The sequence below is a fragment of the Candidatus Tectomicrobia bacterium genome (assembly GCA_016192135.1).
GTDB lineage: Bacteria > UBA8248 > UBA8248 > UBA8248 > UBA8248 > 2-12-FULL-69-37.
Window position 1 is genome coordinate 1 of record JACPUR010000038.1, and the last position, 114173, is coordinate 114173.

100 protein-coding genes and 1 tRNA gene (1 of these 101 running past the window's edge) are annotated in these 114173 nt (G+C 68.7%); 28 read left to right on the top strand and 73 right to left on the bottom strand.

Annotated features, from left to right (window positions below):
• From HYZ11_15700 to HYZ11_15710, 3 genes are all read left to right on the top strand, one after another.
• A partial coding sequence (locus tag HYZ11_15700; GenBank protein ID MBI3129050.1) for an ABC transporter permease subunit occupies nt 1–130 on the top strand: 130 nt, incomplete at its 5' end.
• A complete protein-coding gene (locus tag HYZ11_15705) occupies nt 130–1044 on the top strand; it encodes an ABC transporter permease (protein MBI3129051.1) in 915 nt (304 codons plus the stop codon). The genes HYZ11_15700 and HYZ11_15705, both read left to right, overlap by 1 nt.
• A 48-nt stretch (nt 1045–1092) precedes the next feature.
• Nucleotides 1093–2697 carry a twin-arginine translocation signal domain-containing protein gene (locus tag HYZ11_15710; GenBank protein MBI3129052.1) on the top strand — a complete coding sequence of 535 codons (1605 nt, stop codon included), beginning with the start codon at nt 1093–1095 and terminating at the stop codon, nt 2695–2697.
• Between the two features lie 54 nt (nt 2698–2751).
• Here the strand turns inward: HYZ11_15710 and HYZ11_15715 are convergent, their stop codons facing one another.
• On the bottom strand, nt 2752–3189 hold the full coding sequence (locus tag HYZ11_15715; protein MBI3129053.1) for an Rrf2 family transcriptional regulator: 438 nt from the start codon (nt 3187–3189) through the stop codon (nt 2752–2754).
• A 112-nt stretch (nt 3190–3301) separates the two neighbouring features.
• On the opposite strand from HYZ11_15715, the gene HYZ11_15720 reads away from it, so the two are divergent.
• Entirely contained in the window at nt 3302–4603 is a 1302-nt protein-coding gene (locus HYZ11_15720; protein ID MBI3129054.1) for a TIGR04053 family radical SAM/SPASM domain-containing protein, read from the top strand.
• A gap of 113 nt (nt 4604–4716) precedes the next feature.
• Here HYZ11_15720 and HYZ11_15725 read toward each other — a convergent pair whose 3' ends face one another.
• Nucleotides 4717–5709, bottom strand: a complete 993-nt coding sequence (locus HYZ11_15725) for a dihydroorotate dehydrogenase-like protein (protein ID MBI3129055.1) — start codon at nt 5707–5709, stop codon at nt 4717–4719.
• 5 nt (nt 5710–5714) lie between these two features.
• Nucleotides 5715–9335 carry a pyruvate:ferredoxin (flavodoxin) oxidoreductase gene (gene nifJ, locus HYZ11_15730; protein MBI3129056.1) on the bottom strand — a complete coding sequence of 1207 codons (3621 nt, stop codon included), beginning with the start codon at nt 9333–9335 and terminating at the stop codon, nt 5715–5717.
• Between the two features lie 439 nt (nt 9336–9774).
• Between nifJ and HYZ11_15735 the strand changes: the two genes are divergently transcribed.
• The 6 genes from HYZ11_15735 to HYZ11_15760 all read left to right on the top strand — a co-directional run bounded on the left by HYZ11_15735 (nt 9775) and on the right by HYZ11_15760 (nt 14740).
• Complete coding sequence (locus tag HYZ11_15735) at nt 9775–10176, top strand: CBS domain-containing protein (GenBank protein ID MBI3129057.1); 402 nt, start codon at nt 9775–9777, stop codon at nt 10174–10176.
• 310 nt (nt 10177–10486) lie between these two features.
• On the top strand, nt 10487–10951 hold the full coding sequence (locus HYZ11_15740; GenBank protein ID MBI3129058.1) for a universal stress protein: 465 nt from the start codon (nt 10487–10489) through the stop codon (nt 10949–10951).
• Between the two features lie 17 nt (nt 10952–10968).
• Nucleotides 10969–11418 (top strand): universal stress protein, encoded by a 450-nt coding sequence (locus tag HYZ11_15745; protein ID MBI3129059.1) that lies wholly within the window; start codon nt 10969–10971, stop codon nt 11416–11418.
• Between the two features lie 100 nt (nt 11419–11518).
• Complete coding sequence (locus HYZ11_15750) at nt 11519–12637, top strand: PAS domain S-box protein (GenBank protein MBI3129060.1); 1119 nt, start codon at nt 11519–11521, stop codon at nt 12635–12637.
• Nucleotides 12634–13995 carry a sigma-54-dependent Fis family transcriptional regulator gene (locus tag HYZ11_15755; GenBank protein ID MBI3129061.1) on the top strand — a complete coding sequence of 454 codons (1362 nt, stop codon included), beginning with the start codon at nt 12634–12636 and terminating at the stop codon, nt 13993–13995. Before HYZ11_15750 ends, HYZ11_15755 begins: the two co-directional genes overlap by 4 nt.
• A 295-nt stretch (nt 13996–14290) precedes the next feature.
• Nucleotides 14291–14740 (top strand): universal stress protein, encoded by a 450-nt coding sequence (locus HYZ11_15760; protein MBI3129062.1) that lies wholly within the window; start codon nt 14291–14293, stop codon nt 14738–14740.
• Nucleotides 14741–14817: 77 nt separating this feature from the next.
• Here HYZ11_15760 and HYZ11_15765 read toward each other — a convergent pair whose 3' ends face one another.
• Nucleotides 14818–15414 (bottom strand): DUF4337 domain-containing protein, encoded by a 597-nt coding sequence (locus HYZ11_15765; GenBank protein ID MBI3129063.1) that lies wholly within the window; start codon nt 15412–15414, stop codon nt 14818–14820.
• A gap of 78 nt (nt 15415–15492) precedes the next feature.
• On the bottom strand, nt 15493–16680 hold the full coding sequence (locus tag HYZ11_15770) for an aminopeptidase P family protein (protein ID MBI3129064.1): 1188 nt from the start codon (nt 16678–16680) through the stop codon (nt 15493–15495).
• 217 nt (nt 16681–16897) lie between these two features.
• On the opposite strand from HYZ11_15770, the gene HYZ11_15775 reads away from it, so the two are divergent.
• Nucleotides 16898–17179: a hypothetical protein gene (locus HYZ11_15775; GenBank protein ID MBI3129065.1), complete on the top strand. Its 282-nt coding sequence runs from the start codon at nt 16898–16900 to the stop codon at nt 17177–17179.
• Here HYZ11_15775 and HYZ11_15780 read toward each other — a convergent pair.
• Complete coding sequence (locus tag HYZ11_15780) at nt 17176–20067, bottom strand: FAD-binding protein (GenBank protein MBI3129066.1); 2892 nt, start codon at nt 20065–20067, stop codon at nt 17176–17178. The two genes, HYZ11_15775 and HYZ11_15780, sit on opposite strands and share 4 nt — an antisense overlap.
• Before the next feature lie 393 nt (nt 20068–20460).
• Here HYZ11_15780 and bioB point away from each other — a divergent pair, with 393 nt between their 5' ends.
• The gene (gene bioB / locus HYZ11_15785; GenBank protein ID MBI3129067.1) at nt 20461–21486 is read left to right on the top strand and encodes a biotin synthase BioB; all 1026 of its coding nucleotides are present in this window, start codon (nt 20461–20463) and stop codon (nt 21484–21486) included.
• Here the strand turns inward: bioB and HYZ11_15790 are convergent.
• On the bottom strand, nt 21474–22679 hold the full coding sequence (locus HYZ11_15790; protein MBI3129068.1) for an RtcB family protein: 1206 nt from the start codon (nt 22677–22679) through the stop codon (nt 21474–21476). The genes bioB and HYZ11_15790 overlap by 13 nt on opposite strands.
• Nucleotides 22680–22961: 282 nt before the next feature.
• Here HYZ11_15790 and HYZ11_15795 point away from each other — a divergent pair, with 282 nt between their 5' ends.
• The 4 genes from HYZ11_15795 to HYZ11_15810 all read left to right on the top strand — a co-directional run bounded on the left by HYZ11_15795 (nt 22962) and on the right by HYZ11_15810 (nt 25100).
• Entirely contained in the window at nt 22962–23417 is a 456-nt protein-coding gene (locus HYZ11_15795) for a VOC family protein (protein ID MBI3129069.1), read from the top strand.
• A gap of 16 nt (nt 23418–23433) precedes the next feature.
• Nucleotides 23434–23844: a VOC family protein gene (locus tag HYZ11_15800; GenBank protein MBI3129070.1), complete on the top strand. Its 411-nt coding sequence runs from the start codon at nt 23434–23436 to the stop codon at nt 23842–23844.
• Between the two features lie 600 nt (nt 23845–24444).
• Nucleotides 24445–24732: a hypothetical protein gene (locus tag HYZ11_15805; protein ID MBI3129071.1), complete on the top strand. Its 288-nt coding sequence runs from the start codon at nt 24445–24447 to the stop codon at nt 24730–24732.
• Nucleotides 24733–24800: 68 nt separating this feature from the next.
• Nucleotides 24801–25100: a hypothetical protein gene (locus HYZ11_15810; GenBank protein ID MBI3129072.1), complete on the top strand. Its 300-nt coding sequence runs from the start codon at nt 24801–24803 to the stop codon at nt 25098–25100.
• A gap of 352 nt (nt 25101–25452) precedes the next feature.
• Here the strand turns inward: HYZ11_15810 and HYZ11_15815 are convergent, their stop codons facing one another.
• From HYZ11_15815 to murJ, 40 genes are all read right to left on the bottom strand, one after another.
• Nucleotides 25453–26178, bottom strand: coding sequence for a tetratricopeptide repeat protein (locus HYZ11_15815; GenBank protein MBI3129073.1), 726 nt, complete (start codon nt 26176–26178; stop codon nt 25453–25455).
• A gap of 212 nt (nt 26179–26390) precedes the next feature.
• Entirely contained in the window at nt 26391–26846 is a 456-nt protein-coding gene (locus HYZ11_15820; GenBank protein MBI3129074.1) for a MerR family transcriptional regulator, read from the bottom strand.
• Between the two features lie 13 nt (nt 26847–26859).
• Complete coding sequence (locus tag HYZ11_15825) at nt 26860–28101, bottom strand: SPOR domain-containing protein (GenBank protein ID MBI3129075.1); 1242 nt, start codon at nt 28099–28101, stop codon at nt 26860–26862.
• 24 nt (nt 28102–28125) lie between these two features.
• Nucleotides 28126–30219, bottom strand: a complete 2094-nt coding sequence (gene fusA / locus HYZ11_15830) for an elongation factor G (protein MBI3129076.1) — start codon at nt 30217–30219, stop codon at nt 28126–28128.
• Between the two features lie 200 nt (nt 30220–30419).
• The gene (gene der / locus HYZ11_15835; protein MBI3129077.1) at nt 30420–31805 is read right to left on the bottom strand and encodes a ribosome biogenesis GTPase Der; all 1386 of its coding nucleotides are present in this window, start codon (nt 31803–31805) and stop codon (nt 30420–30422) included.
• A 19-nt stretch (nt 31806–31824) separates the two neighbouring features.
• Nucleotides 31825–33138, bottom strand: a complete 1314-nt coding sequence (locus tag HYZ11_15840) for an N-acetylmuramoyl-L-alanine amidase (GenBank protein MBI3129078.1) — start codon at nt 33136–33138, stop codon at nt 31825–31827.
• A gap of 97 nt (nt 33139–33235) precedes the next feature.
• Entirely contained in the window at nt 33236–34492 is a 1257-nt protein-coding gene (locus HYZ11_15845; protein MBI3129079.1) for an adenosylhomocysteinase, read from the bottom strand.
• A 47-nt stretch (nt 34493–34539) separates the two neighbouring features.
• On the bottom strand, nt 34540–35721 hold the full coding sequence (locus HYZ11_15850; protein MBI3129080.1) for a methionine adenosyltransferase: 1182 nt from the start codon (nt 35719–35721) through the stop codon (nt 34540–34542).
• A gap of 24 nt (nt 35722–35745) precedes the next feature.
• Nucleotides 35746–37530, bottom strand: a complete 1785-nt coding sequence (ptsP, locus tag HYZ11_15855; protein ID MBI3129081.1) for a phosphoenolpyruvate--protein phosphotransferase — start codon at nt 37528–37530, stop codon at nt 35746–35748.
• Complete coding sequence (locus HYZ11_15860) at nt 37530–37799, bottom strand: HPr family phosphocarrier protein (protein ID MBI3129082.1); 270 nt, start codon at nt 37797–37799, stop codon at nt 37530–37532. The genes ptsP and HYZ11_15860 overlap by 1 nt, the downstream gene beginning before the upstream one ends.
• Before the next feature lies 1 nt (nt 37800).
• Nucleotides 37801–38232 (bottom strand): PTS sugar transporter subunit IIA, encoded by a 432-nt coding sequence (locus HYZ11_15865; GenBank protein MBI3129083.1) that lies wholly within the window; start codon nt 38230–38232, stop codon nt 37801–37803.
• Complete coding sequence (gene hprK / locus HYZ11_15870) at nt 38229–39203, bottom strand: HPr(Ser) kinase/phosphatase (GenBank protein MBI3129084.1); 975 nt, start codon at nt 39201–39203, stop codon at nt 38229–38231. Before hprK ends, HYZ11_15865 begins: the two co-directional genes overlap by 4 nt.
• A gap of 185 nt (nt 39204–39388) precedes the next feature.
• Nucleotides 39389–40852, bottom strand: a complete 1464-nt coding sequence (rpoN, locus tag HYZ11_15875) for an RNA polymerase factor sigma-54 (GenBank protein ID MBI3129085.1) — start codon at nt 40850–40852, stop codon at nt 39389–39391.
• A gap of 28 nt (nt 40853–40880) precedes the next feature.
• The gene (gene lptB, locus HYZ11_15880) at nt 40881–41663 is read right to left on the bottom strand and encodes an LPS export ABC transporter ATP-binding protein (GenBank protein ID MBI3129086.1); all 783 of its coding nucleotides are present in this window, start codon (nt 41661–41663) and stop codon (nt 40881–40883) included.
• Nucleotides 41644–42324, bottom strand: coding sequence for a hypothetical protein (locus HYZ11_15885; GenBank protein ID MBI3129087.1), 681 nt, complete (start codon nt 42322–42324; stop codon nt 41644–41646). The genes lptB and HYZ11_15885 overlap by 20 nt, the downstream gene beginning before the upstream one ends.
• Nucleotides 42321–42935, bottom strand: a complete 615-nt coding sequence (gene lptC / locus HYZ11_15890; protein ID MBI3129088.1) for an LPS export ABC transporter periplasmic protein LptC — start codon at nt 42933–42935, stop codon at nt 42321–42323. The genes HYZ11_15885 and lptC overlap by 4 nt, the downstream gene beginning before the upstream one ends.
• 172 nt (nt 42936–43107) lie before the next feature.
• A complete protein-coding gene (gene tsaE, locus HYZ11_15895; GenBank protein ID MBI3129089.1) occupies nt 43108–43521 on the bottom strand; it encodes a tRNA (adenosine(37)-N6)-threonylcarbamoyltransferase complex ATPase subunit type 1 TsaE in 414 nt (137 codons plus the stop codon).
• 8 nt (nt 43522–43529) lie between these two features.
• Nucleotides 43530–45101, bottom strand: coding sequence for an NAD(P)H-hydrate dehydratase (locus HYZ11_15900; protein ID MBI3129090.1), 1572 nt, complete (start codon nt 45099–45101; stop codon nt 43530–43532).
• 2 nt (nt 45102–45103) lie between these two features.
• The gene (locus HYZ11_15905) at nt 45104–45832 is read right to left on the bottom strand and encodes a pyridoxine 5'-phosphate synthase (protein ID MBI3129091.1); all 729 of its coding nucleotides are present in this window, start codon (nt 45830–45832) and stop codon (nt 45104–45106) included.
• A 115-nt stretch (nt 45833–45947) separates the two neighbouring features.
• A complete protein-coding gene (locus HYZ11_15910; GenBank protein MBI3129092.1) occupies nt 45948–47870 on the bottom strand; it encodes an ATP-dependent metallopeptidase FtsH/Yme1/Tma family protein in 1923 nt (640 codons plus the stop codon).
• A gap of 66 nt (nt 47871–47936) precedes the next feature.
• The gene (tilS, locus tag HYZ11_15915) at nt 47937–49442 is read right to left on the bottom strand and encodes a tRNA lysidine(34) synthetase TilS (protein ID MBI3129093.1); all 1506 of its coding nucleotides are present in this window, start codon (nt 49440–49442) and stop codon (nt 47937–47939) included.
• A 31-nt stretch (nt 49443–49473) separates the two neighbouring features.
• A tRNA-Met gene (locus HYZ11_15920) sits at nt 49474–49549 on the bottom strand.
• A 19-nt stretch (nt 49550–49568) separates the two neighbouring features.
• Entirely contained in the window at nt 49569–49724 is a 156-nt protein-coding gene (locus HYZ11_15925) for a hypothetical protein (GenBank protein ID MBI3129094.1), read from the bottom strand.
• Between the two features lie 167 nt (nt 49725–49891).
• Nucleotides 49892–51604 (bottom strand): proline--tRNA ligase, encoded by a 1713-nt coding sequence (locus HYZ11_15930; GenBank protein MBI3129095.1) that lies wholly within the window; start codon nt 51602–51604, stop codon nt 49892–49894.
• Nucleotides 51604–52839 (bottom strand): flavodoxin-dependent (E)-4-hydroxy-3-methylbut-2-enyl-diphosphate synthase, encoded by a 1236-nt coding sequence (ispG, locus tag HYZ11_15935; GenBank protein ID MBI3129096.1) that lies wholly within the window; start codon nt 52837–52839, stop codon nt 51604–51606. The genes HYZ11_15930 and ispG overlap by 1 nt, the downstream gene beginning before the upstream one ends.
• Nucleotides 52840–52868: 29 nt before the next feature.
• A complete protein-coding gene (gene rseP / locus HYZ11_15940) occupies nt 52869–54053 on the bottom strand; it encodes an RIP metalloprotease RseP (GenBank protein ID MBI3129097.1) in 1185 nt (394 codons plus the stop codon).
• Nucleotides 54054–54061: 8 nt separating this feature from the next.
• On the bottom strand, nt 54062–54718 hold the full coding sequence (locus HYZ11_15945) for an outer membrane lipoprotein carrier protein LolA (protein ID MBI3129098.1): 657 nt from the start codon (nt 54716–54718) through the stop codon (nt 54062–54064).
• Nucleotides 54719–54892: 174 nt separating this feature from the next.
• Nucleotides 54893–55567 (bottom strand): phosphoribosylglycinamide formyltransferase, encoded by a 675-nt coding sequence (locus tag HYZ11_15950; protein MBI3129099.1) that lies wholly within the window; start codon nt 55565–55567, stop codon nt 54893–54895.
• On the bottom strand, nt 55564–56643 hold the full coding sequence (locus HYZ11_15955; protein ID MBI3129100.1) for a phosphoribosylformylglycinamidine cyclo-ligase: 1080 nt from the start codon (nt 56641–56643) through the stop codon (nt 55564–55566). Before HYZ11_15955 ends, HYZ11_15950 begins: the two co-directional genes overlap by 4 nt.
• A 27-nt stretch (nt 56644–56670) precedes the next feature.
• Nucleotides 56671–58788 (bottom strand): UDP-3-O-[3-hydroxymyristoyl] N-acetylglucosamine deacetylase, encoded by a 2118-nt coding sequence (gene lpxC, locus HYZ11_15960; GenBank protein MBI3129101.1) that lies wholly within the window; start codon nt 58786–58788, stop codon nt 56671–56673.
• Nucleotides 58781–61033, bottom strand: a complete 2253-nt coding sequence (locus HYZ11_15965) for a PAS domain-containing protein (protein MBI3129102.1) — start codon at nt 61031–61033, stop codon at nt 58781–58783. The genes lpxC and HYZ11_15965 overlap by 8 nt, the downstream gene beginning before the upstream one ends.
• A gap of 3 nt (nt 61034–61036) precedes the next feature.
• Nucleotides 61037–61654 carry a DUF4390 domain-containing protein gene (locus HYZ11_15970; protein MBI3129103.1) on the bottom strand — a complete coding sequence of 206 codons (618 nt, stop codon included), beginning with the start codon at nt 61652–61654 and terminating at the stop codon, nt 61037–61039.
• A 27-nt stretch (nt 61655–61681) separates the two neighbouring features.
• The gene (gene mutS / locus HYZ11_15975; GenBank protein MBI3129104.1) at nt 61682–64399 is read right to left on the bottom strand and encodes a DNA mismatch repair protein MutS; all 2718 of its coding nucleotides are present in this window, start codon (nt 64397–64399) and stop codon (nt 61682–61684) included.
• Complete coding sequence (locus tag HYZ11_15980) at nt 64383–64790, bottom strand: DUF1049 domain-containing protein (GenBank protein MBI3129105.1); 408 nt, start codon at nt 64788–64790, stop codon at nt 64383–64385. Before HYZ11_15980 ends, mutS begins: the two co-directional genes overlap by 17 nt.
• Before the next feature lie 3 nt (nt 64791–64793).
• A complete protein-coding gene (locus HYZ11_15985) occupies nt 64794–65297 on the bottom strand; it encodes an HIT domain-containing protein (protein ID MBI3129106.1) in 504 nt (167 codons plus the stop codon).
• 4 nt (nt 65298–65301) lie between these two features.
• A complete protein-coding gene (ybeY, locus tag HYZ11_15990) occupies nt 65302–65721 on the bottom strand; it encodes an rRNA maturation RNase YbeY (GenBank protein MBI3129107.1) in 420 nt (139 codons plus the stop codon).
• Nucleotides 65663–68143 (bottom strand): HDIG domain-containing protein, encoded by a 2481-nt coding sequence (locus HYZ11_15995; GenBank protein ID MBI3129108.1) that lies wholly within the window; start codon nt 68141–68143, stop codon nt 65663–65665. The genes ybeY and HYZ11_15995 overlap by 59 nt, the downstream gene beginning before the upstream one ends.
• Before the next feature lie 54 nt (nt 68144–68197).
• On the bottom strand, nt 68198–69154 hold the full coding sequence (locus HYZ11_16000) for a PhoH family protein (protein MBI3129109.1): 957 nt from the start codon (nt 69152–69154) through the stop codon (nt 68198–68200).
• A 110-nt stretch (nt 69155–69264) separates the two neighbouring features.
• Nucleotides 69265–70143: a site-specific tyrosine recombinase XerD gene (gene xerD, locus HYZ11_16005; GenBank protein ID MBI3129110.1), complete on the bottom strand. Its 879-nt coding sequence runs from the start codon at nt 70141–70143 to the stop codon at nt 69265–69267.
• Nucleotides 70144–70196: 53 nt separating this feature from the next.
• Complete coding sequence (gene murJ, locus HYZ11_16010) at nt 70197–71843, bottom strand: murein biosynthesis integral membrane protein MurJ (GenBank protein ID MBI3129111.1); 1647 nt, start codon at nt 71841–71843, stop codon at nt 70197–70199.
• Nucleotides 71844–71969: 126 nt separating this feature from the next.
• On the opposite strand from murJ, the gene rpsT reads away from it, so the two are divergent.
• Entirely contained in the window at nt 71970–72242 is a 273-nt protein-coding gene (gene rpsT, locus HYZ11_16015; protein MBI3129112.1) for a 30S ribosomal protein S20, read from the top strand.
• On the opposite strand, the gene holA is transcribed toward rpsT, so the two are convergent.
• The 19 genes from holA to recO all read right to left on the bottom strand — a co-directional run bounded on the left by holA (nt 72239) and on the right by recO (nt 93727).
• Nucleotides 72239–73321: a DNA polymerase III subunit delta gene (gene holA, locus HYZ11_16020; protein MBI3129113.1), complete on the bottom strand. Its 1083-nt coding sequence runs from the start codon at nt 73319–73321 to the stop codon at nt 72239–72241. The two genes, rpsT and holA, sit on opposite strands and share 4 nt — an antisense overlap.
• A 3-nt stretch (nt 73322–73324) precedes the next feature.
• On the bottom strand, nt 73325–73852 hold the full coding sequence (locus HYZ11_16025; GenBank protein MBI3129114.1) for a hypothetical protein: 528 nt from the start codon (nt 73850–73852) through the stop codon (nt 73325–73327).
• Nucleotides 73849–74352, bottom strand: a complete 504-nt coding sequence (locus HYZ11_16030) for a hypothetical protein (protein ID MBI3129115.1) — start codon at nt 74350–74352, stop codon at nt 73849–73851. The genes HYZ11_16025 and HYZ11_16030 overlap by 4 nt, the downstream gene beginning before the upstream one ends.
• Before the next feature lie 52 nt (nt 74353–74404).
• The gene (nusB, locus tag HYZ11_16035; GenBank protein MBI3129116.1) at nt 74405–74815 is read right to left on the bottom strand and encodes a transcription antitermination factor NusB; all 411 of its coding nucleotides are present in this window, start codon (nt 74813–74815) and stop codon (nt 74405–74407) included.
• A gap of 2 nt (nt 74816–74817) precedes the next feature.
• Complete coding sequence (locus HYZ11_16040; protein MBI3129117.1) at nt 74818–75309, bottom strand: 6,7-dimethyl-8-ribityllumazine synthase; 492 nt, start codon at nt 75307–75309, stop codon at nt 74818–74820.
• Nucleotides 75310–75336: 27 nt separating this feature from the next.
• Complete coding sequence (gene ribB, locus HYZ11_16045) at nt 75337–76542, bottom strand: 3,4-dihydroxy-2-butanone-4-phosphate synthase (protein MBI3129118.1); 1206 nt, start codon at nt 76540–76542, stop codon at nt 75337–75339.
• Complete coding sequence (locus tag HYZ11_16050) at nt 76535–77188, bottom strand: riboflavin synthase (GenBank protein ID MBI3129119.1); 654 nt, start codon at nt 77186–77188, stop codon at nt 76535–76537. The genes ribB and HYZ11_16050 overlap by 8 nt, the downstream gene beginning before the upstream one ends.
• Entirely contained in the window at nt 77181–78302 is a 1122-nt protein-coding gene (ribD, locus tag HYZ11_16055; protein MBI3129120.1) for a bifunctional diaminohydroxyphosphoribosylaminopyrimidine deaminase/5-amino-6-(5-phosphoribosylamino)uracil reductase RibD, read from the bottom strand. The genes HYZ11_16050 and ribD overlap by 8 nt, the downstream gene beginning before the upstream one ends.
• A 60-nt stretch (nt 78303–78362) precedes the next feature.
• Complete coding sequence (locus HYZ11_16060; GenBank protein MBI3129121.1) at nt 78363–81014, bottom strand: pyruvate, phosphate dikinase; 2652 nt, start codon at nt 81012–81014, stop codon at nt 78363–78365.
• 68 nt (nt 81015–81082) lie between these two features.
• Nucleotides 81083–83296 (bottom strand): glycine--tRNA ligase subunit beta, encoded by a 2214-nt coding sequence (locus tag HYZ11_16065; protein ID MBI3129122.1) that lies wholly within the window; start codon nt 83294–83296, stop codon nt 81083–81085.
• Nucleotides 83297–83311: 15 nt separating this feature from the next.
• Nucleotides 83312–84271, bottom strand: coding sequence for a glycine--tRNA ligase subunit alpha (glyQ, locus tag HYZ11_16070; GenBank protein ID MBI3129123.1), 960 nt, complete (start codon nt 84269–84271; stop codon nt 83312–83314).
• Nucleotides 84268–85500, bottom strand: a complete 1233-nt coding sequence (locus HYZ11_16075) for an aspartate kinase (protein MBI3129124.1) — start codon at nt 85498–85500, stop codon at nt 84268–84270. Before HYZ11_16075 ends, glyQ begins: the two co-directional genes overlap by 4 nt.
• A 3-nt stretch (nt 85501–85503) precedes the next feature.
• Nucleotides 85504–86772: a hypothetical protein gene (locus HYZ11_16080; protein ID MBI3129125.1), complete on the bottom strand. Its 1269-nt coding sequence runs from the start codon at nt 86770–86772 to the stop codon at nt 85504–85506.
• A gap of 40 nt (nt 86773–86812) precedes the next feature.
• Nucleotides 86813–88141 (bottom strand): homoserine dehydrogenase, encoded by a 1329-nt coding sequence (locus HYZ11_16085; protein MBI3129126.1) that lies wholly within the window; start codon nt 88139–88141, stop codon nt 86813–86815.
• A gap of 29 nt (nt 88142–88170) precedes the next feature.
• Complete coding sequence (locus HYZ11_16090; GenBank protein MBI3129127.1) at nt 88171–89367, bottom strand: aminotransferase class I/II-fold pyridoxal phosphate-dependent enzyme; 1197 nt, start codon at nt 89365–89367, stop codon at nt 88171–88173.
• A gap of 5 nt (nt 89368–89372) precedes the next feature.
• Entirely contained in the window at nt 89373–90359 is a 987-nt protein-coding gene (lipA, locus tag HYZ11_16095) for a lipoyl synthase (GenBank protein MBI3129128.1), read from the bottom strand.
• A 96-nt stretch (nt 90360–90455) separates the two neighbouring features.
• Nucleotides 90456–91187, bottom strand: coding sequence for an SPOR domain-containing protein (locus HYZ11_16100; GenBank protein MBI3129129.1), 732 nt, complete (start codon nt 91185–91187; stop codon nt 90456–90458).
• Between the two features lie 29 nt (nt 91188–91216).
• Nucleotides 91217–92899, bottom strand: a complete 1683-nt coding sequence (locus tag HYZ11_16105) for an arginine--tRNA ligase (GenBank protein ID MBI3129130.1) — start codon at nt 92897–92899, stop codon at nt 91217–91219.
• Between the two features lie 51 nt (nt 92900–92950).
• On the bottom strand, nt 92951–93727 hold the full coding sequence (gene recO / locus HYZ11_16110) for a DNA repair protein RecO (GenBank protein ID MBI3129131.1): 777 nt from the start codon (nt 93725–93727) through the stop codon (nt 92951–92953).
• 120 nt (nt 93728–93847) lie between these two features.
• On the opposite strand from recO, the gene HYZ11_16115 reads away from it, so the two are divergent.
• Nucleotides 93848–94036, top strand: a complete 189-nt coding sequence (locus HYZ11_16115) for a 30S ribosomal protein S21 (protein MBI3129132.1) — start codon at nt 93848–93850, stop codon at nt 94034–94036.
• 85 nt (nt 94037–94121) lie between these two features.
• Here HYZ11_16115 and era read toward each other — a convergent pair whose 3' ends face one another.
• Nucleotides 94122–95126, bottom strand: coding sequence for a GTPase Era (era, locus tag HYZ11_16120; GenBank protein MBI3129133.1), 1005 nt, complete (start codon nt 95124–95126; stop codon nt 94122–94124).
• Nucleotides 95127–95137: 11 nt separating this feature from the next.
• On the bottom strand, nt 95138–96925 hold the full coding sequence (gene aspS / locus HYZ11_16125) for an aspartate--tRNA ligase (GenBank protein MBI3129134.1): 1788 nt from the start codon (nt 96923–96925) through the stop codon (nt 95138–95140).
• A gap of 356 nt (nt 96926–97281) precedes the next feature.
• Between aspS and HYZ11_16130 the strand changes: the two genes are divergently transcribed.
• Together HYZ11_16130 and HYZ11_16135 are read left to right on the top strand one after the other, a co-directional pair.
• Nucleotides 97282–99792 (top strand): ComEC family competence protein, encoded by a 2511-nt coding sequence (locus HYZ11_16130; protein ID MBI3129135.1) that lies wholly within the window; start codon nt 97282–97284, stop codon nt 99790–99792.
• Complete coding sequence (locus tag HYZ11_16135; protein MBI3129136.1) at nt 99789–100352, top strand: hypothetical protein; 564 nt, start codon at nt 99789–99791, stop codon at nt 100350–100352. Before HYZ11_16130 ends, HYZ11_16135 begins: the two co-directional genes overlap by 4 nt.
• A gap of 476 nt (nt 100353–100828) precedes the next feature.
• On the opposite strand, the gene HYZ11_16140 is transcribed toward HYZ11_16135, so the two are convergent.
• Nucleotides 100829–102517: a thiamine pyrophosphate-binding protein gene (locus tag HYZ11_16140; GenBank protein MBI3129137.1), complete on the bottom strand. Its 1689-nt coding sequence runs from the start codon at nt 102515–102517 to the stop codon at nt 100829–100831.
• 159 nt (nt 102518–102676) lie between these two features.
• Here HYZ11_16140 and HYZ11_16145 point away from each other — a divergent pair, with 159 nt between their 5' ends.
• Nucleotides 102677–103438: an NAD-dependent deacylase gene (locus HYZ11_16145; GenBank protein MBI3129138.1), complete on the top strand. Its 762-nt coding sequence runs from the start codon at nt 102677–102679 to the stop codon at nt 103436–103438.
• 22 nt (nt 103439–103460) lie between these two features.
• Nucleotides 103461–104726: a histidine--tRNA ligase gene (locus tag HYZ11_16150; GenBank protein ID MBI3129139.1), complete on the top strand. Its 1266-nt coding sequence runs from the start codon at nt 103461–103463 to the stop codon at nt 104724–104726.
• Nucleotides 104727–104876: 150 nt separating this feature from the next.
• Here HYZ11_16150 and HYZ11_16155 read toward each other — a convergent pair whose 3' ends face one another.
• On the bottom strand, nt 104877–105791 hold the full coding sequence (locus HYZ11_16155; protein ID MBI3129140.1) for a GNAT family N-acetyltransferase: 915 nt from the start codon (nt 105789–105791) through the stop codon (nt 104877–104879).
• Nucleotides 105784–106179, bottom strand: a complete 396-nt coding sequence (locus HYZ11_16160) for an FxsA family protein (GenBank protein ID MBI3129141.1) — start codon at nt 106177–106179, stop codon at nt 105784–105786. The genes HYZ11_16155 and HYZ11_16160 overlap by 8 nt, the downstream gene beginning before the upstream one ends.
• A gap of 371 nt (nt 106180–106550) precedes the next feature.
• Here HYZ11_16160 and HYZ11_16165 point away from each other — a divergent pair, with 371 nt between their 5' ends.
• From HYZ11_16165 to HYZ11_16175, 3 genes are all read left to right on the top strand, one after another.
• Nucleotides 106551–107255 (top strand): hypothetical protein, encoded by a 705-nt coding sequence (locus HYZ11_16165; GenBank protein MBI3129142.1) that lies wholly within the window; start codon nt 106551–106553, stop codon nt 107253–107255.
• Nucleotides 107256–107430: 175 nt separating this feature from the next.
• Nucleotides 107431–108492 carry a zinc-binding dehydrogenase gene (locus tag HYZ11_16170; protein ID MBI3129143.1) on the top strand — a complete coding sequence of 354 codons (1062 nt, stop codon included), beginning with the start codon at nt 107431–107433 and terminating at the stop codon, nt 108490–108492.
• Nucleotides 108493–108591: 99 nt separating this feature from the next.
• Nucleotides 108592–109065: an OsmC family protein gene (locus HYZ11_16175; GenBank protein ID MBI3129144.1), complete on the top strand. Its 474-nt coding sequence runs from the start codon at nt 108592–108594 to the stop codon at nt 109063–109065.
• A gap of 178 nt (nt 109066–109243) precedes the next feature.
• On the opposite strand, the gene HYZ11_16180 is transcribed toward HYZ11_16175, so the two are convergent.
• Nucleotides 109244–110104 carry a dienelactone hydrolase family protein gene (locus HYZ11_16180; protein MBI3129145.1) on the bottom strand — a complete coding sequence of 287 codons (861 nt, stop codon included), beginning with the start codon at nt 110102–110104 and terminating at the stop codon, nt 109244–109246.
• Between the two features lie 320 nt (nt 110105–110424).
• Here HYZ11_16180 and HYZ11_16185 point away from each other — a divergent pair, with 320 nt between their 5' ends.
• Nucleotides 110425–111126, top strand: coding sequence for a TIGR04282 family arsenosugar biosynthesis glycosyltransferase (locus HYZ11_16185; GenBank protein ID MBI3129146.1), 702 nt, complete (start codon nt 110425–110427; stop codon nt 111124–111126).
• Here the strand turns inward: HYZ11_16185 and HYZ11_16190 are convergent.
• On the bottom strand, nt 111123–113030 hold the full coding sequence (locus tag HYZ11_16190; GenBank protein MBI3129147.1) for a potassium transporter Kup: 1908 nt from the start codon (nt 113028–113030) through the stop codon (nt 111123–111125). The two genes, HYZ11_16185 and HYZ11_16190, sit on opposite strands and share 4 nt — an antisense overlap.
• A gap of 282 nt (nt 113031–113312) precedes the next feature.
• On the opposite strand from HYZ11_16190, the gene HYZ11_16195 reads away from it, so the two are divergent.
• Together HYZ11_16195 and HYZ11_16200 are read left to right on the top strand one after the other, a co-directional pair.
• On the top strand, nt 113313–113843 hold the full coding sequence (locus HYZ11_16195; GenBank protein MBI3129148.1) for a LytR C-terminal domain-containing protein: 531 nt from the start codon (nt 113313–113315) through the stop codon (nt 113841–113843).
• Nucleotides 113844–114043: 200 nt separating this feature from the next.
• A protein-coding gene (locus tag HYZ11_16200) for an amidohydrolase family protein (GenBank protein ID MBI3129149.1) crosses the window boundary here: on the top strand, nt 114044–114173 show its beginning. The gene runs 1223 nt beyond the window's last position; only the first 130 of its 1353 coding nucleotides appear in the window; its start codon is at nt 114044–114046; its stop codon lies off the right edge, out of view.

Sequence of the window (114173 nt, forward strand, 5' to 3'; positions counted from 1 at the left end):
GCGGGACTACAACATGATCCAGGGCGTCATCCTGGTGTACTCGTTCATCGTGGTCGTCATCAACCTCGCGGTGGACCTGCTCTATACGGTCATCGATCCGCGCGTCTCGCTCGGGAAGGAGGGCCGCTGATGGGCCTGGGGCATTTTTTCCGGGGCAGCAAGAGCGGTGTCGTCGGCTTCAGCGTCACGGCGGCCCTCATCCTGCTCGCCCTGGCCGGCCCCGCGCTCATTCCCGCCGACCCCAACTTCCAGCGCATCTCCGATGCCTACGCCCCGCCGAGCTGGGCGCACCCCTTCGGGCTCGACATCTACGGGAGGGACACCCTCGCCCGGGTGATCCACGGCTCCCGGGTCTCGCTCTTCATCGGTTTCGTGGCGGTGGCGTTCGGGGGATTTCTCGGCACGCTGATCGGCGCCCTTTCCGCCCTGGAGGGGGGAAGGATGGACCGCGTGGTCGTCCGCGCCACGGACATCCTTCTCTCGTTCCCGACCCTCATCCTGGGCGTGATCGTCATCGTCGCCCTCGGCAACCGCTTCACGAACGTCGTGGCTGCCGTCTCGGTGGCCATGCTGCCCAAGTTCGTGCGGTACGCCCGGGGCCCGACCCTGGCCATCCGGGAGCAGGATTTCGTCCAGGGGGCGATCGCGCTCGGCGCGGGCAGGGCCAGGGTCTTCTTCCGCCACGTGCTGCCCTCCATCCTGGGGCCGGTGATGGTGATGGCCGCCCTGTGGGTGGGGATCGCCATCCGCATCGAGGCCTCGCTCAGCTTCCTCGGCCTGGGGGTCCAGCCGCCGACGCCGGCCTGGGGCACCATGCTGAAGGAGGGGGTCGAGAGCATGCTCTTCACGCCCTGGCTGGCCCTATTCCCGGGGCTGGCCATCATGGTCACCATTTTCGGCCTCAACCTGCTGGGGGACTGGCTCCGCGACGTGGTCGATCCCTACGTCATGAGCCTCGCCCGGCGGGCCGATGAAGCGGGGGGGGCGGAAGCCCCCGGCACGGCGCCGTCGTTCTCAAGGGAGGAACTGGCGCGGATGGGCTGAGGCTTGAAATTCACGTTCGAACTTTCCGCAGAGAGAGGGGAGATCATCATGCCGAAGGGAATCAGCCGGAGAGAATTCTTGAAAGGCGCGGCCGCCATGGGCGCGGCGGCCACGATGGGCGGCCTGCGCGCGGAGGAGGCACGGGCGGCCAAGGGAGTTTTCCTGTGGGCCAACGGCTCCGAGGCCCGGTCCCTGGACCCGGCCAGGGCCATCACCACGGGGGACAGCCTGGCCCGCAGCTGGGCGAACGGATTGCTGCGCTTCAAGCCCGGCTTGGGGGACCCTTCGGCGTATGAGCTCGACCTCGCCGAGAAGTGGGACTCCAGCAACGGGGGCAAGACCTATACCTTCCAGCTCCGCAAGGGCGTTCAGGCCCACCACGGCGCCGGCGAGCTGACCTCGGCCGATGTGAAGTGGAGCCTTGAACGGCTCAGGGACAAGCGGCTCACCTCCATCTTCCGGGGCCGCTACGAGGGCATCGACGGCATCGAGACGCCGGACAAATATACCGTGCGCTTCCACCTGAAGGAGCCGGACGGACTCTTTCTCTCCAAGATGATGAACTTCCGGGGAGGCTACATCCTCTCGCGGGGCAAGGCGACGGACGACGTCGGTACCAACTACATGTGGAGCCCCGTCGGCACCGGACCCTTCCAGGTGGTGCAGGTCAAGCCGAAGGAAGCCTATATCTTTGAGCGCCACGAGAAGTATTTCCGGGGCACGCCGAAGATCCGGCGCTACGAGTTCCGCATCATCCCCGACATCAACACCCGCATCCTCGGCCTGAGGCGGGGGGAGCTGGACGCCATCTACCTGGCGACCCTGCCCAAGCGGCTGCTCGACAGCCTGAAGTCCGACCCGAACATCAGCGTGGACATCCCGGACTCCGACTACGCGGCCTCCCTGCACTTCAACCTGCGCATGAAGCCCATGGACGACATCCGGGTCCGCAAGGCCATCGCCTACGCGATCAACCGCAAGGAGATCGCGGACCTCTTCCGCCCGATGGCCCGGGAGCTCTACAGCGTCATCGCGCCGGCCTGCGTGGGCGGCCTAAAGCCGGAGGAGGTCCCGGCCGAGCTCCGCTATGACTATGACCCCAATAAGGCCAAGGCCTTGCTCGCCGAGGCCGGCTACAGGAGCGGGCTCCAGCTCGAGACGGCGGTTTCCCCGCTGCCCCACATCCAGCGGCCGATCCAGGTCATCCAGCAGCACCTGGCCCAGGTGGGAATCCAGCTGAAGGTGAACGTGGTCGAGCAGACGATCTACCTGCGCGGCTCCCGCCAGGACAAGTACCCGTTCGTGTCTTACGGAGGGAAGCGCTTCCCCCACGCCTATGATCACCTGTTCGAGTGGTACCATTCGAAGTCCGACGTGACCCTGCCCACCCGCCAGACGAACATCTCCCACTACGGGAACATCGGCGGCAGCGTGGACAAGCTCATCGAGGAGATGGGCCGGATCAGCGACACCAAGCGGCAGGTCGAGCTCGCCAAGCAGGCGCAGATCCAGATACTGAAGGACTTGCCCGCTTATCCGTTCTATACCCCGCTCGTGGGTTTCGCCCACCGGAAAAACGTGAAGTTCGGCTTCAAGTTCGAGGACTCGACCGTGTTCTCCTATTATATCACGGAGCAGTCGGAGGTCGCTTAGCGGACGTGCGAAAGCCCCCCGCGGGTCCCGCGGGGGGCTTTCGCAGGCCGGGCGTCAGGCGCCGTTCAGCGCCTGGCGTCCGTGCTGGGAGGCGTGGAGCATGTCCTCGAGGGTGGTGGTGCCGAGGAAGTCCACCATCTGCTCTTTGACGCAGAGCCATTTGGCGTGCAACGGGCATTCGGACCGGCCGGTGCATTCCTGGAAGCCTCCGACGCACTCCGAGAGGAAATCCTCTCCCTCGACCGCCCGGACGACATGAACCAGGAGAATCTCCCGGAGGGAGCGGCCGATGCGGAATCCTCCGCCGGGACCCTTTCGGGATTCGAGGATGCCGTCCCGGGCGAGGGATTGGAGGATCTTGGCCGCGCTGGGCTCCGGGACCTGGGTGGCCCGGGCGATACTCCGGACCGTCAGGAGCTGGTCCATCCCGTCCGCCGCCATATGGGTGAGGATTCGGACGGCCATCTTGGTGGGTCTGGAATAAAAGCTCATGAGCCTCTACTTTCCACTTGAAAAACGGATGAACAATTCCTAAATTCAATTTAGAGATTTTTATCTCTTTTGCAAGTTCCATAGATGAAAATTCGGCGCATCGGGGGTAAAAATGGATAGATTTCCTGATCGGACCGAGGCAAAGAATTCAGACCGCACCCCCCTCCGGCCCGGCCAGAAGCCTTCCTTCCAGGAAATTGACTTTGCCCGCTCCCCCTTTCTGGTCATTTGGGAAGCCACCCAGGCATGCGATCTGGCCTGCCTGCACTGCCGGGCCGAGGCGCGCCCCTGCCGCGACGCCGGGGAGCTCTCCACGGAGGAGGGGATGGCCCTGCTGGAGGATGCCCGCCGGTTCGGGCCCGTCCTCTTCGTGCTCACGGGGGGCGACCCCCTCAAGCGGCCGGACATATTCGACCTCATCCGCCACGGGCACGCGATCGGCCTGCGGATGACCATGACGCCCTCCGGCACCCAGCTCCTCACCCGGGAGCGGGTCCGCCAGATGCGGGCGGGCGGCCTTGCCCGCGTGGCGGTGAGCGTGGACGGCCCGGACCGCCTGAGCCACGACATGTTCCGTAATGTGCCGGGGAGCTTCGACTGGACGATGGACTGTATCCGCTGGGCGCGCGAGGAGGGCCTGGAGGTGCAGATCAACACCACCGTCACGCGCTTCAACAAGACCCGCCTGCGCGAGATGGCCGACATGGTCGCCCGCCTGGGCATCACCCTGTGGAGCGTCTTCTTCCTCGTCCCGGTCGGCCGGGGCAACAAGCACCACATGGTGAGCCCCGCCGAGCACGAGGCGCTCTTCCACCAGCTCTACGATTTCTCGAAGGAGATGCCCTTCGACATCAAGACCACCGCCGCTCAGCACTTCCGGCGGGTGAGCATGCAGCGGGCCGCCTGGGACAGTCTGCACGGAGGCGCCCCGGATCCCGCCGGCGGAGCTTCCCCCTTCCGGGGCGGGCCCGGCTTCAGCGCGGGCATCGGCCGCGCGGCCAAGGGAGTGAACGACGGGAACGGCCTCGTCTTCATCAGCCACCGGGGCGAGGTCATGCCCAGCGGTTTTCTTCCCGTCTCGGCCGGGAACGTGCGCAGCCGGAGCGTGGTGGACATCTACCGGGAATCCGAGCTCTTTTGCTCCCTCCGCCTGCCTGATTCCTACTCGGGAAAGTGCGGCTACTGCGATTTCCGCGACATCTGCGGAGGATCCCGCGCCCGGGCCCTCGCGGCGGCAGGGGACCCTCTGGCGAGCGAGCCTTTCTGCACCTACCGGCCCCAGAGGCCCGGTTCGGCCAAGCCGGCCTCGAACACCTACAAAGGCCCCCACGCCGAGGCGGGCGCCGTGACCCGCGCCCAGGTGATCGAAGCCCTCGCCCCGGCGCGCTCCGCCGGGGTCCCCGCCGCCGGCTAGCCGGCCTAAGCCTTTAAATCACCAGCGGACTCTTTTTCCGGAGAGTCCGTTGTTTTGTGGAAGGCGCCCCTGGCCGCCCGCCTCGCGCCACATGCCGTAATCCGGGTGTTCCCCTACACGCGATAGCCCTGCAGGGCGCCGATGTAGTTCGCCCGCCCGAAGGCCGGGGGGTCGGGGCAATGGAACTGGCTCATGCTGCCCTGCATCTGGCGGACGGACTCGTATTCGTGCTCGTCCATCCACCGGCGGAGGTTGTCCTCCACCTGCCGAATATGGCCGATACCGTTCTTGAGGAGGGCGGCGGCCATCATCGTGGCGCTCGCTCCGGCCATGAGCATCTTGAGCACGTCTTCGTGGGTATGGATGCCGCTCGTGCCCGCCAGGCTCATCCCCACGCGCCCGTGGAGAATCCCGATCCAGGTCAGGGGCAGGAGGAGGTCCTGTGGCCCGCTGAAGATGATCCGGGGCCGGACTTCGAGAACGTCGATATCGATGTCGGGCTGGTAGAAGCGGTTGAAGAGGACGAGGCCGTTGGCGCCGGCCTGCTCCAGGCGCTTGGCCATGTGGGCGAGGTTGCTGAAGTAGGGGCTCATCTTCACCGCGATGGGGATGCGAACGGCGGTCCGCACCGCGGTCAGGATCTCCACGTAGCGCTGCTCAACCTCCCTCGGGGCGAGGGAAGTGTCGGCTGGGATGTAGTAGATGTTGAGCTCCAGGGCGTCCGCCCCCGCCTGCTCGATCCGCGAGGCACAGTCCACCCATCCGCCGAGGGAGGAGCCGTTGAGGCTCGCGATGACCGGGATGTTCACCGCTTCCTTCGCCTGCCGGATGTGCTCGAGGTAGGCGTCCGGCCCCAGCTGGAACTCCGAGGGCTGGGGAAAGAAGGTGAGTGCCTCGGCGAAGCTGTCGGTGCCGTGGGTGAGGTGGTGGTGGAGCTCTCTGCGCTGGCGGGTGATTTGTTCCTCGAACAGGGAGTATAGGACCACCGCGCCCGCGCCTTCGTCCTCCATCTGGCGGATGTTCCGGATTTCCTCCGAAAGGGGGGAGGCGGAGGGGACGATCGGGCTCCGGAGCGTCATCCCGAGATATTCGGTGCGGAGGTCCATGGCCGTCAGCCCTCCGCCTCTTCGCCGGCCTTCGCGGCCGGCCGGCCCGCTTCGGGCGAGGCGCCGTTGGAGGAGAACTTCCGCGCGGCCAGGTGCTCGTAGAGCGCCCACCGCTGCCGGACCTCCTCCTGCGCTTCCTGGGCCAGGCGCTTGGCGGCCCCGGGATCGGTCATGCCGAGCATCCGGAAGCGGTTCTCCATCGCCATGTAGCGGGAGACGGGCATCTTCGGCGGGCCCGAATCGAGCTGGAGGGGGTTCTCCCCCTTCGCGGCGCGGCAGGGGTGGTAGCGGTAGAGAGGCCACTGGCCCGAGTCCACCGCGGCCTTCTGGTTCTTCATGCCCGTGGTCATGTTGATGCCGTGGGCGATGCAGTGGGCGTAGGCGATGATGAGCGAGGGACCCGGATAGGCCTCCGCCTCGAGGAAGGCGCGCAGGGTGTGCTCGTCCTTGGCGCCCATGGCGACACGGGCGATGTACACGTTCCCGTAGGTCATGGCGATGAGACCGAGGTCCTTCTTGCCGGTGGCCTTGCCGCTGGTGGCGAACTTGGCGACGGCTCCTCGCGGTGTGGCCTTGGACATCTGGCCGCCCGTATTGGAGTAGACCTCCGTGTCCATGACGAGAATGTTCACGTTCCGGCCGCTCGCCAGCACATGATCGAGGCCGCCGAAGCCGATGTCGTAGGCCCACCCGTCCCCGCCCACGATCCAGATGCTCTTGCGCACCAGCGCGTCCACCAGGCCAAGGAGGCGCTTCGCCTCGGGCGTGCCCATCCCGGCGAGCTTTTGCTTGAGGATCTCCACCCGCGCGCGCTGTTCATGGATGTCGGCCTCGTCCTCCTGGACGGCTTCGAGGATGGCCTTGGCCAGTTCCTCTCCGATCGCCCCCGCCGCCAGGGCCACAAGCTGGCGGGCGGCCTCGGCCTGCTTGTCGATGGAGACGCGGAAGCCCAGGCCGAACTCGGCGTTGTCCTCGAAGAGGGAATTGGCCCAGGCCGGGCCGCGTCCCTCCCGGTTCACGCTCCAAGGGGTGGTGGGGAGGTTGGCTCCATAGATGGAGGAGCAGCCCGTGGCGTTCGCCACGAGGAGCCTGTCCCCCCATAGTTGGGTGAGGAGCTTGAGGTAAGGCGTCTCGCCGCAGCCCGGGCAGGCGCCCGAGAACTCGAACAGGGGCTGCTGGACCTGCTGCTGCCGGATGGTGTTGACCCGCACCTTGCGCCGGTCCGTCTCGGGCAGGGCGGCGAAGAAGTCCCAGTTCGCCCTCTCGCGCTCCAGGATGGGGGCCTTGTCGGTCATGTTGAGCGCCTTCAGGCGCGCCTGGGACTTGTTTCGGGCCGGGCATACGTCCACGCAGATGCCGCATCCGGTGCAGTCCTCGGGGGAGACCTGGATGATGTACTTCATGTCCTCCCACTCCCGGTCCCGGGCGTCCTTGGAGAGGAGAGAGGCGGGCGCGCCTGCAAGCTCCCCGGGCTCGACGACCTTGATTCGGATCACACTGTGAGGGCACACGAAGGCGCACTTGCCGCATTCGATGCAGGTGCCGGGCTCCCAGGCCGGGATCTCGATAGCGATGTTCCGCTTCTCCCATCTTCCCGTCGCGCTGGGGAAGGTCCCGTCGATGGGAACGCGGCTCACCGGCAGGGCATCGCCCTCGCCGGCGATGATGGGTCCGATGACTTCCCGGACGAAGGCGGGCGCTTCGTCCGGGACGGGCGGGATCATGCGGCGGGTGCTGGTGCCGCCCTCCGGCACCCGCACCTCGTGCAAGTGGGCGAGGGTGCCGTCTACGGCGCGGATGTTCATCTGGACGATCTCGTCGCCCTTCCGGCCGTAGGTCTTCTGAATCGACTCCTTGATGGCCCCGATGGCCTCGTCCCGGGGCAGGATCCCCGAGATGGCGAAGAAGCAGACCTGCATGACGGTGTTGATATGCCGGCCCATCCCGCTCTCGCCCGCGACCTTGTAGGCGTCGATGACGTAGAAGCGCAGGCGCTTGCGGACGACAGTCTCCTGCACTTCGAGCGGGAGCGTGTCCCATACCTTGTCCGAAGGATAGGGAGTGTTGAGCAGGAAGGTTCCACCGGGGACGAGGCTCTTGAGCATGTCGTAGCGGTCGAGGAAGTGGTGCTGGTGGCACCCGAGGAAATTCGCCCGGGTGATGAGATGGGAGGAGCGGATGGACGCCGGCCCGAAGCGCAGGTGGGAGATGGTGATGGCTCCCGCCTTGCGCGAGTCATAGACGAAGTAGCCCTGGGCGAAGTTGCCGGTCTTCTCGCCGATGATCTTGATGGAATTCTTGTTGGCCCCCACCGTCCCGTCCGAGCCCAGGCCGTAGAAGACGGCCCGGTACACGCTCTCGGGCTCGATCGAGAAATCCGCGTCGAAGGGGAGGCTGGTATGGGTGACGTCGTCCTCGATGCCGATCGTGAAATGGTTCTTCAGGTCCGGCTGCGCGAGATGCTCGAAGACAGCCTTGGCCATCGCGGGAGTGAATTCCTTGGAGGAGAGGCCGTAGCGGCCGCCGATGATCCGGGGAAGCCGCGGGGATTCGAAACTCCACCCGCCCTGCCGGGCCTCCTCGAGCGCGTTCACGGCGTCCAGGTACAGGGGCTCCCCCCCGCTTCCCGGCTCCTTGGTGCGGTCGAGGACGGCGACGGAGCGCACGGTGGGCGGCAGGGCCTCCATGAACCGGCGGACGTCGAACGGCCGGAAGAGGCGGACCTTGAGGACGCCCACTTTCTCGCCCTGGGCGAGGAGGTGATCCACCGTCTCGTGGACCGTCTCCGCCCCCGAGCCCATGAGGACGATGACGCGGTCGGCGTCGGGTGCGCCGTGGTAATCGTAGAGCCGGTAGGCCCTGCCGGTCAGTTCCCGGAAACGATCCATCGCCTTCTGCACGATTCCGGGGCAGGCGAGGTAGAAGCGGTTGGAGGCCTCGCGTCCCTGGAAAAATACATCCGGGTTCTGGGCGGTCCCCCGGACGACCGGGTGTTCCGGCGAAAGGGCCCGGGCGCGGTGGGCGAGGATGAGGTCCTCGTCGATCAGTGATCGCAGGTCGTCGTCCGGGAGCACCTCAATCTTCGAAACCTCGTGGGAGGTCCGGAAGCCGTCGAAGAAGTGGAGGAACGGGATGCGGGACTCGAGGGTGGCGGCCTGGGAGATGAGGGCGAAGTCCTGCGCTTCCTGCACCGACCCCGAACAGAGGAGGGCGAAGCCCGTCCCCCGGGCGGCCATCACGTCGCTGTGGTCGCCGAAGATGGAGAGGGCGTGGGCGGCGACCGAGCGCGCGGCGACGTGGAAGACGGTGGGCGTCAGCTCGCCCGCCAGCTTGAACATGACGGGGATCATGAGGAGAAGGCCCTGGGAGGCCGTGAAGGTGGTGGTCAGGGAGCCGGTCTGAAGGGCGCCGTGGACGGCCCCGGCGGCCCCGGCCTCGCTCTGCATCTCGATGACGGAGGGGGCGGTCCCCCAGACGTTGGGTTTTCCCTCGGAGGCCCAAGCGTCGGAGGACTCGCCCATCGGCGAGGAGGGGGTGATGGGATAGATGGCGATGACTTCGTTCGTCCGGTAGGCGACGGAGGCGACCGCTTCATTGCCGTCCATGGTCTCGGTGATAGGACTCATGCGAACTCCGGTCAGTTATGGCCTCCTTCGGGGCCGATTCCTTGGTTCAGGCGGACGGACCCGCCCTTTCCCGCGAAAACAGAATCACGATTCATGCCGTCCCGGGTCAGATTTGTGAGGAAAAGGGGCGGGAAATGGGTTTAGGCTTTGGTTTCAAGGGGGAGGGGGGAAAATCGACGACTCGGAAAGCCGGGGAACGAGTCCCTTTTGCTTTCGGAGGGTGGGACGGTTTGTCTCACCTGGCTGCCTGGTGAGGCGGAATCGCCTTCTAATTCTGGGATTTCAATCGTTTCGCGCGACCCGGCCAGGGCCGCCGGATGAGACGGGGAAAGGCGATCGGGAGAAGTCTGAAACCGGAGATTCCGGCTGGCATTGTTATTGCGTCTGAAGTGGCTTGCCCTCCCGCTTCGCGTTGCGGCACGCCGCCAAGGAGAACGCGGTGAAGGTTCGGGAAGTGATGACCTCCCCGGTCGAAACCTTGGACCGCAACGACACGCTCTCGCTGGCGGGGGATTTGATGAAGATGAAGCGCATACGCCATCTGCCCGTCCTGGAGGATGGGGCATTGGTGGGCATCGTCAGCCAGCGGGACTTGTTTCGTGCAGGGCTTTCGACGGTCATGGGGTTCGGCGCCAAGGCCCAGCAGGAATTCATGCGGACCGTGCTGGTGAAGGAGGTGATGACGGAAAACGTGGTCACCGTCTCGCCCGAGGACGAAGTCGCGGAGGCGGCTCGGCTCATGCTGGAGAAGCAGATCGGCTGCCTCCCCGTCGTCGACGATGGAAAGCTGGCCGGGCTGGTGAGCGAGTCGGACCTCGTCCGACTCGTGGCCCGGACCTGAAAGGATTTCCGCCAGCCCAAAAGCCTTTTGCCATCCTGCCCCAGTGTGCCATAATGCTACAGAATTGGTTGCCTTTCTCCCTTCCTTTCACTTCATTCGAGGATGGGAATCCCGGGTGGGTTTTGAAGAAATATGATTTTATATTCAATATATTAGCCGCCTAACTTGAAGTGTTTTTCCCAGATTTACCCCCTGGGTACAGGATTTGCGAAATTTGAATGCGAGGTGGGTACGCCCGGTTGGGGTGGGGAGTCATGGTTTCCTCCTGGGCGCAGGCGAGGCAAGCCGCTCCCACCCGAAGGAGGCAGCCATGTACCGGAAAATCCTGGTTCCTCTCGATGGCTCGGCGCTGGCGGAGGGCATTCTCCCCCAGGTGAACGAACTGGCGCGGGTACACCAGGCGCAGGTACTGCTCCTGCGCGTCGGCTTCGCCCTCGTCTTTCCGGGGACGGACCCCGCCGAGGCCCAGGTAGGCACCATCGTCGAGGCCGAGAATTACATCGAAGGTGTCCGGAAACGGATGACGGCGGAAGGCCTCGAGGTGGAGACCGCCGTCCGCTACGGCTTCCCTGCCGAGGAGATCCTCACGCACGCGCGCCGGAACAAGGTGGACCTGATCGCCATGGCCACTCACGGCCGCACGGGCCCCGCCCGCTGGGTGCTCGGTAGCGTGGCCGAGCAGGTTCTCCGGCAGGCCGACGTGCCCGTGCTGCTCTTCCGCCTCCCCAAGGCGGCCCATCTCAAGGAGCCGGCGGCGAAGTATGCGACCGCCTAGGGAAAGGAGGTAGCATCATGAAAAAATTCGCCCCGCGGAAGATCCTGGTTCCGGTCGATTTCTCCGACTTCAGCAAGGATGCGCTCGAAGCCGCCGAGGGCATCGCCGAAGCGCGCGGCGCCGCCATCACCTTGCTCCACGTCATGGTGGAGCCGCAGGCGTCGGTGCCCTACGAAGTCTATATTGACTGGCAGAAGGTGAAGGGGGAGATTCAAGCGGACGCCGAAAAGCTGCTGTCCCAGATGGCGTCCGGGGGCGGCCCCGCCGGAAAGGCCGAAAAACGGCTGGAATGGGGCGAGCCGGCGGCCAAGATCGCGCAGATCGCCCAGGAGGGGAGCTTCGATCTGATCGTGATGGCCACCCACGGCCGCACGGGCTTGAGCCGCCTGTTTCTCGGGAGCGTGGCCGAGAGGGTCATTCGGCACGCGCCGTGCCCGGTTCTGAGCTTCCGTCCGAAGCAGCAGTGAGGGGACGGCCCGCGATTCGGGAGGTGCAAGGTTGCCGAGACGGCCGAAGCACGAGGGTTCCGGCCCGAACCTTCGAGGCGCCAAGGCGGGGGAAACCGTCTTGCCCGCCGGAAAGCCCGGCGGCCAGGAAATCCAGAGAGAGGAAACCCGTCTCCACGCCGTCCTGGACGGAATGGTGGACGGCCTCATCACCATCGACGACAAGGGAGTGGTCCAGAGCTTCAACAAGGCGGCCGAGCGGATGTTCGGCTATGCGGGAGAGGAGATCTTAGGCAAGAACGTCAAGTTCCTGATGCCTGGTTCCTACGCCCGCCACCACGACGAATATCTCCAGCACTACCTCCGGACGGGGGAGCGGCGGATCATCGGCATCGGGCGCGAGGTAGAAGGGCTGAGGAAGGACGGGACCATCTTCCCGATCAGCCTGGCCGTGAGCGAAGGGTTCGTTGAGGGCAAGCGCATCTTCATTGGCAACATCCGCGACCTGACGCTCGAGCGCGGGCTGCGGGAGCAGCTCTACCAGGCCGAGAAATTCTCTTCCATCGGTGAGCTGGTGGCGGGGATCGCGCACGAGATCGGCGGGCCTCTCAGCGTCATCTCGGGCAACGCGGAATTCCTGCGCGAGAGCTTCGAGGCCTCGGATTCCCGCAGGAAGGATGTGGAGGGTATCGTCCGCGAGTGCGACGCCGTCGCGCAGCTCATGCGCCGCCTCCTGGATTTCAGCCGCCCGGGCCGGGTCGAGCTCCGTCCCCTCGACCTGAACGAGGGCCTCCGCAACGTCTTCTCGCTCGTGCGCAAGCAGTTCAGCAAGGACAAGGTCGAGGTCAAGCTGGACCTCCAGGTCGGCCTCCCCCGGATACTGGGGGACTCCAACCACCTGGAGCAGGTCTTCATGAACATGGTCATCAACGCCCGTAATGCGATGCCCAAGGGGGGGACGCTGACCATCTCCTCCTACGTGGGAAGCGTGGACGAGGCCGGGCGCCGCGTGTGCGTGGAGTTCCGGGACACGGGGGAGGGGATCCCCAGGGAGAACCTGGAGCGGATCTTCGAGCCCTATTTCACCACCCGGAGGCCGGGAAAGGGCACCGGCCTCGGGCTCGCCATCTGCCGGCGGATCATCGCCGACCACCGGGGCTTCATCCGGGTCTATAGCCAAACGGGGGCGGGCACCACGTTCACCGTCTACCTGAGGTCCGCCGAAGAGGAAGCGCAATGAATAATGGGGCGAGCATCCTGGTGGTGGACGACGAGGAGCGGGTGCGCACCCTTCTCTCCCGCCTCCTGACCGAGGAAGGCTACCAGGTGGACGCCGTGGCCTCGGGCGAGGAGGCGCTCCGGGCGGCGGAGGAGGGCTCCTACGAGGTCGTGCTCACCGACCTGATGATGCCGGGCATGTCGGGCATCGAGCTGCTTGTGCAGCTGCGGCGCCTGAATTCCGAGACGGAGGTCATCCTCCTCACCGCGCACGGCACGGTGGACTCGGCCGTGGAAGCCATGAGGAAAGGGGCTTTCCATTACCTGAGCAAGCCCTTCAAGCTCGACGAGGTCCGCGTATACGTCCAGAAGGCCGTGGAGGAGAGCCGGAACCAGCGGGAGCTCCTGGGCCTGCGCCGCGAGGTGCGCCAGCGCTTCGAGTTCTCGAACATCATCGGCAAGAGCAAGCCGATGATGGAGGTGTTCGACCTCATCCGGCGCGTGGCCCGGTCGAACAGCACTGTGCTCATCCAGGGCAAGAGCGGCACGGGCAAGGAATTGGTGGCCAAGGCCATCCACTACAACAGCCCCCGCAGCAGCCAGCCCTTCATCGCCATCAATTGCAGCGCCATAACGGAAACCCTGCTGGAAAGCGAGCTGTTCGGGCACATGAAGGGGTCCTTCACGGGGGCCGTGTCGAGCAAGAAGGGCCTCTTCGAGGAGGCCCAGAGCGGGACCATCTTCCTGGACGAGATCGGAGAGATCAGCGCGGCCCTCCAGGTGAAGCTCCTCCGCGTGCTGCAGGACCACGAGATCCGCCGCGTGGGGGGGAACCAGTCCATCAAGGTGGACGTGCGGGTCATCACGGCCACCAACCGCGACCTGGCCGAGGCGGTCCGCCAGAAGGAATTCCGGGACGATTTTTACTACCGCCTGAACGTGGTCACCATCCACCTCCCCACCCTGAAGGACCGGCCCGAGGACATCCCCCTCCTGGCCCAGCATTTCCTCGCCAAGTACGCCAAGGCGGCGGGCACCGGCGTCTCCCAGATATCCAAGGACGCCATGCGCGCCCTCATGCGGTACTCGTGGCCGGGGAATATCCGCGAGCTGGAAAACGTCATCGAGCGGGCCATCACCCTGGGGGCCGAGGGCGAAATTCAGCCCGAGGACCTGCCCGACGTGCTCCGCCGGGAGGAGGGGGAGATCACGCTCGACGCGATTCCGGTGGAGATGTCCATGCAGGAGGTCGAGAAGGCTCATATCGAGCGGGTGCTCAAGCATACGGGGGGGCAGGTTTCCCAGGCCGCCCGTATGCTGGGCATCGATCGCCGGACCATTTACCGGAAGATGCAGGCCTACAACATCCGCAGGGACTAGCCTCTCCTGGCGAAGCAAAATGCCTCACCTCCCTGATTTTTGAGGCTATCTGGCCGGTTTCATTCCCTCCGCGATCCAAACACCCTCATCGGAAAACCGCCTCGCACGCCCCCTGCGGATGCCACCAAACGTCGGATTTTCAGCCTTTTTCCCCATTTCTTCCAAAGTTTCTGGCTTTAGGCTTGGGAAAAATAAATTGGCATCTTGATTGCTCTTGAGAAAGCAGAATGGACTCCGGCCGCTCTCGGGAAGGCGAAAGGCGCAGGGGCGCCGCCGCCGGAAGAGAAGGGATGGCATGTTTCAAAAAATCCTGATTCCGCTGGATGGCTCGCCGGTGGCCGAGCAGATCCTTCAGCACCTTCCGGACCTCACCGGAGGAAGCTACGAGGTCCATCTTCTGCGCGTGGCGAACGCCGCCCATCTTCCGGGCGTGAATCCCGAAGAGACGCAGGTGAACGTGCTCAAGGAGGCGGAGGAGTACTTGGCGATGGTCGAGGGGCGGCTTCGGGAGAATGGCCTGCGGGTGGAGTCCCACGTGCGGTACGGGCATCCAGCCGAAGAGATCACCGAGCACATCCGGCATTGGAAGTACGACCTCATCGCCATGACCACCCATGGGCGCTCGGGGGTGAACCGCCTCCTGATGGGGAGCGTGACCGAGAGTGTCATCCGGAAGGTTTCCATCCCGGTGCTGGTCGTCCGGGCGATGGAGGTTCCCTCCGAGAAGGTGGTCTGCGGGGGATAACGGAACGAGATCAATTCCAAGCCGAGCGGGCCGCCTGCCCTTGCCGGGAGGCGGCCCGCTTTTGTTTGGAAACGGCTTCAGCCCAGGGGGAAGAGGAGAAAGAAGCCGTTCAGCGAAAAGGCGCAGGCGGCGATGCCCAGGAGCCCGCTGAGGTAGAAGAGGAGCCGCGAGGCGGCGAGGATGCTCACCGAGGCCAAGACGATGGCGATCTGGAAGAGCCCGACGGAGATGTCGAAATTGAAATCCTGCTGCCCGGCCCTCTCGCGCCGCCTTTCCTCTTCCCGCGCGCGGGTGAGGAGTTCTTTCTTCCCTTCGCCCGTGCTGGGCTCGCTCTCGTACCGGGTGATGGTTTGCCTGTAATCCGCGATCCGCTTTTCGATGGATTGCCGGACGTCGCCCGCCATGTCGGGATGGCTGGCGAGCAGCGCCTCGAGACCTTGGGCCGCCAGGGCGTAGTTCGTCTGGCGGACGTTCTTCGCCTGGAAGAAGGCGAACAGGTTGGACGCGGAGATGTTGGAGCTCATCATCTCCTTGGCCGCGTTCTCCCCGCCGAGGCCCGTGACGGCCAAGAGCATGGCCAGGAATCCTACGAAGATGGCCACCCGCTTGCGGAAGCGCTCGTCGGCATTCCCATCCTGGCTGGAAATCGTCTCGCTGATTTCATTGGCGTCCATCGGCAAGTCGCGTTCCTCCTCTCGATTCCCGGTGATCTGAAGCGCCTGGAAGCGGGCCGTCCCGTGCGGCCCGCTGGGCTAGCCGCAGCGCGGGAAGGCAAGCGGAAAGCGGTGCAGGCTCTGGAAGCCCTCTCGCGTCACCACCCCGAGATCCCCCACCTGGAGCCCCCGCCCTGCCTGGTCCACCGGGTTCGGCTGGATGACCATGACCATGTTCTCCCGGTACTTGAAGTCGGCCGGAGGAACGGCGTAGCCCGAGCCGGGGATGCCGATGGAGGGTTGGAGAAGGTCCACGCCGAACCCGTGGGCGAGGGAGTCGTAAATCTGGAGGCCCTTTTTGGGCAGGCTCTCCGTGGCCGTCAGCACGTCTTCCACCGGGGCCCCCGCGCGCATGGCCCGGGCCATGTCGTGGAAGACCTCGAGCGAGGCGTCGAAGAGGTGGCGGTAGGGAGGCGTTGGGTCGGCGGCCACGGTGAAGGGGCGGAGAATCTGGCCGGCGTACCCGTAATGGGCCGCGCTGATCTCGGTGTGGATGATGTCCCCGGCCTGGAGTTTCCGCCGCGTGGGGTTCTGCCAGGGGAGGGGGGTGTGAGGGCTCGCCATGGGGGTAGCCGTCACGAACTGGACGAGCGATTCGCCGCCTTCGGCGGCGTAGGCCGCCACCATGCGGCCCGAGAGCTCGTATTCGGGGACGCCCGGCCGGGCGTGCTCTTGGAGGGCCGCCATTGCCAGGTCGGTCAGGCGGGCTCCCTCCCGGAGCCAGGCGATCTCCTCCTCGCTCTTGACGATGCGGAGGTCCCGGAAGGCGGCCGAAACGTCCACCCACCGCGCCTCCGGGAAGCGTTGTTTCAGGAAATCCATGTGGCCGCCGAAGAGGAGCATCCCGAAACGGGGATTGACGCCCACCAGCCCGATGCGGGCCCGGCCCAGGCCCAGCTTGTCCAGCTGGGCGGCGACCTTCTCGGGGTTGCCGTAGCCGCCGTGGCGCACGTCCGAGACGGCGGCCATGGCCTGGGCGTTATGAAGATGATTGTAGAGGCCGACGAAAAGGGAGGGTTCCCCCTTTAGCGGAAAGACGAGGAAGGCGTGGTTGAAGTCGCGGTAGCCCGTCAGGTAGTAGATGTTGGCCTGGTTGTTGCGGTTGGTCCCGGTCAGGGCGAAGAGGAGGAGGCATTCGAGCCCCTGCTCCTCCATCAGCCTGCGGGCCAGCCCGTGGCGGCGGGCCATCTCCTGCGCCGAGAAGCGGGGGTAGAGCTCTTCCGTCATCGTCTTCCTCTCCTAGGAAAGATGAATGCCACCCCCCAGGCGGGGGGAACCTCATGCCGTCTGAACGTGCGGGCAAGCATACCGCCTCTCCCGGATCGAGGGGAGGGGGCTGCCCCGATCCTGATTCTCGAAATTGAGCGCTGGAGGCCTCAAGTTTCCGCTCCCGCTGCCGAAACATAGAGGGAAGGGAACCGGCCTCCAGGGAAGGAGCCAAGAGATGGTCGCGGAACCCATTGAAATCGTTTGGAATGTGGACGAGCCAACCGAGGGCCTGAACGACTACCACGTCTGGGGCATGGCCGTCCGCTCCCGCCGCAATGAGGAACTGACCCGCCTGCTCGACGTCCTTGAAATCAACGGCCTGTGCCAAGTCGTCGTCTTCGACGCCTCGGGCCGCGAAACTCTATTTCCCTGCGAGCTGCCCTCGCGCCAGCCGGCCCGGCCGGCGAAGATGCTCCCGGCGGCCGCGGTCCCCGAGGTCGAGGTGGCCCTGGCCTAGGCGGAAGGCTCCGCCAGGGCCGCGGCCAGCACCTCGGCCAGGTGCCTGGCGCTCCTCCCTGTCCCCTTGGCGATCTGCTGGCGGCAGGAGACGCCGTTGGCGATGACGCCCGCCTCCCCGCCCTCCTTGCGGATGGCCGGAAAGAGCTTCAGCTCGCCGATGGCGAGGGAGATGTCATAGTGCTCCTTCTCGTAGCCGAAGGAACCAGCCATCCCGCAGCAGCCCGAGGGGATGGCCTCCACCTTTAGCCCCGGCACCAGGCCGAGCGCTTCCAGCGAGGGCCCCACGCCCGCCAGGGACTTCTGGTGGCAGTGGCCGTGGAAGAGCGCCCTCCCGGGCGCCTCCCGGAAGCGCAGGTCCAACTCCCCCGTGGCCTTGAGGCCGACCAGGAACTCCTCCAGCATGAACGAGGACTTGGCCAGCATCCGCGCCTCGGGAGCCGGGATGAGGTCCGGGTACTCGTCGCGGAAGGTCAGCAGGCAGCTCGGCTCGAGGCCGATGATGGGGGTCTGGGCGGAGAGGGCCGGGTAGAGGCGGACGAGGTTCTCCTCCGCCAGGCTCCGGGCGTCGCGCAGGAGCCCGTGCGAGAGCATGGGCCGGCCGCAGCAGCGGAGCTGGGTGAGCTCCACCTCGAAGCCCGCCGCCTCCAGCACGCGGACGGCGGCCCGGCCCACCTCGGGATAGTTGAAGTTCGTAAAAGTGTCGTTGAGCAGGAGCACCTTCCCGCGCGGCGGGGGGAGGGCGGGGCGCGGCCGCCCCCGGAACCATTCCTCGAACGTGGGCCGGGCGAGGGGAGGGAGCTGGCGGCGCCGGTCCAGCCCCAGGAAGCGGTCCATCAGGGAGCGGGCGAACCCGTTCCGCATCGTCCAGTTCACGAGGGGCACGAAGGGCTGGCTCAGGCGGTTGATGTCGGCGATCCGCCCCAGGAGCCGCACCCGGAGCGGCACCCCGTGGCGGTCCCAGTAGGCCTGCATCACCTCGGCCTTGATCTTGGCCATGTCCACGCTGGAGGGGCACTCCGCCTTGCAGCCCTTGCAGGAGAGGCATAGGTCCAGCACGTCGTAGACGCCCTGGCTGGCCAGCTCCTCGCCGGGCAGGCCCTCCGCGATCACCCGCCGGAGCACGTTGGCCCGGCCGCGCGTCGAGTGCTCCTCCTCCCGGGTGGCCTGGAAGGAGGGGCACATGGTGCCGTCGCGCTTGCGGCACTCGCCCACCCCGTTGCACAGCTCGATCGCCCGGACGAAGCCGTGGTCCCGCGAGAAGTCCAGAATGGTGGGGATTTCCCGCGTCTTCCCCTGGGCGTAGCGCAGGTTATCGGTGAAGGGCGGGGCGTCCACGATCTTCCCCGGGTTCATCTGGTTCGATGGGTCGAAGGCCCGCTTCACCCGGCGGAAGGCCTCGTAGAGCCTGGGGCCGAAGAAGCGGGGCACCCACTCGCTGCGGGCGAGGCCGTCGCCGTGCTCGCCGCTCATCGCGCCCCCGTACTCGAGGACCAGCTCGGCCACCTCCTTCTGGATGGCCACCATCTTCCGGACCCCCCCGGCCTCCTTCAGGTTGAGGATGGGCCGGAGGTGGAGCAGCCCCACGCTCGTGTGGCCGTAGTAGGAGGTCGAGGAGCCGTACTTGCGCATGATGGCCTCGAAGCGCTGGTAGTACGGCAGCAGGCGCTCGGGCGGCACGGCGCAGTCCTCGACGAAGGCCACGGGCTTGGCGTCTCCCCGGCGGCCCAGGATGTAGCCGAGGCCCGCCTCGCGCACCTTGCCCGGGTCGGAGCGGGTGGCCGGGTCGCGCATGATCACCCGGGCGTAGCCCTCGCCCGCGCGCTCCATGTCCGCCGCGAGGCGCTGGACCTTCTCCTCCGCCTCGTCCTGGGTCTCCCCGTAGAACTCGATCAGCAGGAAAGCCGCGGGCTCGCCGCGCATGAAGCTCCGCATCCAGCGCTGGGCCGCGAGGTTCTGGGCGGCCTGGTCGAGGATGACCTTGTCCACGATCTCGACCGCCGCCACGCCCTCCCGCTTCAGGATGGGGCCGCTCGCCGCGATGGCCTTCTCGATGCTGTCGAAATGGACGACCAGAACCCCCACCGCCTTGGGGAGGGGGCAGATCCTGACCTTCATCTCGGTGACGGCGGCCAGGGTGCCCTCGGCCCCCGCCAGCACCTTGGCGAGGTTGAAGGGCGCTCCCGGGCGCACCAGCTCGTCCAGGTTGTAGCCGCTCACCCGGCGCATGATCTTGGGATAGCGCGCCTCGATCTCCTCCAGGTTCTCCCCGGCGATGCGGTGGAGGGCCCGGTGGATCTCCCCCTCGCGCGTCTTCTCCGCCAGCTTGGCCTCGAGCGCCGCTCCCTCCAGCGGCCCGAAGGAGAAGGGGTCCCCCCCCGCGAGGAAGCCCGAGGCCGCGATGACGTGGTCCACGGTCTTCCCGTACACGATGGAGCGCGAGCCGGAGGAGTTGTTTCCCATCATCCCGCCCAGGGTGGCCCGGCTGCTGGTCGAGGTGTTGGGGCCCAGCACGAAGCCGTGGGGCCGGAGGTGGGCGTTCAGGTGGTCCTGCACCAGTCCGGGCTGGAGGCGCACCCAGCCCCCCTCCGCGTCGAGCTCCAGCACCCGGTTCATGTACTTGGAGAAGTCCATCACCACGGCGCGGCCCACGGTCTGGCCCGCAAGGCTCGTACCGCCCCCCCGGGGCAGCACGGCGGCGCCGTGGCCCGCGGCGATGCGAACGGTCTTCTGGACGTCCTCCGCCGAGCGGGGGATGACCACCCCGATAGGGTCGATCTGATACATGCTGGCGTCGGTGCTGTAGAGGGCGCGGGAGTAGGGGTCGAAGCGGACCTCGCCTTCGAGGGTGCCCTCCAGCTCGGCGCGAAGATTCTCCCAGCCTTGCATGGGCTTCCTTTCGGGATCGGGGGGCGCGGCCGGGGAGATTTCCGCCGGACGCCGTTCCAGGGCCGCCAGGACGCCCTATGGAATCACAGGAGCCCGCCCGGCGGCAATCGGCGGGGCCTCCCTGTGATGGGTCAGTTTGGCGGTTTGGCTGTCATTCCGAGCCCTGCGCTTGCGCTCAGGACAGGCTCCGCGAGGAATCTTCGTGAGGCGCAACCCCCCCAGATTCCTCGGTCGCCCTTCTTTAGGGTGGCGGTGCCTGCCACCGCCAGGCGGCTCGCCGCCTGGGCGGGCTCCCTCGGAATGACAATCGTTTGTCCCCCGGTGTTGCCAGGACATGCCCGCCCGCGTAGTGTGAGCTCCGCCCTTGGACGCGGATTGGCGGAGGAGAAACGCATGAACTACCACGGGCTGGCGGAGCGCGCCCTGGCGGGCGGGCGCCCGGCGCGGGAGGAGGGGAGGGCCGTCCTGGCCTCGCCGGACGAGGACCTGCTGGCCCTGCTCGACGCGGCCTTCCGGGTGCGTCGCCGCCATTTCGGCAAGGCCGTCCAGATCCACTACCTCATCAACGCCAAGAGCGGCCTCTGCCCCGAGGACTGCGCCTACTGCTCCCAGTCCGCCGTCTCGGACGCCGAGATCCCCCGCTACGGCCTGGTGGACGACGAGGCCCTGATCGAGGGAGCGGCGCGGGCGGCGGAGGCGGGGTCCCTGCGCTACTGCATCGTCATCAGCGGGCGGGGCCCGACGGATGCCGAGATCGGCCGCCTGTGCTCCGTCGTGGGGCGCATCAAGGAGCGGCACGGCCTCTCCATCTGCTGCTCCCTGGGCCTCCTGGACGGGACCAAGGCCCGGCGCCTGAAGGAGGCGGGGGTGGACCGCCTCAACCACAACCTGAACACGAGCCAGCGCTTCTACGGGCACATCTGCTCGACCCACACCTACGGGGACCGGCTGGAGACCCTCTCGGCGGGGCGCTCGGCGGGCCTGGAGCTCTGCTCGGGCGTCATCTTCGGCCAGGGGGAAGGGGAGGAGGACGTGCTCGACGTCTGCGAGGCCCTCCGCTCCCTCGGGCCCGAGTCCATCCCCGTCAACTTCCTGCACCCCATCCCGGGCACCCCGCTGGAGCGCTTGGCCCATCTCGGGCCCCGCCGCTGCCTCAGGCTCCTCTGCCTGATGCGCTTCTACAACCCCGCCGCGGAGATCCGGGTGGCCGGCGGCCGGGAGGTGCAGCTCCGCGACCTCCAGCCCCTCGCCCTTTACCCGGCCAACTCCATCTTCGTCGAGGGCTACCTCACCACCCCCGGCCAGGGCGCCGCCGCGGCCCGCCGCATGATCGAGGACATGGGGTTCGAGGTGGAGGAGAGGAGCGAGGCGCGGGCGCCCGCTCCGGAGACGAGGGCAGGCGCCGCTCAGTCCTTGTAGTCGTCCCGCACCTCCGGGCCCGCCATGGCCACCCCGATGGGGGTGAGGCGGTGGAGGATCCGCAGGCTGTCGGCATGGTGGGCGAGGACCTCGCCGAGCCTCTTGTAGGCCTGGGGCGCCTCGTCGGTGTCGGCGCCCCGCAGCACGATGCCCCGCTCCTTCACGTAGGCGTTCATCTGCTGGCGGGTGATCTGCCCGCCGGTGCGGTGGAGCTTGCCCCCGCGCCAGCGCTTCTTGCCGGCCGCCTGGGTGCGGCTCATGACCCGGCCCGCCCCGTGGACGGTGGAGCGGATGAGCTTGCGCGCGGCGGGGGTGTCCACCCCCTCGGCGATGACGGCCAGGTCCCCCATGCTCCCCCCGATGAAGCACTTCTGCCCGGGCCAGGCGGGGGTCGCCCCCTTGCGCACCACGAGGAGCTTCTCGCCCCCGTGCTCCTCTTTCCAGGCGAAGTTGTGGTGGTTGTGGATCTCCTCCATGGCCCGCGCGCCCAGGATGTCGAGCACGCGCCGGCAGACGTAGTCGCGCCCGGCGTAGGCGTAGCGGCCGGCGAGCTGCATGGAGGCGTAGTAGTCCTGCCCGAGGGGGGAGTCGAGGGAGAGGACGGTGGCCCGGGCGTGCATGTCCTCCCCGCCGGGCCGGGCGGAGAAGCTCTTGTTGCGGGCCAGGTTGAGGAAGCCGCTGGCGGTCTTGTGCCCGAAGCCGCGCGAGCCGAAGTGGACGCCGATCCAGACCCAGCCCGTCTCGTCCTCGAAGAGGTCCACGTAGTGGTTCCCCGCGCCGATGGTCCCGAGCTGGCAGGCGGCGAGATCCTTGAGCTCCCGGAGGACTTTCACGTCTTTCCAGGTGGGGTCCTCGAAGAGGGCGTGGTCCACGGGGACGGGGTTCCGCCGCCCCATCCCGAACTCGAGGGTGCGGTAGATGGTTTCCATGATGCGGGGGAGGTCGGGGCGGATCTCGTCCGCGCGCAGGTCCGTGCGGACGGCCTTGTTGCCGCAGGCGATGTCGTAGCCCACCCCGCTGGGGCTGATGGCGTTCCGGTAGGCGACAACGCCGCCGATGGGCATGGAGTAGCCCAGGTGGTGGTCCGCGCAGAGGACGCCTGCGGCGGCCTCCTCGTCCGCGAGGCAGATCCGAATCTGGCGCAGGGCACCCTCGTCGACGGGAACGCCCCTGATTTCCAAGGGTTTTTCCATAGAACGCCCCTTCCGATGTTACTTTAGAGAAAAATTCATAAAAGGAATTTCTCTCATGAAGTTCATGATCTTGCGGCTTCGGAGCGGCATTTCGGCGGGCATCTTATGGGTTCCGCCTGATGGCGAAACCCGTTCTTCCCCCACAAGATATGCCGCGCGGCCGACTTTTGCACCCCCCAGAGGCCATCGGGCCCCCGGGGGGCCGGTTGCGGGGCCAGGGGCTCTTTGATAAGAAAACCTAATCCACTCAGCCGGTTCCATGCTCCCGCGGAGGACCATGCCATGCCGACGGCCGAAAGGGCGATCCGGGTGAAGCTCTCCCACGTGGGCATCTACGTGCGGGACATGGAGAAGTCGCTCCGCTGGTACCAGGAGATCCTCGGCCTCAGGCTCTCGGACTACCTCCCGGCCGGGAGCACCCAGGAACCCGCCGCCCCGCACGGCATCTGCTGGCTGCGCTACGACGACCTCCACCACGAGGTGGTGCTCATCCAGCTCCCCCCCGAGGCGCTGAAGGAGGACGGGGCGGGGCGGCCGACCAACCTCCAGCAGGTCGCCTTCCGGCTGCCCGCGGAGTCGGACGTCCAGGCGGCCTACGAGCGGTTCCGGGCGGCCGGGGTGAGCATCGTGACCCCCCCGCGGCGCCAGCGGGTGAGCGGAGGGCTCCAGTTCTATTTCGCGGACCCGGATGGGAACAAGATCGAGCTCTTCAGCTCCACGAACCGCCTTCCGTACTGAGGCAGGAGGCCTTCTCATGGTGAAGGTGGATTCGCTCTCCCACGTCGGGCTCTGGGTCAGGGACCTCGGCCGCTCCGTCCGCTGGTACGAGGAGATGCTCGGCTTCGTCCTGACCGACAGGCTGGGCCCCCTCGTCCAGCTCCCCCCGGAGCGGGCGGGGGAGCCCTTCACGAACGCCGGCAAGGGGGCCCTCCAGCAGATGGCATTCGAGGCCGAAAGCCTCGATGCCCTGCATGCCGCCCACGAGTTCCTGGCCCGGAAGGGGGTCAAAATCCTCCTCCCGCCCATGCGCCAGAAGCAGAGCCCGGGATGGAAGTTCTATTTCGCCGACCCGGACGGCAACAAGCTCGAGATCTACACCGGCATGAAGCGGGTCGCCCCGGACTACGGCCGCCACTACGGCAAATGGCCCGAGGGAGCGGCCTAGCCCCGCCGGGGCCGTTTCGGCCAATTTTCGGCAAACCACGGTCTTCTCTCCCTCCCGAACGTATTTTTATGGGGTCTTTTTCCATCAATTCCCGTTACTTCGCGAGACGGCCCCCGCGCCAAGACGCGGCTCCCGGGCCTCGCCCCCGGAGAAGAACCCCAGGCGGAGCATTCCCGGCGGCCCCTGGACAAGGGGCCCCGGCAAGGCAAGATAACCCGAGGCGGGGGATGGGCCGCCACCGCAATTTCGTGCACTTTCGTGCAGGGGGCCCCAAAGGCATCGGAAACGGCGCGGCCGCCCGGGAAGGGCGGCAGAGGTGGCCGGGCATGTGCGCCTGGAGGCCCGCGCGCGAGGGAAACGGCCCCTCCACGTTATTTTACATAATATATCTTATCATGGTTTCGTGGATTTGGCCGGATTGGCGGGGGCGGACGCGGCGGGCTTGCCGAAGCTGCCCCCCGCGCCCCGGCTGCGCTGGTGTGACCCCGATCTCCCGGATGCCTGTTCTCCTCCGCCGTCCCTGAATCTTTTCCCGGCCTGCCTGTTTCCAAGGGTGCGAGGGAAGCTTCTCCCCGGGCCGCCGATAAGAGGAAGATGGCCATGAAAAAAATGCTTCTGTCGCTTCTCGTCGCCGTTTCTCTCGTGAGCGCCCCGTCGCTTTCTGCCGCCCAACCGGGGGACGCCTCCCCGGCGAAGGCGGAGGACGTGGCCTATGATGCGCTCATTGCCCGCCCCGCCGCCTGGTTCTACCTCGCCACGGGCGTCACGATGTATGTGCCGGCCGCGGTTGTCACCTTCATTGCCGGCAGGGACACACGTTTGCTCACGGAGGAGCTCGTGAACAAACGCTACCGCTACGCCGCCGAAAGACCTTGGGGGCGGTTCTAGAAGTCTCCAGAGAATATCGAGGCGAGTTCCCCTCCGCCTGCCGCCTGGCGGCCCAAGGAGATAGTTCCATGCTGATCGAAACCGAGGGACGTGAAGGACGGACCCCGCTCCGGGCAGGAACTTCCCGGCCGGTTGGGGCCAGTGACATCGCCATCCGAGCCGCGAGCTCCGGCTTTCAGGTGGAGATCCAGGGCTTGGGAACGATTTATCTCTCGAATGAGGAACTGTTCTCCCTCGCATCGGTCGTGGGAGTATGGGTATTCATGCGTGGGGAGGGCCCCGCGGGCATCCTGCCCGCCCGGATAGGCCTCCGGACAGGGAAATCTATCGCGCCGGAGGAACGGTACGGGCTGAGCACCGGGCGGTGAGCCATGAGGCCCGCCGCCGCGATGGTGAAGCGCCTTCCCCGATGGGCTCGTGCGGCCTTCGGAGGCAGGGGCCCGGTATGGCTGGGTTTCATCTGCCTCCTGCATCTCTCGTTCCTGGGGTATAGTTTTTTCCCCCTGGCCGCGCGCAATTGGCGATCGCTGATGTGGATCGCGGCGCCGCTGGGGACGCTCCTCATTTACACCCTGTATTTCTCCTCCTTGTCGTTCTTGGTGCGTGTTCTGCTCCCTTTGTACGCACGCCATGGGAGGAACGGTTTTTCTCAAGATGCCCCGGAGTGGGGCCGGCCACTTCTAGGAAAGCCTGTCGAGGAGCGGGTTCGAGTGGCGCGCCTTATTTCGCCGGTTTTCGTGGTGGGGCGGGCGCCGCTGCGGCGGATGATGTGAGGCGGTTCATTCGCTCCCGGTAGAGCTCGTTCAGGAACGGGCTCTGGGGGAACTTCTGGCTGAATTCCTCAAGGGTCCGGGCAGCCTCCTTCAGGTTCCCCGCCTTCTCCTGGCAGCCCGCGATGGAGAGATAGAGGTCTTCCTGGCTGATGAGGCTGCCCCGGTCCAGGACCTCCCGCCAGACGGCCACGGCCTCCGGGCACTTGCCCTGGGCCTCAAGGACGGCGGCCTGGCCGCGCTGGGCCAGCTCCCGGTCCATGGCGCTGGCGGCCCCGCCGGCCAGGACGATGCGGTACTCCTGCTCGGCGGCCGGAAGCTCGCCCCGCTCGCGGAGCTTCGCGGCCAGCTCGAGCCGGGCCTGGATGCCCGCCCGGGTCTTGGGGTACGCCATGGCCGTGCGGCGCAGGGCCTCGATCTCCTCGGGCCCCTTGGCGTCCTGGGCGAGCATGTAGGAGAGCGCGGCCTTCTCGTGGGACTTGGCGGACCAGTAGCCGTAGGCCCAGAAACCCGCCGCGATGAGGACGGCGGCGCCGGCGCCGGCGGCGACGTGCTTGCCGTGGGACTGGAGCCAGGTCAGGCTCTCGGCGCCGTAGGTCTGGAAGGTGTCGGGCTGCTTGATTTCCTTGCGGACGTTTCTCGCCATGGACTCCACGACCTCGGTTGGTATTTTCACTTGTCATTCTGAATGGAGCGAAGCGACGTGAAGAATCTGCTTCTTGTTTGCGAGATTCTTCGTTGCGCTTGGAATGATCCCTAAGGCAAAAGCAGATTCCTCGCTGCGCTCGGAATGACACCTTGCGGGGCGCCGTTGGATCGCTCCCGCGCCCCCACAATGGCGCCTGAGTTGTAGCCGGGATTCCCGCGCCCGTCAAAGCCCCGGCGGCCTCAGCGGCCGTCCAGGATGTCGAGTATCGCCTGGAGCTCCCTGCGTAGCGCGGCGACGTCGATCGAGGGTCCGGGCGGCTCGGGATGTGCCGCCTCCCCGTTCGACTCCGCCTCGGGCTCGAAGGGGAGCGAGAGGGGGGGGTCGGCGGAAGGCTTCGCGGGGAGCTTCATCCGGGCCGTATCGCCCCTCCCCCCGCGCAGGCGCTGAAGCTGCTTCTTCGCGCCTGCGATGGTGAAGTTCTCCTCGTAGAGGAGTTTCTTGATGGCGAAGATGAGCTCCACGTCCTTGCGCCGGTATATGCGCTGGCCCGATTCGCCCTTCGCCGGGCGCAACATCTTGAACTCGCTCTCCCAATAGCGGAGCACGTGAGGTTTCGTCCCCGTCAGCTCGGCCACTTCGCCGATCTTGAAGAAGAGCTTGTCGGGGATCTGCGACTCCGTCGCGGCCTCGGCCATTGTCTCCTTCCCCCTACCGCCTGGGCTCGGCCACCACGAAGACGCCCTGGAAGCCGGCGCCCACGACGCGCGCGCGCGCGGCGAGCGCCTCCTGGCGGGTGGCGAAGCTGCCCGTGCGGACGGCCCGCAGGCCGGATCCGGCCCGCGGCGCGCCGGGCCGCCGGGCGAGCTCGCCCCGGAAGCCCGCGTCCTCGGCGCGGTCCAGCATCTGGGCCGCGTCCTCGAGATCCCGGAATGAGCCCGCCGCGACGCGCCAGCGCCCGCCGGACTCATAGATGGTCGTCCTCAGGTTCTTTCCCTGGGCTTTGCCGGCCAGGTTCTCGGCCTCATCACGCGAGGCAAAAGAGCCGAGAAAAACCTCGTTCATCGGGCCGCCGGCCCCTCCCCCTCCGCCCGAGACGCGGGCCTCCAGGCCCTTCTCGCGGAGCCGGCTCACGAAGCTCTGCACGCAGCGGTCGGTCCGGCAGGTGGCTACCTGGATGCTGTACGCGCGCGGCCCCGAGGGCTCGGCGCGGCGCGCCTGCCTCTCCCGGGAGGGGCTGGGGCGCGGGGCGGCGGGAGGGCCCGCCTTCGCTCCACCGTTCTGAGGCGGCGCCTGGGCCATCCGGGGGGCGGGCTTCTCGGGGGCGGGCTTGGCCGCCGCCTGGGGGGGGGCAACCTCCCGCGCGGGTTTCCCGTCGGCCGGCATCGCAGGGGGCTTGGCCTGGGCCATCTGCTGGGGAGGCGCCGCCGGCGGCTTGGGGGCCGCGGGGGGCTCCGGCTTGGCCGTCTCTTTCTTCGGGGCCTCGGCCTTCGGAGCCCCCGCCTGGGGAGGCGCCGCGGGCTTGGCGCCCGCCGGGGGCACGCTCGCCGCGGCCGCGGGGGGCTTCTCGCCTTCTTTTCCGGCCTCGCCCGGCTTGGGCGCGGCCTTCCCCTGCTGCTCGGCCTGGACCTGCTCGAGGATGGCGAGCGCCTGCTTGCGTTGTTCGGCCTCGGCCCTCAGCTGGGCGAGCCGCTGCTTGCGGAGGTCCTCGAGCTTCTTCTGGGCCTCCAGACGATCCGCCTCGCGCTTCTTGGAGGGGATCCACCAGAAGGTGTAGCCCGCCCATCCGCCCCCGCCGAGCAGGGCCACGGCGGCCACGCCGATGATGATGTAGCGGATGAGGCCTCCCCCTCCGCCGGCGCGGCGCGGCGGGCGCGCGGCCTCCCCACCCTCCTCGTCGGGTTCCCGTTCCTCACCGTCTTCGTCGAGCAGGTTCACACCCTTCTTGGCCATGTCGCTTCCCTTATCTTCGGGCTGCTATTCGTCGCTGGACTGCGGGGCCCCCGCCGCGGCGATGACTTTTTCGGCGATCTGTCCAGGCACTTCCTCGTAGTGGGAGAACTCCATCGTGAAGTCCCCCCGGTCGGCCGTCATGGAGCGCAGGGCCGGGGCGTAGTTGAGCACCTCGGCCATCGGCACCTGCGCCTTTATGGCCTGCTTGCCCCCGGCGCCGGGAATCATCCCGAGCACCCGGCCCCGGCGGGAGTTGAGGTCGCCGATGATGTCGCCCATGTACTCGTCGGGCACGGTGACCTCGATGTTCATGATGGGCTCGAGCAGGGTGGGCTTGCATTCGAGCATGCCCTTCTTGAAGCCCATCGAGCCGGCGATCTTGAAGGCCATCTCGGAGCTGTCCACGGTGTGGTAGCTGCCGTCGTAGAGGGTGATGCGCAGGTCGGTCACGGGGTAGCCCGCGAGCGAGCCGTTCTCCATGGCCTCGACGATGCCCTTCTCGACGGCGGGGATGTAGGTGCGGGGGATGGACCCGCCCACGATTTTGTCCACGAACTCGAAGCCCTTGCCGCGCGGCAGGGGCTCGATCTCCAGCCATGTGTCGCCGAACTGCCCGCGCCCGCCGGTCTGCTTCTTGTAGCGGCCTTGCACCTTGGTGCGCCCCTTGATGGTTTCCTTGTAGGGAACGCGCGGGGTGCGCATCTCGACCTCGACGCCGTACTTGCGCTTGATGCGCTCGATGGCGACCTCGATGTGCAGGACGCCCAGTCCTGAGAGGAGGAGCTCCTTGGTCTGCGGGTCGCGGCTCACCTGGAGGACGGGGTCCTCCTCGCGGATGCGGCTGAAGGCGGTGCTGAGCTTCTCCTCGTCCCCCTTGGACTTGGGGGCGACCGCGTAGGAGATGGAGGGCGACGGGAACTTGATGGGCGCGAGTTTGAGCGGCGATTTCTCGTCGCAGAGGGTGTCGCCCGTGCGCGTCACCTTGAGCTTGGCCACGGCGGCGATGTCGCCGGGCACCAGTTTGTCCGTCACCGGTTTCTGGCCCTTGCCTTGGATGAAGAGGAGGCCGCCGATGCGCTCCTTCTCGCCTTGGGCCGCGTTCAGCACGGCCGCATCCGGGGCGAGAGTGCCCGACATGACCCGAAAGTAGTTGAGCTTGCCGGCGAAGGGGTCCACCACCGTCTTGAACACGAGAGCGCAGAAGGGCCCGTCCGAATCGGCCTTGAGGGAGAGCTTCTGGTCCTCGGGGCCCTCCGCCTCGGCGGGCCGGCGCTCGGCCGGCGAGGCGCCGAGCATGACCAGGGCGTTCAGCAGGGCGTCCGTGCCGATGTTCTTCATGCCGCAGCCGCAGAAGACGGGGATGAAGGCCCCTTCCAGGATGCCTTTCCGCAGGCCCTTCACGATCTCCTCGGGGGCGAGCTCGCCTCCCTCGAGGTACTTCTCGATGAGGGACTCGTCCGCCTCGGCCGCGCATTCGATGAGCTTGCCCCGGTGCTCCTCGTAGGCGGCCTTGAGGTCGGCGGGGATGGGCTCCTCCGTCCCCTTCCCGTTCCCGTCGGGGGCGTAGGTGTAGGCCTTGCCGGCGAGGAGGTCCACGATGCCCTTGAAATCCTCCCCGCCGCCGATGGGCAGGTGCACCAGGGCGAAGCGCTTCTCGAGGGAGCTCGACGCCGCCTCGACGGCGCGGAAGATGTCGGCCTGGGGATGGTCCATGTGGTTGACGTAGAGGAAGCGGGGGATCCCCTCCGCCTGGGTCCACTCGAAGACCTTCTCGGTCATGACCTTCAGCTCGGAGTGCCCCCGGATGACGATGAGTGCGTTATCCATGGCCCGGATGGCGGCCACCGTGTCCGCGATGAAATTGGAGTAGCCGGGGGTATCGATGAGGTTGACGCGGTGCTTGTCCCAGTCCGCGAAGGCCACCGCGGAGGCGATGGAGGAGGAGCGCTTCACCTCCTCGGGCTCGGAGTCCAGGATGGTCGATCCGGCGTCCACTTTGCCGAGGCGGTCGGTCGAGCCAGAGGTGAAGAGGCAAGCCTCGGCGAGCGACGTTTTTCCGTTGCCGCCTTCACCCAAGAGTCCCACGTTGCGAATCCTGGCGATTTCGTGCGCAGCCATAGACCCAAACCCCCTCCCCGTTCTTGGATGACGCCGATGAAAACCTCCCGATGAATGCCGAAAAGGAATCGCCCGAGGGGCCGGAATTCTTAAAGCGATTTGGAAGAGGGTGCCACGGAAGGCTTGATTTGTCAATTGAATTGGGAAACTTGAAGTAAAATCTTTAAAGCGGATTCTTAGGTTTGGGCAAGCTCCTTTGTCTAGGGTTTTCCGTCCTTTTTCCTTCCCTTCCCTCTCCGCCGCGGCGCGGCCTTCTCCCGCCGGGAGCGGAAGCTCACCCGGATGGGCGTCCCCTCGAAATCGAAGGCCTCTCTCAGGCGGTTCTCGATGTAGCGGCCGTACTGGACGGTGGGGATGGTGGAGACCTGGCTGGTGAAGAGGACGACGTGGGGGGGCGCCACCGAGGCCTGGGTGGCGTAGAGGAACTTGGGCCGCTTGCCCCCCTTCCCCGAGGGGGCCGGGTGGGCCTGGGTCCACTCCCGCACCCGCTGATTGAGGGCCGCGGTGGGCACCCGGCGCCGGTGGGCCGCGCCGAGGCGCCCGATGAGGTCGAACACCCGCTCGCAGCGCTGGCCCGTCAGGGCCGAGACGGAGAGGATGGGGGCGAAGTCCACGTGGACGAGACGGTCCCGGATGTCCTGGGCGGTTTCGTCGAAGGTCCGGGAGTCCTTCTCCACCAGGTCCCACTTGTTGAGGAGGATGGCGCAGGCCTTGCCCGAGTCCACGATATGGCGGGCAATCTGGGCGTCCATCGAGGTGGCGCCCTCGGCCGCGTCCAGGAGGAGGATGACGGCGTCGGCCCGCTCGATGCTCCGGTAGGCCAGGATCATGCTCACCGCCTCGATTTTCAGGTCCCCGATCTTCCCCCGGCGCCGGATGCCGGCCGTGTCGATGAAGCGGTAGAGCGCGTCCCCCCGCCGGCAGAGGGTGTCGATGGGATCCCGGGTGGTCCCCGGCACCGGGCTCACCAGGGTGCGCTCCTCCCCCAACAGGCGGTTGATGAAGGAGGATTTCCCCACGTTGGGCCGCCCCACCACCGCCACCCGGATCTCCCCCGCCCCGGCCGCCTCCTCCTCCGGGGCCTCGGGCGGGAGCCGGGCCAGGACCGCCTCGACCATCTCGGGGACGCCCGTGCCGTGTTCGGCCGAAACCGGGAGCGGCTCTCCCAGTCCCAGGCGGTAGAAGTCCCAGGCCGCCTCCCGGGAGCGCGCGGCGTCGGCTTTGTTCAGCACAAGGAGGACGGGCCTGCCCGCCTCCCGGACCATTTGGGCGATCTGGACGTCCCCCGGCAGGAGGCCCTCGATGCCGTCCACGAGGAAGAGGACCACGTCCCCCTCCTCGATGGCCGAGCGTGCCTGGCGCTCGATGAGGGGGTCGAAGGGGTCGTCTTCCTTCCCGCTGGCCATGCCCCCCGTGTCCACCGCGAGGAAGGCCCGGTCCTCCCACTCCGCCCGGCCGTAGTGGCGGTCGCGGGTGACGCCCGGCTCCGGCCGCACGATGGCCTCCCGGCGTCTCACCAGCCGGTTGAAGAGGGTGGATTTCCCGACGTTGGGCCGGCCGACGATGACGAGGGTGGGGAGCGGCATGGCCTTGTCCAGCGAGCGGCTAGCGGGAGGCGGCGGCGCGGGCCGGACGCCCGGCCCCCGGCCCGGCGGTGCGGACGGGCCCTGCCACGAAGCGTACCACGCCCTCGGCGATCCCCTGAGCGATAGAGTCCCTGAAGGAGGGCTGGAGGCTCCGGCGGGCCTCGGCCGGGTTCGAGATGAAGCCCACCTCGATGAGGATGCTCGGCATCCGCGCCCCCAGCAGGACGTAGAAGGGCCCGCGCTTCACCCCCAGATCGTTTATGCCGCGGTACCGCCGCCCCACCTGCCCCAGGAGGGAGCGGTGAACATCCTCGGCCAGCTCCCGGGACTCGTTCACCTTGGAGCGCAGCATGAGGTCGTAGAGGATCTTCTGGAGGTCGGTCATCTCGGCCAGGGAGACATCGTTCTCGCGGGCCGCGATCTCGAGCGCCCGGTCGGATGAGGCCTCGCTCAGGAGGTAGGTTTCGATGCCGTTGGTGCCGCGCAGGGGCGAGCTGTTCGCGTGAATGGAGATGAAGATGTCCGCGTCGCGGTCGTTCGCCATGGCCGTCCGCCGGTCCAGGGGGATGTAGCTGTCTCCCGCCCGGGTGAGGATGACTTCGTTTCCGGGCAGGGCCCGCCGGAGCGCCCGGGCGGCGCGCTGGGCGAGGTCCAGCACGAAGTTCTTCTCCACGAGGCCGTAGAGCCCAAGGGTGCCCGGGTCCTTCCCGCCGTGCCCGGGGTCCAGCATGATGCGGCCCGTCCCGCCCCGGAAGCGCTCGGCGATGCTCATCTCCTGGCGCCTCCGGGGGGCGGCGGGCGCCCGCGGAGCCGGCGGGAGCGGCGCCCTCGCCTCGGCGGGCGGGGGGGCGGCGGGCCTCTGGAGGGGCGGCGCGGGCGCCGGGGGCACGACGCCCGCGGCCGGAGGAGGCGGGGGCGCGATGCCGCCCCGGAGCTCCACCACGATGCGGTGGGGGTTGGGCAGGGAGAACACCCGCGCCTGGATCTCCCCCTCGCCGAGGTCCACCACCATGCGGAGGGTCTGGCGGTCGGGGCGGCCGAAGCGCACCCCGCGCACCAGGCGCGCCCCGGCCGCGTCCGCGGGGAGGGGCGCCCGGGGGCTCAGGCGCCCGGCGGGGATGTCCAGGTAGAGCCGGGGCGGCCTGGCCAGCCGCCCGTGCTGGAAGCTGAACGTCTCGCGGTCGAGAAGGAGGGTGAGCCGGGCGTAGCCCTCGGTGACGAAGGAGCGCACGGCGGTGACGCTGGGGCCCGGCCGGGCCGCCCCCGCGGGGGAGATGGCCCCCAGCACGGCCAGGACGGCTCCCAGAAGGAGGCACCCCGCCCGCCCGACCACACACCACCCCCCTGCCCTGCCCTTCCCGGCGCAGGACGAAGGCATCCCGGCCCCTGCCATGGCGTCGGCCTCCCGCTGGGCGGAGGGAGTTGGGGGCTCAGGTACCGTGCTGCCAACTCTTTAGATAGCGTTCCTGCTCCGGCGTCAAGATGTCGATTTCGACGCCCATGCTCTTGAGCTTGAGGCGGGCGATCTCCGCGTCGGTCTCGGGCGGGACGGAATAGACCTTTTTCTCCAGGTTCTTGCCGTTCTTTACCAGAAACTCGGCGGCCAGGGCCTGGTTGGCGAAGCTCATGTCCATGACGCTGCTGGGGTGGCCCTCGGCGGTGGCCAGGTTGACGAGGCGGCCGCCGCCGATGACGACGATGCGCCGTCCGTCCGTCATGGCGTACTCGTCCACGAGGGGCCGGATCTCGCGCTTGGACTTGGCCGTCTTCTCGATCCCGGCCACGTCCACCTCGACGTCAAAGTGGCCCGAGTTCGAGATGATGGCGCCGTCCTTCATGAGCTTGACGTGCTCGAGCCGCACCACGCTCGTGTCTCCCGTCACGGTGCAGAAGAAATCGCCGATCTTCGCGGCCTCGGCCATGGGCATGACCCGGTAGCCGTCCATGAGGGCCTCGAGCGCCCGAAGGGGATCCACCTCGGTGACGACGACGTTCGCGCCCATCCCCCGGGCCCGGCTGGCCAGGCCCTTCCCGCACCAGCCGTAGCCGGAAACGACGAAGACGGAGCCCGCGAGGAGGCGGTTCGTGGCCCGGATGATGCCGTCGATGGTGCTCTGGCCGGTGCCGTAGCGGTTGTCGAAGAAGTGCTTGGTGTTCGCGTCGTTGACCGCGATGACGGGAAAGCGCAGCACCCCCTCCTCCGCCATGGCCCGCAGCCGGATGACGCCGGTGGTCGTCTCCTCGGTGCTCCCCACGATACCGGGGATAAGGTCGGCGCGCTTGGTCAGGATCTCGGTGACGAGGTCGGCCCCGTCGTCCATCGTGATGTGGGGCTTGCTGTCGAGCACGGCGCGCAGATGCTTGTAGTACGTGTCGCGGTCCTCGCCCTTGATGGCGAAGACGGGGATGTTCTCGTTCACCACCAGGGAGGCGGCCAGGTCGTCCTGGGTGGAGAGGGGGTTCGAGGCGCAGAGCGTCACCTCGGCGCCCCCGGCCACCAGGGTCTTCATCAGCATTCCGGTTTCGGTCGTGACGTGGAGGCAGGCCCCGATGCGGATGCCCTTGAGGGGCTTTTCCTTCTCGAAGCGCCGCCGGATCAGGTCGAGGACCTGCATGCTCCGGGCGGCCCATTCCATGCGCAGTGCGCCCCCCCCGGCCAGGTTGCGGTCTTTGACGTCGAAATTCATTGTCTCTCCGTCGATGCGCTCGAATGTGCGGGCGGTTGAATGGATGCTCAGGCCCCGGCCGCCGTCTTCAGGTCCTTGACCTTGTCCGTCTTCTCCCAGGAGAAATCGGGCAGCTCGCGGCCGAAGTGGCCGTAGGCCGCGGTCTTCTTGTAGATCGGACGCCGGAGATTGAGGCCCTCGATGATCTCCCGGGGCTTGAGGCCGAACACCTCACGCACGGCCTTGGCGATCTTCTTCTCGTCCGCCTTGCCCGTGCCGAACGTTTCCACGAGGACCGAGACGGGGTCGGCCACCCCGATGGCGTAGGCGAGCTGCACCTCGGCCTTCTCGGCCAGGCCGGCCGCCACGATGTTCTTGGCGATGTAGCGGGCCATGTAGGCGGCCGAGCGGTCCACCTTCGTCGGGTCCTTGCCCGAGAAGGCCCCGCCGCCGTGGCGGCTGTAGCCCCCGTAGGTGTCCACGATGATCTTCCGGCCGGTGAGCCCGGTGTCGCCCATGGGTCCGCCGGTGACGAAGCGGCCCGTCGGGTTCACGTAGAAGGTCGTGCTCCTGGTGATCATCCCGCCGGGCACGGTGGGGAGGACGATATGCTTGATGATGTCCTCGCGGATCTGCTCGAGGTCCACCTCCGGGGCGTGCTGGGCCGAGATGACGACGTTCTCGATGGCGACGGGCCTGCCCTTCTCGTAGCGCACCGAAACCTGGCTCTTGCTGTCGGGCCGGAGATAGGGGAGCGTGCCGTTCCGGCGCATCTGGGAGGCCTGCTCCACCAGCCTGTGGGCCAGCATGATGGGCAGGGGCATGAGCTCCTTCGTCTCATTGCAGGCGAAGCCGAACATCATACCCTGATCGCCCGCCCCCTGCTCCCTGAAGAGCCCCTCGCCCTCCGTCACGCCCTGCGAGATGTCGGGCGACTGCCGGTTCAGCGCCGTGACGACGGCGCAGGTGTTGCAGTCGAATCCGTAGGCCGCGTTGTCGTAGCCGATCTCGCGGATGGTGTCGCGGGCGATGTCGCGGGCCTCGTAGCGGGCTGTCGTGGTGATCTCGCCGGCCACGAAGATGATGCCCGTCGTGATAAGGCACTCGCACGCCACGCGCCCATTGGGGTCTTGGCTGAAGATCGCGTCCAGCACGGCGTCGCTCACCTGGTCGCAGATCTTGTCGGGGTGTCCTTCCGAGACGGACTCCGAGGTGAAGATGAAGTCAGCCGCGGCGTGGTTGGAGCTCATCACTTCCTCCCGATGGGTGTAGGTTCAAACCGCCGGCCGGACGGCGGGGTTGCCCCGGCCCGATCCGCGCCGCTTTCCGCTCATCACCGCCCGGACCTCCTGGGCGGACCCGCATTCCCGCATGGCCGCCGCCAGCTCTTCCGCCTGGGCGAGCGTGGAGCGGCCGATGGCCCGCCGGACGGCCGGGACCTTGGACAGGGCCATGCTCAGGCTCCTGAAGCCGAGGCCCACGAGGTATAGCGCACTCTTGGGGTCTCCCGCCAGTTCCCCGCAGACGGCGGCGGGGATGTCGCGCTCCCGGGCCGCCTGGGCCACCCCGTGGAGGAGGCGGATGACGGCCGGATGGAGGGGTTCGTAGCGCTCCGCCACCCCCTTGTTGGCGCGGTCGACGGCCAGGGTGTACTGGGTGAGATCGTTGGTGCCGACGGCCAGAAAATCCGCATGGCGGGCCAAATGGTCGGCGCAGAGGGCGGCGGCGGGAGTTTCGATCAGGATGCCTTGCCGGATGGCTTCGTTGAAGGGCTTGCCCTCCTCCCGGAGTCCCGCCTTGACTTCCTCGAGGACGGCCTGGACCTCGCGCACCTCTTCCATGGAGGAAATCATCGGATACATGAACGCCAAGTCCCCCTCGGACGATGCCCGCAGGATGGCCCGGAGCTGGCGCTTGAAGAGGGCGGGATATTCGAGGCTGAAGCGGATGCCCCGCACCCCCAGGGCCGGATTCTTCTCCGTCTCCCCGCGCTTGTCCGGGGGGAACCCCAGCGGAAAGCCCCGGTCGCCGCCCAGGTCCATGGTGCGGATGATCGCCGTGTTCGGCTGGGCGACCCGCGCCACGCGCAGGTAGCAGTGGTACTGTTCCTCCTCGCTCGGCAGGTCGCGCCGGTTGAAATAGAGCCACTCGCTCCGGTAGAGGCCCACCCCGTCCGTCCCGGCGAGCGGCAGGATGTCCAGCTCCTGGTTGTTGGCGATGTTGGCCAGGATGGTTACCCGCACGCCGTCCCGGGTGGCCGCGGGCCGCGGGAGGTAGACCTTCTGCTCCTCCAGGGCCTCCTGCAGGGCCTCCTGCGCGGAGCTCAGGCGGCTCTCGTAGACCGCCGCCTCCTCCTCCGCCGGATTGAGGAGCACGGCCCCTGCCCTCCCGTCCACGAGCAGGCGGTCGCCGGTGGAGATTCGCCGGGTCGCGTCCCCGGCGCCCACCACCGCGGGGATGCCCAGCGCCTGGGCCATGATGGCGGTGTGGGAGGTGTACCCGCCCAGGTCGGTGACGAAGCCGAGGATTTTCCCGCCCGAGAGCGCCGCGACATCGGCCGGGGTCAGATCGTGGGCGACCAGGATGGCCGGCTCGGCGGGCTCCCGGCCAGCCCCGGCGGCGCTTTCATCGAGGTGGCGGAGGATGCGCTCGCCCGCGTGGCCGATGTCCAGCCGCCGGTCCCGGAAGTAAGGGTCCTCCATCGACTCGAAGAACTTGGCGAAATGGTCGACGGCACCCTGAATGGCCCACTCGGCGTTCAGGCGCTCTTCCTGGATGCGCCGGCGCGCCTCCCCGATGAGCATCTCGTCCCTCAGGAGGAGGCGCCCCAGGTCCAGGATGTAGAGGTGGGAGGGCCCCAGCCGGTCGCTGGCCGCCTGGCGGATGGCCTCGATCTCTGCGGAAGCCGCCTCGATGGCCCGGGCCAGGCGGGCGATCTCCTCCTCCGCCCCCGCGGCGGGGACGGGCCGCAGCGCCCCCGGCGATGCGAGGGTTGAGGCCACCCAGGCCCGGCCGGTGACGATGCCCCCGGAGGCGCCGACGCCTTCGATGCGTTCCATCACTTCTCCTCGCCGAAGCGGTTGGCGACGAGTTCCGCGAGCCGGGCCACGGCGGCGTCGGCCGCCGGGCCCTCGGCCCGGATCCGGATGTCCGTCCCCTTGCGGGCGGCGAGCATCATGACGCCCATGATGCTCTTTCCGTCCACCTCTATGCCCTGGGAGGAGACGAAGATGTCGCAGTCGAAGGTGGTGGAGAGGCGGACGAAGGCCGCCGCCGCCCGGGCGTGGAGCCCCAGCTGATTGGAAATGGTGGCCGTCGTGGCGGGCATGCTAGCTCTCTTTGCGCTCCTGGGCCGGCTCGCGCTTGAGCGAGCGCAGCATCTCGCTCGGCTGCGCGAGGTTCTTCCGGCCGTATTCCACCAGGAAGCGGGCGGCCTCCTGGACCGTCTTCCCCTTGATGAAGGGGACCTTGAGGAGCATCGGGAGGTTGACGCCGGTGACCACCTCCACGTCCTGCCGGTTGAGCATGGCCAGCGCGGCGTTGGTCGGCGTCCCTCCCATCATGTCGGTCATCACGATGATGCCCTCGCCCGAGTCCACCTCCCGCACGGCGCGCTCGATCTCCTCGGTGAAGAAGGCGGGGTCACCGTCCGGGCGGAGGCATACGGCGCGCATCTGGGTCGCGCCGGAGAGGACGGACGAAGCCGTCTCGAGCATCGCCTCCGGGAGGCCGCCGTGTCCGACGATGACGAGGCCGATCATACGCCCTTCCCGCCCTCTCTGTCTCCCGCGGGATGCCGCAGGCTTTCCGTGGCGATTTGGGCGGTGAGGCTCCGGCTGAATTCCTCGGCCGAGAAGAAGCCCATCCGCTGGAGCAGGAGGTTCCGGGCGGCGACTTCGATGAGGGTGGGGATGTTCCGGCCGGGGGCCACCGGGATGCGGACCAGGGGGAGGTCCCGGCCGAGGATCTCGCGCATCTGGAGGTCGATCCCCAGGCGCTCGAAGGGGGTGTCCGGGCTCCACGGGACGAGCTCGACGAGCAGTTCGACGTTCTTCTCGTAGCGGATGGCCACCACGCCGAAGAGGTCCTTCAGGTTCAGGATGCCCAGGCCCCGCACCTCGATGTGGTGCTTGAGCAGGTCGGTGCTGCGGCCGACGAGATCGGGGCCGCGAAGCTGGATATCCACCACGTCGTCGGCCACCAGGCGGTGGCCCCGGGTGACGAGGTGGAGCGCGCACTCGCTTTTGCCGATCCCGCTCCGGCCCTGGATGAGGACCCCCACGCCGTACAGGTCCACCAGGACGCCGTGGAGGCGGGCGTGGGGCGAGAGATGATTCTCCAGGTAGGACTGGAGCCGGGGCAGCACCTCGCTCCCCGGCAGGGGCGAGCGCAGCAGGGGGAGGTGCTCCTGGTCCGCCACCTCCACCACGCGGGAGGGGATGTAGCCTCCCCCCATCGCCAGCACCGTGCACACCGGGAGGCGGAAGAAGCGGCTCACCGCCCGGTCCAGGGCCTCGGGGGCCATGCTGTTCAGGTAATGGATCTCGGTGTTGCCCCAGATCTGGACCCGGTCGGTGTGCAACTCCTCCAGGAAGCCGGCGAGCGGGAGCCCGTTTTTCTGGTAACGGGTGTGGCGGATGGCCCGGCCGAGCCCCGCCTTGCCGGCGAGAAGCTCGAGGCCCAGATCCTCGCGCAGGTCCTCGAGAAGCTGAGCGATCGAAAGCTGGCTCATGCCCGTCTCTTTCTCCCGAGCCCGCGGCATCGCGTCCGCGAAAGCTCCCGGGCTAGGTCCATCCAGCCTGCCGGAAAATTTAAATCACCATGTATTATGTGTTACAACAACAGGTTAGGACATGAAACTCAAAGTATCTCTTCATGTTGCCGCCTCGTGAATTCTCGTTGGATTCGGCGGTGGAGTCAACGGGAATTCTTCGGGGCGAAATGGCGCCTCCGGCCTGCGGACGCCAGTCTCATCTCCTTGCGGTATTTCGTCACGGTCCGGCGGGCAATCAGGACCTGCGCTTCACGGAGCTTTTCCACGATCTGCTGGTCGGTCAGAGGGTGGCCTTTGTCTTCGGCCTCCACGATCTTCTTGATTTTGTCCTTCACGGCGACCGAGGAGGCGCTGTTCCCGTCGGCGGATGCGAGGCCGCTGTGAAAGAAGTACTTGAAGGGGAAAACGCCCCGGGGCGTCTCCATGTACTTGCCCGTCGTCACCCGACTCACGGTGGACTCGTGCATCTCGATGTCCTCGGCCACGTCCCGCAGCACGAGGGGCCGGAGGTGGCTCACCCCATGGTCCAGGAAGTCGCGCTGGAAGGCGACGATGCTGCGCGACACCTTGAGAATGGTCTGGCGGCGCTGCTCGATGCTCTTGAGGAACCAGACCGCCGCCCGCACGCGCTCCTCGATGAACCGGCGGGCGTCGGTGGGGGTGCCCTCCCGGTCCCCGGCCATCTGGGTGTAGAAGTGGCTCAGGCGGAGGGGCGGGAGGCCGTCGTCGTTCAGCACGACGTCGTAGTCCTCGCCCCGCCGGATCACCGTCACGTCCGGGACGACCACCTCCACCCGCTGGTCCGAGAAGCGTTCGCCCGGCTTCGGGGTCAGCCGCCGGATGAGGCGCATGGCCTCCTGGATGTCCTCCGCCCCGACGCCCACCTGACGCGCCAGGCGGGCGTGGTGGCGCTCCTCCAGCATCTCCAGATGGTTCCGGACGAGCTCCTGGGCCAGCTCCAGGGCCTCGGGCCCCGGCACGCCGTTCCGCCCCAGGCCGCGGAGCTGCAGGAGCAGGCATTCGCGCAGGTCCCGGGCCGCCACCCCGGGCGGGTCGAACTCCTGGACGAGAGCGAGCGCCTTCTCTGCCTCCTGGGCCCCCAGGCCCTGCGAGGCCGCGAGCTCCTGCGGGTCCGCCTGGAGATACCCCGCCTCGTCCAGGTTTCCGATGATCTGTTCGGCCAGGCGGCGGATGGGAGCGGGCGCCTGGGTGACCTGGAGTTGCCACACCAGGTGCTCGTGCAGGGTCTCGGGCTGCGAGAGGGTCTGCTCGTAGGAGGGGAAATCCTCCCCGTCCGGGGCCGGCCCTGCCTGGCTCCGGAGCCCGTAGTCGTCCTGGACGATGTTCTCCCAGTCGATTTCGACCTCGCCTCGCTCGTCCGTCTCGGTGGAGGGCACCTCTTCCGGAGCCTCGGGCATCTCGCCGTCGGCCACCTCCTTCACCTCGTCCAGGGCCTCCTCGAGTGCGGGATTGTCCATGAGCTGCTGCTGCACCTCGAGCTGGAGCTCCTGGCGGTTCAGGTGCAGCATGCTGATGGCCTGCTGCAGCATGGCCGTCATGACCAGGCGCTGCTGGGTCTGGAGCGTCATGCGGGGCTGCAGGGACATGGCTTGAATCTCCGGCCTCCCGGGCGGGCTAGAGGCGGAAGCTTTCTCCCAGGTAGATGTGGCGGGCGCGCTCGCTGGAGGCGATCTTCAGCGGGTCGCCCGCTTCGAGGATTTTCCCCTCGCTGATGATGTAGGCCCGGTCCGCGATCTGGAGGGCCTCTCGCACGTTGTGGTCCGTGAGAAGGATGCCGATGCCCCGCTCCCGCAGGCCTCGGACGATGGTCTGGATGTCGTTGACGACAATGGGGTCGATCCCGGCGAAGGGCTCGTCCAGCAGGATGTAGGTGGGCGATGTCGCGAGCGCGCGGGCAATCTCCACCCGCCGCCGCTCCCCTCCCGAGAGGGCGTAGCCCTTGGTTTTCCGGATTTGGGCGATGTTGAGGTCCGCGAGCAGCTCCTCCGCCCTTTCCCGGCGGCCGGCGGACGTGCCGGGCATGAGCTCAAGGACGGCGAGGATGTTCTCCTCGACCGAGAGGCGCCGGAAGACGGAGGCCTCCTGGGGAAGGTAGCTCACCCCCATCCGCGCGCGCTTGTACATCGGGACGCCCGTGATGGGCTCCTGATCGAGAATCACCTCTCCGCCCTCGGGGACGATGAGGCCGACGATCATGTAGAAGATGGTCGTCTTCCCGGCGCCGTTTGGGCCGAGCAGCCCCACGATCTCGCCCGGACGGACGTCGAGATCCACCCCGTCAACGACCCGGCGTCCGGAGAAGCTTTTCGCCAGGCCGCGCGCGGCGAGGATCCGGCCCCCGTAGCCGTTGGCGTCCGGTGCGGATAGTGGCGCGGCGTTATTTCTTCTGCGGAGCATTGGTTCCCTTCGCTGGCGGGCGTTTTCCGTCGGATGGCGCCGGACGCTCCTCCTCCGGATGAAGCGTCACGTTCACCCGGCGGTTCGTGGATCCGTGGACCACCGTGCGGTCTTCCTTCAGAAACAGCTCGATCTTGTCGCCGATCACCTGATTCTGCCCCTCCCAGGCGCGCGGATTGCCCGTGAGGACGCCGATGCCCGTCTCCTCGACGTAGTCGAGCCGCTCGCCCGAGGCGAACTTCGTCCGCGTCTGGTTGATCAGCACGTTGCCCGTCGCGATGATCCGTTCGACCTGCCCCGTGGGGTCCTGGCCGTCCGCATCGTTTCCGGGGCGCCCGCCGCGGCCGGGCGCCTGGGCGCGCGCGGCGGGCGGATCGATCGTCCCGTCGCCATCCTTCTCCCGCTTTTTGACGTACACCTCCAGGCGATCGGACTGGATGATCATCTCCCCCTGCACCGCCTTCACTTTTCCGATGAAGATGACGAGGTTCTTCTGGTTGAAGGCCTCCATCCGGTCGGCGGTGATGTGGATCGGTTCTTTCTTCTTCTCGCCGCCGGCGGAGTTCCGGGAGCCCGTGGCGCCGCCCGGCGCGGGCGCGGCCCCGGCCGGCCCCGCGGCGAGGACGAGGGCGGCCGCGAGGAGGAGCGCGGGCGTTTTCACGGCTTTTCCTCCGCGGCCGGAGGGGCGAGGACGCCGGCGGCCGGGGGCGGCCCCTGCGCCTCGGTGATGACCGCCCGCACCTTCTCGAGCAGGACGTAGTGCCCGGTCTCGGTGTTTCCCTTCAGCCCTACGCCCGTCAGGTGAAACGTGCTTCCGTTGAGGACGATGAGGTCCTCCGAGTCCACGCGGTGCTCCTGTGGGTCGTACCGCAGGGAATCGGTCCGCAGCGTGACGCCGTCCGAGGTGCGGATAACGACGTCGCCCGAGACGGTGACGTTCCGCCGCTGGTTCCCCATCACGCCCCGGCGGGCGGAGATGTCGGTCGGCTTCCCATCCCTGGAGTAGAGGCGCATGCGGAGGTCCTGGAGGTGGGTTTCGTCCTTTTTGCGGTAGACCAGGGCCGTCTCGGCCCACATCTCCCATTCCTTGCGGCCCTGGTTGTTCTGGACCATGTGTGCCTGGTCGATGCGCAGGTCGGCGTCCGTCCCCAGGACGGTGACGCGGCCGACCTCGATCCGGGGCATGGTGCGTACGAGATAGAAGGCCATCGTGCCCCCCAGAAGGACCACCATGGCCAGGAGAGACCAGCGGAGCGCATTGCGAGAGATCATGGGAAACACGGGCCCCCGCGGTGAACGCCGGCGGCGGTACCGGCGCGGATTTCCGAGAGAAATAAGGCATACTTCGGTATGCCTTCCAAGCCATGCAAGTTTAATGCCGCGGGTAGGATGCCATACGGGCGGGGGTGTGTAAAGAGGAAACGTCCCCCCCCGGGAAAGGGCGTCAGGCCCGCTCGATCGCGACCCGCCTCCGGCCGGCTGGAAGGACCTCGATCCGCACCGCGGTCCGGACCGGATAGCGCTCGGCCTCCAGGCGGTTCGGCCACTCGATGAGGGTGACCCCCTCCTCCATCCATTCGTCCAGGCCGAGGTCGAGGGGGTCGAGCCCGGGAGGCAGGCGGTAGAGGTCGGCGTGGAGGATGGGGGGGACCGTGGGGTGGTGCTGGAAGAACACGAACGTGGGGCTTCGGACGGGCCTTCCCTCCCCGCCCGGCAGGGCGCGGATGAGGCCCCGGGCGAAGACGCTCTTCCCGGCCCCCACGTCCCCGTAGAGGAGCACCACCTCGCCCGGCCGCAGCGCCCGGGCCAGCTCGGCCCCCAGGCGCTCCGTCTCCTCCGGCGAGGACGTCTCCCGCACCCGGAGGCTCAGGGCGCGATCTCCTCCGCCCGCTCCAGCGTCCGGCGCCGGGCCCGCGGGATCTGGGGGAGCAGATCGGTCGCCGTGACGCCCACCTCGCCCAGCCCCTCGGCGGCCAGCTCGCCGGCGACTCCATGGAGATAGACCCCCGCGATCAGCGCGCTCTCGGGCGGCAGCCCCTGGGCGAGCAGCCCGCCGACCACCCCCGAAAGCACGTCGCCTGAGCCCGCTGTGGCCAGGGCGGCGTTCCCGGTCGGATTGAGCCAGGCTTGGCCCTCGGGCGTCGCGACGACGGTGCCCCATCCTTTGAGGGCGAGGTGCGCCTGGTGCCGCGTGGCGAAGGTGATGGCGGCGCCGATCCGGTCCGCCTGTACCTCGGCGGTGGAGAGGCCGGCCAGCCGGGCCATCTCGCCAGGATGGGGTGTGAGGATGAGGTCGGCCCGGGGGCCGTCCAGCACGGTCAGGTCCTGGGAGAGCGCGTTCAGCGCGTCCGCGTCGAGGAGGAGAGGTCCCTCCACGTGCTGGATGAGGCGCTGGACGAGCTCCACCGTCCTGGGATGAGTGGAGATGCCGGGACCCAGCACCATGGCGCTCATCCGGGCCGCCTTCTCGAGGATGAGGTCGAAGCCGGCCGGATCCAGCACCCCTCCCGGGCCGGCCGGAAGAGCAAGGCAGATGACCTCGGGGGGGCCCGCCTCCACCGCATAGGCGAGGGGTTCCGGCACGGCCAGCGTGACCAGGCCCGCCCCCGCGCGCAGCCCCGCCATGGAGGCCATCAGGGCGGCCCCCATCATGCCGGCCGATCCGGCCACGATGAAAAGCTGCCCGCCATCGCCCTTGTGGGCGTCCCGCCTCCGTCCCGGGAGGAGATCGACCACGTCGCGGGCCTCGGTGAGGCACAGGGGGATGCCCTCCTCCGCCACGCAGGCCTCGGGGATTCCGATGTCGAGCAGCACCACCTCCCCCACATGCTCCGCCGCCGGCATCAGCAGATGGCCCCGCTTGAGCAGGGCGAAGGTGAGCGTGAGCCGGGCCGTCAAGAACGGAGGCTCGGCGCGGCCGGTCGTGCCGTCGATCCCGGAGGGGATGTCTACCGCCGCGATGGGCGCAGGGACGCGGGAGAGCGCCTCCAGGGCCTCGCCCACGAGCCCCCGGGCCGGCGGGGTGAAGCCCGTCCCGAGAATCGCATCCACGACGAGGTCGCTCTCCGCCGCGGCCTCCCGAAGGCGGCCCGCCTCCCCGGGGGAAATCCCCTCGACGGGCGCCTCCATCTTGCGGAGGACGCTCAGGAACAAGCCGGGATCGCCCGCGGCTTCATCGGGAGGGAACAGGGTCATCACCCGCACCTGGGCGCCGCGGTTGATGAGGTGGCGGGCGATGACGAAGCCGTCCCCGCCGTTGTTCCCCTTGCCCGAGACGACGAGGATGCGCAGGCCCGGGCGGCCGAAGCGCCGCCAGATGGCATCCGCCGAGCGGGCGCCCGCCGTCTCCATCAGGCACGCCGAGGGGATGTCGAAGGATTCGATGGCCCGCGCGTCCACCCGGGCCATCTCTCGGGCCGTCGCCACGGGCAGGGCCATGCTTAGCCCCTCCCGGCCTGCGCGATCAACTCCGCCATCTCGCGCACGGCCCGCTCGAAGCCCACGAAGACGGCGTGGGACACGATGCTGTGCCCGATGTTCAGCTCCTCCAGGCGGGGAAGCGCCGCGACCGGCTCGGTGTTCAGGTAGGTGAGGCCGTGCCCGGCGTGGACGCCCAGGCCCAGGCCGTGGGCACGCTCGGCCGCCTCGCGCAGGGTTTCGAGCTCCCGCTTCCGCCCGGCCGGGGTCTTGGCCTCGGCGTAGGCCGCCGTGTTGAGCTCGACGAAGTCCGCCCCCAGCTCCCGGGCGGCGGCGAGCTGTTGGGGCCGGGGATCGATGAACAGGCTCAGGGCGATGCCCGCCTGCCGCAGCGGGCCGACGGTCTCCGCCAGCCGCCCGGCCTGCCCCGCCGCGTCGAGCCCGCCCTCGGTGGTGATCTCCTGGCGGCGCTCGGGGACGAGGGTGGCCTGGTCCGGCCGGATCTCGAGGGCGATGGAGCGCATCTCGTCCACCGCGGCCATCTCCAGGTTGAGCTTTCCCCGCACGACCTGGCGCAGGATGCGCAGGTCGCGGTCCTGGATGTGGCGGCGGTCCTCGCGGAGATGGACGGTGACGCCGGCCGCGCCGGAGCGCTCGGCAATCAGGGCGGCGGCGACGGGATCTGGCTCATTGGTCCGGCGGGCCTGGCGGATGGTAGCGACGTGGTCGACGTTCACGCACAGCCTGGCCATCGGGTTCCCGTTCTCTTGAGGCCGCGCGGGGCGGGCCTGCGTGCGGAACTTTCCCGGAAACCCGGGACGGCCGGCGCGGAGGGAGAGCCGGAGGAAAAGCCCGCCTTCCTCCCGCTCAGGCTTGTCCCGGGGCGAGGTCGGGCGGGGAAGGCCGCGGGCCCCTCGCGGGAGGGGCCTCCACGGGCACGGGCGCCGCCACGCCGTCCGAAGGAGGGGCCGACGCGGCCTCCTTGCGGCCGGCCGGCATCGCCCCCGTCGTCATGAGCGATTGGATGTCCTTCAGGTCCAGCGTCTCGAATTCGAGGAGGGCGTTCGCGAAGAGTTCGAGCTTCGCGCGGTTCTCCTCGAGGAGGCGGTAGGACCGCTCGTAGCTCGCGGTCACGATGCCGCGCACCTCGGCGTCGATCTCCAGCGCCACGGCGTCGCTGTAGTCACGGTGCTGGGCGAGCTCGCGGCCGAGGAATATCTGTTCGTGCTTCTTGCCGTAGGCGAGCGGGCCGAGCTTCTCGCTCATGCCCCACTCGCAGACCATGCTCCGCGCGAGCTCGGTGGCCATCTGGATGTCGGCCTTGGCGCCCGTGGTGAGCTCGCTGAAGACGAGCATCTCGGCGGCGCGGCCGCCCATCAGCCCGGTGATCTGGTTGAGGAGGAAGGTCCTGTTGTGGCTGTAGCGGTCCTCCTCGGGGACCGACCAGGTGCTCCCCAGCGAGAATCCGCGGGGGATGATGGTCACCTTCTCCACGGGATCGGACCCGGGGATGAGGAGCGCGATGAGGGCGTGGCCGGCCTCGTGATAGGCCGTGTTGCGCTTTTCCTTGTCGCTCAGGACCAGGCTCCGGCGCTCCTTGCCCATGAGCACCTTGTCCTTGGCCTCGCGCAGGTCCGGCATGGCGACGGCCTGCTTGCCCTTGCGGGCGGCCAGCAGGGCGGCTTCGTTCAGGAGGTTCGCCAGATCGGCGCCCGCGAAGCGGGGGGTGCCGCGGGCGATCATTTCGAGGTCCACCGTCTCATCCAAGGGGACGTTCCGCGAGTGGACCTTGAGGATTTGGAGCCGTCCCTTGATGTCGGGGAGCGAAACCACGATCTGGCGGTCGAACCGCCCCGGCCGCAGGAGGGCGGGATCCAGCACGTCCGGCCGGTTCGTGGCCGCGATGAGGATGACGCCGTCGTTCGACTCGAAGCCGTCCATCTCGACCAGGAGCTGGTTCAGCGTCTGCTCGCGCTCGTCGTGCCCGCCGCCCAGCCCGGCCCCGCGGTGGCGGCCGACGGCGTCGATCTCGTCGATGAAGATGATGCACGGGGCGTTGGCCTTCCCCTGCTCGAAGAGGTCCCGCACGCGGGAGGCGCCCACGCCCACGAACATCTCGACGAAGCTCGACCCGCTGATGGAGAAGAAGGGCACCTCGGCCTCCCCCGCGATGGCGCGGGCGAGGAGCGTCTTGCCCGTCCCCGGAGGGCCGACCAGCAGCACTCCCTTGGGGATGCGGGCGCCCAGGCGGGTGAACTTCCCCGGGTCGCGGAGGAACTCCACCAGCTCCTCGAGCTCCTCCTTGGCCTCCTCGATCCCGGCCACGTCCTTGAATGTGACCTTCTTCTTCGAGTTCTCGGGCACCAGCCGGGCCTTGCTCTTCCCGAAGGAGAGCGCCTTCGAGCCGCCGATGTGCATCTGCCGCATGAAGAAGATCCACACCCCCAGGAGCACCAGCATCGGGAACCAGCTCAGCAGGAGGTTCATGTACCAGTTGTTCTGATCGGCGGGCTGGACGTTGATGCGCACGCCCTTCGCGTTCAGGGACTCGATGAGGTTGTTGTCCTTGGGGGCGAACGTCTGGAAGCTGCGGCCGTTGGTGAGGCGCCCGCGGATGTTCTCTCCCTGAATCAGGACCTCGCTCACCTGGCCGTCCGCGATGGCCCGCAGAAAGTCGCTGTAGATGATGGAGCGGTCGGTCGTGCGGGCACCGTTGAACGCCTGGAAAATACCGACCATGACCAGGCCGATGATGAGCCAAACGGCGAGATTCTTATAAAATTGGTTCAAGCGGGATCCTCTCTTGGCGTGCCTTTCGCCGCCGGGCAAATCGGCTCGCCCGGCCAAAAACAAATACTAACAGGAAAGATACGCTCCGTCCATGCCCGGCTTCGGGCGAACAGACGGTTTCAGGGGCTCGGCGCGCAAGAGAATCAAGCGCTTGGACCCGGCACGCCCCCGGAATTTTTCCGACACCTGGTGGCCGATCACCCAGACGACTTCACGGCCCACGGCCAGGAGAGGAATTTGCTCCCGCTCGCCGCGGGGAACCTTCCGGTCGATGAGATACTCCTTGAGCTTCCGCCCCCCCGGCGCCCCGGCCGGCTGGAACCGGTCGCCCTCCCGGCGGGCGCGGAGGACGGCCCCCTTCCCGAGTCGATCCGCGTCCAGGACGGCGGCGAGAGGATCGCGCCCAGCGCCTTCGCCCGGTGCGCCGGGCGAAGGCGAAACCCGGAGGACGATGCGGAGCCCCTCGTGGACCGTCCGCCCGCGCCGGCGGAGGGGGACTTCCTCGCGTGAAGGCACTGAGGGGCGTCCCCGGGGCGCGAGGATCAGCGAGCCGTACTCCCGCCGGGCCTGGAGGCCCTCCGGGAGGTCCAGTGTGGCGGAAGGCCCGCCCTCCCGGGCGAGGCGATCCAGCGCGTCCAGGTGCCGCCCCAGGGCGCTCCGCCCTTTCGGGGCGGATTTCCGGGTGCTTTCGAGCGCCGCGCGCCACAGGCCGGCCCGTACCGCCTGGGGAAGCGCGTTGGCCCGATCCAGGGGAGCGATCCGCACCCGGCCCGCTCCCTCGTGGAGCAGGTCCGCGCAGGCTTGACTCACGAAGGCCTCCAGAGCCTCCCGGGCGGCCCCCAGGCGCTCCGCGCTCCGGGCCGCGCCCTCGGCGGCCGCGGGACCGAACGCCTTCTCGATGACGGGCCAGAGGCGGCGGCGCAGCCGGTTGCGCGGATGGCGCTCGTCCCGGTTCGTCTCGTCCTCCACCCACTTCGCCTTCCGCGCCCGCAGGTACGCGCGGGCCTCCGAGCGGCGGACGGGCAGCAGGGGCCGCACGATCACGACCCCCTCCCCTCCCTCCATCGGGGAGACGGGACGCATCCCCGCCAAGCCCGCCAGCCCGCCCCCCTCGAAGAGGCGCATGAGCACCGTCTCGGCCTGATCATCGAGCGTATGCGCCAGAGCCACCGCGCGGGCGCCGGCCTCCTTGGCCGCCTTAAGGAGCGCCTTGCGCCTGGCCTCCCGGGCGGCGGCCTCAAGTCCCCCGGGACGCTTCCCCGGCACCCGGACGCGGATCAGGCGGAACGGGATGCCGTGCTCCCGGCAAAACCGCTCGGCGTGGGCCGCGTCGCGCTCGGCCCGGGCGCCGCGCAGACCGTGCTCGACGTGGACGGCGAGAAGGGGCCGCCCGGGCGGGAGGAAACCCGAGAGCCACAGGAGGAGGGCGGTGGAATCCGCCCCCCCCGAGAAGCCCGCCATGACGGGGCCTTTTGCCGCCTCTTGGGCGCACGCGTGCCATCCCTCGCGGGCCCGGGCCTCGAAGGCGCGGACGGCGGCCGGGCGTGGCCGGGGACGGGGGGGGAGAGTCATCGGCCCTCCAGGCCGGAGGGAGAGAGGAAAATGGTGGCGGTGGGAGGATTCGAACCTCCGACACTACGGGTATGAGCCGTATGCTCTAACCGCTGAGCTACACCGCCGCGAGCGGAATCCGCCGGCTCAGGGAGTCTCCTTCGGCCGGAAGATGGCGAGCGCGAACATGGCCGAGAGGATGAAGAAGAACACCCGCATGCCGATGTCGGCCATGCGGAGGCCCGCCATCAGGCAAAGATAGGCAAAGAAGAGGAGACACAGAATCTCGATCTCGCGTCGCATGGGTTGGCGGCTCCCCATTCGGGAATCGGGCGCGGGAGGCGTCTCCTCCCCTTGCTCGGCCTGCTCAGCCGCAGGTTCGGGATGAAATTCCTTTCCGGCCCGCGTGCTGCCGGGGGCGAATATACTGGGGCTTTCGCCGGAGCGTCAAGGTTTGGCGGCCGGAAGGGCTAGGAAGCACTCTTCTCCTTCCGCAGGCGCTCGCTCAGGGCCTCCGCCGCGCCCTCCAGGGGGACCATCTCGGTTTCCCCCGTGCGGCGGGACTTCACCTCCGCCTTCCCTTCCTTGAGCCCCTTGGGGCCGATGACGAGCTTGTAGGGGAACCCGATGAGGTCGGCGTCCTTGAACTTCACCCCGGCCCGCTCGTCCCGGTCGTCGAGCACCGCGTCCACCTCCCGGCCCTCGAGCTCGCGGTGGAGCCTCTCGGCCGCCTCCCGGGAGGGGGCGTCGGCGGCGTTCACCGGGATGATGTCCACCTGGTAGGGCGCCAGGGGGACGGGCCAGATGATGCCGTCCGCGTCGTGGTTCTGCTCGATGGCCGCCGCCACCGTGCGCCCGATGCCGATGCCGTAGCAGCCCATGACGATGGTGCGGGTCTCGCCCTTCTCGTCGAGGTAGGTGGCGTCCAGCGCCGAGGAATACTTGGTGCCCAGCTTGAAGACGTGGCCCACCTCGATGCCCCGCCGCACGGAGAGGGGCTTACCGCACCTCGGGCAGGGGTCTCCCTCCCGGGCCAGGATGAGGTCGGCGAACGAGTCCGCCTTGAAATCGCGGCCTTCCTGGACCCCGACGTAGTGATAATCCGTCTCGTTCGCCCCGACGACGAGGCCTCCCCTTCCCTTCAGCGAGGGATCGGCGAGGATGTGCGCGCCGTCCAGGCCGACCGGCCCGGCGAAGCCCACGTCCGCCCGGGAGAGTTTCCGCACCGTCTCCGCGTCCGCCATGACGAGGTCCGTGGCCCCTAGGGCGTTCTTGAGCTTGACCTCGTTCAACTCCCGGTTTCCCGGGACGAGGGCGGCCACCGGCTTCCCGTCGGCCAGATAGAGGAGCGTCTTGGCCAGCCGGTGGGGGGGCTGGCCCAGGAGGGCGGAGACCTCCTCGATGGTGCGGGCGCCCGGGGTGTGGACTTTTTCGAGCTTGGCCGGGGCACCGTCCGGCAGGGTGAGCCGCACGGGGGTCTTCTCGGCGTTCGCCGCGTACTCGCAGGCAGGGCAGACATGGATGGCCTCCTCGCCCGTGTCGGCCATGACCATGAACTCGTGCGAGAAGCTCCCACCGATGGCCCCGGAGTCCGCCTCGACCACTCCGAACTGGAGGCCGCAGCGCCGGAAGATGCGCTTGTAGGCCTCGACCATGGCGCGGTAGCTCTCCTCCGCCCCGGCCTCGTCCCGGTCGAAGCTGTAGCCGTCCTTCATGGTGAACTCCCGGCCGCGCATGACGCCGAAGCGGGGCCGGATCTCGTCCCGGAACTTGGTCTGGATCTGGTAGAGGTTGAGCGGGAGGTCGCGGTAGCTGCGCACCTCGCGGGCCACGAGATCGGTGATCACCTCCTCGTGGGTGGGACCCAGGCAGAAGTCGCGCCCGTGGCGGTCCTTCAGGCGAATGAGCTCCTTGCCGTAGATGTCCCAGCGGCCGGTCCGCTGCCAGAGCTCGGCCGGATTGAGCGCGGGAAGGAGCACCTCCTGCGCCCCCGCGCGGTTGAGCTCTTCGCGGCAGATCTGCTCGACCTTGCGCTGGGCCTTGAGCCCGAGGGGCAGGAGGGTGTAGACACCCCCGGCCAGCCGGCGGATCATGGCGGCCCGCACCATGAGCCGGTGGCTCACGACCTCGGCCTCGGCGGGCGCCTCCTTGAGGGTGGGGAAGAAGCCCCGGGTGAAGCGCATCAGCCCCGCCCTTCCCCGTTCTCCTCCCGGCGGCCCCACTGGGCCGCGAGGGCCTCGACCTGCTCGACCAGGCGGCGCTTGATGTCCTTGTAGTCCACCAGCCCCTGCTTCTCTCCCTTCATGAAGATGAGGGCGCGCTTGTGGCCTCCCGCCACGCCGATGTCGGCTTCGCGCGCCTCCCCCGGGCCGTTCACCTCGCAGCCCATGACGGCCACGGTGATGGGGGCGGTGATGTGGGCGAGCTCTTTCTCGACCTCCAGGGTGAGCTTGTCCACGTCGATCTGCACCCGCCCGCAGGAGGGGCAAGCCACGACGTTCACCCCCCGCTGGCGCAGGCGGAGGCTCTTCAGGATCTCGAAGCCCACGCGCACCTCCTCCGCCGGGTCGGCCGCGAGGGAGACGCGGATGGTGTCCCCGATGCCCTCCGAGAGGAGGATGCCGAGGCCCACCGCGGACTTGAGGCTTCCCGTCTGGAGGCTCCCGCTCTCGGTGATGCCCAAGTGGAGGGGGTACTCCACTCGCCGCGCCATGAGGCGGTAGGCCTGCACGGTGCGGGTCACGTCCGAGGCCTTGAGGGAGATCTTCGTGTCGTAGAAGCCTCGCTTTTCGAGCATGGCGACGTGGCGCAGCCCGCTCTCCACCATGGCCTCGGGGGTGGCCCCGCCGAAGCGGTCGAGCAGATGCTTCTCGAGCGAGCCCGCGTTCACCCCGACCCGGATGGGGAGCCCCCGGTCCTTCGCCGCCGCCACCACCTCGCTCACCCGGCCCTCGCCGTTGATGTTGCCCGGGTTGATGCGCAGGCAGTCCGCTCCGGCCTCCGCCGCCATGAGGGCGAGCCGGTAGTCGAAGTGGATGTCGGCGACGAGGGGCGCATCGGTGCGCTTGCGAATTTTCTTAAAGCCCTCGGCCGAACGCTCGTCCGGGACGGCCAGGCGGATGATCTCGCAGCCGGCCTCCTGGAGGCGGGCGATCTGGGCGAGCGTGGCCTCCACGTCCCAGGTGTAGGTGTTGCACATGGATTGGACGGCGACGGGCGCCCCTCCGCCGACCCGGACCCCGCGCACGCTGACGGGGCGGCTCCGGCGCCGCTTCAGGGGGAACAGGTGCGGATCGGCGCAGGGGAGCCCCTCCCCTCCCGGCGCGGCCGGGTTCCACAGGGGCAGGCCGCTCCCTCCCGCCGCCGGGGCGGAGGGGGATTTCTTGAAAAGCGACTCGTCCGTGAACGCCTCGAACATCGAGCGGCTCGCTCTCCTGGCGGACGCGCCTAGCGCTGCCCGGCCGGGGCGGGCGGCTTCGCCGGAACCGGCTGTTTCTGCGGCTCCTGCCGGGCCGGCGCCTCCCCGTCGCGGCTGAGAAGGTAATATACGCTGTCCTTGTAGGTGGCGAAAATCATGAGAGCGATGAGGAGTACCGTCCCCACCTGCATGGCCGTCTCGCGCACCCGGAGGCTCAGCGGCCTCCCCAGCGCAGCCTCGATGCCCAGGAAAAGGATGTGCCCGCCGTCCAGGATGGGGATGGGCAGCAGGTTCAGGATGGCTAAGTTCACGCTCAGCAGGATGGTGAACATCACCAGGTACCGGAGGCCGCGCTGGGCCTGCTCGGCCGCCACCACGGAGATGCGGATGGGGCCGCCGATGTCGGCCGGGATGATGCGCGCCACCATGGCGTAGAGGGACACGACCGTGAGCCGGGCGATGCGGTAGGTCTGCAGGAAGCCCTGGCCGAGCGCCTCCACCGGCCCGTGGTACTCGGTCACGAATCCTTGCCCGAGGCTGATGCCGATGCGCCCGTAGCCGAGCTCCTGCCCGTCCTCGCCCTTCGAGGTGGGGGTGACGGGGAGCGTCACTTTCGCCCCGGCCCGGTCGATGAGCAAGGGGAGGCGCTTGCCGGCCTTTTCGCGGACCATCTCGACGAGGTCGTTCCATTTCTGGACCGGCTTTCCGTCGACGGCGACGATGTGATCGCCCGGCCGGAGGCCGGCCGCCTCTGCCGGCGAGTTCGGGAGCACCCCGCCGACCCAGGTGCCGGGGACAGGGATGCCCGCCACGTGGAGGCCCCAGCTCAGCACGACGGCCGCGAGGATGTTGGCCAGCGGCCCCGCCGCGATGACGATGAGCCGGTGGCTCACGGGACGCAGGTAGAAGGATTTCTCGGGCTCCTTCGGGGGCTCGGCGCCCGCCTCGGGGTCCTCCCCCACGAGCTTCACGTAGCCGCCCAGCGGGATGAGGGAGAGGCGGTATTCCGTCTCGCCCCGGTGGAAGCCCCAGAGCCGCCGTCCGAAGCCGAGCGAGAAGACGGAGACGCCGATGCCCAGCTTCTTCGCGGCGAGATGGTGGCCGAGCTCGTGGACGAAGATGAGGGCGCCCAGGACGAGGACCGCCCAGAAGATGGTCTGCCCCGCGCTCAGGAGCCACTCCACTACCGGCGACGCCATGATGAAAGACACCATGAAACCTCTCAGCGGCTTTGGGCGCCGGGGCTTGGCATGCGGAGAATCTCCGCGCCCTGTGGCGCCTGGAATTGGAAGAGGGAGTCGGGAATCTTCCCGCCCTCCTTGATGCCGGAGAAACGCATCCGGCTCCGGTTCTCCAGCGGGTCGATGTACTCGACGCCGGTGATCTGAAAGGTGGCCGGATCCACCTCGAGCCACATCTTCTTGAACCCGGGCTGCGGCTGCCGGGGCGTCAGCGAGAGCCGGTGGGGCTGGCCCGCTTTCCAGGCGCCCTCCTGACGCGGCGGCAGGCCGAAATCCTCCACCTTCACGTCAAAGCTCTTCCGCAGATCACCCTTCCCCGCCAGGAAGACGAACGGCGTCGAAGGCGCGGACGTCACCTCGCTCTCGATGACCTGGTTCAGCTTGGGCGTGTGCACCCACAGCTTGCTTCCATCCGAGACGACGAGCTGCTTCTCGGGCTCGATGTACTCTACCCGCACGCGGCCCGGCTTGCGCAGCCAGATCTTGCCCTTCGAGCGGGTGGTCTGGCCGAGGGAGCGAAGTTCGTTCTCCTGCTCGAAATCCGCCTCCAGGGCAACCGTCGCCTCGTATTTCCGCTGGAGGGAGCCGATGAGCGCGTCCGCGCGGGGCCTCTCGCCCCGGGGCGCCTCGGCGCCCATGGCAGCGGGGTTGATTGGCAGAAAGGCAGCCAGGAGAAAAAAGGCTGCGGCGCGAATCGGCGGAATGAGGAACCCTCCAGGTGGACGCCAAGCGGCGGACATCCACATTGGGCAGACCCGATTCTAAGGAGGGCACTCCAGGCTGTCAAGAAATGGCCTAGGCGGCGGAATTTCCTATTTTTCTTCGCACGGAGCCGTGAGGCCGGCCATCGGAGGGGAGATGAAGCCGGCGCCCTGCTCCGCCGCTCCCTCGAAGCGAACCCTCCTCCCCTCCTCCAGGCGCACCCGCCCCTCGGCGATGAGGCGCACGGCCAGGGGGTAGATCCGGTGCTCGTAGCGCAGGATGCGGGCGGAGAGGGCGTCCTCGTCATCCCCCGGGAGCACGGGCACGGCGGCCTGCAGGACAACGGGGCCGGTATCCACCCCCTCGTCGATGTAGTGGACAGTGCAGCCCGCGATCCGGACCCCGGCCCGCAGCGCCTTCCGCTGGGCGTGGAGGCCGGGGAAGCTCGGCAGGAGCGAGGGATGGATGTTCAGGAGCCGCCCCGCGAAACGGCGCACGAACTCAGGCGGGAGGATGCGCATGAAGCCCGCGCAGCAGACCAGCCCCGCCCCCGACCGCTCAATCCGGTCCCCGACGCGCGGGAAGAGGTCCGGCCCGGCCGCGTCGATGCACTCGGCCGCGACCCCGGCCTCCCGGGCGCGCGCCAGGGCGTGGGCGTCCTTCTTGTCGCTGAGGACCAGCACGACCTCGGCCGGGTAATCCGCATCCTTCCCCGCGTCCAGGAGAGCCTGGAGGTTCGTCCCCCGACCCGAGGCAAGAACAGCGACGCGAAGCTTCTGCTTCATTCTCTTTCTCCCGCGATGGTCACAGGAGGCTCGCCCGCCCCCCGGCGGACCACCCGCCCGGCCCGGTGGACGGCCTCGCCCGTTCGCACCAGGGCGTCCTCGATCTCCTGGGCTTTCGAGGCTTCGGCCGCGACCACCCAGCCGAGCCCCATGTTGAAAGTGCGGAACATCTCGGCCCGCGCCACCGGCCCCCGCCGCGCCAGCAGGCCGAAGATGGGCGGCTCGGGCCAGCTCCCCGCCTCGAAGCGAGCCTGCAGCCCCTCGGGCAGGATGCGGCAGACGTTCCCCGGGAGGCCCCCTCCCGTGATGTGGGCCATGCCGTGGACCCCGCCGTTCCCCCGGATGGCGGCCACGGCCCGGGCGTAGATGCGGGTGGGCTCGAGGAGCACCGCGCCCAGCGGACGGCCCAGCTCCGGGTGGGGCTCCGTCCTCTCCCATTCCGATGGATCGGTGAGGATGCGCCGCACGAGGGAGTAGCCGTTGCTATGGAGGCCCGAGGAGGAGAGTCCCAGGAGGACGTCGCCCTCCCGCACCGCGCCCCCGTCCACGCTCTCCTCCCGATCCACCACCCCGACCGCGAAGCCGGCCAGATCGTACACGCCGGGCTCGTACACGCCGGGCATCTCGGCCGTCTCCCCTCCCAGCAGGACGCAGCCCGCCCTGCGGCATCCCTCCGCCACGCCTTCCACCACGGCGGCGAGGATTTCCGCCTCCAGCTTGCCCGTGGCGAGATAGTCGAGGAAGAAGAGGGGTGCGGCGCCCGTCGTGAGGACATCGTTCACGCACATGGCGACGAGATCGATCCCCACTGTGCCGTGGCGGCCAAGGCGCTGCGCGACGAGGAGCTTGGTGCCCACCCCGTCCGTCCCCGAGACGAGGATGGGCTCCTTGAGGCCCGTGGGGAGGCGGAAGAGGCCCGCGAAGTCCGCCAGGCTCGGCGGAATGCGGTTCTCACGGCCCTCGCGGGTGGAGCGCACGGAGCGGGAGATGGCACGGACGAAGCGGTCGCCCGCCTCCACGTCCACGCCCGCGGCCTGGTACGTGAGCGCCGGTTTCGGGTCCAAGGCCGGGTCCATCCCGGCGGGGGCGAAGGCCGCCCGCGCCTACAGGAGAGCTTCGGTCAAAAGGCGCACCAGCGCCACGTTATGGCGGTGGCCGGTGCGCTCGGCCGTCACCTTCGCCCGAAGGGGGCGGCCGAGGAGATAGAGATCGCCCATCACGTCCAATATCTTGTGCCGGACGAACTCGTCCGGGTAGCGAAGCTCGGTGTTCACCACCCGCTCCTTGTCTACCAAGATAACGTTCCCCCAGCGCCCCCCCTCGCCGAGACCCATGCGCTCGAGGCTCTCCAGCTCCCAGATAAAGCTGAAGGTGCGCGCCTGGGCGATTTCATTCTGGAAGCTCTCGGGGCCCGTGTGGTGGTAGCGGTAGCTCTGGCGCCCGACGGGCTTCGGGAGGTCAAGGAGATAGGAGACGACGAGCTCGTCGGAGGGTTCGGCCCGGATGTAGCCTTCGGGCGAGCCCCGCTCGCCCACCTCGTACACCTTGTCCAGCGTCAGCGGCGCCGCCCCTTCACCCTGCTCCTCGAGCCCGGCCTCCTCCAGCAGGCGGCAGAACTCCACGGCGGAGCCGTCCATGACGGGCACCTCTTCGCCGATCTTCACGAGGAGGTTCGTCACCCCGTGCGCGTGGAGGGCGCTCATCAGGTGCTCGATGGTGCGGGCGACGACGGGGCCGTTCCGCAGGTTGGTGGCATGGTTGGTGTTGTCCACGAACTCGACCCGGGCGGCGACGGTGTCGGAGGTCGTGAGGCTCCCGAAGCGGATGCCGCTGTTCGGCGGCAGCGGCTCGATGATGAGGCCCGTCTTCAGCCCCGAGTGCAGGCCCCGCCCGTAGAGCACCAGGCTGCGGCCGATGGTGCGCTGCGAGCCGCCCGGGGCGCTCCGGCGGACGGGTGCGGGCGGCTCGATGCCGTGGCGCTTGAGGATGCGGCCGAGGCTCGCGGGGGTCATGCCGACGGCATGCGCGGTGGCCGCCACATTCCACTTGTTGTGGATGAGGTGGAGAGAAAGGAAGCGGCGCTCCCACTCCCGGCGGGCTTCCTTGAAATTGGCCGCGCCCGCGCCATTCGCCTCGAGAACTCCCCTCTGGAGCGGGGCCGGAAGGTGCTCGGCGCGGACGAGGCGGCCCGGCGCCGTGTAAGCGGCGCGCGTCACGGCGCTCTTGAGCTCTGTGACGTTCCCCCGCCAGTCGTATTGATAGAGCGCCGCGAGGGCGTCCTCGGAGAACTCCTTCTCGCGGGAGGCCTCCCGGGCGGCGTCGGCCAGGAAGAAGTTGGCGAGGATCAGAATGTCGCCGCGCCGCTCCCGGAGGGGGGGTAGGCGCAGCTCGCGCCCCTTGACGCGTCCGGCCGCTACGGCGGCGAGGGCGAGGGCCTCCCCGCCTTCTTCGTCAATCGCGACGACGAGCCGGTGCCCGTCCTTGGCGTGGAGGAAAAAGGCGTCGAGGATTTCCATGCGCTCCTCCGCCGGCGCCAGTTCCCATCCATCCAGATAAATGGTGCCGCTTTCGGCCGCCGGCAGGAGGCGCCGGAGCGAGGCCAGGAACTCCCCCTTGCGCTTGGGCGAGGGCAGCGACCGGCAGTGGAGTGGGGCGAAAGGACCCTCGCGGGTGACACCCCGGTTGTGGAGGACGTGCGCCAGATGACGCTTGCCGGTGCCCCTCTCTCCAAGGAGGACGAGCGGCCGGAGATCGCCCGCGGCGTCCTCGAGGGCGGAGCGGAGGTCGGCGACCTTGGAATCGTTTCCGTCGATGAAGGAGACGGCCCGGCCCGCCGTCTTCGCGTCGCGGGCGCGGCGGCTCTGCACCGCCTGGCTCACCACGCGGAGGACGGTCTCCATCGAAAGCGGTTTCTCGATGAAATCGAAGGCGCCAAGCTTGGTGGCGGCCACGGCGGTGTCGATGTTGCCGTGGCCCGACATGACGATGACCTCGGTATCGGCACTCGTCTCCTTCACCGCCTGGAGGGTCTTGATGCCGTCGATGCCGGGCATCCAGACGTCCACGAGGATGACGTCGGGCACCTCGGCCCGGACCAGATCCAGGGCGTGCTCGCCCGTGCTGGCCTTGACGACGCGGTAGCCCTCGTCCTGCAGGATGGCCTCCAGGCTGGAGAGGATGCCATCCTCGTCGTCCACGATCAGCACATGTCCCTTATCCAATGGTCGCCGTCCTCTCGGCGGCCGGGGCCGCCGCGTGCGTCAATGGCAGGTTGACGCGGAAGATGGAGCCCCGGGGATGGTTGTCCCGCACGGTGATCATCCCGTTGTGGTCCGCCACGATGCGGTGGCAGATGGCGAGCCCCAGGCCGGAGCCATGCTCCTTGGTGGAGAAGTAGGGGGAGAAGATGCGGGCCTTCATGCCCTCGGGCACGCCTTTCCCCTGGTCGGCCACCTCGACGACGACTTGGTTGCGGTCGGAGAAGGCGCGCACGCGGACCTCCCCTCCCCCCTCGATGGACTCGAAGGCGTTCTCCAGCAGATTGATAAACACGCGCTGGAGCTGCTCGGCGTCCGCCATGATGAGGGGGATGTTCTCCTGGATGGATATGGTCACCGACACATCGCCCTTCCGGGCCCGGTAGAGATTCACCACCTCTTCCAGGATCAACCCCAGCTGCGCAGGCCGCAGGCGCGGCTCGGGCATCCGGGCGAACCGGCTGAACTCGTTCACCAGCTCCATCAAGCTCTGCACCTGATGGACGATGGTATCGGTGCATACCTCGAATACCTCGGGGAAGTCCACTGCCCCCTGCTCGAATTTCCGCCGCATGCGCTGGGTCGAGAGCTGGATGGGCGTGAGGGGATTCTTGATCTCGTGGGCGATCCCCTGCGCCACCTCGCGCCAGGCCGCCACCTTCTGGGCGCGGATGAGGGCGGTCATGTCGTCGAAGACGACAACGGCGCCCAGGCGCTGCCCTTCGGCTCCCCTCAAGAGGGTGAGGCTGGCCCGGAGGGTGAGCACCCTCCCGTCCATCATCAGCTCGACCTGCTCCGAGACGCTCTCCCGCTCCTCGGAGCGCATGGAGCGCAAGAGCCGCCGGATGGGCTCGAGGTGCTGGCTCTGGAAGACCTCATTGAAGGGCTTGCCCACGGCGTCCAGGGGGGCGATGCCGAGAAGCTCCCCCGCCGCCTTGTTGAGAATGGTGACGCGTCCTCGCCGGTTGATGGAGACGACGCCCGTGCCGATATTCTCGAGCATGGCCTCCATGTACCGGCGGCGCCGATCCACTTCGGCGCTGGAGCGGCGAAGACCCTCGGAGGCGACCTCGATCTTCTCGCGGCTGGCCTTGAGCTCCTGCGTCATGCGATTGAATGCGTCGACGAGGATGCCCACTTCCCCGTCCGCCTGCACGTCAACGCGGTACTCCAGGTCGCCCTCGGAGACGGCCCGCGTGCCTTCGGCCAGCTTCTCGATGGCGACCGTAATGCCCCGGGCGACGTAGAAGCCGAACCAGATGGCCGCGAAGAGGATGAGCAGGGTGATGAGGAGGAAGGTGATGGTGTAGCTGGCCTTGATGGGATTCTTGGAGAGCTCGAGTTCCTTATAGTCCTCGTAGGCGCGGAAGATGCTCTTCACCCTTTCGGCGAGCCGGGAGGAGATGTACTTGGAGACGACGACGAAGCCGGTGACCTTTCCCTCCGCCTTGAGAGGATAGACGCCCAGCACGCCGTCGCCCTCCCCCCAGCTCTCGACGCTCGAGCGGGGCTCGCCCTCCATCACTTTGTCCAGGTATCCGGCATGGGGCTGAAAGACGGCGGTCTCGGGTAGGTCCGGGCGCCGCGCCGAGGCCACCTCCTTGCGGTCGGCACCGAAGATCCAGACCGCGTCCAGCCCCATCTCCTTGCGCTCTCGCTCGGCGAGGGCACTCCATGAGTCGGCCGGGGAGGAGTGCCCCCAGCCGGCCTTCTCGATCCGGTGGGCGATCTGTTCGGCCTCGGAGAGGACGGTCCGCTCGGTCTCCCGGTAGAAGGTCTGGGCGATCTCGAAGGCGCCCTTGAGGGCGACCTCGACCTTCATGCTGAAGATGGTGTTGAAGCTCTTGTTGATGAGACCGCTCGCCAGGAAGAAGAGCACCACCGATGGGACGAGGGTGAAGCCCACGAAAGCCACGATGAGCTTGACCTGGAGCCGCGAGCCGCCCGGCCCGGTGCGGGCCGCGTAGAACAGGCGCACGAGATTGCGGACCACCAGGAGGGCCAGCACCATCAGGAGGATGATGTTCAGGTTGACCAGGGCGAAGACGACGACGTTGTTCAGGAGCGGGGTGCCCGGGTCGAGCTCCTTGAAGTATATCCAGGCCGTCAGGAGGAGGACGGTGACGCCGATGACGGCGAGCGTGACCTTCAGGATGTTCTTGCGGCGCCGGGCTGTGATCTCGTCGTAGCTGAGCGTCGGCGGATACATCGCTCACATCCCCCGGGGGCCGAAGGGTTGGGTGTAGGCCCACTCGGTCCGGTTGCCCATGAAGCTCAGGATGTAGCTGAAGGGGAAGCCGAAATCCACGGAGTTCACCCTGGCCCGTATGCGGATGTAGTACTGGCTCTGAAGGTCGAGGTCGCGGACGGGCGCCATGGAGAGGCCGTTGATCTCCCGCATCCAGTCGGCCATCTCCTCGCGGTTCTGCGTCACCCGCTGGATGGCCTCCTGGGGCTCCCGCTGGACCAGGAACGCATACGCTTTCTTGAGGGTGTCGTATTTCACCTGGTGGACCACCCGCCGGGCCGCGATTTCGCTGTCGTAGAAGAAGCGGCGGGTGCGGATCAGCCCCACCTCGAACGTGAAGCGGGTGGTGACTCCGCTCTGAACCGCCTCGAACAGCTCGGGAGAGGCGAAGGGGTCGTCCAGGGAGGCGAAGACCATGAGCTGGCCGCTTTTGTCGACGACGAGGAGGTCCCGTATCCGGAGCGTCTGCTGGGGGCCGGAGGCGGGAAGCGCGGGTGCCCCGGCGATGAGCGCCAGCAGCAGGACCATCGCTCCCGCCCACCAATGCCCGAAACCGCCGGAATTCATAAGCTTAGCGACCATTATTCCTCCCAGCCTTGAGCGGGGATTCTAGCCCAAGCCATCCGGATCCTCAATACGGCCGCTTTTGAGCAAGGATTTCAAGGAATATAGGGCGTCCAGGGCCTCCCGGGGCGTCATCCGATCGGGGAAAAGCTCCCTCAGGGCCTCCTCGGCCGGTGAGGGGGGACCGGCGAAGAGCGAGAGTTGCTCGCGCGCCCCCTTCCCCGCCCGCGGCGGTCTCCGGGGCACCCCGCGGGCCTCGGGGGCGGCCTCGAAGCCGGCCAGAAGCTCCCGCGCCCGGGCGATGACCTCGGGCGGCAGCCCCGCCAGGCGCCCCACGTGGATTCCGTAGCTGCGGTCGCAGCTCCCCTCGATGACCTTCCGGAGGAAGACCACCTCCTCCCCCCACTCCCGCACCTCGACCGTGAGGTTCCGCACCCGGGGGAGCACCTTCGCCAGCTCCGCCAGCTCGTGGTAGTGGGTGGCGAAGAGCGTCCGCGGCCGGCAGCGCTCGGAGTTGTGGAGGAACTCCACCACCGCCCAGGCGATGCTCACCCCGTCGTAGGTGCTCGTGCCCCGGCCGACCTCGTCCAGCACCACGAAGCTGCGCGGCGTGGCCTCCCGGAGGATGGCGGCCGTCTCCACCATTTCGACCATGAAGGTGCTCTGCCCGTCGAGCAGGCGGTCGTGCGCGCCCACCCGGGTGAAAACGCGGTCCACCCGCCCGATGCGCGCCGAGCGCGCGGGCACGAAGCTCCCCATCTGCGCCATCAGGACGATGAGGGCGCACTGGCGGAGGTAGGTGGATTTGCCCGACATGTTCGGCCCGGTGAGGATAAGCACCTGCCTCTCGCCGCCGATCTCCAGATCGTTCGGCACGAAGGAAGGAGAGGCCGCGTCGGCCTCTATGACCGGATGCCTCCCCTCCGCGATCTCGATGGCCTCGCCCTCATCCACGGCCGGCCGCACGTACCCCCGCCGGGCGGCCACCTCGGCCAGCGCGGCCAGGGCGTCCAGGCGGGCCACCCGATCCGCCGCCGCGAGGAGGCGCTTCGAGTCGGCCCCCACCCTCGCGCGCAGGCGCCCAAAGAGGAGGAACTCCAGCTCCTTCGCCTTCTCCTCGGCCCCGAGGACGTCCTCCTCGATCTTCTTGAGCTCGGGCGTGATGTAGCGCTCGGCCGAAACCAGGGTCTGCTTGCGCGTGTACTCGGGCGGCGCCTGGTCGGAGAAGCGCTTCGTCAGCTCGAGATAGAAGCCGAATACGCGGTTGAAGCCCACCTTGACCGGAAGGCCCGTGCGCTCCCGCTCCCGCGCCTCGTAGGCCGTGAGCCAGGACTTCCCTTCCCGCCCCGCGAGGCGAAGGCGGTCGAGCTCCGGGTCCACCCCGTCGCGGAACATCCCGCCGTCGCGGATGCCCGCGGGCGGGTCGTCCACGATGGCCCTCCGCAGCTCCCCCGCCAGCTCCTCGAGGGGGTCCCACCCTTCCGCGAGCTGGCGGAGCGCGGCGGCCCGGGTTTCCTCCAGGCGGGCGCCCAGCGAGGGCAGCGCCGCGAGCGAGGCGCCCAGGCCGCAGAGGTCGCGCGCGTTCGCCGTCTGGAGTCCCACCCGGCCCAGGATGCGCTCCAGGTCCTGCACCGACCGGAGGCTCTCCCGAAGGCCCAGGCGGAGGGAGGCATTCTCCACGAACTCCTCCACCGCGTCCGCCCGGTGCGCGACGGCCGCGGCCGACACCAGCGGCGCCAGCACCCATTTCTTGAGGAGACGCCCGCCCATGCCGGTGAGGGTCTCGTCGAGGAGGTGAAAGAGCGTTCCCTTTTTCCCCCCGTCGGCGGCCGAGCGCACGAGGTCGAGGTTCCGCTGCGTCGCCGCGTCCAGGACCATGACGTCCGCCAGCCGGCCGAAGGCGACCGGACGAAGGTGCGGCAGCCCTCCCGGCTGGTTCTCCCTCACGAACTCCAGGAGCGCCGCGGCCGCCCCCGCCGCCGCGGGGTGGGCCCGGGCGATCTCTCCCATCGAAGGCTCCTCCGGGAACTGACCGGCCAGCCGCTCCCCGGCCGTCCCCGGGGCGAAGGCCTGGGCGGAACGGGCCTCGACCCGCGCACTCATCTCCCGAAGGCGGGCCTGGGCGGGCGCGGGCATCGCCGCGCCCTGCGGGAGGAGGACCTCCCGGGGCCGGAGGCGCTCGAGCTCGCCCGCCAGGAGGGACTCCGGGCGGCTGCCCCCGATCTCCAAGGCGTGGAACTCTCCCGTCGTGATGTCGGCCCAGGCGAGGCCCCACCCCTCCTTCCCCGGGAGGAGCCCTGCGAGGTACTGGGACTCCTTGCTGTCCAGGAATCGCGGGTCGGCCACCGCCGTTCCCGGGGTGAGGACGCGCACCACTTCGCGGCGGACGACCCCCTTCGCCTCGGCCGGATTCCCGATCTGATCGCAGATGGCCACCTTGTACCCTGCCTCGAGGAGCCGGGCGCAGTAAGGGGCGTAGGCGTGGATGGGGACGCCGCACATGGGGATGGGGCCATCGGCGTCGCTCTGGCGGGACGTAAGGGCCAGCTCGAGCGCCTTGGCGGCCTGCCGGGCGTCCTCGTAGAACATCTCGTAGAAATCGCCCATCTGGAAGAAGAGAAGCGCGTCCGGGTGGCGCGCCTTCATCTCCAGGTACTGGCGCATGGCGGGGGTGGACTTCTCCGGGGCCGTCCATGCCCCGGCGGGGGCGCGGTCATCGGCGGAGGGAGGGGCGCCGGCTTCGGCCCTAGGCGTTCGGGCCATCCTTGCCTTCCTCTCGATCGGGGCGCGCGGCCGCGCCGGCCGGGGGCGGAAGGGCGGGGTATGTCTCCTGGGGCTTCTGATCTCCGGGGTGCTCGTTCGACGCGGCGAGGAGGCGGCCGCTCTGCTCCCGGACCCGCTCCATTTCCCGCTCGACCTCCCGCACCTGGCGGCGGAGCGCCCGCTGCGCGCGGCGGTAGCGCATGCGGTCGAAGAGCCCGCCCAGCCAGGCGATGAGGAAGCCCGCGGTGAAGACGGCGAGGAGGAGATAAAAGAGCCGCAGGCTGAGCGTGCCCCAGTAATAATCAATCGTAACCACTTCCATGTTCACGGCCCCGAAGCTCGCCACGGCGAGGGCGCCGGCGAGCCCGAGGAGAAAGCGCAGGTTCCCCATGAGTCAGCCCCTGGAATCGAACGCCGGGCGGAGCGTCTCGTAGGTGCGGCTCAAGTCCTCCGGAATGACCCGGACGCCGCCCAGGACGGTCATCATGTTGTGGTCCCCTTCCCAGCGGGGGACGACGTGCAGGTGTACGTGCTCCTCGATTCCCGCCCCGGCGGCTTTCCCCAGATTGAACCCCACGTTGAAGCCGTGGGCGTTCATCCGCTGGCGGAGGACGGCCACGCACCGCTGGGCCAGGAGAATCATCTCCGACGCCTCCCCCGGGAGCAGCGAGGTGAAGTCCGGCGTGTGGCGGAACGGCACCACCATCAGATGGCCGTTCGAGTACGGATACTTGTTCATGATGACGTAGGCGCCCGGCGTCCGGTGGAGAATGAGATTCCCGGGCCCGTCGGCGGCCCCTGGCAGGGCGCAGAAGATGCAGCCGGCGCTGTCGCCTTCGCCGGCGGAAGCACCCTTTACCACGAAATCCCGCCGCCAGGGCGCCCACAGGCGCTCCATGCGCTCACCTCCGTCGCCGGTGCTCTCCACGCCGCATTTTTTCGAGAATCCCGCCGAGTTCCCTCTCCTTCCGGCGCATCCGGCCCGCCTCACGGGGGGCATGGTGGTCGTGCCCCTTGAGGTGAAGGATGCCATGGATCAGGAGCCGATCAATCGCCTCGGCGAGCGACTCCCCTTCCTCCGCGGCCTGCCGGGCGGCTTCATCGGCCGAGATGACCACGTCGCCCAGGTAGGGGCCCTCGTCCCCGCCTCCGGCGGGAGTGGGGAGAGGAAAGGAAAGGACGTCGGTGGTTTCATCGAGGCCGCGGAAGCGCCGGTTTAGCGGGCGCATCGCCCGGTCGCTGATCAGGACGACGCTTACCGACTCATGCTCCGAGCGGAGGCTTGAGAGGATTGCTTCCGCCCGCCGCCGCAGAGCCGGCAAGGCGACCCTGACCCGCTTTTGCCGGTTTTGGATAGACACCGCCATTCGGGGCTCCCTTCTTCTCCGGGGCGGGCTGCCCCGGATAGGTTACCCGGTGATGGTGGATTCCGGCCAGCACCCGGAGGAAGGCCGCCTGGATCCGTCCCAGATCCTTGAGCGTCAGGTTGCACCCGTCGAGCTGCCCGTCGGCGAAGGCGGTCTGGATGGCGCGCTCCACCAGGGCGGCGAGGCGCCCCGGCGAGGAGTCGGGCAGCGCGCGGGAGGAGGCTTCGACGATGTCGGCGAGCATGAGGATGCCCGTCTCCCGCGTCTGGGGCTTGGGCCCCGGGTAGCAGAAGGCCTCCTCGCGCGGCTCGTCCCCGCTCTTGGCGCCCTTCGCCTTCTCGTAGAAATAGCGGATGAGCGAGGTGCCGTGGTGCTGGGCGATCATGTCGATGATTTCCTGGGGCAGCTTGTGCTCCCGCGCCAGTTCGACGCCCTCCTTGACGTGGCTGATGAGGATGAGGGCGCTCATGTTGGGGCTCAGGCGGTCGTGCCGGTTCTCCCGGCCCTGGTTCTCGATGAAGTATTCGGGCTTGAAGATCTTGCCGATGTCGTGGAAGTAGGCGCCCACGCGCGAGAGCAGCGGGTGGGCGTTGATGGCCTCGGCGGCCTCCTCGGCGAGGTTCCCGACGATGAGGCTGTGATGGTAGGTGCCGGGCGCCCGGACCACCAGCTGGCGGAGCACGGGATGGTTCTGGTCCGTCAGTTCGAGGAGCCGCATGTCGGTGGTCAGCTTGAAGACGGATTCCAGCAGGGGCATGGCCGCCGACACCACGATGACGTTCGCCATCCCGCCCGCGAACGCCAGGGGGACGGCCATCCATCGCATCACCGCGACGGAAATGCCTTCCTGCATGCTGAAGCCCAGGGCGAGCGCCGCGTTGATGAGCCCGATCGACATGCAGGCGAGGAGGATCGAGGAGCGCTGGCGGTAGTGCTTCCACTGAATGGCGGAGTATACCCCGCCCGCGAGGGCCATCAGGCTGAACTGGACGCTCCCGGGGATGAGCAGCGCGGTCAGGCCGGCCGTCACGACGGCCATCATCACGGCGGCCGAGCGGCCCAACAGGAGGGCGGCCAGCATGGGGGCCGAGGCGAAGGGGATGATGAAATGGAACGAGTGCAGCGCCACCTGCCGATAGGCCTCGTGGAGGGTGAGGGCCACCAGGAGACCCAGCTTGACCAGCAGCGCCTGGGACATGAGGAGAATCACGAATAGCACGAGCGGCTTGGGCCCCCGCAGGATGCTCAGCAGGTAGCGCTTCGCGCAGACCCAGGCGAGCGAGAGGAGGAGGAAGGAGACGATCGCCGTCCCCAGCATGTTGTCCACGACGTGGCGCTGGCGGTCGGTCTTGTCGAGGCTCTTCAGCTTGATGACATGGTTTTCGGTGATGCGTTCGCCTTCGCGGACGATCATCTCCCCTTCCTTGAGGAGCTGGGTCACGGGCTGGATTTTGGCGGCTTCCTCCTGCTGCGCCTCGACCGTCGCCCGGCTGTTGAAGGTCAAGTTGGGCCGCGTGACCTTGGCGGCCAGCGCGATGAGGTGCTCCCGTAAGGGAGGAGACGTCCGGAGGTCGAGCCGCCCGGCCCGCTGCTTCAGAAAGCCCTCGACCGCGCGTAGCTCGATGGGCACGATCGAGGCGTCCAGATTGACACGCCTGCCCGAGCGGATGTCGCGGACCATGATACCCTTGGCGATGTGCGTCCCATAGAGTTGCTTGTCGCTCACGATGACGGCCGCGAGGGCGGTCCGGAAGAGCTTGCTCAGGTCCTGGCGTATCCAGATTTCGTAGCGGTTCTCGCGGAACCATTCGCGTATCCGGGGCGTCACGGCCCCCTCGAAGGCGCGCTCGAAGGCTTCCTCCGCGCCGCGGAAGATGGGCGACTTGAAGACCCCTTCCAGCACGAGGGTTTCGGAAATCACGTCAGGGGCCTTGCCGGCCTCGGCCAGCAGCGTGTTGCGGACGACGTCGCTCTGCGCCCGCAGCGTCTTCTGGACCGTGTCGAAGACACTGCGGATCCTGGCTTCGATCTCGTCGTCGAGCTTCGTGTCCAGGTCATAGTGCGGGAGGACCTTTTCGCGCGCCTCCTGGCGGAGGATCTCGGTCGCCGCCGGATCCTGAACGTACATGTCCTCGGGTGCCTTGATGTCCCGGCGGACGATGTCCCCAACCCGGTAGCTGACGGAGGTGGAGTAGAGGCCCGTCGTCGTGACGAGCGCGATGAAGAGGCTCAGCGCGGCTCCCATCACCCATGGGAAGTAGGCGCCGCCCACCATGGCCCGCTGAGAGGGCTTCCGGGCCCCGCCGCGGGGCTGGAGCCGGCGCGGAAAGCCGTTCTTGGCTTTGCCGGACGCTTTCTGGGTGCCGGTTCGCGTCATCAGGAAGTTATCCTCGAGAGGCCCCTAAGCTGCGCGTACGGCCGGCGGAGGGAGTCAGACCCGGGTCGCTTCATAGGCGGAGACGATTTTTCGGACCAGCGGGGTTCGGACGACGTCCCGCTCCGTAAAGAAGATGAACCGCACCTCTTCGAGATGGGTCAGCACCTTATGGACGTGAATGAGGCCGCATCCCGCCGATTCCGGCAGATCGATCTGGGTAATATCCCCTGTGACGATGGCTTTGCTGCCCGTCCCCAGGCGAGTCAAGAACATCTTCATCTGCTCCGGGGTCGTGTTCTGCGCCTCATCCAAGATGATGAACGAGTCGTTCAGCGAGCGCCCGCGCATGTAGGCCAGGGGCGCGACCTCGATCTCTCCCCGCTGGATGAGGCGCTCGGCCCGCTCGAACTCCACCATGTCGTTCAACGCGTCGAAGAGAGGGCGGAGGTAGGGGTTCACCTTCTCCTGGAGGTCGCCGGGCAGAAAGCCGAGCTTCTCCCCCGCCTCCACCACCGGACGGGTGAGGACGATGCGCGAATAGGCTTTCTGGAGCAGGCCGGACACGGCCGCCGCCATGGCGAGATAGGTTTTCCCGGTTCCGGCGGGGCCGATGCCGAAAACCACGTCGCACTGGCGGATGGCCTCCAGGTAGTCCCGCTGCACCGGGCTCTTCGGGATGATGTAGCGCCGCTTCGATGAAACCGAGATACGCCCGGCCGCCAGGTCGCGCAGGGTGAGGCCCGGCTCGCCCACCACCGCCCGCACCAGGGTCGCCACTTCGGAGGGATCGAACCGCACCCCTTCCTCTAGGCAGGCCTGCAGGTCGTCCAGGAAGCGCAGGGCCGCATCCACGGGGGCGGACTCGCCCTCCGCCGAGAAGCCTTCGGAGGTGACGCGAATCTTCACCCCGAATGCCTTCTCCACCGCCCGGAGGGATTCATCCCGGTTTCCGATGATGTGGATGAGCCGATCAGGCCCTGCTAGAGGGGAAGCGGATGTCCGGATGGCCAAAAGGTCTCTGCTCCTCGCGCGGTGACGTACGTCACACCGGGGCGGATCGTACGCTGGCCGTCAGGGGGCGTCAATAGGTTGAAGTTCCCCAGTTTCGTAAAAAATACGCCTCAATTTCGAGGGTGGAACCGATCCAAGGTGTCCCGGAGGGCGTCCCGGTCCACCTGGGTGTAGATCTCGGTCGTCGAAATATCGGCGTGGCCCAGAAGGGCCTGGACCGCCCGGAGGTCCGCCCCCCGCCGCAGAAGATGGGTCGCGAAGCTGTGCCGCAGCATGTGTGGGCTCACTTCCTTTTGAATATCAGCGGCTTTCGCCCAAAGCTTCAACCGGACCCAGAAGGCCTGCCGGGTCATCGGCCCGCCCCGGCGGGTCAAGAAAAGATGCTCCGACAGCCTCCCCCGCCGGAACGCGGGCCGGACCTCATCAAGGTAGTCCGCCAGCCGGCGGCGGGCCACATCGCCCAAAGGCACCAGGCGAGTCTTATCCCCTTTCCCGTGAATGAGGCAGAACCCCGCGTCGAGCCGGACCTGGCCCAGGCCCAGCCCCACCAGCTCGCTCACCCGCAGGCCCGTCGCGTAGAGGAGCTCCAGCATCGCACCGTCCCGCTGTCCCTCGAGGGTTTTCTCATCCGGGGCGGCCAGGAGGCGGTCCACCTCGTCGTCCGTTAAAGTTTTCGGCAGGCGCTTCCAGGCGGCGGACTGAGCCATGTCGGCCGTGAAGTTCGTCTTCACCCGCTCTTCCTGCACCAAGAAGCGCGCGAAGGCCCGCAGTGTCGAGAGGTGCCGGCGCAGGGTTCGATCGGACTTTCCCAGCCGGCGCTGGGCGCCCAGGTAGGCGGCCACGGCCGGCCGGTCCCAGGCCAGAGGGTTTCCCGCCCCCGTCTCCTGGGCCCAGGCGAGGAAGGAGCGCACGTCGAAGGCGTAGCTCTCCACCGTCAGAGGGGCGAGGCGGCGCTCCACCGCAAGGAAGTCCTCGAAGGAGCGCAGCAACTCCCCGAGCTCCGGCGCAAGGCTCCTCCTGGGCTGCGCGGGGGATTTGGGCTTCACGCGCCGGACGATGTCGAGGCCCTCCTTCTCCCCAGGCGCAAGAGCCCCCGCCAAGGGACCCTTCCTTCCGGGGCGAACGCGTCGCACAGCCAGGCATAGATCGCCACCGCGGCGGACAGGATCCCGAGCAGGGTCAGCGCCCGCACCAGGAACGAGGCCTGGGCGGGCCAGAGCAGGATGACCGCCAGCCAGGCCGCCGCTCCGATGCCGGCGGAGATGGGCAAAAGCTGCCGGACCGCCCGCCCCAGTTCCTCGCCGGGCCATTCGCCTCCCGCGCCCCGCAAGCCCCGGACCAGCATGGCCGCGTTCAGGGCGCTCGAGAACGTCGTCCCGAGGGCCAAGCCCACGAACCCAAGGGGGAACATCAGGAGGAGGCTGAGGAGGATGTTGGCCGCTACGGCGGCATAGGCGCACCGCATGGGGTAGCGCGTGTCGAGCCGGGTGTGGAAGGCGGCGGACAGGAGGCGGACGAACCCGAAGAACACAAGCCCCAGGGCATAGGCGCGCAGGGCGGCGGCGCTGGCCGCCGTCTGCTCGGGCCCGAAGGCCCCGCGCTGAAAAAGCACTTCCATGATGGGATAGGCCAGCGCCAGGAGGCCGAACGTCGCGGGAAGGGTGATGTAGAGGGTCAGCTTCCCGGACTCGGCGAGGATGCGGCGCCAGCCCTCCCCCGCCCCTTCCTGGTTGCGCCTTCCCTCGGCGGCCCGCTCCGAGAGGACCGGGAAGGCCGCGGCCATCACCGCCAGGCTCAGGATGCCATGGGGGAACTGCACCAGCCGGTTCGCGTAGTAGAGATACGAAATGGCGCCCTCCTGCAGGAAGGAGGCCAGCCAGCGGTTCGCGAGGCTGTTCAGGTGCAGGATGGCCGCGGCGAAGGCCGCCGGCGCCATGAGCCGGAGGAACCGCATGACGCCGGGCGTCGCCCACGGCACGGCCGGGGCGGGCAAGACGCCCGCGCGCACCATGAGCGGAAGCTGGCAGAGGGCCTGGAGAATCCCCCCCGCCACCACGGCGGCGGCCAGCCAGTAGACGGCATCCTCCCCGGCGCCGAGCCATCCCGCCGCGAGGAGGGCCGCGATCATTACGACGTTCTGGATCGCCGGGGTCGCGGCGGGCACGAAGAACCGCCGGGCCGCGTTCAGGAGGCCCGCCGCGATGGCCCACAGGCCGATGAAGAACAAGAAGGGGAACATGATGCGCGTCAGGCGGACGGCCAGGGCGAATTTCTCCGGATGGCCCCTGAAGCCCGAGGCCAGCACGCTGACGAGAAAGCCGCTGAAGATCACCCCGAGGAGGCACATCACGGCCAGGAACGCCCCGACCAGGATGGCCACCGCCCCCGAGAACCGCCGGGCGGCCTCCGGGCCCTCTTCTTTCCGGATCTCGGTGTAAATGGGGATGAGGGAGGAGTTCAGCGCCCCTTCCATGAACAGGTTGCGGAAGAGGGCCGGGATGGCGAAAGCTACGAAAAAGGCGTCCGCCGCGAGGCCGGCCCCGAGGGCGCGGGCGATGAGGATGTCCCGGACGAATCCCGCGATCCGGCTGATGAGGGTGGCCGCGCCGATGGTCCCGGCGGAGCGGGAGATTCCCTCCCGTCTCGGTGGGGGCGGCGATATGGGCGGCGAATCCGGCTCCAGAGCCACACACCTGGTTCCACGGGCGGGAATAGGCGGCCGGCTTGACAAGGCTCAGACGCGTGCTATTTTAGCCCGCCGTTGGCGGCATCTCAAGCAAGCCGCGTAAAAACCCGAAAAAGGAGCCGATACCAGGTGGCCACCACCCGATCCGCGAAAAAGCGTCACCGCCAGAGCCTGGCGCGCCGGGCCCGCAACCGCATCGTCCGTGGCCGCGTCCGCTCGGCGGTCAAGAACGTCACTGCGGCCATCGAGCAGAAGGGCAATGCCGCCGAGGCCCTGCGCGGCGCCCAGAAGCTCCTCGACAAGGCGGCCGCCCGCGGCGTCATCCACCGCAATAACGCCTCGCGGAAGGCTTCCCGCCTCGCCCGCCGCATCCACAAGGAAAGCGCGGCGAAAAAGGGCTAGCTCGGCCGGGCCCCTCCCGCCCCGGTCCGTTTCCTGCGCCCGAACCCTCCCGGGTCCTGGCCCATCTCCAGGATGAGCATTTCGAGCGCCTCCCGCCTGCGCCGGTCGTCTCCTGTGCGCTTGATCCGGCGGTCCACCTCGACCAGCTTGCCGTACAGTTCGCGCAGGAAGCGCCCACTCGCACCCCTGACCTCCTGCGCTAGCCGCTCGGCGGCGAAGGGGGGGATCTTCAGGACCGAGGCCACCTCCCGGGCGGGCCTCCCCTTCAGCGAGAGCGCCTTCGCCGAGAGCCAGCGGCGGAGCTGCGAGCGCAGCATGCCCACCAGCGCGTACTGGGATTCCGTCTCGCACAGGCGCCGGAGCATCACGAGCGCGCCGGCCGTGTCCCCCGCCGCGAGGGTATCGCCGAGCTTGAACATCGCGTCCACCCGCGAGCGTCCCACCACCTCCCGCACCTCTTCCTCTCCCGCCTCCCCTCCCGGGCCCACGTAGGTGGCGAGTTTCTCCAGCTCGGCCCGGAGGCGTCCCAGGGAGCGCTCCACCATTTCCACCAGCAAGTTCGCCGCCTCCAGCCGGAGGGTGATGCCCAGCTCCGCCGCCTGGGCGCGGGCCCACTCGGGCAGCTCGCTCTCGGAAGGCGCCTCCAGGCGCACTTCCACGCCCGCCTGGGCGAGCTTGCGGAAGAAGGTGAAGCGCATATCCGCCTTGTCCGTGATGAACAGGAGGACGGCGGTCTCGGGCGGCCTCTCCACGAGCGGGAGGAGCACCCCCGCATCCTCTTCCTTCACCTGCTCGAAGCCCCGTACCTCGACGAGGCGCCGCTCGGCCATGAATGGGAGGGTCTGGGCGGCGGCGGCCACGTCGGCGGCCTTCGCCTCGGGCCAATGGAAGCGATCGTAGTTGAAGTCCGCCGCCTCCTTCGGGAGGACGGCCCGCCGGATGGCCTGCACGGCCTGGTCCCGCAGCAGCGCCTCGGGGCCGTGCAGCAAATAGAGCGGAGAGAGCTTCCCCTTCTTGAGGTCCGCGAGGAGGAGCCGGAGGCCGGCGCCGGAGGAGCCCGGGGAGCGGCGCGCGGCCATTAATTAGAAGCCTTCCAGGATAAGGCTGAGCAGGTCCTCGGCGAACTGAGTGGCGGCGGCGCCGATGGCTCCGGTCCGGGCCTGCTGGCTTCCGCCGATGGCGGCGGCGATGTCGTACTCCGCCTCGGAGTCGATTTCCTGGTTGAGGATGATGCGCCCCCGCTGGGTGTCCCGCAGCAGGACGCGCGTGCGGATGAGGATGCGGAAGCGCCGAACCTGATCCGCTCCGCTGAAGCCGATGGGGTCCAGCCGGTACTCGCTGACCGCCGCGTCCAGCACGAGATCCGCATCCGCCAAGTCCGCCAGCCGGAGCCGGCCGTCCAGGAGGAACCTCTGCCGCACGGAGTTCGTCAGGGTTACGTCGAGTTCGGGCTCGCGCGTGTAGTTCTGGATCAGGGGGATGGCGATGGAGCGGGCGTCGCCCAGCGAGGCCGGGCGCCGCGTTCCCTCCAGGGTATACCCGCAGCCGCCCAGAAACGCGAGAAGCGCCGCCAGGAGCATCCCCCTGCCGCCCACCCAAAAGCGCCTCATACCTCGACCTCCAGCGAAAGGCCCCGCCCCTCGGGGCGGCGGAAGACCGCACGCTCGCCCACGGCCACGAGCTCCAGGTAATGGGCGGGATTCGTCTCGCACATGGTCAGATTCAGGTCCACCGGCGAGGCCGAGAGCGCCCGCAGGGCGCCCTGGAAGGTCTCGGCCGCGATGGCGGAAAAGCCCGCCCCGCGCGTTTCCCTGCCCACGACGGTCATGGAGATGCTCCGGGCGGAAGTGCGGAGCAGCCGGTCCACGATTTTCTCTACCCTGAGGGAAAGGGCCGAGAGGGTCAATCCCTGCCCCGCCCCCAGCCCAGCGAACAGGACGTAGTCGGGTGCCAAACGGCCGCGCGTGGCGATGAGGGCTTGGGAGCTCCACCTGCCGCTCAGGCGACCCTCCTGGATCAAGCGGCTCGCTTCCCCGCCGAGAAGAACGTCCATGCGCTCGGCGAGGCCGCGCAGAGGGATCTCTTCCTGCGTGAAGGCGGAGACGGCCACGAAAACCGGGATCGTCTCTAACGGCCGGGGGGAGAGGCGGACGCGGATCACGTCACGCGAGGGTCTGTTCGCGCAGCAAGCGGTCCAGGACGGCGTTCACGAAGCCCGCGGAGGTTTCCGGGCCGTACTGCTTGGCCAAGTCCACGGCCTCGTCGATGGCCACCTGCGGGGGCGTCTCGGGAAAATAGAGGATTTCGCAGGCACCCAGGCGGAGGAGGCACCGCGTGACGGCGTCCATGCGGTGGAGGGTCCAGCGCTTGCTCAGGTCCGAGAGGATGCGGTCGATCTCCTGCCGGTTCTCCAGCAGCTTCCGGGCGAGCCGCTCCGCGAAATCCCGGTCATCCTCCCGGTCGGCGTTGAGCCGGAAGAAATTGGCCAGCTCCTCGTCCGGATTCCCCTCGACCCGGTCCAGGTGGTACAGCAGGTGGAAGGCCATCTCCCTGCCCGCTCTTCGGCCTCCCATGGCTATTTCCTTTGTCTCCGGCGGGCTTGTGTCTTGCGCATCTGCGCCGCGAGGGTGGCCATCTCGACGGCGGCCAGGGCGCCCTCGTAACCCTTGTTCCCCATCTTCGCGCCGCTGCGTTCGATGGCCTGCTCGACGTTCTCGGCCGTGATGATGGCGAAGATGGCTGGAACGCCCGTCTGGAGCGAAACCTGGGAGATACCCTTCGCTGCCTCGCCGCAGACCAAATCGTAATGGGTCGTTCCGCCTCGGATGACGCAGCCCAGGCAGACGACGGCGTCATAGGTCCCCGTCTCGGCGAGCTGCTTGGCCGCGGCGGGAATCTCCATGGCCCCGGGGACCCTCACCAGGTCCACCGCGCCTTCCTCCACTCCGCACTTCCGCAGCGCCTCCTGGGCGCCCTCGATGAGGTGCTTGACGATGAAGTCGTTGAAGCGCGAGGCGACGAGGGCGAACCTCAAGCCCCGGCCGTTGAAGTTCCCCTCGTACGTCATTCCCACGTCGCTTCTCCCTTTGGGTGGCTACGGACGCTGGAAGTAGGAATCGCCTCCGGTCCCTTTCCCAGAGCCCGGGAAGGGCGGCTCGACGCCCACCGGCACGCGGCCCTCGAGCTTCAGGCCGTAGCCGCCCAGCGCCACCAGGCGCCGCTCGTCGTTCGTGAGGACGCGGATGCGCTTGAGCCCGAGGTCCACCAGTATCTGCGCCCCGATGCCGTAGTCCCGGAAATCGGGCGGCACGGAAACCCGGCCGCCGTCCGCCCCGGCCGAGGGACGGGCGTCCTCCTCCGGGGAGGGCTCGGCCTGGAGGTAGACGAAGGCGCCCTTCCCCGCATCCCGTATGGCGGAGAGGGCGTTTCGCGTGCGGTCCGAGCAGTCCTTCCGCAGGAGCCCCAGCAGATCCCAAATCGCGTTGACGGGCTGCACCCGGATCAGCGTCGGCTCCTCGGCCCGCAGCTCGCCCATCGTCAGCGCCAGGTGGATGCGCCCCGTGGTGCGGTTGCGGTAGGCCACGGCGTGGAACCGCCCGTATTCGGTCTCGACCTCCGCCTCGTCCATCCGCTCCACCAGGCGCTCGTGCTGCATCCGGTAGGCGATGAGGTCCTTGATGGTGACCAGGCTCAGCCCGAGCCGGCGGGCCATCTTCGCCAGATCGGGCAGGCGCGCCATGGAGCCGTCGTCCTTCAGGACCTCGCAGAGCACTCCCGCGGGGTTGAGGCCGGCGAGGCGGGCGAGGTCCACCGCACCCTCGGTGTGGCCCGCCCGGCGCAGGACACCGCCCGGCTGGGAGCGGAGCGGGAAGATGTGGCCCGGCGTCACCAGGTCCGAAGGCTTCGCCCCGGGCCGGATGGCGGTCAGGACGGTGTGGGCGCGGTCGTGGGCGCTGATGCCGGTGGTCACCCCCTCGCGGGCCTCGATCGAGACGGTGAAGGCGGTCCCGAAGGGCGACCCGTTGCGGTAGCGGGGGACCATCATCGGGAGGTCGAGGGCCTCCACCTTCTCCGGGGTCAGAGCGAGGCAGACGAGGCCCCGGGCGTTCTTCGTCATGAAGTTGATGGCCTCGGGCGTCACCTTCTCGGCCGCAAGGATGAGGTCGCCCTCGTTCTCGCGGTCCTCGTCGTCCACGAGGATGACGATGCGCCCCTCGCGCATGTCCCCGATGGCCTCCTCGATGGCCGAAAAGACGCTTTCGTTTTCTTTCTCGGGCCGGACCGGTTGCGTTCTAGGCATAGCCGTGCGCTTTGAGAGCCTCCAGGGTGACGCCCCGGCCGGCCGCGCCGGGCTGGGCGTGCGGGGCGAGAAGTTTCTCCACGTACTTTCCGATCAAGTCGGCCTCGAGGTTGAGCGGAGCGCCGTCCGCCTTGGCCGCGAGCGTGGTGCGTTCGCTCGTGTGGGGGATGACGGCCACCGAGAAGGCGCCCATTTCCACCCCCGCCACCGTCAGGCTGATCCCGTCCACCGCGACCGAGCCCTTGAGCACCACGTAGCGCATCACCTCTTCCGGGGCCTCGACCGTGAGCCAGACCGAGTCCCCCTCGGCCCTCCGGCCCCGGAGCCTCCCCACCGCGTCCACATGGCCGGTGACGAGGTGGCCGCCCAGGCGGTCCCCTAGGGCCATGGCGCGCTCGAGGTTGCAGCCGTCCCCCATCCGGAGGGCGTCGAGATTGGTGCGGCGCAGGGTTTCGGGCGAGAGGTCCGCCTCGAAGCCTGAGGCGTCGAAGGCCACCACGGTCACACAGGCCCCGTTCACCGCGATGGAGTCGCCCAGCTTGGCCCCCGGAACGATGGAGGGGGCCTCGACTCCCAGGCGCGCCCCGCCCTCGCCCTTCCGCAGGGAGCGAACCCGGCCCACCGCCTCCACGATGCCGCTAAACATCCCCGTCTTCTCCGAAATCTGCCCAGACCGGCGGGGCGAGATAGCCCTCGACGAGCAGATCCTCTCCCAGCGCCTCGTGGCGCACGTAAGAGAGGCGAAGGGCCTGGCCCGGCGTGCGGGGAGCGAGACCCGCGACCGCTCCCCGCGCGCTCTCATCTCCCATGATAAGAGGGGCCAGGAAGAAAAGCACCTTATGGGCCAGCCCTTCCCGCAGAAAAGCCCCGTGGACGCGCCCCCCGCCCTCCACCAGGAGGTGGCGCACTCCCCGCTCCCCCAGTTCCCGGAGCAAGGGAGCGAGCGGCACCCGGCCCGCGCCGGAAGGCCCCAGCCGGAGGACCTCGGCCCCTTTCCGCCGGAGGAGCGCCTCCTTGTCGGCCGGGGCATCCCGGGTGGCGGCCAAAATTGTAGCAACCTCTCGATCCGGGGGCAATACTTTCGCCGTTTCAGGGGTTTTCAGCCGGGAATCTAGAATTACCCTGAGGATAGGCTTCCCCTCCCTCCCTTCCGGGCGGGAGGTGAGGAGGGGGTCGTCCCTGAGGACCGTCTCCACCCCGACGAGGATGGCATCCACCCGATCCCGGTAACCGTGCGCCCAGGCCCGCGCCTTCTCTCCCGTGAGCCAGCGGCTCGCCCCGGCGCGCGAGGCGATGCGCCCATCCAGGCTCGCCGCCGCCTTGAGGGTGACGAGGGGCCGCCCGTCGCGGTGCCAGGTGAAGAACCCCTCGTTCAGCCGCACCGCCTCCCGGGCCCGGAGACCCACCTCCACGCGGATGCCGGCATCCACCAGAATTTGAAAGCCCCGCCCCGCGGTGCGCGGATCGGGGTCCTGGACCGCGGCCACCACCCGGGTGACGCCCGCCCCCGCGACGGCGGGGGCGCAGGGGGGAGTGCGGCCCTGGTGGGCGCAAGGCTCAAGGGTGATGTAAAGGGTGCCGCCGCGGGCGCGCTCCCCCGCCTCCCGCAGTGCGACCGCCTCAGCGTGGGGAGCGCCCGCCCGCTCATGGAAGCCCTGCCCGGCCGGACGCCCGCCGGCGTCCAATACCACGGCGCCCACGGCGGGATTCGGGCTGGTGCGCCCGGCGCCCCGCGCGGCGAGGACCAGGGCCTCGCCCATCCAGCGGAGATCGCGTTCCCGTTGAGTCTCCACGCCGGCCCTAGCCCTCCGTCCGGAGGATCAATGGACCTCCACGCGCTGGTAGGCCCCGTGATCGATGGCGGCCTGGGCGGCGGCGAGGCGGGCGATGGGCGCCCGGTAGGGCGCGCAGGAGACATAGTCCATCTTCACCAGGTGGCAGAACTCCACCGAGGAAGGCTCGCCCCCGTGCTCGCCGCAGATGCCGATCTCGAGGCCGGATCGGCTCTTGCGCCCCCGCTCGAGCCCGATGCGGACCATCTCGCCCACCCCCTCGCGGTCGATGGCCACGAAGGGATCGCGCGGGATGAGGTTCTTCTCGATATATTCGGGGAGGAAGCGCCCCGCGTCGTCCCGGCTCAGGCCGTAGGTGAGCTGGGTGAGGTCGTTCGTGCCGAAGCTGAAGAACTCGGCCGTCTCGGCGATCTGGCCGGCCACCAGGCACGCGCGCGGGATCTCGATCATCGTCCCGATGAGGTAGCGCACCTGGACGCCCTTCTCCTGGATGACCTTCTCGGCCGTCTCCTGGACGAGCCTGCGGTTGTACTCCCACTCGGCGACGCCGGCGGTGAGCGGAATCATGATCTCCGGGAAGACGTTGACGCCCTTCTTCTTCATCTCGCAGGCGGCCTCGATGATGGCTCTCGCCTGCATCTCGGAGATCTCCGGAAAGGTGACCGCCAGGCGGCAGCCCCGGTGGCCGAGCATGGGGTTCTGTTCCTTGAGGACCTCGGCCGCGTGCGCGACCGCCTCGGCGCTCACCCCCAGCAGCTTGGAGACCTGCCTCATGTCCTGCTCGGTCTTGGGCAGGAACTCGTGCAGGGGCGGGTCCAGCAGGCGGATGGTGACGGGACGATCCTTCATCACGCCGAAGATGCCGAGGAAGTCCTCGCGCTGCATGGGGAGGAGCCGGGCGAGCGCCTTGCGGCGTCCCTCCTCGTTCTCGGCGAGGATCATGGCGCGCACCGAGTCGATGCGGTCGCCCTCGAAGAACATGTGCTCGGTGCGGCAGAGGCCGATGCCCTCGCAGCCGTACTTGACGGCGGCCTCGCTGTCCTTGACGGTGTCGGCGTTGGCCCGCACCCCCAGGGTGCGCACCTCGTCGGCCCAGGACATGAGGGTGGCGAAGTTCCCCGCCAGCTCGGGCGCCTTGAGCTTCGCCTGTCCGAGGATGACCTCGCCCGTGGTGCCGTTCAGGGAGATCCAGTCCCCCTCCTTGATCTCCAGGCCGCGCGCCCGGACCACCCTCTGGGCGGTGCGCACGTCCAGCTCGCCGCACCCGGTGACGCAGCACTTGCCCATCTGCCGGGCCACGACGGCGGCGTGGGAGGTGAGCCCGCCCCGCGCGGTCAGGATGCCCCGGGCCGCGTTCATGCCCTTGATGTCCTCCGGGCTCGTCTCGTTCCGCACGAGCACCACGGCATCCCCGGCCGCCGACCGCTTCACCGCGTCCTCGGCGGTGAAGACCACCTTCCCCACCGCCGCGCCGGGGGAGGCCCCGAGGCCCTTGGCGATGACATTGAGCTTCTGGGCGGGGTCGATGGAGGGGTGCAGGAGCTGATCGAGGCTGTCGGCGTCCACCTTCTTGAGGGCGCCTCGCTTGTCGAGGAGGCCCTCCTTCACAAGCTCGACTGCGATGCGAACGGCCGCGGGTGCGGTGCGCTTGCCGTTGCGCGTCTGGAGCATGAAGAGGCGGCCGTTCTGGATGGTGAACTCCATGTCCTGCATGTCCTTGTAGTGCTCCTCGAGCCGCCGGGCGATGGCCACGAACTCCTCGAAGCACTTGGGCATGCGGTCCTTGAGGGTGGCGATGGGCTCGGGGGTGCGGATGCCGGCCACCACGTCCTCCCCCTGGGCGTTGAAGAGGATCTCGCCGTAGAGGGCCTTCTCCCCCGTGGCGGGGTTGCGCGAGAAGGCCACGCCCGTTCCGCAGTCGTCCCCCATGTTGCCGAACACCATGCACTGCACGTTCACCGCGGTCCCCCAGGTGTGGGGGATGTTATAGAGGCGGCGGTAGGTGATGGCTCGCTCGTTGTTCCAGGATTTGAACACGGCCTCGACGGCGAGCTGGAGTTGCTCGTAGGGGTCCTGCGGGAAGCCGCGGCCCGTCTTCTCCTTGACCAGCGCCTCGTAGTCCTTCGCGAGCTGGGCCATGTCGTCGGCGGTGAGGTCCAGATCGGTCTTCGCCTTGCGGCGCTCCTTGAGGGCGTTCATCCGCTCCTCGAAGTCGTGGTGCTTCATCCCCAGGACCACGTTCCCGAACATGTTGATGAAGCGCCGGAAGCTGTCGTAGGCGAAGCGGCGGTTGCCCGTCTTCTTGGCGAGGGTCTCCACCGTCTTGTCGTTGGTTCCCAGGTTGAGGATGGTGTCCATCATGCCGGGCATCGAGGCCCGGGCGCCCGAGCGGACGCTCACGAGCAGCGGGTTCTCCCCGCCGCCGAACTGCGCGCCCATCGCTTTTTCCAGGCGGGCCATCTGGCGCTTCACCTCGTCCCACAGCCCGGCCGGCATGGCCTTGCTCTTGAGGTACTCCAGGCACATCTCGGTCGTGATGGTGAAACCCGGAGGGACGGGGATGCCCAGGCTGGCCATCTCGGCCAGGTTGGCCCCCTTGCCCCCGAGGAGATCGCGCAGGCCTGCGCCGCCGTCCGTGCGGTCCCCCCCGAAGGCGTAAACCATTTTCTTCTCGGCCATGAAACCATCCTCCTGGAGAAACCCCGAGGGATGAGGAATAAGCGGCGGTGAATGAAACGCGCGCCCGGCTAGGACGTGGGGCGCGCCTGAATCTTGGCAAAATCCGCCACGGGAGAAAAGAGGCCCGCCACCTGGGCCATGAGGGCCAGCCGGTTGCGGCGGACGGCCGCATCTTCGGCCATCACGAGGACATCGTCAAAGAACCGGTCCACGGCCGGCCGGAGCCCGGCCACCCGGGCCGTGGCCGAGGCGTAGGCCGCCTCCACGGAGGAGACCTCGCTCCGGCGCGCGCTCCGGTGGGGGGCGAGCAGCCCCTCCACCTCCCGGACGGCCTTCCCGGCGGCCTCGGCCAGGCCCTTCTCGGAGGGCTCCGCCAGCAGGCCCGGCTCGACGGGCCCGAGCCCCGCCTCCCCGGCCTTCCCCTCGGCCCGGGCCTGGCGGACGATGTTCGAGACCCGCTTGAAGGTGGTGGTCAGGGGCTCGAAGGTCTCGGCGCTGGCGGCCAGCCTCTCCAGGGCCTTGAGGCGGGCCCGGGCGTCCACCGGGTCGTGCCAGCCCTTCCCCTCCGAGGCCGAGAGCACCGCCTCGACCAAGTCCCCGCGAGCGCCCTCCCGGGAGAGGACGGCCTTGAGCCGGTCCCGCAGGAAGTCCGAGAGGCGGGCCAGCACGTCCCCTTGCTTGTCCTTGAACTTGGCGTAGAGGGGCTCCAGGGCCTGGGCGGCGAACTCGGGGAGAGAAAGGCGGTAGCCCTTCGCCATCGCAATCTGGAGGATGGCGTTCGCCCCCCGGCGGAGGGCGTAAGGGTCCTCCGAGCCGCTGGGAAGGTAGCCCAGGCCGATCATCCCCGCCAGGGTGTCCATCCGGTCGGCCATCCCCACCAGGGCGCCGATGTGGCCCGCAGGGAGCGCGTCCCCTTCCCCCCTCGGGAGGTAGTGCTCGAAGATGGCTTTGGCGACCTCGGGGTCCACCTTGGCGCGGATGGCGTAGTATTCCCCCATCTTTCCCTGGAGCTCGGGGAACTCCCCGACCATGCCGCTGGTCAGATCCGCCTTGGCGAGCCGGGCGGCCTCCCCCACCTGGACGGTGAAGTCCCGCCCCCGCTCGGGGAAAAGCCGTTCCCTGAGCCACCCCGCGAGCAGCCGGAAGCGCTCGGCCTTCTCGAAGCTCGTGCCGAGGCGGGGATGGTAGACCACGCCCCGCAGGCGCTGGGCCATCTCGTCCAGCGAGGTCTTGAGGTCGAGCTTCCAGTAGAATTCGGCGTCCTCGAGCCGCGCCCGCACCACCCGCTCGTAGCCCTTGCGGACGACGGACATGTCCCGCGCCTTCGTGTTGCTGAAGCCCACGAAGTCGGGGAGGAGCCTGCCGCCGTCCTTCCCCCGGAGGGCGAAGCAGCGCTGGTTCACCTCAAGCGTCGAGATGATGACCTCCTCCGGGAGGTCCAGGAAGCGCTCCTCGAACCGGCAGGCCACCGGGAAGGGCCACTCCACCAGGAAGGCCACCTTTTCGACCAGGCGCTCGACGGCACCGGGGCTCGCCGCCGGCTGCCCTCCGACCCTCCCGGCTTCTGCCTGGAGGTCCTCCCGGATTATCTGCTTTCGGCGCTCGGGGTCGGGCTCGACGAAGTTTTCCCGCAAAACCTTCAGGTATTCCTTGAAATCTTTTACTTGAAATGTGGCGTCTGAGGCCATGAAGCGGTGGGCGCGGGTGGTGGAGCCAGATCCTGGGAAAGGTGTTGTACCTATGCCTGCAGGAAGCGGTCGAAATGTAATGGCACTTTCCCCATAAAGGGCTAATGTCCACCGAACCGGACGGACAAATGTTGCTTTACTTTCTCCTATCCGCATGGATTTTGGCGAGGGCAACCGAACAATAAATAAAGTGAGGATAATCTTGAGCATTTCATCGGAGGGCAATCCTTTCTCTTCTTTGTAAAACATCAGCCGCTCGCCCTTCTCCGTCTGCTTGCGGCGGAGGGCTGATACTTCGACACCGTTGGTCTTGGCGAAGCCGAGGGCGGCCTTGGTGGGCTTGCCGTCCTTGTCGAAGGCGGCGGAGACGGGGGGGCCGAGGATTTCCTGGGAGAGGGGCTCCTGGCGCTCGGCGAGGTCCTCCACGTGGAGGACGAGGCGGCGGGGCGTTCCCAGGGTGGAGAGACCCTTGTAGCCGAGCCGCGCTTCCTTGAAGGCGGCCTCGGCCTTCTCCTTCAGCGCCGCGAGGAGCCCGGGCATGTAGACGGAGGGGATCTCCTCCGTCCCGATCTCGAAGAGAAGTTCCTTGCCCAAAAGGGTCTCCCAGACTCAGGCCGTCGCGGCCTGGGGCTCGAATTTCTGCGCGTATGCCTTCACCCACCGCTCCCGCTCGCCCTTGTCCTGGATGAGCGGGAAACCCGCCTTACGGCGCGACTCGATGTAGGCCTCGGCGCAGGCGCGGGCCATCTTGCGGATGCGGCCGATGTAGCGCGCCCGTTCGCTCACGCTGATGGCGCGGCGGGCGTCCAGGAGGTTGAAGGCGTGGGAGCACTTGAGCGCCTGGTCGTAGGCCGGGAACGTGAGGCCCTTGGCGATGAGCTTCTCCCCCTCGGCTTCGAACTTGTTGAAGAGGTCGAAGAGGAGCGCCACGTCGGCCTCCTCGAAGTTGTAGCGGCTGAACTCGACCTCGGTCTGGTGGTGGACGTCGCCGTACTTCACGACATTCTCTCCGTCCCGCACCCAGACGAGGTCGTAGACGCTCTCCACCCCCTGGAGATACATGGCGATGCGCTCGAGGCCGTAGGTGAGCTCGGCCGAGATGAGGTCGAGGTCGAGCCCCCCCGCCTGCTGGAAATAGGTGAACTGGGTGACCTCCATGCCGTCCAGCCAGACCTCCCAGCCGAGGCCCCAGGCGCCGAGGTTGGGCGACTCCCAGTCGTCCTCGACGAAGCGGATGTCGTGCTCCAGGGGGTCGATGCCCAACTCGCGCAGACTGCCGAGGTAGAGCTCCTGCACGTCCGGTGGCGAGGGTTTCAGGATCACCTGGTACTGGTAGTAGTGCTGGAGGCGGTTCGGGTTCTCGCCGTAGCGGCCGTCGGTGGGCCGGCGGCTGGGCTCGACGTAGGCGACCTTCCATGGCTCCGGCCCGAGCGAGCGGAGGAAGGTGGCCGGGTTCATGGTGCCGGCGCCCTTCTCGATGTCGTAGGGCTGCTGGATGAGGCAGCCCTGCCCCGCCCAGTAGCGCTCCAGGCCCAGGATCACCTCCTGGAAGGTGGGCGGATGGCTCACCCGACGAACTCCTTGTGCAGCGCCTGGGTGGCCGCGTGGGCCTGCTCCTGGAGGACGACGACCGAGATGGAGATCTCGGAGGTCGAGATCATCATGATGTTGACGCCGGCTTTGGCCAGGGTGCGGAAGGCGCGCGCGGCGACCCCCGCCTGGCTCTTCATGCCGATGCCCACGAGGGAGACCTTGGCCACCCCGTCGTCGCGCGTGATGCGGGAGGCCTCGAGCTCGGGCAGCGTCTCGCGCAGGATGCGCTCGGCCTCGCCCGCCATGTCGCGGTTGACGGTGATGGAGATGTCCGTCAGCCCCCCCTCGCTCACGTTCTGCACGATCACGTCCACCGCGATGGACTTGTCGGCCAGGCTCCCGAAGAGCGCCGAGGCGATGCCGGGCTTGTCCGGCACCCCGATGACTGTCAGCTTGCTCTGCTTCACGTCGCAGCTCACCCCGCTCACCGCGGGGGCCTCGATGCCTTCCATCTCGGGCGTGATCAAGGTCCCTTCCCCTTCGTCGAATGAGGAGCGGACGACGAGCGGCAGCCGGTACTTGGCCGCCAGGTCCACGGAGCGGGGCTGGAGCACCTTGGCGCCCAGCGAGGCCAGCTCCATCATCTCCTCGAAGGAGATGCGCCCCAGGCGCCGGGCCGCCGGCACGATGCGCGGGTCGGCCGTGTAGACGCCGTCCACATCGGTATAAATCTCGCACAAATCCGCTTCAAGCGCCGCCGCGAGGGCCACGGCGGTCAGGTCCGAGCCCCCGCGCCCCAGGGTGGTCTCCTCGTCGAACTGGTCCACCCCCTGGAAGCCCGCCGCCACCACCACTTTTCCGGTTTCGAGCTCGCGGTGGATGCGCTCGGGCCGGATGGTCCGCACCCTCGCCCGGGTGTGGTCCCCCTCGGTGCGGATGCCCGCCTGCCCCCCCGTGAGGGAGATGGCCGGCACCCCCAGGGCGTCCAGGGCGATGGCCATGAGGGAGCTGGTGATGCGCTCCCCCGAGGTCAGGAGGAGGTCCACCTCCCGCCCCTGGGGGGCGGAGGAGAGGCCCTTGGCGAGGCCCAGGAGCTTGTCCGTCTCCCCCGCCATTGCGCTCACCACGACGATGACGCGCGGCCATTTCTTGCGGGCGGCGGCGACCCGCCCGGCCACGGCGCGGATGCGGTCGAGGTCCTTGACCGAAGTGCCCCCGAACTTCTGGACGATGAGCCCCCGGGGCGGGGGCTGGATGCCCGGCATTCGCTAGTTCTCCAATAGGCGCCGGCGCAGCGCCCGGGGCTCCAGGAGCTTCGCCGTCGCGCAGAGCAGTTCGCTGAACATTCTCGGGCCCGGGGCCGCCGGGGCGCCTTCCCCTCGCAGCTTGCGCCAGAGTCCGCTCAACCCGCCCGGAGGGGACGGGGGCCGGAGCTTTCCGTCCTCCCAGTCCGCCAGCGCGTAAGGCGCGGGCCCGGCGAGCCGCGAGAGGGATTCGACCGAGGCGGCGGCGCCCGCCGCGGCGAGGATGCGGCAGGGCCCGCCCGCGCCCGGGTCCCGCAGGAGCGGCCCAATCATCTCCGCGTCGAGCCGCTCGATGGCCTTGATCTTCGCCTCGAGGTCGCCGCGGCCCGAGGCTTCGCCCGCCTCATCGAGCCAGACGAGGACGAAGTCGTTGGAGGCCATCGCGCGCCGCACGGAGTCGGCCGCCGGGCTCCCCCCGTCCCGCAGCATCACCACCCCCGCCCCCGTCAGTCGGGCCAGCCCGGCCAGGGCTCCCGAGGAGGATACGATGCTTGACCTGCGCCCGCCCAGGAGGTCCGCGAGGGGCGCCAAGCCGGGCTTCGTGCCCCCGCCCCAGAGCCATAGGCTATTGGCCGCGAACCGCCCGCCCTGGACGCGCTCCTGAAGGGCGGGATGGGCGGCCAGGATCATCTGGGAGTCGCTCACGAAATGCACGAAGCGCCGCGCCTCCTCCCCCTGGGGCAGGTGGTCCCCGATTGGAAGCCCCCGGATCTCCTCGGGGGGCGTGAACCCCTCCAGCGAGCGGACGGAAAGGCCCGCGCCTTCCTTGCGGTAGATGAGGAGCGCCCGGTTGCCCCCGAGCGGGTGCAGGCGGATCTCCTCGCCGGGATCGGGGGGCATCTGCGCGTTCAGGTATTCCACGAGGCCCGCGCCTTCTTGATCGGAGACGCCGAGGCCCGCCGGGTCGAACATCACCACGCTGGTCGTCCCGGGCCGCAGGCAGACGAAGTCCGCCCGGAAGGCCACCTCCCCCTCGCGCAGCTCGATTCCCAGCCCGCCGGCCTCCAGCACCCCCCAGGGGAGCGGCACGTCGATTCCGAGAAAAGCGCGCAGGAGGGCCTCCTCCCGTGGCGGGGCGCCATCGGGTGCGGGCCGCCAGGCCCCGGCCTCCCCCTTCGAGGCGAGGAGGTCCAGCGCGGGCGTCGCTGCCGCCTGGAGCGGGGTGCGGCCCTCCAGCTCGCCCAGGGGCCGGTCGGCGATGCCGCCGCCGATAATCGCGAGGACTTTTCTCATGGATGAGCGGCTTTCATGGCGAAGCGGGCGGAGGGGCGCCTCAGACGAAGGCCATCCCGTCGGGCACGACGCGGATCATCGCATACTCGGGCCGGACCACGTCCAGGCGCGCGATCTCGCGCAGGGCGTTCCGCATGTCCTCCTCGACCGCTTCGTGCGTCAGCATGACGAGGGGCACGTGGTCCTCCCGGCCCGCCCGGCCCTTCTGGATGACGTTCATGAGGCTGATCTCGTGCGCCCCGAAGGCGCCGGCGATGCGGCTCAGGACACCCGGGCGGTCCAGGGCGGCGAAGCGGACGTAGTAGGACGAGCGCATCTGGCTCGGTGTCAGCACCTCGAGCCGCTTGCGCTGGTCCGGGAGAAAGGCCGCCGCCGGCAGGCGGGCCTGCCCCCCGCTCCGCAGCCAGCGCGCCACCTCGATGATGTCCCCCACCACGGCACTGGCGGTGGCCGCCGAGCCGGCCCCCCGGCCGATGAACACCTGGGGGCCCGCGTTGGCGCCCGAGACGGCCACGGCGTTGTACACCCCGCCCACCTGGGAGAGCGGGTGGCGCTCGGGCAGCATGGCCGGGTGCACCCGGATGTCGAGCTTGCCATTCGTCTCCCGGGCGATGGCGATGAGCTTGATGCGGCGGCCCAGCTCCCTTGCGAAGGCGATGTCCGCCGCCGTGACGGAGCGGATGCCCTCGACGATGAAGCCGCTCACGTCCACCGGCGTCCCGTAGGCCAGGTTGGCGAGGATGGCGATCTTGTGGGAAGCGTCCACCCCGTCCACGTCGAAGGCGGGGTCCGCCTCGGCGTAGCCCAGCTCCTGCGCCTTCTTGAGCGTCTCCTCGAAGTCCGCCCCCTTCTCGGTCATCTCGCTCAGGATGTAGTTGCAGGTGCCGTTCAGGATGCCGGCCAGGCTCTCGATGCGGTCGGCCGCGAAGCCCTCGCGAAGGTTGCGGACGATGGGAATGCCGCCCGCCACCGAGGCCTCGAAGCCCAGGGGGCAGCCCGCCCGTTCGGCGGCGGCGAAGATCTCCTCGCCGTGGACGGCGAGGACGGCCTTATTCGCCGTGACGACGGGCTTGCGTTTTCCGATGGCGCAGAGGATGTGCTTGCGGGCGTCGCCGAGCCCCCCGATGAGCTCGGCGACGATGTCCACCTCCGGATCCGAGATGAGGGCCTCGGCGTCGGTGCCCATGCGGTCCGGCGGGACGCCCTTGGCAGTCTTTTTCTTGGCGTGGACGCTGCGGTCCGAGATGCGGTGGACCACGACCTCCGCTCCCAGGCGGCGGCGGATGAGTTCCCGCTGATCGTGGAGGAGGTTCACCACCCCGCTCCCCACCGTCCCAAGCCCCAGGATTCCGACGCGGATGGTTTTCATTTCGGAGGATGGCGCCGCGTTCCGTGCGTTCAACTGGCGGCCCGCTTCTGGGTCTTCTCCTGGAAGACGCTGCGCAGGTTCCGGAGGGCCTGGCGGGTGCGATGCTCGTTCTCGACCAGGGCGAAGCGGACGTGGCCGTCCCCGAGCTCGCCGAAGCCGATGCCGGGCGAGACCGCGACCTGGGTCTCCTTGATGAGGAACTTGGAGAATTCGATGGAGCCCATCTCGCGGTAAGGCGCCGGGATCTCCGACCACACGAACATGGTACCCTTGGGCCTCTCGATGTGCCACCCGATGCGGTTCAGGCCGTCGCAGAGCACGTCCCGCCGGCGCTCGTAGGTCTGGCGGATTTCCTCCACACACTCCTGCGGCCCGTTCAGCGCGATGATCGAGGCGATCTGGATGGGCTGGAAGGCGCCATAGTCCAGGTAGCTCTTGATCTTTCGCAGTGCGTCCACGAGCTGGGAATTGCCCACGCAGAAGCCGATGCGCCACCCGGCCATCGAGTAGCTCTTCGAGAGGGAGAAGAACTCCACCGCCACGTCCTTCGCACCGGGCGCCTGGAGCATGCTGGGCGGCATGTAGCCGTCGAAGCCCAGGTCGGCGTAAGCGAAGTCATGGATGACGATGAGGTCGTACTCCTTGGCGAAGGCCACCACCTTCTTGAAGAACTCGATGTCCACGCACACCGTCGTCGGGTTGTGCGGGAAGCTCAGGATGAGGATCTTAGGCCTCGGCCAGATGGGCCGGATCACGTTCACCATGTTCTCGAAGAAGTCGTCTCCCTTCGAGAGGGGCACGTGGATGACGTTCCCGTTCGCGAGCACCATGGCATAGGTGTGGATCGGGTAGGTCGGGCTCGGCACCATCACCAGGTCGCCGGGATTGGTGATGGCGAGGGCCAGGTGCGAGATGCCCTCTTTCACCCCGATGGTGACGATGGCCTCCTTCTCCGGGTCTATCTCCACGCCATAGCGCCGGCCGTACCAAGACGCGATGGCGGCGCGCAGCTTGGTGATGCCGCGCGAGGCGCTGTAGCGGTGGTTGCGCGGGTTGGTGGCGGCCTCGACCAACTTCTCGATGATGTGGGGCGGCGTGGCGAGGTCCGGGTTCCCCATGCCGAAGTCGATGATGTCCTCCCCCTTCCGGCGCGCGGAGAGCTTGAGCTCGTCCACGACGGCGAACACGTAGGGGGGGAGGCGGGTGATGCGCTGGAACTCATGCATGGGGGCTATCCGCGCCGGGCAATGGCGAGAGGGATGCGCCTCGGGGAGGGCGCGGGAACGTTCCGGCCGGTGCCGTCCGGCGTCATGAAGCGGCGCGCCTCGGGGTCTCCGTGCAGCTCCCCGCCATGGCAGCCCTGCGCGGCGTGGAGCGCCTCCTCGGCGTTGTAGGAACTGCGGACGAAGGGCCCGGCGAACACGTGGGCGAAGCCCCGCGCCCGGCCCGCCTCCCGGTAGCGATCGTACACGTCCGGGTGGATGTACTCCTTCATGGGGATGGCTTTGGCCCGGGGCGCCAGGTACTGCCCGATGGTCATGATCTGGCAGTCCACCTCGGGCCGGCACAGGTCGTCCATGAGGGAGACGACGTCCGCCTCCGTCTCCCCCATCCCCACCATGATCCCGCTCTTGGTCGTCATGCCCATCTCGCGCGCCATTCCAAGAACGCGCAGGGAGCGCTCATAGCTGCCGTTGGGGCGGATGCTCTTGAAGAGCCGCCGCACCGTCTCCATGTTGTGGTTGAAGACGTCCGGCCTGGCCTTCACCACCTTCTCCACCGCGTGGAAATCGCCCATGAAGTCCGACACGAGCACCTCGACGCTGACGCCGGGGATGTGCTCCCGGAGAGCCTCGATCGTCTCGACGACATGGCCCGCCGCCCCGTCGGGCAGGTCGTCGCGGTTCACCATCGTGACCACCACGTGGCGCAGCTTCATCCGCCGGGCGGCCTCGGCCACGTGGCGCGGCTCCTCGGGATCGAGGGGGAGCGGCGTCCCCTTCCGCACGGCGCAGTAGCCGCAGGTGCGGGTGCAGACATCGCCTCCGATCATGAACGTGGCCGTGCTGCGCGAGAAGCACTCGAAGAGATTGGGGCAGTGCGCTTCCTCGCAGACGGTGTGCAGGCGCTTCTCCCGCATGAGGGCCTTCACCTCATGCGCCAGGCTGGGGTTGGGCAGGCGCTTGACCAGCCAGGCCGGGAACCGCCGGGAACTCATTGAAAATCCTCCGCTCCCGAAAATCGGGAGTCCGATATCTTAAGAACCCCCTCCCCGGAGTGTCAAGGAGGCCCGCGCCGCCGGGCTTTTTCGGCCCTACAAGGGCACCACCGAGGCCCCCCGCACCGCCTTCCGCCGGAGGTCCTGGAGTGTCTGCTCGGCCGAGGCGCGGCTCCAGAAGCGCCCCACCCGGACCCGGTGCCACACCCCCCGCGGGCCGAGGTCGGCCCGCTCGATGTAGGCGGGGATGCCCCTGCGGAGCAGCTCGCGCAGGAGGCGCTCCGCCTGGCCCGGCTCCCGCGCCGACAGCACCTGGATGGTGAACTTGGGCGGGCCGTCCTTCGAGAAGGGCGGCTCGGGCGCCTTTACCTCGCCCCGGGGCGCGGCCGGGGCGGGAGCCTGGGGCCGGGCCTCCTCGCGGGGCGCCGCCCCCTCCGGCTCCGGCGGTGGGACGCGGACGGCGGGAGGCTCCTGCGCCTCGCGCGCGGGGGACTTGGGCGGCTCCTTGCCGTCGGGAAGGCGGATGAGGGAGGGCGACGCCTCCTGAAATGGTCTCGGGGGGGCGGTGAGATCCTTGTAGAACTGGGGGTCGGGCGGGACGGCTTCCCCCGCGGCGGGAGCGGGAGGAGGGTCGAGCCGCACGACCGTGGTCCGGCCGGGCGCGGCGGCCCGTTCGTCCGCCTCGCGGCCTCCCAGCAGCGAGCCCAGGCCGAACGCGGCCGCCAGCAGGGCGGCCAGGCCGGCCGCCATGAGCCCGATCTGAAGCTTGGATAGGGTGAGGCGGATGAGACGGGTTTCGGAGGAAGGCGCCTCGTCCCGACGCGGCATCGAACCCTGCCTCCGGGCGGAGGATGGGGCTACATCTGCTCCGGGGCGCTCACCCCGAGGAGATCCAGGCCCTGGGCGAGCACGGCCTGGACGACGCGCGCCAGGGCCAGCCGGGCGCGCGTCACGGCTTCTTCCTGTCCCAGGACCCGGTGACGATTATAGTAGCCGTGGAACTGTTTGGCGAGACTAATCAACGCGAAAGTCAGGTGATGGGGCTCCAGGCGCTCGGCCGCGAGCCGCACCACCCCCGGCCACTCCAGGACGGCCCGGGCGATGCGGTGCTCCTCGGGAAGATGGAGGGAGCCCGGGGGCACCCCGTCCAGCCCCTCGGCGGATATCCCCTGCTCGGCCGCCTGCCGGAAGAGGCTCGCCACCCGGGCGTGGGCGTACTGGACGTAGTAGACCGGGTTCTCGCTCGACTGCTGCTTGGCCAGCTCCAGGTCGAATTCGAGGGTGGTGTCGGCGCTCCTGAGGAGGAAGAAGAACCGGGCCGCGTCCACCCCCACTTCGTCCACCACGTCCTGGAGCCAGACCACGTCCCCGCTGCGCTTGCCCATCGAGACGGGCTGGTCGCCGCGCTTGAGGTTCACGAACTGGATGAAGAGGACGTGGAGCTTCTCCGAGTCGTGGCCCAGCATGGCGAGGGAGGCCTTCACCCGGGCGAGGTAGCCGTGGTGGTCGGCCCCCCAGATGTTTATGTAGCGGTCGAAGTTCTTCTGGAACTTTAAATGGTGGTAGGCGATGTCCGAGGCCAGGTAGGTGGGGCGCCCATCCTCGCGCACCACGACCCGGTCTTTTTCATCCCCGAAATCCGTGGATTTCAGCCACCTGGCCCCGTCTTTCTCGTAAATTTTCCCGGCTCCTAGAAGTTGATCCAACATCTGCCGGACCAGGTTCTCCCCCTCGTATAAGGCGGCCTCGTTGTACCATTCGTCGAAGCGTACCCGGAAGGCCTCCAGGTCGCGGCGGATTTGGTCTAAAATCGAGCCGCAGGTCACCGTGGCGGAGGCCTTAATCAGCTCTTCGTCGTCCAACGCACCGAGTGTAATCCCGCCTTTGGGAAATACTTTTTGGGTGTATGTGCTGCTGGCCGCGATGTCTGAGATGTAGTCCCCCGGGTAATGGTTCTCCGGCAATTCAATCTCGACGCCCTCTTGTTGAAGCTTGCGGATAATCGCGGAGCGGCCCGCCGTGAGCCACTGCTGACCCGCGTCGTTGATGTAGTACTCGCGGTGGACCCGGTGGCCGGTGGCCTCCAAAACCCGCGCGAGGCAGTCCCCCACCGCCGCCCCCCGGCCGTGCCCCACGTGGAGGGGGCCCGTCGGGTTCGCGCTCACGAACTCGAGGTGGACGGATTTTCCCTCCCCCATCCGGCTCCGCCCGTAGCCCTTGAGGTTTCCCAACACCCCGGAGAGGCGGGCCGCGAGGAAATCGGTCTTGAGGTAGAAGTTCAGGAAGCCAGGCCGCTCGACCTTGACCTCCTCCAGGATACCCTCCCCCTTCAGGTGCGCCTTCAGGCGCTCGGCGATGACGAGCGGGGCCTTGCGCTCCGCCTTGGCGAGGAGCATGGCGAGATTGGTCGAATAGTCGCCGAAGTCCTCGTTCGGCGGGTTCTCGATGACGATGGGGGGAAGCTCCGCGGCCGAGAGCTCGCCCTTGGCGCGGGCGGCCTCGAAGGCCTCCTGGAGCATCGGGATCAGTATCTCGCGCAACACTCTCGCCTCGCGATGCGAATCCGTCCCGGAAATCGCCGGGGGCTTGATTTACCTTCCCCGGCGCCTGGCCGTCAACGCCGCCCGGGGCTTGCCCCTCCTCCGGGGCGCCATCGAGGCCCCGGTGTGGTAGGCCAGGAAAGCCTCCGCCGCCTGCCGCACCTCGGGCTGGAGCGAGGGGAGCACCTGGAGGCTGCGCAGGGACTTGGGGCCCAGCCGCAGCGCCTCCTGGAGGGTGGCGATGGCCCCGGCCCGGAGGCGGATGCCCTGGGTGGGCGCGAGGGGGCAGCGGCGGCAGCGGAGCTCCCCCGAGGCGGCGTCCAGCATGGCGGCCTCCCCTCCCGGCGTCTTCGCGCATTCGGGGCAATAGGCCAGGGCGGGCTCGAGCCCCAGGGCCTGGAGCAGGACCACGGGGAAGAGGGCCTCCAGCCCCCCCGGCGCCATCCCCTCGTCCAGGGCGCCCAGGGCCGCCCCGAGGAGCCCGAAGAGGCCCTCGTCGCCCTCGTGGGGCCCGAGGACGCGGTCCACCGCCCCCAGCATCCGCCCCGCCGCCCGCATGGCCTCCAGGTCCTCCCACAGCCGGCGGTGGACGGCGATGGTCTCGCACTTGCGCAGGGTGCCCATCTCCCGCCGGGGATTCTCGAACCATTCGAGGTGGACGCGGGTGGCCGGCTCGAGGCCGACGCCCACCCGGCTCTTGGGGGAGCGCACCCCCTTGGCCACGAGGCGCACCTTGCCCGCCCCCCGGGTCAGGAGGCTGACGATGAGGCTGGTGTTCGAGTAAGGCGCCGCGCCCAGGACGACGGCCTCATCTTCTCGGATGCCCACGGCGAACCTCGGAAATCCTGAAAGAGCGGTCCTTGACGGAATTTTTCAAGTATGGGATACCTCGGAGGCTTTTCTTGGGGCCGCCGCGAAATTCATCGAGAGAGGAGGCAGGAAACCCGTATGCCCGGAGTGAAGGTACACGAGGGAGAATCGATCGACAAGGCGCTCAAGCAGTTCAAGAAGCAGTGCGAGAAGTCCGGCATCCTCAGCGAAATCAAGAAGCGCGAGTACTACGAGAAGCCGAGCGTCCGCCGCAAGCGCAAGGTCCTGGCGGCCCGCAAGAAGCGCCTCCGCGCGGCGAACCGCTGAGCCGAGCACAGCTCCCCTAAACCGTAAGCGGCGTCACCCTGAAGCCCGAGGCGCTTCTGCGTCCGCGGGGTTCTCCCCTCCGCCGCTATTCCGCCTCCCCGGTCCCGTAGCCCAGCTCATCGAGCGCCGCGTCCCGCTGGCGCCAGTTGGGCCGCACCCGCACCTGGAGCCCCAGGAAGATCTTCTCGCCGAGCCGCCGCTCGATCTCCTTCCGGGCGGCCGTGCCGAGCGCCTTGATCCGCTCGCCCCCCTTCCCCACCACGATGCCCCGCTGGCTTTCCCGCTCGACGTAGATCTCCGCCTCCATGCGCAGGCGCCCCGTCTTCAGGTCTCGCTCCATCTCCACCACCTTGACCGCCGCGGCGTAGGGCACCTCCTGGTGAATCTGGCGGTAGATCTGCTCCCGGATGAACTCGGCGGCGACCAGGGCCTCGGGCGCGTCGGTGAAGGTTCCCTCCGGGAAATAGCGCGGGCCCGCCGGCAGGCGCTTGCAGAGCGCGTCGAGCACGCGGTCGACGTTGTCCCCCTTGAGCGCCGAGATGGGGAAGATCTCCTCGAAGCGCCCGGCCGCCGCGTAGCGCTCCAGCAGGGGGAGGAGCCTCCGCTTGTCCGTGATGCGATCCACCTTGTTCACGAGGAGGAAGACCGGCGCCTTCGACTGCTCGATGAGGGAGAGAGCCCCCAGGTCGGCCCCCTCCTCCTGGCCGTCCGTCATGAAGAGCACCAGGTCGGCCCCGGCGCAGGCGGCCTTCACCTCCTCCAGGAGGAAATGGCCCAGCTTTGAGCCGGGGCGCTCGAGGCCGGGCGTGTCGAAAAAGACGGCCTGGGCCTTGGGGCGGGTCAGGACGCCGAGGAGGCGCCGCCGCGTGGTGCCCGCCTTGTGGGTCACGATGGCGAGCTTCTGCCCCAGGATGCGGTTGAGGAGGGTGGACTTGCCGGTGTTGGGCCGCCCGATGATGGCCACGAAGCCCGAGCGGTGGCCCCGGGGGACGGGCTTCCCCTCCCCGCCCCGGAGAATCTCCTGGAGGTCGAGGAGGCGGCCCTGGGGGGGCTTTCCCCCGCCTCCGCCTCGCGCCTTCCGCGCGCCCATGCCGCCCGTCCTCAACGGCCGGGCAGGACGTCGATGCCCAGCTCGCGGAGCTGCCTGGGGTCCACCGCCGCGGGCGCGCCGGTCATGAGGCAGGTCGCCTTCTGGGTCTTGGGGAAGGCGATCACGTCCCGGATGGAAGGGGCTCCCGTCAGGAGCATCGTCATCCGATCAAGCCCGAAGGCGATGCCGCCGTGGGGCGGGGTGCCGTACTCGAGGGCCTCCATGAAGAAGCCGAAGCGCTGCTGCGCCTCCTCCTCGCTCAGCCCGAGCGCCTTGAACATCATCTGCTGCACGTCGCGGCGGTGGATCCGCTGGCTGCCGCCCCCGAGCTCCATCCCGTTCACCACCATGTCGTAGGCCTGGGCCCGGATGGCGAGGGGCTCGGACTCGAAGCGCGGAATATCCTCGGGCACGGGGGCAGTGAACGGATGGTGGCAGGCGAAGTAACGTTTCTCCTCCTCGTCCCATTCCAGCAGAGGGAAATCCACCACCCAGCAGAAGCTGAAGTGCTCGCCGGGCTTGCCGGTGAGGCCGAGCTTCTCCCCCAGCTCCCGGCGGATTTGGCCGAGCACGGCGGCGCTCACGGCGGGAGCGTCGGCCACCATCATGATCAGGTCGCCCGCCTCGGCTCCGGTGCGCCGCGCGATCTCCTCGATCTGGCCCTCCCGGAAGAACTTGACGATGTTCGACTCGAAGCCTTTATCGGTGCGCTTCACCCACGCCAGGCCTCCGGCCCCCAGCTCCTGGGCGCGGGCGACCAGGCCGTCGATCTCGCTGCGGGAGGCCGAGGCCATGCCCAGCCCGCGCATGGCGCGCGCAGCGCCACCCTTCTCCACGGCCGCCTTGAACACCTTGAAATCGCTCGCGGCGGCCACGTCGGTGATGGTGGCGAGCTCCATCCCGAAGCGGCGGTCCGGGCGGTCCGTCCCGTACTTCTCGACGGCCTCCTTGTAGGGGATGCGGTCGAAGGGGATCTTGAGTTCCTCGCCCCGCGCCTCCTTCCACACGAGCTTCACGAGGCCCTCCATGAGGCCGAAGAAGGTCTCCCGGTTCATGAAGGAGCACTCGATGTCGATCTGGGTGAACTCCGGCTGGCGGTCCGCCCGGAGGTCCTCGTCGCGGAAGCACTTGACCACCTGATAGTAGCGGTCGAAGCCCGCCACCATGAGGATCTGCTTGAACATCTGGGGGCTCTGCGGCAGCGCGAAGAAGCTGCCGCGCGCGAGGCGGCTCGGCACGAGATAGTCGCGCGCGCCCTCGGGCGTGCTCCGGGTGAGGACCGGCGTCTCGATGTCCACGAAGCCGTGATCCGAGAGGTAGTTCCGGACCACCTGGGTGACCTTGTGACGCAGGAAGAAGTTGCGCTGGAGCGAGGGGCGCCGCAGGTCGAGGTAGCGGTACTGCAGGCGCAGGGCCTCGTTGGCGTCCGTCTCGTCATCGAGCGGAAAGGGCGTGGTCTTCGCCTCGCTCAGGATCTCCAACTCGGTGATGCGGACCTCGATCTCGCCGGTGGCGAGGTTCGGGTTCCGCATCCCCTCGGGCCGGGGGATGACCTTTCCCCGCACGGCGATCACCCACTCGGGGCGGACCCGCTCGGCGAGCTTGTGGGCCTCGGCGCTCAGGGAGGGATCGGCCACCACCTGGGTGAGGCCGCCCCGATCGCGCAGGTCGATGAAGATGAGGCCGCCGTGGTCCCGGCAGGTCTGGGCCCATCCCATGAGGACGGCCTCGCGCCCCACGTCCGTGGCGCGCAGCTCGCCGCAAGTGTGGGTGCGCCCGGCCGAAAGAAGATCGCTCAACGTCCAGCTCCTTGGAGACGGGAGTTTCGGAAATTCCCCCGCCAGCATAACAAATCGGGCGGGTTTCCCGAACCCGCCCGGCCAGGGGCGGCGAGACTAGCATGGCCGGCCGGGGGCCTCAAGGGAGGTGAATCGCCCTCGAGAGCAGGGACGTTCCCTGGCTGTAGGGGCAGGCCCCTGCGCCTGCCCCCTCGGGGGCGGCTACTTCGGGGTCCCCAAGCGGCCCGCCGCTTGGGGTGGGGGGGGCCGCCCCTACGGATATCCCGCCGGGGCAGAGTCTTCCGCACCCGCGTGATAGGATTCCCTAATCGGATGCCTGAAACGGCCGGCAAGCCCACGGAGAGGAACCCGCCGCCTTGCACCCTCTCGATTTCCTGACGCTGGGCTACGTGGGCTCCCTCCTCGCGGAGGCCGTCCCGGCCGGGACGGGCCAGGCGGGCGCGGCGCTGGCGGCGGCGCTCCTGCTCGGCCTGGGGGCCCTGGCGGCCCGGATGAGCGAAGGGAGGCTCCCGGGGCTGGGGAAGGCGGCTCTCCCCCTCCTCCTGGCGGCCTCGGGCGCCCTGGCGGGAGCGGCGGTGCCCGCCTTCCACCGCTGGATGGTCCCCTCCCACCACCTCCTGAAGAATCTCCCCTATGGAAGAATCAACCTCATCGGGCACCTGGCGCAGCCCCCCGAACGGAGCGAGGGGCGCGGCGGCCGCCGCCCCCGGCTCACGGTGGAGGTGGAGCGCCTCGTCGTCCGGGGGGTGGATGTCCCCGCCCGGGGCGCCGCCCGCATCACCCTCTCCTCCGCGTTGGAGCGGCCCCTGGAGGTGGGTGATCGCGTCCTCATCCGGGGCGTCCGCCTCTACCCGCCCCGCCGCTACCTGAACCCGGACGGCTTCGACTACCGCGAGTTCATGCGCCTCCTCGGGGTGCACGCGACGGGCTTCGCGCATCCCCGGTCCGTCGCCCGGCTCGAATCCCGGGAAAAGGCCGCGTGGCGGCGGGCCCTCTTCGGGGTGCGGGAGCGGATGCGCGCTCACTTCCGGTCCGCCCTGCCCGAGGACGCGGCGGGCCTGCTGGAGGTGATGACGATCGGCGTCCGCGAGGAGCTGGACCCCGAAATCCGGGCGGCGTTCCGCCTGACGGGCACCGCCCACCTCCTCGCCATCAGCGGCCTGCACGTGGGCTTCATCGCGGCGTTTTTCTATTTCGTCCTGAGGCGGACCTCCCGCCGGCTCCCGCCGGCGTGGTTCCCCTACCGCCCGGTGGTCCTCACCCCGGATAAGGCGGCCTCGCTCGGCACCATTGCCATGATTGTGCTCTTCGCCCTGCTGAGCGGGGCGAGGGTGTCCACCGTGCGGGCGGCCATCATGGGCGTGGCCTACCTGACGGCGCGCGTGCTGGAGCGGAAGGGTGGCGCGTTGCACTCCGTCCTGCTGGCGGCCCTCTTCATCCTCCTCATCGAGCCCGCCTTCATCTGGGACGCGGGCTTCCAGCTCTCCTTCGTCGCGGTGACGGCCATCATTCTCTCCGTCCGGCGCGGGCCGCTGGCCCAGCCGGAGGGGGAGGGCGGGCGGAAGCCCCGCTGGCGCCTCTGGCTCAAGGAGTTCGCCTGGGTCCAGCTCGTGGTCTCGACAGCGGTCGCGCCCCTGACGGCGTGGCACTTCCAGGAGGCCCATCCCGTCGGGCTGGCGGCCAACTTCTTCCTGATCCCCATCGCCTCGCTGGCCGTGCCCCTGGCCTTCCTCTTCGCCCTGGCCGGAGCCCTGCTGCCCCAGGCCCTGGAAATTCTGCTCCTTCCCTTCGACGCGCTCCTGGCCCTCCTCGCGCGGGCGATGATCCTGCTCACGCGGTGGGGCGCGGCCCTGCCCGGAGGCTCCTGGACCGTGCCGCCGCCCTCCCGGGAGCTGATGCTCGGCTTCTTCCTGGCCTTCCTGGCGGCCCTCGGCGCCCGGCGCGCGGCGTGGCGGAGGGCGGGCTGGGCGGGAGCGGCCGCCGCCGTCCTCTGGATGCTGCTCCCCTCCCCTTTGTCCTTCGGGGGGCGGGCCGCCGCGACGGGACGGACGGCCCTCCTCCTTCCGGACGGAGGCCGGGCGGACATCTTCCTCCTGCGGCTTCCCGACGGCCGGGGATTCGCCGTGGACGCCGGAGGCGCGAGCGGAGGCTTCGACACCTGGAGGAACGTGGTGGCCCCTCTCCTTCGGCGGGAGGGGGGCACGTCGTGGGAAGCCCTCTTCGCCTTCTCGCCGGCGACGGCACCCCTCGCCGCGCGCGAGCTCGGCTCCGCCATGCGGCTGGCGCGGACCTTCGGCCCGGATTTCCTGGAGAGCGAAGGGCGCCGCGCCCCGGGCGTGACGGGCGCGCCCCGGGTGGCGTGGGAGACATCTTCTCCACCGGCGCGCCTCCGGCTCCTGCGGTGGCCGGGCGGAGCCTCGGCCTTCGAAGTGACGCACGGCGAGGCCCGGTGGCTCCTGTTCGCGGGGCGGGTCTCGGGCGCTTTTGACGCGGATACCCTGCCCGGCCGAGGATATGATGTGATCCGCCTGCCCGAGAGCCTGCTCGAGCGCCGGGACGTGCTGGACTGGCTCTCGCGGGCGCGGCCCCCGGCGATCATCGCCTCACCCTGGCGCGGCGGCGGGCCGCCTCCCCGGGACTGGCGGGAGACCCGGGCGCGCCAGCACGCGCTCGGGGTGTACCGGCCCTGGCGGCGCGGGATGGCCCGCCTCGAAACCGCCGGCGGGCCCATCGGCCGGGGCGGCGAGATGGTCCGCTACGAGATGGCGGCGTCCTGGCCCGCGGCCTCCCCGGGCCGCTGGACGGCCTGGCGTCCGCGCGGCCCCCTGAGCGCGGACGAGACGGACGCCTCCGAGGAAGACGAATGAGCCCTCCATCCGAGACGGTCTATTACTCCCGCCGAAAGCTGGTGTGGTGGTGCTTCGGGCTCTCGGCCCTGTGGGCCTGCCTCTTCGGGCTGTTCTACGTGAACGTCCAGGAGGGACGGATGGCCGAGAAGGCCTCCCTGGCGGGCGAGTCGCGGGCGCGCGAGCAGGAGATCGCCCGGCTGCGGGCCGAGAACCGCACCCTCGAGGACCGCGCCGCGAAGCTCCAGGGCCGGACCGCGGAGCTCTCGGAAAAGCTCGGGAAGCTGGCCCCGGCCGAGCCCGTGATGGAAGAGCAGCTCTTCCCGCTGGGGACTGCGGTCGAGATCGTGCCGGGGCGGCTCTTCCTCACCGCCGCGCGCATCGAAGGAGAGAGGGTGCGCCTGCGGCTGGCCGCGATCGCGGCGGGGGGCGCCGACCTGGGCACTCGCTCCCTGCCGCCCGGCGAGCCGTGGACGTTCACCTTCGCCGAGGGGAGCTACACCCTCCTGGTGCACGAGCTGTCTAGCCAGCCCCCCGGCGCGAAGATATCCGTCCGGAAGAATCCCGCCGCTAAGCCGTGAGCGCGCATCTGATGCCGCGAGAAGCGCCTGCGGGATGTCCGCGCAAAAAAAATCCCCTCCCGTCTCCGGGAGGGGTCCTGCGGTATAAAGGGTTCGGCATAAACATCGATGATTGCGTGGCGGAGGAGAGCCGACCCGATCGACTGCTCCATCCGCCTGCCAATCGAGACGTGCCGCCTAGAACGCCCCGACCAGCACCACTCTAAATAGCAAGCGGCGTGCCAACCGCCTCGGCGCCGGAACGCACTGATTTTTCAAGCGTGCTGCCGCGCGGGCCCCGCGGCAAAAGAACATTTTGTCAGAGGCGGACGGATCGGCGATGGCAAGGCCGGTGACAAATGGTCAATTTTCGCGGGGAAAAAGGCGGGATGGGGCACGGGCCAGGGATATCCCGCACTGCCTTTCCGTAGAAAACCTCGGCGGGGGGTTTACCGCGCACTGGCGCGCGGCTTGGCGGAGTGTCCCGCGCGGACGGCTCAGCTTCCGCCTGGCCTCCCGGCGGCGCTGAAGGTCCGGGCGGCGCGCTCCCAGCGCGTGGAGAGAACGTCGGGCGCGATGGGGCAGTCCACGACGTGGACGCCCCCTTCCTGGAGGGAAGCCTTGAGGGCTCCGCGGAGGCTATCGGCGGAGGTGACCTTGTGTCCCTTGGCGCCGAAGGCCCGGGCGAGCGTCGGGAAGTCGGGGTTGTTGAGGTCGGTGCCGATGTAGCGCCCGCCGAAGACGTGGGTCTGGGAGTGGCGCAGTGCCCCGTACTTCCCGTCGTTGAAGATGAGGAAGGTGATGGGGAGGTTGAGCGCGGTGGCTGTGGCGAGCTCCCCGCAGACCATGGTGAAGCTCCCGTCCCCGATGATGGCGCAGACGGGCCGCTCGGGCGCGCCGAGGCGGGCCCCGATGGCCGCGCCCAGGGCGTAGCCCATGGACTGGTAGGCCTCCGACAGCAGGATGCTCTTGGGGCGGTATATCTCGAACGCCTGCTCCATGAGCCAGCTCTGGGTGGCCGAGGAGTCCGAGAGGAAGATGGTGTCGGGCGGCATGGCCTCCCGGACGGTTTTCATCACGAAGAGGCCGTGGAAGGGCGGCGCATGGGGCTTCGCCAGGAAGGCCGCCAGCCGCTCGGCGTAGAGCCGCCGCCCGGCGCGGATGCGCACGTGCCCCTCCCCCAGCGGAGCCTCCCCAATATCCTCCAGGCGCTTGAGGATCCCCTGCAGGGCTTCCCTCACGTCCCCCAGGACGCCGAGCGAGGCGGGGTAGTTGCGCCCGATGCGCTGGGGGTCCACGTCCACCTGGATCATGTTCCTGGGGATGGGCGTCTTGTAGTAGGAAGTGGCGAACTGGCCGAAGCCCGTCCCCAGGGCGAGGCAGAGATCGGCTTCCCGCAGCAGCTCCTCGCAGCCCTCGAAGTGATAGAGGCCGAAGGAGAGCGGATCGCGCTCCGAGAGCACCCCCCGCGCCTTGATCGAGGTCACGACCGGGGCCCCGAGCCGGGCGGCCAGGAGCTGCACCTCCCGCTCGCAGCCCGCGATCACCACCCCCTGACCCGCGTAGATGACGGGCCGCTTCGCGGCGCGGAGCATGGAGGCGGCCTGGTCGAGCGCCTTCTCGTCCGCCTTGGGCAGGGGATCCGGCTGGGGGAACTCGGGGGCGCGGAGCACCCGCTCCTCCTCGGCGGAGAAGAGGTCGGACTTCATCACCACCTGGACGGGCCCGGGGCGGCCGGCCCTGGCCCAGCGGTAGGCGGCCTCGACGGCGGGGGCGATGCCGGCCACGGAGCCGGGGACGAGGACCTTCTTCACCACATGATCGAGGGCGCGCTCCATGTCCACGTCGTGGATGGCGCTGCGGTCGCGCATCTTATCGGCCAGGGCCGAGGTGACGGCCACCACGGGCACGGCGTCCTCGCGGGCCGACTGGAGGGCGGTGGCGAGGTTGGTGCCGCCCGGCCCCGGGACGGTGAAGACGGCGCCCGTCTTCCCCGAAACCTTGGCGTAGCCGTCCGCCGCGAAGCCGGCCCCCTGCTCGTGCCGGGTGATGATGGGGGTGATGCCCGGCTGATCGATCAGGGCGTCGTAGAGGGGGAGGGTGAGGGTCCCCGGGATGCCGAAGAGGTACTCCGCTCCGTTCGCCCGGAGGGCGTCGAGCAGGACCTGGGAGCCGGTTCGCGCCATTTCGCCTCCGAGAGAGCGGGATAATGTGGCTGGGACATTAGGAGGCCGCCGTAGGGGTGTCAACCGTACCGTGCCGCCTGGGCCGGGGCGCGCGCAGGTTTGCCTCCCGGCCCCCGATGGACTACTTTCCTCTCGCCGAAGGAGGCCCAGGGAGGCGGGATGTTCAGCCAGAAAGCGGTCGAAAGGCTCAGGGAGGCGCGCTCGATCGTGGCCCTCTCGGGCGCGGGGGTGAGCGCCGAGAGCGGCGTGCCCACCTTCCGGGGGGCGGGGGGGTTGTGGCGCAGCCACGACGCCATGTCCCTGGCCAGCGTGCAGGCCTTCGTCCGCGACCCCAAGCTCGTCTGGGAGTTCTACAACTGGCGCCGCGAGGTGCTCGCCCCCCTCAAGCCGAACCCGGGGCATTACGCCCTCGCGGCCATCGAGGAGCGGGCTCCCCGCTTCACCCTGGTGACCCAGAACATCGACAACCTGCACCGCGAGGCGGGGACGAAAAACCTCGTCGAGCTGCACGGGAACATCTGGCGGGTGCGCTGCTCGGACATGGATTGCGAGGACGCGCTCTTCCCCCGGGAGAACCGCCAGGTGCCCATCGCGCCCCTGCCCCCGGTCTGCGGGCGCTGCGGGGGGCTCCTCCGGCCCCATATCGTGTGGTTCGGGGAGATGCTCGACCCGGAGAACCTGCGCTCGGCCATGCTCGCGGTGAGCGAGTGCGACTACCTCATCGTGGCGGGGACCTCCGCCGTGGTGCAGCCGGCGGCCTCGATGCCGCTGCTGGCGCGGAAGGGCGGCGCCTTCGTCCTCGAGATCAACCCCGAGCCCACCGAGCTGAGCGGACTCCTCGACGAGTGCGTCCAGGCGCCCTCGGGGGAGGCCCTGCCCCGGCTGGCCGAGCTGGCCTACGGGATTTCGGCGCCCGCCTGAGCGGCGCCGCGCGGAGGACGACGTGGCAAGGCCGAAGATCACCTCGGTGCGCGGGGTGCACGACATCCTGCCGGAGGAGACGCCCCGCTGGCAGCGGGTGGAGGGCCTCGCGCGGGAGATCTTCGCCCGCTACGGATACAGCGAGATCCGCATCCCGGCCTTCGAGCGGACGGAGCTCTTCGCGCGCTCCATCGGCGAGGAGACCGACATCGTCAACAAGGAGATGTACACCTTCGACGACAAGGGGGGCGAGTCCCTCACCCTGCGTCCCGAGGCCCCGGCCTCCATCTGCCGGGCCTACGTCCAGCACGCCCTCTACAACCAGCCGGGCGTGGCCAAGCTCTTCTTCATCGGCCCGATGTTCCGCTACGAGCGCCCCCAGGCGGGGCGCCTGCGCCAGTTCCACCAGATCGACGCCGAGGCCTTCGGCTCCGAGGACCCGGCGGTGGACGCCGAGGTCATCGTCATGCTGGCGGATTTCCTCTCGGCGGCGGGGCTGAAGGATCTCTCCCTTCAGATCAACAACCTGGGGGACGCCGAGAGCCGCCCCGCCTACTCCAGGGCCTTGCAGGAGTTCCTCCGGCGGGAGACGAAGGGCATGGGCCCCGAGGTCGAGGCCCGGGTGGAGCGCAACCCCATGCGCTTCCTCGACAGCAAGGACCCGGACCACCAGGCCATCATCGCCCGCGCCCCGACCATCGACCAATTCTGGAACGAGGCCTGCCGGAAGCACCTAGAAACCGTGTGCGGGCATCTGAAGGGCGCCGGCATCCGCTACGAGGTCAACCCGCGCCTGGTGCGCGGGCTGGACTACTACCGCCTGACGGTCTTCGAGGTCACGAGCGCGAACCTCGGCGCCCAGAACGCGGTGTGTGGCGGGGGGCGCTACGACGGGCTGGTCGAGGAGCTGGGCGGCCCTCCGGCACCCGCCATCGGCTTCGCCATCGGGATGGAGCGCCTGCTCCAGCTCATCGGCGGGGCCGGCGAGGGGTCGGCTCCCGCGCTCGACGCTTTCATCGTCCCCCTGGGGGAGCGGGCCGCCGCCGAGGCGTTCGCGCTCGCGGGGGAGCTCCGCAGGGGCGGCCTGCGGGCCGACCTCTCTTTCGGCGGGGGGAGCATGAAGAGCCAGATGCGCCGGGCCGACCGCTCGGGGGCGCCCTATGTGCTCATCCTGGGGGACCAGGAGCTCGACAAGGGCGTCGTCAACCTGAAGCACATGAAAGAAAGCCGCAGCGAGGAAGTGCCCCGGGGCGAGATCCTGCCGAAATTGTTAGCGGATCGGCGGTAGGAGATCTTGCTTGTTTTCCCCTCCCCCGAGTTCTTTGGGGCGTGGGGGAGGGTCGGGGTGGGGGAAACCTTCTCGATGGCTTTTCCCTCTCCCTACCCCCTCCCGGAGGGAGGGGGAGAAATACAGATGCTCTCTTGAACGAAAGAAAGATTACGCCTCCCACTCGTACACCTGTAACGCCCCCCGCTCCTCGAAACCCATCCGCCGGTAGAAGGCGGTGACGGGAATGTCGGCGTCGTCGGCGATGAGCTCCAGGGCCGAGAGCTTCAACTCGCGCGCCCTGTGGGCGGCGGCTCCGATGAGAACCTTCCCCCACCCCTTTCCCCGGTACTCGGGCCGGACCCCGATATCGGGGACGTAGGCGGTCCGGTCCCCGGCCCGGAGGCGGAGGGGGTCCACCGCGAGCACCGCCATGCCAATCAACCCCGAGGGCTCCGCCAGCGAATCGAGCAGGAGGCAGTTTTCGGGCGAGGCGTCCTCCTCCTCGAACCAGGCGGCGATGTCCCGCCCGGCGTGAGGCCTGAAGTTCCACATCTTCGAGAAAATGGCGCTGTAGAGCCCTGCGGCGGGCTCCAGGTCGGCGGGCGGCACCAGGGGCCGGACGACGTAGCCCGGCGGGAGGCGCGGATAGGGTACGCTCTCCAAATCCCCCCGGCGGAAAAGGCGCAGGGTCCGGAGCCTCCGGCCCCCCGTCGCGGCGAGGAAAGCTTCCGGAAGTTCTTCCTGGAAATACCCCCAGACGCCGCCCAGGCCTTCCTCGCGGGCGGCCTCCTTCACGGCACGGAGAAGGGTCTTCCCGATGCCCTTCCGGCGGCGGGACGGGGAGACGAAGAGGGCGTCCAGGCAGAGGCGGCCCCGGGCCCGGGTCTCCCGGTCCGGCGCCGTCCGGGCGAAGCCGGCGGCGGCGCCCGGCGGGCCCGCCAGCCAGGCGCGGCACCCGGGGGGGAGGAGGAGCGGCTCTCCCGGCTTCCCGGCCGCGCCGGGGCCGAGCGCCTCCTCCAGGAGGCGGCGGAAATCGGCCTCGCCGGCCGGCTCGCGGGGGTCGAACCGCCGGGCGTCAGCCATGGTGGTAGAAGCGGACCTTGCCTTCGCGGACGGAGCGCTCGAGGCGCTCCATGGCCCAGCGCCGGATGGAGGCCCGGACGGCGGGGACCATGAGGGAGAGCCCCATCAGGTCCGTGAGGAGCCCCGGGGTGAGAAGGAGGACCCCGCCCGCCAGCACAAGGGCGCCGTCCACCAAGGGAACGGCGGGGACCCTCCCCTCGGCCATCTCCCGCTGGATGTTCCTCAGCACCGAGAGCCCCTGGAGCCGGGCGATCCAGGCCCCCACCACCCCGGTGAGGATGACGATGCCGAGGGTGGCGAGCATCCCGATCCGGCCGCCGATCTCGATGAGGATCATCAGCTCGAGGAGCGGAATCGCGGTGAAGAGAAGAAACAACCGGAAGAACACGGTGAATGCCTCCTGGCGGGGCCACACGCCCCGCGGCCATCCTAGCACGAGGACGGAGGGTGTTCAGGGAGGCATCCCCGCCCCCGCCGGATGTGATACATTCCCGCCCGGCGTTCCTTTCATGGAGACGGGGCGATGGCCGGGGCGTGGCCGGGCTTTTTCCGGGGGCTGCGGCGCCTTCTGGGGGGGCCGAGCTTCCAGGATCACCTGGAGGCCTCCGCCGAAAAGCTCAAGCAGAGCCCCATCGAGATGCGTTGCCCGGCCTGCGGCAAGGTGGTACCGTTCCGGGATCGATGCCCGAATTGCGGAAGTCCTCGTCACTCTCCCGTGGATGAGCGCGTCTGAGGCGCTCCAATCCGAAAGAGAGAGCCTTGAAGGAAAGCCGCAGCGGTCGGAAAAGGAAGGATTTCCCGGGGACCGCCGCCGCCCCGGGCGGGGGACGCCCCTGCTCGCCCATCCTCGATTTCTGCAACGCCCCCCTCGAACCGGAAACCTGGCAGGCCTCCTGCCTGGACCTCCTCCGCCGCGAGGGGGTGCTCCCCTTCACGTTCGCCAAGGACGAGGAGGAGTCCCTCAAACAGTTCACCTTCAACGGCGCCCGGGTCACCTTCGGGAACGTGGAGTTCCTGCGGGGGCGCTTCGGACGGATACTGGGGGACATCGCCGGGGAGGGGAAATTCGCCCCCAAGGACATCGAGCTGCTGAACGCCGCCCTGGCCCAGGCCCGGGGGATGCGCTTCCGCCTCGACCGCGTGCTCTCCCCCACCCGGGACGCCGAGGACAGCGTCTTCCTCCGCCCCCTCACTTTCGACCTGGAGTTCCTGCTCCATTTCGCCGTCGCCCGCTTCCTGTCCGGGCTGGAGCCCCAGCGCCTGAAGAAGTGCCCGAATTGCGCCCGCTTGTTCCTCCTGGACGCCATGCACCGCAAGCGCTTCTGCACCGACTCCTGCCGGACGGGGTTCCACAACCGCATCCGGGTCGAGACGGGCCGCCAGGCCCTTTACATGCGGCGGCGGCGGGAGGCCATCCGGCTGAAGGCCCAGGCCCTGCCGACCGAAATTCCCACCGACCTGTAACGTCAAGGACATGCGCAGATCGTGTAACGGGCTGTTCCGGCGTCACTTTCATGTTGCGCGCCGATTCGAGCGGGCGGGCGGAACCGGGGCGGGCTTGCGCTTCGGTCCGCGGATTGGGATATCATCCTGAGCCTTCATCGGCCGGACATCGTCATCTTTCTTGGGAGAGCGGGGAATGCCTGAAACCATGCGCGCCATGCGTATCCACGAGCTGGGGGGGAGCTTCAAGCTGGAGACGGTTCCCGTCCCCCGGCCCGGCCCGAACGAGGCCCTCATCCGGCTCCGGGCGACCGGCCTGGGCCTCACCCTGGTCATCATGCGGAAGACCCCGGGGCTCATCAGCCACTACCCCCGGACGATGGGGCACGAGATCGCGGGCGAGGTGGTGGAGATGGGGTCCGAGGTCCAGGTGGTCCGGCCCGGGGACCTGGTGACGGCCCACTTCTACCTGACCTGCCACAACTGCAACTTCTGCCGGAGCGGCCGGGAAACCCTCTGCCCCGACTTCCGGGGCTACGTGGGGCTGGCCCACGACGGGGGTTATGCCGAATACATGACGCTCCCCGCCGTGAACCTCTGCAAGATCCCGGAGGGGGTTTCGGCCCTCGATGCCTGCGTGGCGGCGGACGCCATCTGCACCCCCTACCACAACTGCGTGGCCGAGGCCCAGATCAAGCCCGGGGATCAGGTGGCCATCGTGGGGGCGGGGGGCGGGGTGGCCATCCACGCCGTCCAGATGGCCCAGGTGTGCGGCGGGCACGTTATCGGGGTGGACGTCTCGGAGAAGAAGCTCGAGACCGTCTCCCGGCTCGGGGCCTTCGCCGTGGTGAACCCCTCGAAGAACGACCCGGTGGAGGAAATCCTCTCCCTCACCCAGGGCAAGGGAGTGGACGCCTACATCGACTACGTGGCCACCAGGCAGACCCTGGAGGCGGGCCTCGCCTGCCTCGCCCGGGGCGGAAAGCTGGTCATCGTGGGCTTCCGGCCGCCGGCTGCCTACAAGGGCGTCTCCCCCAGCTTCACGGTGGACCCCCTGGAGCTCCTCAGCCGGGGCCAGGAGATCCACGGCTCGCGCTACTGCTCGATGCTGGAGCTCCGGCAATCCCTGGAACTCGTCCGCCAGGGGCGGATCAAGCCCGTCGTCACCGAGACCTTCAAGCTCGAGGAGACCGAGAAGGGCTTCCAGATGCTTGAAAAGAACGAGATTACCGGGCGCGCCGCAGTGGTGTTCGGATAGGCGGCGCTTCCCCGGCATATAAAGCGGGCGGCCCGGGGGGGGTCATGAGGCGGGAAAAATCCTGGCGGAATCCTGATTCGGCTGCGTAGGAGGGATCGCATGGCCAATACGACCGATACCGTGATGGCGAAGCAGGAGCGCCGCGTCCGGGCGCAGTGGAAGGGGAACTGCAAGGTGGAGCTCAAGGCCCGGAGCCTCGCCTGGATGGCGGACGAACCCAAGGCGGCGGGAGGGGAGGATGCCGGGCCCACCCCGCGGGAGATGGCCCTGGGGGCGCTCGCGGCCTGCGTCACCATCGTCACCCATAAAGTGGCCGAGGATTTGAAGTTCCGCTATTCGGACCAGTCCATCGAGGTCCGGGGCACGGCCGACCCGCGCGGGGCCAAGGACGCCGACAACGGCATCAGCCCCAACTTCGACCATGTGCAGGTCAAGATCACCCTGGTGACGGACGAGCCCGAGGAGCGCGTGGCCGAGCTCAAGCGCCAGCACAAGGGCCGCTGCCCCATCTCGGCCCTCTTCCGGGAGAGCGGCTGCGGCCTCGAGGAGGAATGGATCGTCAAGCGGCCGTGAAGGGGGAAGATTGCAGGGGCGAGGCATGCCTCGCTCCATACGGATGCGGCCGCGCGATATGCCCCGTAGGGGCAGGCCCCTGCGCCTGCCCTGCGAGACAAGGGCGGCCACGTGCGCCACACAAAAAAGGGGGGAGCCCACCGGCTCCCCCCTTCCCTTTCGCGCCAACTGCCGCTGTCTAACCCTTCAGGTGCTTGTTCAGGAAGGCCACCGTCTTCGCCCAAGCGTCATCGGCCGCCTTCTGGTTGTAGCGGGCGCCGCCGGTGTCGTTGTGGAAGGCGTGCTCGACGTTGGGGTAGGTTTCCGAGACGAAGTTCTTCCCCGCCTTCTTCAGGGCGTCCAGGTAGGCCGGGACGCGCTCGTTCACCCGCTTGTCGTTCCCGGCGTAGATGAGGAAGAGAGGAGCCTGGATCTTGGGGACCACGGCGGGGTCGGGCGGGAACCCATAGAAGGCCACCGCCGCGTCGAGGGTGGGCTCGTTCGCGGCGAGGAGGTTCACCATCGCCCCGCCCCAGCAGAAGCCGACCGTTCCCACTTTACCCCCGGCGACCTGGGGGGACTTGTTGAGGAATGCCACTCCGGCGCGCAGGTCGGCCAGGGCGTCCTCGCGCGCGAGGTCGCGGATGGCGGCGATGGCCTGCTCCTGGACGGGCGGGGTTCCGCCCTTGCGGGAGAGGAGGTCCGGGGCGATGGCGTGGAGGCCCGCCACGGCGGCCTTCCGGGCCACATCGCGGATGTGGTCGTTCAGGCCCCGGTTCTCGTGGATGACGATCACCGCGGGGAGGGCCCCCGCTCCCTTGGGCCGGGCCTGGTAGGCCTTCACGGGGCCCGCCGGGCCCGGGTAGCTGACCTCTCCCGCCTGCAGCTTGGGGTCATCGGGGGCGACCTTGGCGGCTTCGGCGTTACCCTCCAGCAAGGGGAGGATGGAGGTGGCGGCCGCGGCGCCCCCGGCCAGTTGGGTCAGCCGGCTCATGAACTCCCGGCGGGGCATGGGGGTGTGCCGGAACTCGTCGTACAGGTCGATGATGGCGCGGTTCATGCCGTTCTCCTCGGTCGGATGGGGCGGCGCGCCTCGCGCCCGGGGGCCGAGGCTTCGGGTGTGTCTTTACTAACACGCGGAGGGGGGTTCGAGTTTCGGCGGCTTTCTATGCCAGGCGGGCCTTCGCGTAACGGGCGAATTCCGCGAAAATCCGTCCACGCTGGACCGATTTTCATCTGCATCCTATTTTCGGAGCGGGTGGCCCTGAAACGCCATGAAGGGAGGCTTCGCATGCCGGCTGCGAGGGAAGGTGCCGCAATCCACCCGCGTCCCGCCTCGGGCGCAACCGCGGCGCGGCCGGCCAGGGCGAGGGAGAGACGGTGACACCCCGCGAGTGCCTCATCCTCTTCGCGCGCCCGCCCCGCCCCGGCCAGGTGAAGACGCGCCTCTCCCCCCTCCTGGGCCCGGAGGGCGCGGCCGGGCTCTACGAGGCCTTCCTCCTGGACGCCGCCCGGCTGGCGCGGGAGTTTCGGGCGGCGCGGCCGGGCCTTGGGCTAGTGGCCGAATGGGCGCTCGGGGAGGGAGAAGACGCCTCCGCCCTCCCCCTCTCCGCCTGGCTCCCCGGGCCCTTCCGTCACCGGGCCCAGGCGGGAGCCGACCTGGGGGCGCGGATGGCCTCGGCGCTGGAGCGGGCGCTCATGGAAAGCGCGGCGGCCGTCCTCATCGGGACGGATTTCCCCGACCTTCCGGCGCGCATCCTGGCCGACGCCTTCGACGCGCTCGCGGCGCCTTCCTCGAAGCCGGTCCGCGCGGCCATCGGGCCCGCCGGGGACGGCGGCTACTACCTCATCGGCCTGAGCGCGCCGAGGCGGGAGATCTTCGAGGGCATCGCCTGGGGGACGGAAGGGGTGTTCGACGCCACGGTGCACAAGCTGCTGGCGCTGGAGGCGGAGGTTTCGGTCCTGGACCGCTGGGAGGACGTGGACTCCCCCGCCGCCCTGGAGGCGCTGCGCCTGCGGCTGGCGGCCCGGCCGGCGGAGGTGGCGCGGCACACCCGCGAATGGCTGGGGGGAGAACCTTAAATTTCGAGTTGAACACCGAATTCGACCACGCGGTCGGAAGGAATCCGGAAGTAGAGCGCGGCGCTGCGGGAATTGCGGGACATGAACATGAAGAGTTCTTTCCGCCAGCGCGGCATGCCGGACGCCCTTTGGCGCCCGATGAGGAGGGTTTCCTTGCCGAGGAAGTAGGAATGCGTTCCCTCCCTGAACTTGAAATCCTTGAAATCGATCTGCAACAGGGCGGTCGGCACGTTCGGGTCCTGCATGAAGCCGTAGCGGAGCTTGATCCGGTACATGCCGTCCGCGACCACTTCCATCTGCGCCCGCTCTCTCCAATTGACGGCGGGGATCTCCTCCACGATCACCGAGAGCAGGATCACCCGCTCGTGCAGGACCTTGTTGTGCGCCAGGTTGTGCTGCAGCGTCGCCGGGATGCCCCTGGGATTGCCCGTGAGGTAGATGGCGATGCCGGGCACGCGGACGGGCGGGCTCTTCCGGATCGTCTCGAGGAACTCATCGACCGACTGGGTTTCCTCGCGGAGCTTGTCGCTCAAGTACTTTCTCCCGCGCGCCCAAGTGGTCATAAAAGCGAAGACGGCGGCGGCGACCGTGAGGGGGAACCATCCGCCCGACGCGATCTTGACGATGTTCGCCCCGAAGAAGGCCATGTCCACGATCAGGAAGGCTCCGATCAGGATGAGCGCCGGGAGAGCCCCCCATCTCCAGAATTCGCGCACGACGAAATACAGCAGGACGGTCGTGACGAGCATGGTGGTGCTCACCGCCACGCCGTAGGCGTTAGCCAGGTTGCCCGACCGCCGGAACGCCAAGACGAGGGCGATCGTCCCTATCAGCAGGACCCAGTTCACGACCGGGACATAGATCTGCCCGATCTCCTCGGGGGAGGTGTGCTGGATGGTCATGCGGGGGGAGTAGCCGAGCTGGATCGCCTGACGGGTCAGCGAAAAGGCGCCCGAGATGACGGCCTGGGAGGCGATGACCGTCGCCGCCGTCGCGAGGAGGACCAGAGGGTAGAGAGCCCACCGCGGGGCCATGTGGAAGAAAAGGCTGGGAAGCACGTCGGGGCTCCGCATCAGCAGTGCCCCCTGCCCCAGGTAATTGAGCACGAGGGCCGGAAGCACGAGGCCGAACCAGCCCATCCGTATCAGCCGCTTCCCGAAGTGCCCCATGTCGGCGTAGAGGGCCTCGCCGCCGGTGACCACGAGGAAGATGGCGCCAATCACCCCGGTGCCCTCCAGGCCATGGGCCATGAGGAAACGAAAGGCGTAGCGCGGATCGATTGCCAGCAGAACCTGGGGCGACTTCATGATGGAGACGACGCCGAGGGCGCCGATGGTGAGGAACCAGATCGTGACCACGGGCCCGAAGAGGAACCCGATCCGCTCCGTGCCCCGGTGCTGGGGCAGGAACAGCGCCACCAGGATGGCCAGGGAGATGGGAATCACGTAGGGCTCGAACAGGGGCGTGGCCACGTGCAGGCCCTCGACGGCGCTCAGCACCGAGATGGCCGGGGTGATCATGCTGTCCCCGTAGAGGAGGGCGGCGCCGAACAGCCCGAGCGCGCTCAATGCATACCGGCGCCGGCCGGTGATCCCCTGCCTCTGTATCACGAGCGCCATCAGGGCCAGGATGCCTCCCTCCCCGTGGTTGTCGGCCCGGAGGACGAAGGCGAGATATTTGATTGAAATAACCAGGATGAGGGACCAGAAAATGAGGGACATCACCCCCAGAATGTTGGCCTGCGTCAGAGAGAGGCCATGCTCGCCGAGGAAGGACTCCCGCACGGCGTAGAGGGGACTCGTCCCGATGTCCCCGTACACCACCCCCAGCACGGCCAGCAGGTGCGGGGCGAGGCGCGAGAATCCCTCGTTGTGAGGCGCGCCGTTCGTCTTCGGAGGTCTCATAAGGGCTCTTATGTCGTCGTGGGCCACTCGCCCCGGAACCAGAGGCGAGCATCCCCGGCAACTCCGAAGGGGGGAGTCAGCCCGGCCGGATCCAGGTCAGCGCGACTCGCCTAAGGAAGATGAACATCAATGAGTTATGCACCAAAAGAAAATTAGACCGTATCTCGCCCAAAGCCGGGATGACAAAATATCCCGCCCCGCCGTCCTCTTGCGAGGGCGCAAGTGAAATGGGATCATTCCGCCGATTTGTCAAGCACGCGTAAAGTACCGGTGGAGGCGGCGATGATTTCCGTCCGGCGCCTGGCGGCCTTCGGCGTGGCCGCGGCGCTCTGGGTTCTTCCGGCTTCTCCGGCCCCGGCCGCCCAGGGGGAGGACATCCTCTCCTCCGAGCCCGGGCGCATGGCCTCCCGCCCCGGCGAGGACGCCCTGAGCACCCTGCCCCCGGCGGGGCCGGCCGGCCTCCCGCCGGCCGCGCCTTCCCTTTTGCCAGTGACCCCCAAGGCCCCTGCCGGGGCGGGCGTCGAGGTGCTGAACGGGAGCGGCTTCGGCGGCCAGGCCGCCTACTGGGCCGCCCGCCTGCGCGGGCAGGGCGTCGAGGTCGCCCGGGTGGCGGACGCGGACCGCCTGGATCATCCCCGGACGGTCATCTACTATGCGGAAGGGTCCGAGAAGGCCGCCCTCGAGATTCGCCGCCTCCTCGGGCGCAGGGGGAGGCTCCAGGCCGGGAAGCCGGCCGGACGGCACGCCGTCGTCGTGGTGCTGGGCCGCGACCTGCCCGTCGAGGCCCGGGAGGAAACGCCCGGCAAGGATTGAGGATGCCAGTTCTGAAATTTGGTGGCCTGACGCCATTGGCGCGATGAACCTGTAGGGGCGTACGGCCGTACGCCCCTACGAAAAACGCGTCACCGGCCCACATACAAAGGCCAACGCGACGGCTTCAGTAGGCTGTTATGAGGAAGCGGTGAATTTTCCCCCGCCGCGCCTGCCCCGAGCCATTCCCAGAGGACGCCCCGATGAAAGCCGATCTCCTGATCTCCAACGCCCGGATCGTCACGCCCGCTGGGACCTACCGGGGGCACCTCTACGTCGACGGCGGCCAGATCGCGGCCATCACCAAGGAAAAGGAGGCGGGGGCCCGGCGCG

What these genes read in the sequence shown, in the direction of transcription:
- HYZ11_15705 (MBI3129051.1), top strand. Translation starts at nt 130, where the DNA reads ATGGGCCTGGGGCATTTTTTCCGGGGCAGCAAGAGCGGTGTCGTCGGC.
- HYZ11_15710 (MBI3129052.1), top strand. Translation starts at nt 1,093, where the DNA reads ATGCCGAAGGGAATCAGCCGGAGAGAATTCTTGAAAGGCGCGGCCGCC.
- HYZ11_15715 (MBI3129053.1), bottom strand. Translation starts at nt 3,189, where the DNA reads ATGAGCTTTTATTCCAGACCCACCAAGATGGCCGTCCGAATCCTCACC.
- HYZ11_15720 (MBI3129054.1), top strand. Translation starts at nt 3,302, where the DNA reads ATGGATAGATTTCCTGATCGGACCGAGGCAAAGAATTCAGACCGCACC.
- HYZ11_15725 (MBI3129055.1), bottom strand. Translation starts at nt 5,709, where the DNA reads ATGGACCTCCGCACCGAATATCTCGGGATGACGCTCCGGAGCCCGATC.
- nifJ (MBI3129056.1), bottom strand. Translation starts at nt 9,335, where the DNA reads ATGAGTCCTATCACCGAGACCATGGACGGCAATGAAGCGGTCGCCTCC.
- HYZ11_15740 (MBI3129058.1), top strand. Translation starts at nt 10,487, where the DNA reads ATGTACCGGAAAATCCTGGTTCCTCTCGATGGCTCGGCGCTGGCGGAG.
- HYZ11_15745 (MBI3129059.1), top strand. Translation starts at nt 10,969, where the DNA reads ATGAAAAAATTCGCCCCGCGGAAGATCCTGGTTCCGGTCGATTTCTCC.
- HYZ11_15755 (MBI3129061.1), top strand. Translation starts at nt 12,634, where the DNA reads ATGAATAATGGGGCGAGCATCCTGGTGGTGGACGACGAGGAGCGGGTG.
- HYZ11_15760 (MBI3129062.1), top strand. Translation starts at nt 14,291, where the DNA reads ATGTTTCAAAAAATCCTGATTCCGCTGGATGGCTCGCCGGTGGCCGAG.
- HYZ11_15765 (MBI3129063.1), bottom strand. Translation starts at nt 15,414, where the DNA reads ATGGACGCCAATGAAATCAGCGAGACGATTTCCAGCCAGGATGGGAAT.
- HYZ11_15770 (MBI3129064.1), bottom strand. Translation starts at nt 16,680, where the DNA reads ATGACGGAAGAGCTCTACCCCCGCTTCTCGGCGCAGGAGATGGCCCGC.
- HYZ11_15775 (MBI3129065.1), top strand. Translation starts at nt 16,898, where the DNA reads ATGGTCGCGGAACCCATTGAAATCGTTTGGAATGTGGACGAGCCAACC.
- HYZ11_15780 (MBI3129066.1), bottom strand. Translation starts at nt 20,067, where the DNA reads ATGCAAGGCTGGGAGAATCTTCGCGCCGAGCTGGAGGGCACCCTCGAA.
- bioB (MBI3129067.1), top strand. Translation starts at nt 20,461, where the DNA reads ATGAACTACCACGGGCTGGCGGAGCGCGCCCTGGCGGGCGGGCGCCCG.
- HYZ11_15790 (MBI3129068.1), bottom strand. Translation starts at nt 22,679, where the DNA reads ATGGAAAAACCCTTGGAAATCAGGGGCGTTCCCGTCGACGAGGGTGCC.
- HYZ11_15795 (MBI3129069.1), top strand. Translation starts at nt 22,962, where the DNA reads ATGCCGACGGCCGAAAGGGCGATCCGGGTGAAGCTCTCCCACGTGGGC.
- HYZ11_15800 (MBI3129070.1), top strand. Translation starts at nt 23,434, where the DNA reads ATGGTGAAGGTGGATTCGCTCTCCCACGTCGGGCTCTGGGTCAGGGAC.
- HYZ11_15805 (MBI3129071.1), top strand. Translation starts at nt 24,445, where the DNA reads ATGAAAAAAATGCTTCTGTCGCTTCTCGTCGCCGTTTCTCTCGTGAGC.
- HYZ11_15810 (MBI3129072.1), top strand. Translation starts at nt 24,801, where the DNA reads ATGCTGATCGAAACCGAGGGACGTGAAGGACGGACCCCGCTCCGGGCA.
- HYZ11_15820 (MBI3129074.1), bottom strand. Translation starts at nt 26,846, where the DNA reads ATGGCCGAGGCCGCGACGGAGTCGCAGATCCCCGACAAGCTCTTCTTC.
- HYZ11_15825 (MBI3129075.1), bottom strand. Translation starts at nt 28,101, where the DNA reads ATGGCCAAGAAGGGTGTGAACCTGCTCGACGAAGACGGTGAGGAACGG.
- fusA (MBI3129076.1), bottom strand. Translation starts at nt 30,219, where the DNA reads ATGGCTGCGCACGAAATCGCCAGGATTCGCAACGTGGGACTCTTGGGT.
- der (MBI3129077.1), bottom strand. Translation starts at nt 31,805, where the DNA reads ATGCCGCTCCCCACCCTCGTCATCGTCGGCCGGCCCAACGTCGGGAAA.
- HYZ11_15845 (MBI3129079.1), bottom strand. Translation starts at nt 34,492, where the DNA reads ATGAATTTCGACGTCAAAGACCGCAACCTGGCCGGGGGGGGCGCACTG.
- HYZ11_15850 (MBI3129080.1), bottom strand. Translation starts at nt 35,721, where the DNA reads ATGAGCTCCAACCACGCCGCGGCTGACTTCATCTTCACCTCGGAGTCC.
- ptsP (MBI3129081.1), bottom strand. Translation starts at nt 37,530, where the DNA reads ATGGAACGCATCGAAGGCGTCGGCGCCTCCGGGGGCATCGTCACCGGC.
- HYZ11_15860 (MBI3129082.1), bottom strand. Translation starts at nt 37,799, where the DNA reads ATGCCCGCCACGACGGCCACCATTTCCAATCAGCTGGGGCTCCACGCC.
- HYZ11_15865 (MBI3129083.1), bottom strand. Translation starts at nt 38,232, where the DNA reads ATGATCGGCCTCGTCATCGTCGGACACGGCGGCCTCCCGGAGGCGATG.
- hprK (MBI3129084.1), bottom strand. Translation starts at nt 39,203, where the DNA reads ATGAGCCAGCTTTCGATCGCTCAGCTTCTCGAGGACCTGCGCGAGGAT.
- rpoN (MBI3129085.1), bottom strand. Translation starts at nt 40,852, where the DNA reads ATGTCCCTGCAGCCCCGCATGACGCTCCAGACCCAGCAGCGCCTGGTC.
- lptB (MBI3129086.1), bottom strand. Translation starts at nt 41,663, where the DNA reads ATGCTCCGCAGAAGAAATAACGCCGCGCCACTATCCGCACCGGACGCC.
- lptC (MBI3129088.1), bottom strand. Translation starts at nt 42,935, where the DNA reads ATGATCTCTCGCAATGCGCTCCGCTGGTCTCTCCTGGCCATGGTGGTC.
- HYZ11_15900 (MBI3129090.1), bottom strand. Translation starts at nt 45,101, where the DNA reads ATGGCCCTGCCCGTGGCGACGGCCCGAGAGATGGCCCGGGTGGACGCG.
- HYZ11_15905 (MBI3129091.1), bottom strand. Translation starts at nt 45,832, where the DNA reads ATGGCCAGGCTGTGCGTGAACGTCGACCACGTCGCTACCATCCGCCAG.
- tilS (MBI3129093.1), bottom strand. Translation starts at nt 49,442, where the DNA reads ATGACTCTCCCCCCCCGTCCCCGGCCACGCCCGGCCGCCGTCCGCGCC.
- HYZ11_15925 (MBI3129094.1), bottom strand. Translation starts at nt 49,724, where the DNA reads ATGCGACGCGAGATCGAGATTCTGTGTCTCCTCTTCTTTGCCTATCTT.
- HYZ11_15930 (MBI3129095.1), bottom strand. Translation starts at nt 51,604, where the DNA reads ATGCGCTTCACCCGGGGCTTCTTCCCCACCCTCAAGGAGGCGCCCGCC.
- ispG (MBI3129096.1), bottom strand. Translation starts at nt 52,839, where the DNA reads ATGTTCGAGGCGTTCACGGACGAGTCGCTTTTCAAGAAATCCCCCTCC.
- rseP (MBI3129097.1), bottom strand. Translation starts at nt 54,053, where the DNA reads ATGGTGTCTTTCATCATGGCGTCGCCGGTAGTGGAGTGGCTCCTGAGC.
- HYZ11_15945 (MBI3129098.1), bottom strand. Translation starts at nt 54,718, where the DNA reads ATGGGCGCCGAGGCGCCCCGGGGCGAGAGGCCCCGCGCGGACGCGCTC.
- HYZ11_15950 (MBI3129099.1), bottom strand. Translation starts at nt 55,567, where the DNA reads ATGAAGCAGAAGCTTCGCGTCGCTGTTCTTGCCTCGGGTCGGGGGACG.
- HYZ11_15955 (MBI3129100.1), bottom strand. Translation starts at nt 56,643, where the DNA reads ATGGACCCGGCCTTGGACCCGAAACCGGCGCTCACGTACCAGGCCGCG.
- HYZ11_15965 (MBI3129102.1), bottom strand. Translation starts at nt 61,033, where the DNA reads ATGTATCCGCCGACGCTCAGCTACGACGAGATCACAGCCCGGCGCCGC.
- HYZ11_15970 (MBI3129103.1), bottom strand. Translation starts at nt 61,654, where the DNA reads ATGGTCGCTAAGCTTATGAATTCCGGCGGTTTCGGGCATTGGTGGGCG.
- mutS (MBI3129104.1), bottom strand. Translation starts at nt 64,399, where the DNA reads ATGGCCCGAACGCCTAGGGCCGAAGCCGGCGCCCCTCCCTCCGCCGAT.
- HYZ11_15980 (MBI3129105.1), bottom strand. Translation starts at nt 64,790, where the DNA reads ATGGGGAACCTGCGCTTTCTCCTCGGGCTCGCCGGCGCCCTCGCCGTG.
- HYZ11_15985 (MBI3129106.1), bottom strand. Translation starts at nt 65,297, where the DNA reads ATGGAGCGCCTGTGGGCGCCCTGGCGGCGGGATTTCGTGGTAAAGGGT.
- HYZ11_15995 (MBI3129108.1), bottom strand. Translation starts at nt 68,143, where the DNA reads ATGACGCGAACCGGCACCCAGAAAGCGTCCGGCAAAGCCAAGAACGGC.
- holA (MBI3129113.1), bottom strand. Translation starts at nt 73,321, where the DNA reads ATGGCCGCGCGCCGCTCCCCGGGCTCCTCCGGCGCCGGCCTCCGGCTC.
- HYZ11_16025 (MBI3129114.1), bottom strand. Translation starts at nt 73,852, where the DNA reads ATGAGGCGCTTTTGGGTGGGCGGCAGGGGGATGCTCCTGGCGGCGCTT.
- nusB (MBI3129116.1), bottom strand. Translation starts at nt 74,815, where the DNA reads ATGGGAGGCCGAAGAGCGGGCAGGGAGATGGCCTTCCACCTGCTGTAC.
- HYZ11_16040 (MBI3129117.1), bottom strand. Translation starts at nt 75,309, where the DNA reads ATGACGTACGAGGGGAACTTCAACGGCCGGGGCTTGAGGTTCGCCCTC.
- ribB (MBI3129118.1), bottom strand. Translation starts at nt 76,542, where the DNA reads ATGCCTAGAACGCAACCGGTCCGGCCCGAGAAAGAAAACGAAAGCGTC.
- HYZ11_16050 (MBI3129119.1), bottom strand. Translation starts at nt 77,188, where the DNA reads ATGTTTAGCGGCATCGTGGAGGCGGTGGGCCGGGTTCGCTCCCTGCGG.
- ribD (MBI3129120.1), bottom strand. Translation starts at nt 78,302, where the DNA reads ATGGGCGAGGCCCTGGTCCTCGCCGCGCGGGGCGCCGGGCGCACCAGC.
- HYZ11_16060 (MBI3129121.1), bottom strand. Translation starts at nt 81,014, where the DNA reads ATGGCCGAGAAGAAAATGGTTTACGCCTTCGGGGGGGACCGCACGGAC.
- HYZ11_16075 (MBI3129124.1), bottom strand. Translation starts at nt 85,500, where the DNA reads ATGCCGGGCATCCAGCCCCCGCCCCGGGGGCTCATCGTCCAGAAGTTC.
- HYZ11_16080 (MBI3129125.1), bottom strand. Translation starts at nt 86,772, where the DNA reads ATGAGAAAAGTCCTCGCGATTATCGGCGGCGGCATCGCCGACCGGCCC.
- HYZ11_16085 (MBI3129126.1), bottom strand. Translation starts at nt 88,141, where the DNA reads ATGAAAACCATCCGCGTCGGAATCCTGGGGCTTGGGACGGTGGGGAGC.
- HYZ11_16090 (MBI3129127.1), bottom strand. Translation starts at nt 89,367, where the DNA reads ATGCATGAGTTCCAGCGCATCACCCGCCTCCCCCCCTACGTGTTCGCC.
- lipA (MBI3129128.1), bottom strand. Translation starts at nt 90,359, where the DNA reads ATGAGTTCCCGGCGGTTCCCGGCCTGGCTGGTCAAGCGCCTGCCCAAC.
- HYZ11_16100 (MBI3129129.1), bottom strand. Translation starts at nt 91,187, where the DNA reads ATGCCGCGTCGGGACGAGGCGCCTTCCTCCGAAACCCGTCTCATCCGC.
- HYZ11_16115 (MBI3129132.1), top strand. Translation starts at nt 93,848, where the DNA reads ATGCCCGGAGTGAAGGTACACGAGGGAGAATCGATCGACAAGGCGCTC.
- era (MBI3129133.1), bottom strand. Translation starts at nt 95,126, where the DNA reads ATGGGCGCGCGGAAGGCGCGAGGCGGAGGCGGGGGAAAGCCCCCCCAG.
- HYZ11_16135 (MBI3129136.1), top strand. Translation starts at nt 99,789, where the DNA reads ATGAGCCCTCCATCCGAGACGGTCTATTACTCCCGCCGAAAGCTGGTG.
- HYZ11_16140 (MBI3129137.1), bottom strand. Translation starts at nt 102,517, where the DNA reads ATGGCGCGAACCGGCTCCCAGGTCCTGCTCGACGCCCTCCGGGCGAAC.
- HYZ11_16145 (MBI3129138.1), top strand. Translation starts at nt 102,677, where the DNA reads ATGTTCAGCCAGAAAGCGGTCGAAAGGCTCAGGGAGGCGCGCTCGATC.
- HYZ11_16155 (MBI3129140.1), bottom strand. Translation starts at nt 105,791, where the DNA reads ATGGCTGACGCCCGGCGGTTCGACCCCCGCGAGCCGGCCGGCGAGGCC.
- HYZ11_16170 (MBI3129143.1), top strand. Translation starts at nt 107,431, where the DNA reads ATGCCTGAAACCATGCGCGCCATGCGTATCCACGAGCTGGGGGGGAGC.
- HYZ11_16175 (MBI3129144.1), top strand. Translation starts at nt 108,592, where the DNA reads ATGGCCAATACGACCGATACCGTGATGGCGAAGCAGGAGCGCCGCGTC.
- HYZ11_16180 (MBI3129145.1), bottom strand. Translation starts at nt 110,104, where the DNA reads ATGAACCGCGCCATCATCGACCTGTACGACGAGTTCCGGCACACCCCC.
- HYZ11_16190 (MBI3129147.1), bottom strand. Translation starts at nt 113,030, where the DNA reads ATGAGACCTCCGAAGACGAACGGCGCGCCTCACAACGAGGGATTCTCG.
- HYZ11_16195 (MBI3129148.1), top strand. Translation starts at nt 113,313, where the DNA reads ATGATTTCCGTCCGGCGCCTGGCGGCCTTCGGCGTGGCCGCGGCGCTC.